The sequence below is a fragment of the Zoogloea sp. genome (assembly GCF_017302315.1).
Classification (GTDB): Bacteria; Pseudomonadota; Gammaproteobacteria; order Burkholderiales; family Rhodocyclaceae; genus Zoogloea.
Genome location: NZ_JAFLDT010000009.1, coordinates 1 through 93,204 on the forward strand (window position 1 = coordinate 1; position 93,204 = coordinate 93,204).

General features: G+C 62.9%; 89 protein-coding genes and 1 tRNA gene. 46 read left to right on the forward strand and 44 right to left on the reverse strand.

All coding sequences use genetic code 11. The features are described 5' to 3' along the window. On the forward strand, positions 1–2,196 hold a 2,196-nt coding region (locus J0L98_RS04845), incomplete at its 5' end, for a DNA methyltransferase (RefSeq protein ID WP_296410399.1). A gap of 317 nt (positions 2,197–2,513) precedes the next feature. On the opposite strand, the gene J0L98_RS04850 is transcribed toward J0L98_RS04845, so the two are convergent. From J0L98_RS04850 to J0L98_RS04865, 4 genes are all read right to left on the reverse strand, one after another. Beyond that, complete coding sequence (locus tag J0L98_RS04850; protein ID WP_296410402.1) at positions 2,514–3,986, reverse strand: anti-phage dCTP deaminase; 1,473 nt, start codon at positions 3,984–3,986, stop codon at positions 2,514–2,516. 290 nt (positions 3,987–4,276) lie between these two features. Continuing rightward, positions 4,277–5,263, reverse strand: coding sequence for a DUF4435 domain-containing protein (locus J0L98_RS04855; RefSeq protein WP_296410404.1), 987 nt, complete (start codon positions 5,261–5,263; stop codon positions 4,277–4,279). Beyond that, on the reverse strand, positions 5,256–6,782 hold the full coding sequence (locus J0L98_RS04860) for an AAA family ATPase (RefSeq protein ID WP_296410406.1): 1,527 nt from the start codon (positions 6,780–6,782) through the stop codon (positions 5,256–5,258). Before J0L98_RS04860 ends, J0L98_RS04855 begins: the two co-directional genes overlap by 8 nt. Positions 6,783–7,016: 234 nt before the next feature. Next, entirely contained in the window at positions 7,017–7,949 is a 933-nt protein-coding gene (locus J0L98_RS04865) for a nuclease-related domain-containing protein (RefSeq protein ID WP_296410407.1), read from the reverse strand. Positions 7,950–7,972: 23 nt separating this feature from the next. Between J0L98_RS04865 and J0L98_RS04870 the strand changes: the two genes are divergently transcribed. From J0L98_RS04870 to J0L98_RS04890, 5 genes are all read left to right on the forward strand, one after another. Next, a complete protein-coding gene (locus J0L98_RS04870) occupies positions 7,973–8,374 on the forward strand; it encodes a hypothetical protein (protein WP_296410409.1) in 402 nt (133 codons plus the stop codon). A 49-nt stretch (positions 8,375–8,423) separates the two neighbouring features. Continuing rightward, the gene (locus J0L98_RS04875; protein ID WP_296410410.1) at positions 8,424–9,482 is read left to right on the forward strand and encodes an XRE family transcriptional regulator; all 1,059 of its coding nucleotides are present in this window, start codon (positions 8,424–8,426) and stop codon (positions 9,480–9,482) included. Then, positions 9,479–9,967: a hypothetical protein gene (locus J0L98_RS04880; RefSeq protein WP_296410411.1), complete on the forward strand. Its 489-nt coding sequence runs from the start codon at positions 9,479–9,481 to the stop codon at positions 9,965–9,967. Before J0L98_RS04875 ends, J0L98_RS04880 begins: the two co-directional genes overlap by 4 nt. A gap of 385 nt (positions 9,968–10,352) precedes the next feature. Further along, a complete protein-coding gene (locus J0L98_RS04885; RefSeq protein WP_296410412.1) occupies positions 10,353–10,820 on the forward strand; it encodes a helix-turn-helix domain-containing protein in 468 nt (155 codons plus the stop codon). Between the two features lies 1 nt (position 10,821). Continuing rightward, a complete protein-coding gene (locus J0L98_RS04890; RefSeq protein ID WP_296410413.1) occupies positions 10,822–11,403 on the forward strand; it encodes a PIN domain-containing protein in 582 nt (193 codons plus the stop codon). 35 nt (positions 11,404–11,438) lie between these two features. Here the strand turns inward: J0L98_RS04890 and J0L98_RS04895 are convergent, their stop codons facing one another. From J0L98_RS04895 to J0L98_RS04915, 5 genes are all read right to left on the reverse strand, one after another. Further along, positions 11,439–12,194, reverse strand: a complete 756-nt coding sequence (locus J0L98_RS04895) for a HipA domain-containing protein (RefSeq protein WP_296410415.1) — start codon at positions 12,192–12,194, stop codon at positions 11,439–11,441. Continuing rightward, on the reverse strand, positions 12,088–12,402 hold the full coding sequence (locus J0L98_RS04900; protein ID WP_296410417.1) for a helix-turn-helix transcriptional regulator: 315 nt from the start codon (positions 12,400–12,402) through the stop codon (positions 12,088–12,090). The genes J0L98_RS04895 and J0L98_RS04900 overlap by 107 nt, the downstream gene beginning before the upstream one ends. Before the next feature lie 91 nt (positions 12,403–12,493). After that, complete coding sequence (locus J0L98_RS04905) at positions 12,494–13,822, reverse strand: HipA domain-containing protein (RefSeq protein WP_296410418.1); 1,329 nt, start codon at positions 13,820–13,822, stop codon at positions 12,494–12,496. Then, complete coding sequence (locus tag J0L98_RS04910; protein ID WP_296410420.1) at positions 13,770–14,054, reverse strand: helix-turn-helix domain-containing protein; 285 nt, start codon at positions 14,052–14,054, stop codon at positions 13,770–13,772. The genes J0L98_RS04905 and J0L98_RS04910 overlap by 53 nt, the downstream gene beginning before the upstream one ends. A gap of 216 nt (positions 14,055–14,270) precedes the next feature. Beyond that, on the reverse strand, positions 14,271–15,341 hold the full coding sequence (locus J0L98_RS04915; protein WP_296410422.1) for a DUF1176 domain-containing protein: 1,071 nt from the start codon (positions 15,339–15,341) through the stop codon (positions 14,271–14,273). A 147-nt stretch (positions 15,342–15,488) separates the two neighbouring features. Here J0L98_RS04915 and J0L98_RS04920 point away from each other — a divergent pair, with 147 nt between their 5' ends. Beyond that, on the forward strand, positions 15,489–16,031 hold the full coding sequence (locus J0L98_RS04920) for a DUF2058 domain-containing protein (RefSeq protein WP_296410423.1): 543 nt from the start codon (positions 15,489–15,491) through the stop codon (positions 16,029–16,031). 39 nt (positions 16,032–16,070) lie between these two features. Here J0L98_RS04920 and J0L98_RS04925 read toward each other — a convergent pair whose 3' ends face one another. Beyond that, on the reverse strand, positions 16,071–16,976 hold the full coding sequence (locus J0L98_RS04925; RefSeq protein ID WP_296410424.1) for a LysR family transcriptional regulator: 906 nt from the start codon (positions 16,974–16,976) through the stop codon (positions 16,071–16,073). Positions 16,977–17,085: 109 nt separating this feature from the next. Between J0L98_RS04925 and J0L98_RS04930 the strand changes: the two genes are divergently transcribed. Further along, on the forward strand, positions 17,086–17,703 hold the full coding sequence (locus J0L98_RS04930; protein WP_296410426.1) for an NAD(P)-dependent oxidoreductase: 618 nt from the start codon (positions 17,086–17,088) through the stop codon (positions 17,701–17,703). 55 nt (positions 17,704–17,758) lie between these two features. Here J0L98_RS04930 and J0L98_RS04935 read toward each other — a convergent pair whose 3' ends face one another. Beyond that, positions 17,759–19,825 carry a M13 family metallopeptidase gene (locus J0L98_RS04935; RefSeq protein ID WP_296410428.1) on the reverse strand — a complete coding sequence of 689 codons (2,067 nt, stop codon included), beginning with the start codon at positions 19,823–19,825 and terminating at the stop codon, positions 17,759–17,761. A gap of 15 nt (positions 19,826–19,840) precedes the next feature. Beyond that, complete coding sequence (locus J0L98_RS04940; RefSeq protein WP_296410430.1) at positions 19,841–20,293, reverse strand: hypothetical protein; 453 nt, start codon at positions 20,291–20,293, stop codon at positions 19,841–19,843. 210 nt (positions 20,294–20,503) lie between these two features. On the opposite strand from J0L98_RS04940, the gene J0L98_RS04945 reads away from it, so the two are divergent. Both J0L98_RS04945 and J0L98_RS04950 read left to right on the forward strand, forming a co-directional pair. Then, positions 20,504–21,880 carry a sigma-54 dependent transcriptional regulator gene (locus tag J0L98_RS04945; RefSeq protein ID WP_296410432.1) on the forward strand — a complete coding sequence of 459 codons (1,377 nt, stop codon included), beginning with the start codon at positions 20,504–20,506 and terminating at the stop codon, positions 21,878–21,880. Positions 21,881–21,911: 31 nt separating this feature from the next. After that, on the forward strand, positions 21,912–23,993 hold the full coding sequence (locus J0L98_RS04950; RefSeq protein WP_365954240.1) for a cache domain-containing protein: 2,082 nt from the start codon (positions 21,912–21,914) through the stop codon (positions 23,991–23,993). A 10-nt stretch (positions 23,994–24,003) separates the two neighbouring features. Here the strand turns inward: J0L98_RS04950 and phnE are convergent, their stop codons facing one another. The 4 genes from phnE to J0L98_RS04970 form a co-directional block, all read right to left on the reverse strand. Further along, positions 24,004–24,774 carry a phosphonate ABC transporter, permease protein PhnE gene (phnE, locus tag J0L98_RS04955; RefSeq protein ID WP_296410434.1) on the reverse strand — a complete coding sequence of 257 codons (771 nt, stop codon included), beginning with the start codon at positions 24,772–24,774 and terminating at the stop codon, positions 24,004–24,006. Further along, positions 24,771–25,592, reverse strand: coding sequence for an ABC transporter permease subunit (locus J0L98_RS04960; RefSeq protein WP_296410435.1), 822 nt, complete (start codon positions 25,590–25,592; stop codon positions 24,771–24,773). The genes phnE and J0L98_RS04960 overlap by 4 nt, the downstream gene beginning before the upstream one ends. A gap of 313 nt (positions 25,593–25,905) precedes the next feature. Beyond that, positions 25,906–26,715, reverse strand: coding sequence for an ATP-binding cassette domain-containing protein (locus J0L98_RS04965; protein ID WP_296410436.1), 810 nt, complete (start codon positions 26,713–26,715; stop codon positions 25,906–25,908). Positions 26,716–26,883: 168 nt separating this feature from the next. Then, positions 26,884–27,765: a putative selenate ABC transporter substrate-binding protein gene (locus J0L98_RS04970; protein WP_296410437.1), complete on the reverse strand. Its 882-nt coding sequence runs from the start codon at positions 27,763–27,765 to the stop codon at positions 26,884–26,886. Positions 27,766–28,107: 342 nt separating this feature from the next. Between J0L98_RS04970 and fdnG the strand changes: the two genes are divergently transcribed. From fdnG to J0L98_RS05025, 11 genes are all read left to right on the forward strand, one after another. After that, entirely contained in the window at positions 28,108–31,179 is a 3,072-nt protein-coding gene (gene fdnG, locus J0L98_RS04975) for a formate dehydrogenase-N subunit alpha (protein WP_296410438.1), read from the forward strand. Positions 31,180–31,189: 10 nt separating this feature from the next. Continuing rightward, positions 31,190–32,086 (forward strand): formate dehydrogenase subunit beta, encoded by an 897-nt coding sequence (gene fdxH, locus J0L98_RS04980; protein WP_296410439.1) that lies wholly within the window; start codon positions 31,190–31,192, stop codon positions 32,084–32,086. Further along, positions 32,083–32,709: a formate dehydrogenase subunit gamma gene (locus tag J0L98_RS04985; RefSeq protein ID WP_296410440.1), complete on the forward strand. Its 627-nt coding sequence runs from the start codon at positions 32,083–32,085 to the stop codon at positions 32,707–32,709. The genes fdxH and J0L98_RS04985 overlap by 4 nt, the downstream gene beginning before the upstream one ends. A gap of 107 nt (positions 32,710–32,816) precedes the next feature. Further along, positions 32,817–33,749: a formate dehydrogenase accessory protein FdhE gene (gene fdhE / locus J0L98_RS04990; RefSeq protein ID WP_296410441.1), complete on the forward strand. Its 933-nt coding sequence runs from the start codon at positions 32,817–32,819 to the stop codon at positions 33,747–33,749. A gap of 13 nt (positions 33,750–33,762) precedes the next feature. Next, positions 33,763–35,190 carry an L-seryl-tRNA(Sec) selenium transferase gene (selA, locus tag J0L98_RS04995; protein ID WP_296410442.1) on the forward strand — a complete coding sequence of 476 codons (1,428 nt, stop codon included), beginning with the start codon at positions 33,763–33,765 and terminating at the stop codon, positions 35,188–35,190. Beyond that, positions 35,184–37,112 carry a selenocysteine-specific translation elongation factor gene (selB, locus tag J0L98_RS05000; RefSeq protein ID WP_296410443.1) on the forward strand — a complete coding sequence of 643 codons (1,929 nt, stop codon included), beginning with the start codon at positions 35,184–35,186 and terminating at the stop codon, positions 37,110–37,112. The genes selA and selB overlap by 7 nt, the downstream gene beginning before the upstream one ends. A gap of 43 nt (positions 37,113–37,155) precedes the next feature. Further along, positions 37,156–37,252: transfer RNA gene (locus J0L98_RS05005), tRNA-Sec, on the forward strand. Between the two features lie 25 nt (positions 37,253–37,277). Then, a complete protein-coding gene (locus tag J0L98_RS05010; protein ID WP_296410444.1) occupies positions 37,278–37,754 on the forward strand; it encodes a glycine cleavage system protein H in 477 nt (158 codons plus the stop codon). Then, the gene (locus J0L98_RS05015; RefSeq protein WP_296410445.1) at positions 37,744–38,136 is read left to right on the forward strand and encodes a DsrE family protein; all 393 of its coding nucleotides are present in this window, start codon (positions 37,744–37,746) and stop codon (positions 38,134–38,136) included. Before J0L98_RS05010 ends, J0L98_RS05015 begins: the two co-directional genes overlap by 11 nt. Before the next feature lie 2 nt (positions 38,137–38,138). Beyond that, positions 38,139–38,735 (forward strand): molybdenum cofactor guanylyltransferase MobA, encoded by a 597-nt coding sequence (gene mobA / locus J0L98_RS05020; protein ID WP_296410446.1) that lies wholly within the window; start codon positions 38,139–38,141, stop codon positions 38,733–38,735. A 158-nt stretch (positions 38,736–38,893) separates the two neighbouring features. Beyond that, positions 38,894–39,511, forward strand: a complete 618-nt coding sequence (locus J0L98_RS05025; protein ID WP_296410447.1) for a glutathione S-transferase N-terminal domain-containing protein — start codon at positions 38,894–38,896, stop codon at positions 39,509–39,511. On the opposite strand, the gene J0L98_RS05030 is transcribed toward J0L98_RS05025, so the two are convergent. Continuing rightward, positions 39,499–40,410, reverse strand: coding sequence for an EamA family transporter (locus J0L98_RS05030; protein ID WP_296410448.1), 912 nt, complete (start codon positions 40,408–40,410; stop codon positions 39,499–39,501). The two genes, J0L98_RS05025 and J0L98_RS05030, sit on opposite strands and share 13 nt — an antisense overlap. Before the next feature lie 267 nt (positions 40,411–40,677). On the opposite strand from J0L98_RS05030, the gene J0L98_RS05035 reads away from it, so the two are divergent. Both J0L98_RS05035 and J0L98_RS05040 read left to right on the forward strand, forming a co-directional pair. Next, positions 40,678–43,689: a tubulin-like doman-containing protein gene (locus J0L98_RS05035; RefSeq protein WP_296410449.1), complete on the forward strand. Its 3,012-nt coding sequence runs from the start codon at positions 40,678–40,680 to the stop codon at positions 43,687–43,689. Next, positions 43,686–45,308: a phosphate ABC transporter substrate-binding/OmpA family protein gene (locus tag J0L98_RS05040; RefSeq protein ID WP_296410450.1), complete on the forward strand. Its 1,623-nt coding sequence runs from the start codon at positions 43,686–43,688 to the stop codon at positions 45,306–45,308. Before J0L98_RS05035 ends, J0L98_RS05040 begins: the two co-directional genes overlap by 4 nt. A 29-nt stretch (positions 45,309–45,337) precedes the next feature. Here the strand turns inward: J0L98_RS05040 and J0L98_RS05045 are convergent, their stop codons facing one another. The 3 genes from J0L98_RS05045 to J0L98_RS05055 all read right to left on the reverse strand — a co-directional run bounded on the left by J0L98_RS05045 (position 45,338) and on the right by J0L98_RS05055 (position 48,997). Next, the gene (locus tag J0L98_RS05045) at positions 45,338–46,825 is read right to left on the reverse strand and encodes an NYN domain-containing protein (protein WP_296410451.1); all 1,488 of its coding nucleotides are present in this window, start codon (positions 46,823–46,825) and stop codon (positions 45,338–45,340) included. Positions 46,826–46,905: 80 nt separating this feature from the next. Further along, entirely contained in the window at positions 46,906–48,714 is a 1,809-nt protein-coding gene (locus J0L98_RS05050; protein WP_296410452.1) for a GspE/PulE family protein, read from the reverse strand. 112 nt (positions 48,715–48,826) lie between these two features. Further along, a complete protein-coding gene (locus J0L98_RS05055; protein ID WP_296410453.1) occupies positions 48,827–48,997 on the reverse strand; it encodes a hypothetical protein in 171 nt (56 codons plus the stop codon). 156 nt (positions 48,998–49,153) lie between these two features. On the opposite strand from J0L98_RS05055, the gene J0L98_RS05060 reads away from it, so the two are divergent. Next, positions 49,154–49,423, forward strand: coding sequence for a helix-hairpin-helix domain-containing protein (locus tag J0L98_RS05060; protein ID WP_296410454.1), 270 nt, complete (start codon positions 49,154–49,156; stop codon positions 49,421–49,423). A gap of 41 nt (positions 49,424–49,464) precedes the next feature. Here the strand turns inward: J0L98_RS05060 and J0L98_RS05065 are convergent, their stop codons facing one another. From J0L98_RS05065 to J0L98_RS05090, 6 genes are all read right to left on the reverse strand, one after another. Beyond that, entirely contained in the window at positions 49,465–50,796 is a 1,332-nt protein-coding gene (locus J0L98_RS05065; protein WP_296410455.1) for an ATP-binding protein, read from the reverse strand. A gap of 270 nt (positions 50,797–51,066) precedes the next feature. Next, entirely contained in the window at positions 51,067–51,666 is a 600-nt protein-coding gene (locus J0L98_RS05070; protein WP_296410456.1) for a response regulator transcription factor, read from the reverse strand. Next, the gene (locus J0L98_RS05075) at positions 51,663–53,534 is read right to left on the reverse strand and encodes a PAS domain S-box protein (protein ID WP_365954250.1); all 1,872 of its coding nucleotides are present in this window, start codon (positions 53,532–53,534) and stop codon (positions 51,663–51,665) included. The genes J0L98_RS05070 and J0L98_RS05075 overlap by 4 nt, the downstream gene beginning before the upstream one ends. Then, positions 53,491–54,624, reverse strand: coding sequence for an alanine--glyoxylate aminotransferase family protein (locus J0L98_RS05080; protein WP_296410458.1), 1,134 nt, complete (start codon positions 54,622–54,624; stop codon positions 53,491–53,493). The genes J0L98_RS05075 and J0L98_RS05080 overlap by 44 nt, the downstream gene beginning before the upstream one ends. 43 nt (positions 54,625–54,667) lie before the next feature. Further along, positions 54,668–55,141 (reverse strand): SRPBCC family protein, encoded by a 474-nt coding sequence (locus J0L98_RS05085; RefSeq protein ID WP_296410459.1) that lies wholly within the window; start codon positions 55,139–55,141, stop codon positions 54,668–54,670. Positions 55,142–55,169: 28 nt separating this feature from the next. Further along, a complete protein-coding gene (locus J0L98_RS05090) occupies positions 55,170–56,075 on the reverse strand; it encodes a DMT family transporter (protein WP_296410460.1) in 906 nt (301 codons plus the stop codon). Between the two features lie 766 nt (positions 56,076–56,841). On the opposite strand from J0L98_RS05090, the gene earP reads away from it, so the two are divergent. The 5 genes from earP (at position 56,842) to J0L98_RS05115 (ending at position 60,598) form a co-directional block, all read left to right on the forward strand. Next, a complete protein-coding gene (gene earP, locus J0L98_RS05095; RefSeq protein ID WP_296410461.1) occupies positions 56,842–57,951 on the forward strand; it encodes an elongation factor P maturation arginine rhamnosyltransferase EarP in 1,110 nt (369 codons plus the stop codon). A 58-nt stretch (positions 57,952–58,009) separates the two neighbouring features. After that, complete coding sequence (gene efp, locus J0L98_RS05100) at positions 58,010–58,570, forward strand: elongation factor P (protein WP_296407689.1); 561 nt, start codon at positions 58,010–58,012, stop codon at positions 58,568–58,570. 168 nt (positions 58,571–58,738) lie between these two features. Then, positions 58,739–59,131, forward strand: a complete 393-nt coding sequence (locus J0L98_RS05105; protein WP_296410462.1) for a hypothetical protein — start codon at positions 58,739–58,741, stop codon at positions 59,129–59,131. Positions 59,132–59,226: 95 nt separating this feature from the next. Beyond that, on the forward strand, positions 59,227–59,772 hold the full coding sequence (locus J0L98_RS05110; RefSeq protein ID WP_296410463.1) for a YaeQ family protein: 546 nt from the start codon (positions 59,227–59,229) through the stop codon (positions 59,770–59,772). A gap of 109 nt (positions 59,773–59,881) precedes the next feature. Continuing rightward, positions 59,882–60,598: a superoxide dismutase gene (locus tag J0L98_RS05115; RefSeq protein ID WP_296410464.1), complete on the forward strand. Its 717-nt coding sequence runs from the start codon at positions 59,882–59,884 to the stop codon at positions 60,596–60,598. Positions 60,599–60,612: 14 nt separating this feature from the next. Here J0L98_RS05115 and J0L98_RS05120 read toward each other — a convergent pair whose 3' ends face one another. Genes J0L98_RS05120 through J0L98_RS05145 form a run of 6 tightly spaced genes read right to left on the reverse strand, consistent with a single transcriptional unit; the run spans position 60,613 to position 67,614 of the window. Next, positions 60,613–62,526 carry an MFS transporter gene (locus J0L98_RS05120; RefSeq protein ID WP_296410465.1) on the reverse strand — a complete coding sequence of 638 codons (1,914 nt, stop codon included), beginning with the start codon at positions 62,524–62,526 and terminating at the stop codon, positions 60,613–60,615. Then, positions 62,523–63,758, reverse strand: coding sequence for an amidohydrolase family protein (locus tag J0L98_RS05125; RefSeq protein WP_296410466.1), 1,236 nt, complete (start codon positions 63,756–63,758; stop codon positions 62,523–62,525). The genes J0L98_RS05120 and J0L98_RS05125 overlap by 4 nt, the downstream gene beginning before the upstream one ends. Then, on the reverse strand, positions 63,755–64,303 hold the full coding sequence (gene rrtA / locus J0L98_RS05130) for a rhombosortase (protein WP_296410467.1): 549 nt from the start codon (positions 64,301–64,303) through the stop codon (positions 63,755–63,757). Before rrtA ends, J0L98_RS05125 begins: the two co-directional genes overlap by 4 nt. Beyond that, entirely contained in the window at positions 64,293–65,123 is an 831-nt protein-coding gene (gene rhlP, locus J0L98_RS05135) for a rhombotarget lipoprotein (protein WP_296410468.1), read from the reverse strand. Before rhlP ends, rrtA begins: the two co-directional genes overlap by 11 nt. Before the next feature lie 21 nt (positions 65,124–65,144). Then, positions 65,145–67,283, reverse strand: coding sequence for a bifunctional acyl-ACP--phospholipid O-acyltransferase/long-chain-fatty-acid--ACP ligase (aas, locus tag J0L98_RS05140; RefSeq protein WP_296410469.1), 2,139 nt, complete (start codon positions 67,281–67,283; stop codon positions 65,145–65,147). Between the two features lie 19 nt (positions 67,284–67,302). Further along, positions 67,303–67,614, reverse strand: coding sequence for a metalloregulator ArsR/SmtB family transcription factor (locus tag J0L98_RS05145; RefSeq protein ID WP_296410470.1), 312 nt, complete (start codon positions 67,612–67,614; stop codon positions 67,303–67,305). A 187-nt stretch (positions 67,615–67,801) separates the two neighbouring features. On the opposite strand from J0L98_RS05145, the gene J0L98_RS05150 reads away from it, so the two are divergent. The 9 genes from J0L98_RS05150 (at position 67,802) to J0L98_RS05190 (ending at position 74,680) form a co-directional block, all read left to right on the forward strand. Beyond that, positions 67,802–68,143 (forward strand): ATP synthase subunit I, encoded by a 342-nt coding sequence (locus J0L98_RS05150; protein WP_296407679.1) that lies wholly within the window; start codon positions 67,802–67,804, stop codon positions 68,141–68,143. Positions 68,144–68,145: 2 nt separating this feature from the next. Further along, positions 68,146–68,988, forward strand: a complete 843-nt coding sequence (gene atpB, locus J0L98_RS05155) for a F0F1 ATP synthase subunit A (protein ID WP_296410471.1) — start codon at positions 68,146–68,148, stop codon at positions 68,986–68,988. A gap of 65 nt (positions 68,989–69,053) precedes the next feature. Beyond that, positions 69,054–69,299: a F0F1 ATP synthase subunit C gene (atpE, locus tag J0L98_RS05160; protein WP_079434620.1), complete on the forward strand. Its 246-nt coding sequence runs from the start codon at positions 69,054–69,056 to the stop codon at positions 69,297–69,299. A 35-nt stretch (positions 69,300–69,334) separates the two neighbouring features. Further along, on the forward strand, positions 69,335–69,808 hold the full coding sequence (locus J0L98_RS05165) for a F0F1 ATP synthase subunit B (RefSeq protein WP_296407674.1): 474 nt from the start codon (positions 69,335–69,337) through the stop codon (positions 69,806–69,808). Between the two features lie 3 nt (positions 69,809–69,811). After that, positions 69,812–70,348: a F0F1 ATP synthase subunit delta gene (locus J0L98_RS05170; protein ID WP_296410473.1), complete on the forward strand. Its 537-nt coding sequence runs from the start codon at positions 69,812–69,814 to the stop codon at positions 70,346–70,348. 11 nt (positions 70,349–70,359) lie between these two features. Beyond that, on the forward strand, positions 70,360–71,898 hold the full coding sequence (atpA, locus tag J0L98_RS05175) for a F0F1 ATP synthase subunit alpha (protein WP_296410474.1): 1,539 nt from the start codon (positions 70,360–70,362) through the stop codon (positions 71,896–71,898). 21 nt (positions 71,899–71,919) lie between these two features. Further along, on the forward strand, positions 71,920–72,789 hold the full coding sequence (atpG, locus tag J0L98_RS05180) for a F0F1 ATP synthase subunit gamma (protein ID WP_296407667.1): 870 nt from the start codon (positions 71,920–71,922) through the stop codon (positions 72,787–72,789). Between the two features lie 27 nt (positions 72,790–72,816). Beyond that, positions 72,817–74,193, forward strand: a complete 1,377-nt coding sequence (gene atpD / locus J0L98_RS05185; protein ID WP_296410475.1) for a F0F1 ATP synthase subunit beta — start codon at positions 72,817–72,819, stop codon at positions 74,191–74,193. 61 nt (positions 74,194–74,254) lie between these two features. Beyond that, positions 74,255–74,680 (forward strand): F0F1 ATP synthase subunit epsilon, encoded by a 426-nt coding sequence (locus tag J0L98_RS05190; RefSeq protein WP_296407663.1) that lies wholly within the window; start codon positions 74,255–74,257, stop codon positions 74,678–74,680. 71 nt (positions 74,681–74,751) lie between these two features. Here the strand turns inward: J0L98_RS05190 and J0L98_RS05195 are convergent, their stop codons facing one another. From J0L98_RS05195 to J0L98_RS05205, 3 genes are read right to left on the reverse strand one after another with little or no spacing between them, the layout of a single operon-like run. Continuing rightward, complete coding sequence (locus J0L98_RS05195) at positions 74,752–75,324, reverse strand: SCP2 sterol-binding domain-containing protein (protein ID WP_296410476.1); 573 nt, start codon at positions 75,322–75,324, stop codon at positions 74,752–74,754. Between the two features lie 14 nt (positions 75,325–75,338). Next, positions 75,339–76,076, reverse strand: coding sequence for a bifunctional demethylmenaquinone methyltransferase/2-methoxy-6-polyprenyl-1,4-benzoquinol methylase UbiE (gene ubiE, locus J0L98_RS05200; RefSeq protein WP_296407659.1), 738 nt, complete (start codon positions 76,074–76,076; stop codon positions 75,339–75,341). Positions 76,077–76,124: 48 nt separating this feature from the next. After that, entirely contained in the window at positions 76,125–76,553 is a 429-nt protein-coding gene (locus tag J0L98_RS05205; protein WP_296410477.1) for a DUF971 domain-containing protein, read from the reverse strand. A gap of 165 nt (positions 76,554–76,718) precedes the next feature. Here J0L98_RS05205 and phoB point away from each other — a divergent pair, with 165 nt between their 5' ends. Together phoB and phoR are read left to right on the forward strand one after the other, a co-directional pair. Continuing rightward, a complete protein-coding gene (phoB, locus tag J0L98_RS05210) occupies positions 76,719–77,429 on the forward strand; it encodes a phosphate regulon transcriptional regulator PhoB (RefSeq protein WP_296410478.1) in 711 nt (236 codons plus the stop codon). Positions 77,430–77,457: 28 nt separating this feature from the next. Further along, positions 77,458–78,780, forward strand: coding sequence for a phosphate regulon sensor histidine kinase PhoR (phoR, locus tag J0L98_RS05215; RefSeq protein ID WP_296410479.1), 1,323 nt, complete (start codon positions 77,458–77,460; stop codon positions 78,778–78,780). Positions 78,781–78,795: 15 nt separating this feature from the next. On the opposite strand, the gene J0L98_RS05220 is transcribed toward phoR, so the two are convergent. The 3 genes from J0L98_RS05220 to J0L98_RS05230 all read right to left on the reverse strand — a co-directional run bounded on the left by J0L98_RS05220 (position 78,796) and on the right by J0L98_RS05230 (position 81,803). Further along, the gene (locus tag J0L98_RS05220; RefSeq protein ID WP_296410480.1) at positions 78,796–80,406 is read right to left on the reverse strand and encodes a hypothetical protein; all 1,611 of its coding nucleotides are present in this window, start codon (positions 80,404–80,406) and stop codon (positions 78,796–78,798) included. Between the two features lie 17 nt (positions 80,407–80,423). Next, a complete protein-coding gene (locus tag J0L98_RS05225) occupies positions 80,424–80,867 on the reverse strand; it encodes an HIT family protein (RefSeq protein ID WP_296410481.1) in 444 nt (147 codons plus the stop codon). 126 nt (positions 80,868–80,993) lie between these two features. Next, a complete protein-coding gene (locus J0L98_RS05230) occupies positions 80,994–81,803 on the reverse strand; it encodes a class II glutamine amidotransferase (RefSeq protein WP_296410482.1) in 810 nt (269 codons plus the stop codon). A 119-nt stretch (positions 81,804–81,922) separates the two neighbouring features. Here J0L98_RS05230 and J0L98_RS05235 point away from each other — a divergent pair, with 119 nt between their 5' ends. Both J0L98_RS05235 and J0L98_RS05240 read left to right on the forward strand, forming a co-directional pair. Then, positions 81,923–82,729, forward strand: coding sequence for an NAD-dependent deacylase (locus J0L98_RS05235; protein WP_296407645.1), 807 nt, complete (start codon positions 81,923–81,925; stop codon positions 82,727–82,729). A gap of 211 nt (positions 82,730–82,940) precedes the next feature. Next, the gene (locus tag J0L98_RS05240) at positions 82,941–86,300 is read left to right on the forward strand and encodes a DEAD/DEAH box helicase (protein WP_296410483.1); all 3,360 of its coding nucleotides are present in this window, start codon (positions 82,941–82,943) and stop codon (positions 86,298–86,300) included. A gap of 9 nt (positions 86,301–86,309) precedes the next feature. Here the strand turns inward: J0L98_RS05240 and J0L98_RS05245 are convergent, their stop codons facing one another. Both J0L98_RS05245 and J0L98_RS05250 read right to left on the reverse strand, forming a co-directional pair. Further along, a complete protein-coding gene (locus J0L98_RS05245; protein ID WP_296410484.1) occupies positions 86,310–86,744 on the reverse strand; it encodes a group 1 truncated hemoglobin in 435 nt (144 codons plus the stop codon). A 16-nt stretch (positions 86,745–86,760) separates the two neighbouring features. Continuing rightward, a complete protein-coding gene (locus J0L98_RS05250; protein WP_296410485.1) occupies positions 86,761–87,621 on the reverse strand; it encodes a DUF3034 family protein in 861 nt (286 codons plus the stop codon). A gap of 270 nt (positions 87,622–87,891) precedes the next feature. On the opposite strand from J0L98_RS05250, the gene J0L98_RS05255 reads away from it, so the two are divergent. From J0L98_RS05255 to J0L98_RS05270, 4 genes are all read left to right on the forward strand, one after another. Then, positions 87,892–88,563, forward strand: coding sequence for a sigma-70 family RNA polymerase sigma factor (locus J0L98_RS05255; protein WP_296410486.1), 672 nt, complete (start codon positions 87,892–87,894; stop codon positions 88,561–88,563). Positions 88,564–88,565: 2 nt separating this feature from the next. Continuing rightward, a complete protein-coding gene (locus J0L98_RS05260) occupies positions 88,566–89,396 on the forward strand; it encodes a cupin domain-containing protein (RefSeq protein ID WP_296410487.1) in 831 nt (276 codons plus the stop codon). 150 nt (positions 89,397–89,546) lie between these two features. Further along, a complete protein-coding gene (locus J0L98_RS05265; RefSeq protein ID WP_296410488.1) occupies positions 89,547–90,125 on the forward strand; it encodes a ferritin-like domain-containing protein in 579 nt (192 codons plus the stop codon). Next, on the forward strand, positions 90,122–90,484 hold the full coding sequence (locus J0L98_RS05270; protein WP_296410489.1) for a c-type cytochrome: 363 nt from the start codon (positions 90,122–90,124) through the stop codon (positions 90,482–90,484). Before J0L98_RS05265 ends, J0L98_RS05270 begins: the two co-directional genes overlap by 4 nt. 4 nt (positions 90,485–90,488) lie before the next feature. On the opposite strand, the gene J0L98_RS05275 is transcribed toward J0L98_RS05270, so the two are convergent. From J0L98_RS05275 to J0L98_RS05290, 4 genes are all read right to left on the reverse strand, one after another. Continuing rightward, complete coding sequence (locus J0L98_RS05275; protein WP_296410491.1) at positions 90,489–91,442, reverse strand: D-2-hydroxyacid dehydrogenase; 954 nt, start codon at positions 91,440–91,442, stop codon at positions 90,489–90,491. Positions 91,443–91,520: 78 nt separating this feature from the next. After that, on the reverse strand, positions 91,521–92,153 hold the full coding sequence (gene cobO, locus J0L98_RS05280) for a cob(I)yrinic acid a,c-diamide adenosyltransferase (RefSeq protein ID WP_296410492.1): 633 nt from the start codon (positions 92,151–92,153) through the stop codon (positions 91,521–91,523). Positions 92,154–92,182: 29 nt separating this feature from the next. Then, the gene (locus J0L98_RS05285; RefSeq protein ID WP_296410493.1) at positions 92,183–92,965 is read right to left on the reverse strand and encodes an ABC transporter ATP-binding protein; all 783 of its coding nucleotides are present in this window, start codon (positions 92,963–92,965) and stop codon (positions 92,183–92,185) included. Continuing rightward, a partial coding sequence (locus tag J0L98_RS05290) for an iron chelate uptake ABC transporter family permease subunit (RefSeq protein WP_296410494.1) occupies positions 92,962–93,204 on the reverse strand: 243 nt, incomplete at its 5' end. The genes J0L98_RS05285 and J0L98_RS05290, both read right to left, overlap by 4 nt.

Here is a 93,204-nt window from a genome sequence, read left to right on the forward strand (position 1 = left end):
GACAGCGTGGATTGGGACACCACCCAGAACCTGATGATCGAGGGCGACAACCTCGAAGTCCTCAAGCTCCTGCAGAAGTCCTACGCCGGAAAGGTGAAGCTGATCTACATCGACCCGCCGTACAACACCGGCAAGGACTTCGTCTATCCGGACAACTTCCAAGACAACATCAAGAACTACCTCGAACTCACCGGTCAGACTGGCGAGGGCGGCAAGAAACTCTCCACCAACACCGAAGCCTCCGGCCGCTTCCACACCGACTGGCTTAACATGATGTATCCGCGCCTCAAGCTGGCGAAGAACTTGCTATGTGAGGATGGCGTTATTTTCATCAGTATTGATGAGAACGAATTATCTAATCTGAAGTGTCTTGCTAACGAAATATTTTCCGAGGAAAATTTGCTTTCCGTCCATCATTTTCAGGTTAGGTACGAGAACAAATCGCTAAATGAGCGGAAGGATTTTCAGGAGCTAATAGAATACGTCTTAATATATGCGAAGAACAAGGATGCGTGCGAGATCAATCGGCCCTCGGATGAATACACAATCGAAAAGTTTGTGTTCACAATCGAGCATGGAGAAATTCCCACAAAGTCATTCACGCATGATGGAAAAAGAGTTGACGTTTGGGATAAGGATTCATTCTCAATCACAGAAGATTTGCCTTCGGTTGACAGGTTCAAAGAGACTTGGATTTCCGGGAGTATTTTGACTGGCACAGGCCATGGCTCTCTTTACCTCAAGCAGATAGACAGCAGGAGAAGCGTTGATGGTGACGGTTGCCTTTACCGGATTCACGGAATAGGAGAGGACGGCTTGGGATATCGGTATTTCACGAATCCAAAGGATCCATCGTCTCTTAGGGGCAAAATGTTCACGAAAATTCCTACAGCAAAGCTAGAGGGACTAAAGGAAGGGACTGCACTTAAATATAGTCCCATAGTGAATTTCTACAATTACAGCGGGGACGTTGGAAATATTCGTCACGAAGGCGGGATTCAGTTTAATGCCGGGAAGAAGCCTCTGAAGATGCTCACCCAGTTCTTGGGCTATATAGAGGATAAGAACTCAATCGTAATGGATTTTTTCGCTGGCTCCGGAACGACGGGCCATGCCGTCATGGTGCAGAATGCAGCTGACTCTGGACATAGACGGTCCGTCCTTGTGCAACTCCCGGAACCCATAGATCCATTGGACAAAGACAACAGGTCACTGGTAGCAATCTGCGATGAAATTGCGAAACCCCGCACCATCGCTGAACTGACCAAAGAACGCCTGCGGCGGGCCGGGAAGAAGGTAAGGGACGAAAATCCGCTATTCGCCGGCGACGTAGGCTTTCGCGTCTTCAAGTTGGCCAGCAGCAATATCCGGGTCTGGGAGCCGGACCGCGACAGGCTCGCCTACTCGCTCTTGGATTCCATCGAGCATGTTAAGGGCGATCGCACCGAACAGGACATCCTCTTCGAGCTGCTGCTCAAGCTCGGCCTCGACGGCGCCAGCCTGATCCCCGGTGAAGGCGCCGACCCCATCCAGGGCGACGCCCTCGGCGGCCTGGCCCGCACCTACCTGCTCGCCGAAGCCGTCATCCGCCGCCTCACCGACTGGATCGACCCCACCGTCCTCCACGCCATGCTCGCCCACGACCTCCCCCTGTCGGTCGAAGACGAAGCCGCCGCCCGCGACTCCGCCCAGCGCCTGCAGGCCGCCGTCGGCAATGAAGTGAGCATCGAGGCCATCTACAACGAAAGCGCCGAAGCCTGGACCCTCGACATTGCCCGCATGCACCACGGCAACCGCAAGCTCACCCAGATCGACGCCGACTTCCTGCGCTCCGGCGACTACCGCATCATCCGCCAGGCCACCGAATCCATCTCCGGCCTCATCCAGCCCGGCGCCATCATGCGCCGCGGCGAAAAGCAACAAGCCGTCACCAGCTTCGCCGACGCCATCCGCTGGATGCTCGCCGACGTGGAACGCGGCATCTCCAAGCAGCGCTACAAAGGCCTGGGCGAAATGAACCCCGAACAGCTCTGGGAAACCACCATGGACCCCGCCGTGCGCCGCCTGCTGCGCGTACAGATCGACGACGCCATTGCGGCGGACGAGATCTTCAGCACCCTGATGGGCGACAACGTGGAACCGCGGCGGGCGTTCATTGAAGAGAACGCGTTGTATGCGAGGAATCTGGATGTGTGAGGGTGTTCGGGTGACAGGGTTAATGAAACTCTTGCCAAGATAGTGAAATATTGGTGACAGAGATAATGAAAAAAGCTCCCTAGGGAGCTTTTTTCATTATTGACTTTTAATTTCAGAAAAAAACAAGCAGATCACCAGATTAAGTTGCTTCAGAAGTAGCGACCTTTCTTTCCACGTCTCGGTCGCTGAGACTATTAATCACAGCAATATTTTCATTAGTGTGAGTGGAACTATGTACGGAGTTCTTAGTGAGTTCGTAGGAACGTTTCCATTCAGGCCACTTCTCCGAAAGAGTACGAGCTCGTTCAAAATTACTACTACTGAATTTCATCTCTTTTCTCCTGGGAACTGACAACCAAAGAAAGTTCATTTACTAGGCTGACCTCTGCCTCTAAATAAGAAAGGGGAGCCATCGGAACGCGAAGCTCGGCGGTCTCCCTAGACCACTCCATCAAGCGGCTGTTTTGCTTTCTTGTTATGTTTCGTCCACTGCTTAAGCTCATAGAAAATAGATCAACGAACCGACGCGGGCCAATCCCAACAAACGGCTCGAATCTAACTTTTTTAGTGCCACCTTCACCATTCGACTCGATCGAGTCACTATGCATCTTTGTAGCGTAGCTCTTCGGGTATGGCTCAACGAATTTGACCTTTTTGATTCCGGCCGCCACGATGTGTTTAGCACAGTTGTGACACGGATAGGTCGTTGTATAAAGAGTACCGCCTCGGATAGCTATCCCATTTCGGGCGGCCGAAAGCAAGGCTTCCATTTCGGCATGAACAGCCCTTCCATACTCAGTGATACCGAGAAGTCCAGTATCCTTGAGTACTTTTAGGCCTTCCGCCAGTAGCTCTTCGTCTGCAACGGTAGAGTCCGGCTTCAGCTTCTTCATAATCCGGAGTGTGATCTCTCGCTTTTCTTTTTCGTTGTAGTCCTCTTTCCGCACATAATCACGTTGATCATCTTTACCAGGCCAGTAAAGACCACCGCCGAACTTAGGAACATCATTTGCCCCAGTTGAGACGATGTCATTCTTATTGTTGGCAATCACAGCACCAACCTGCCTCGAAAGATCGGCAGACCGTAGTGAAGCCGCATAAGCAAGAAACATGGCGTACTCGTCGGCTGTAGGGGGAACTACGGGAGCCGAAAAAAGCAGATCCAGTATCCTGGACAATTGATCAGAGAGCCGTTCAACATCATCGGTCGTTATGAAAGCGTCCGACATCTGAAAGACATCCCTAGTTCTCTGACCAAAATCGCCGGCCTCACGGTCATCACGATCAATGAGACGTTCCAACTCTGCCTCAGGAATGCCTTTCACATTCTTGAGGTAATGTCTGCGTGTCTTGACACTTGAGGATACGCCGAGCAAGAAAAAACCATCCCCGTAAGCGCGCCGCAGCGTCTCAACTTCGTCGGGGTGCTTCAATGATCGGATGACATGTGCAGTCCTTGGTCGCGGTCCGATTGGTGTACCAGTACGTCCTTCATTAATCGCATTTATGGCAAGAAGGGCGAAGAAGTCTCCTCTTTGAAACCGCTCCCGGCAGCTCTTCCCACTATTCATGCCCCTATCAAGCCGTTCCAGTTCGGAGTGAGGAGCTTCAGATCGGCCAGCGACGACGTATGACTCGCAGAGATTACTTAGGTGAATCCAGTTCATCGTATAGCGAAACTGACCGAACAAGGACTCAAGACGATTCTTCACGTCGTCCAGATTGACCCCGATGGGGGCCACGAGACCAATGACAAGCTCACAATCTTTAGAATGCTGCGTAATGCTCATTTTTAGTTCGTCTCGGGTGGGCGAGATATCCTGAGTTATGTCCTCTGTAGATGAACAGGTATGGAGTCCTCTCTATGATCTCATGAACTACCGAAGCTTGGATCATCGCTCAACTTTCGCGTGCGAAAGTTCATCAGCCTGCTGTAGGCTGATGGCCCTCCTAACCGCTGTTCACCCTTCAATCACGCTGAAATGCAGCTTGTCGATCCGGTGAGCCCGGAGCTGTCGGTGGCCGCGTCAAGCAACCACCGGCCTAAGTCGTTCGCAAAATTAGTGCTGACTAGGGACTGTCATCGACAGGATGCAGACTCCTGCTTATCTACGGAAATCGCGCCAATAAATTCTTTAAATGAATATGGCGGCAAAGACCGTGAGGCGATTGAATCGAGCGAATACTGGATAGTGGCCGACGCAGATGGTTTCATGACGCCTCCAAATAAACTACTTTCCTCTGAGTTTCTATCTCTACCAAGCAATTCCAACCATCGTGCAAAAAATAGCAGAGCGAACTTTCCGCGATAATCACGCCTTGGTTCTAACGAACCAAAATCTGCCTCATGCTGATCAATCTCCGGCTGACTCGGCTCACGGTCAAGCACGATCGCCTCATTTACACTTTTTTCCGCAAACTCCACCTTCAAAAGACCAACAGTCGCCAGCTTATTAAGCTTATCCGGAAGCGGTCTTGAGTTTATACCAAGGCGGCGAGCGAGGTAGATTCTATGGTTGTGAGCGCGCGTGACGTCAAGAAAAGACGAGTAAATTTCGTCGAATTTCTCGATAACGCTATCCCTAATCTGCGGTTCGCTATGGCAGTGCATGTCGACGGCCAAAATTTCTCTCAAAACCTCAGATGTTACTAGCACATTCTCGAAAGAGTATGTTTCCGTTAAATAAACATCCGGGCCCGTCGCATACCCCTTTAATCCATCAAAATCTTTATCAACAAAAAAATATACATCTTTATTCAACCCAGCAACATCGCGCCTTAGTAGCTCACGAAATTTTAAAACTTTCTCTTTTCCGTTGCAGACAATGAATTCATATCCAAATTTAATATTCGAATTTTTTATCCATTGAAAATAAACTTTTTTGTCGTCCACGCCTTCGCACGCAAATGCCACAGTATCCGGATTATGGGCTCGCAATGCGGCAAGCGATGCTTTAAAAACCGCGGGTGCGTCTCGTGCATCCCTCATGGAGCGAAGCAACGACATTCCTTCCGCATCAGTGGCTGGTTGGACGTCGCCCTCCACCGACGACATTAGCTCACGCACTTTCCGACCCTCCATTATCTGAAATCTCAATACGAAGAGCTTTTGCGAACGCATCAAGCTCATTGTCGAAGATAAAGGGGGAGTGCGTTATAGCAATTACTTGTTTACAAAGGTTGGAATTTAGAATATCCGGAAGAATTTTTCTTTGCCAGTCGATGGAAAGAGAAAGCTCCGGTTCATCGATAAGAACCAACTTCTCTTTAGGGTACAAATAAAGCCGGGCGAATAGCGAGATCATCTGTTTTTCACCCGACGACAATGCGTCAAGCGGTATCTCCCGGTCGGGCCTACTGCGCCACACAGATACGTCAAGACTCGCCCTATCAAGCTTGAGCACCTTCCCGTCTAAGTTGGAAGCTCCATCACGATCAGTCGTTGGGTCGGCGGCGGAAAGATACCGATTGCAACTCTCGATGAATTTCTCTACAACCTGCTGAGTATTCCGTGTCTTTTGTATGACGCTGTTTAGCTTTCCGAGAAAATACGTAAGAAATTTTTCCGAGTTCGGCGGGATATTTCCGCTATAAATTTTGCCAAAATCTGGTATTTTATTTGGGCCATAAGGACCATAGAAGCCCCATTCACGGCTGCTACTCCTGAGGCGATCAAAGAATATATCCAACTCTTCTCGTGTCGGTCTGTCTGCAAGACTCGGGTGTTGCTTTTCGAATGAGCCACTTATCAGATCATCGATGATGTTTGCGCTAATTTCAGCATATTTCTGATTTGACTCAAACATAATCTCTTGATTAAGGCTGCGTAGTCGCGCAGAGATGTCGGACAAACCAAATTGAATGTTTCCAGCATGAAGTCCGCGCCCGGTCAAACCGAGGCGGGCTTGAATGCTTGGAAAGGGGCGACGCTTATATGAATATCGAGAATCGTCCGCATCCGGCAATGAAAGTTCGATTCTGCGATACGTTGGGAGATAAACTATCTCAATATCAGCCAATGCGCCAAAGATAGAGTTTTTTAGGGAAAGAATAGGCGATTCAAAATCATTTATCGACGCCCATAGATTCCTAAAAATCCTCTCAGCCGACTCTAGCGTATGCGAAGTGTGGTTATATACCTTTAAAAAAACTGGGTGCTGCATGAGCTCTTGACGGTCGTCGGCAAGAGCCGTAAATTCCCAAAGAACAAAAAAAAGAAGATCGCCAGGGTCTAGTTCGTGAGTTTTCGCAAGCTTCGGTATTGCCGAATTGTCGGAAACCTTGGCAAGATAATCATCGAGGTCCTTTTTCTCGAGTATCAAAACCTCATCGATATTTCTCAACTTGCACTCGATTCTCTGAAAGCTAAGCTCAGCAAGTCGGCCAAATTGACATCGCAAAAATGCATCCAGAGCGCCCAGCATTGTAGTTTTTCCGGCTCCATTGCGCGCGATGAGAATCGTAGCAGCGTATTCGGAATCTAAACTAAGGGTTCGATAACCAAACAAACCTGAGATTGAAAAATGCTGAACTAGCGACTTGCGAGCCGCAGTTTCACTCGACGAGAATTCTGCATATTCATTCATTTTCTATTCCTATATTAATTATTTAATATTGCCATATTATGTTATTCAGCTTCAGATCACTAGATATTTGGCTGAACCCGAATACAGAATGTGGCGAGCACGGCATGGGGTCTTTGATTGACGTTCGTAGGGCTGTATGCACGCTAAGCTGGTATATCGAGTGTCGGCTCTTGGCTTTTTTCTGCCGGAAACTGATCAAGCTATCAACGTCCACAAAGGCCGAACACCCGCCCCTCACCCATTAACAAAAAACACCTCCTCCCCCTGGCATTTCTCGCACGTCACATAAAACGTATTCTTCTGCTTCCTCAACCGCCCCGGTTCGCCGCATTTCGGGCAGCTTGGTTTGATCGTCGTATTCGTTTCACACGCCTTGCAGAAGAAGAAATAGGAATAGCCATAGCGAATCTCCAGATCCGCGCTGCGGCATTGACGACAGGCGTGGCCGTTTGAAGGTGTTTCACGACTGTCCTTGGCCGGCGTCACCGCGCTTTCCTGAGCCTTTTCAAGCTCAGCGACTTCCGTTTCCACCTTGGCCTCTCCCTTCAAATCCCCTTCGTGGGGGCGCAAGGGCTTATTGGCTTTGATCAGGAATTCGGCAATCTTCAGCCGGTCGGGCAACGCGAGGCCCTGGAGCTGCCCGCTGTTCACACGGGCCGTATTGGCGGCGAGGATGCGGTCGGGCACTTGGTCGGCCTTGCACACACCATCCACCTGCCCGGATTTGGGCCACAGGATGATGCCGCTGTCCGAGATGGCTACGTAAAGGTCGAAGGGTATTGTGGAGAAGAGGTCTGGCCGTTTCGAGGCCTTGCCCAGCACGTCACGGAAGAAGCGCTCCTGCAGGCGCGCCTGGGTGATGGGAGAGGCCATGCCCCGCGACTGGTTGGTGCCAAACCAGCGCAGCCATTGCCCGTCGTCCTTGATCTGGATCTTCCCCACCACGCTCTTGCTCTCCACGATGGAGAGGCCGTGGGAATGGATGAGCAGGTGGTCCACCTGGGCGGCGTCACCGTTGTGTTCCAGCCGGATGCCGTTGAGCACCACGATCTCCGGGTCATGGGCAAAGAAGCGCTTCAGGTAGTAGGCCATCTGCTCCTCGGCCGCACGGCCGGAGCGGGCAAACTTGTCTTCGGAGGAAAAGGGATCGAGTTCTTTGTAGATCACGGACGCGGCGGGATGAGGATCGGATGGGCATGCGTTACGGCGGTGAGCACCATCGTGGCATAACACGCCACTCTTCATCTATGCACTGCGTCACTCGACCCACAGGGCCTATTACCTCAGAAGCTCGAACCCGGCGCAAAGCACCGGCGAGCAGTACAAGGCACTGGTCAACGCCCAAGGGACTCCTTGAACTGGACGCCATCTATCACTTCGAGACCTCGCCCTTAGTCTCTGCCTACACGGAACAGGCCGAAACCGTCCGGTATCCGGATGGCAATCGCCTGCGCCGCTACACACCGGACTTCGCGCTGTTCCTGGCCGATGGTTCGTCAGCGCTTATCGAGATCAAGCATGAGCTCGACCGGATTGCCGAGCACTTCACCCGTATCCGTCGCATGAGCGACCGAGTTTCACTGTGGCTTTAGGTTGACGATTCGATATTTGTTTAATACTTTGTCAACCCAGGAGGGGACCATGATCCATGACCGCATCCGTCGTGCCCGTGTGCTTCGAGGCTTGAGTCTTGAAGAGGTGGCGCAGGGGCTGGGCGACATCAGCAAACAAGCCTTGAGTAAGTTCGAGAAGGGCGGTGCAGTGCCCAATTCAACTCGCTTGCTGCAACTGGCAAAGGTGCTGGACGTCAAGCCCGAGTATTTCTTTCGCGCCGATGCCGTAGCTCTGGCGCCACTGGAATTTCGCAAGCTCGCGAAGATGCCGAAGTATCGACAGGAACAGCTCGAGGAGCAGACGCGCGAGCATCTTGAACGTTACATCGCCTTGGAGCGGTGCTTTGATGCAGCAGATGTTGCGGTGGAAGCAACGCCCGCCCACTTCATGCCAGTCTCATCCGTCGAAGCCGCTGAGGGGGCCGCCCGGAAGCTCAGGGAAGATTGGGCTATTGGCGGTGATGCCATTGCCAATCTGACCGAGTTGCTCGAAGACCATGGAATCAAGGTGGCCTTGCTCGACGGGCCGGAAGACTTCGACGGAGCCTGTGCGGCGACTCACGATGAACACCATGTCTTGATCGCCTTGAACCGGACTCGCCCCGGTGAACGCATGCGTTTCACCGCTGCGCACGAGTTAGGGCACTGGATCATGTCCCTGCCTGAAGGGATGCCAGAAAAGGAGAAGGAGGCCTGCTGCCATCGCTTTGCTGGCGCCTTCCTCTACCCCAGGGATCAGGTTGTTCTGGATTTTGGTGGCCATAAGCGTTCCCGGGTGCATCCGGTGGAACTGCTGAACGCCAAACGGCGCTATGGCGTGTCGATGCAGGTGGCGCTACGTCGCCTTAAGGATCTTCAGCTATTGAGCGATGCGGGATATCACTCGATTTATATCCAGTTCAGCAAAAACGGCTGGAGATCAGCCGAACCGGAGCCGATGCCCGCCGAGGAGCCCCGCCGTTTCGAGTCCTTGGTGTTCTGGGGGCTGGCAGAAGATCTATTCAGCCCATCTCGCGCGTCTGAGTTTTTGCAGAGGCCGATTGATCAACTGGAGCCCTCCCTGCAGGTATCGACTGTTCCTGCATGAGCCGGATCTACATCAGCGATACCAATATCTGGATCGACTTCAACAACGCAGGCTTGCTCGATGAGTTGTTCCAGCTCCCGTTCACCTTTTGCTGTACGGAGTTCGTGTTGGATGAGCTGAACAACTTCGACCATTCAGCCCTGCTCGCACGCGGGCTGCTCGTCGAGCCGTTGGACGACACGGCGGTCAGCAAGTTGTACGGCTTGATGGCCGAACACAACAACAGCTCATTGGCAGATGTGTCCTGCTATTTCCTGGCCCACGAGACAACACGGCCGTTGCTGACCGGTGATGGTCGGCTCAGGAAGCAGGCACAAAAGGATGGACTTGAGGTGCACGGTGCCCTATGGCTACTGGATCGTCTGGTTGAGAATGCGGTGATTCCGACAAAGCATGCGGCGGATTGTCTCGATCGCATCTTGCTGAAAAATGCACGTTTGCCTCATGCAGAATGCCAGAGTCGTCTTCAGCAGTGGCGTGCATGAGCCCAGAAGAGCACGCGCGAGCCGCGACGCCACCCGGCCCATGACCCCAATCAGATCTGGGTGTAGGACATCATGTGGTTGCTGAGTGTGCTCCCCCGATTTGATCGGTCCGATGATCATGTAGAGCGATGGCCTGCAGTGGCCGGTCGCCGAATGGAAACGCCGCCCGTGATGCTGAGGGGCAGCGGACTTGACCGGGGCCATTCCGCGATCAAACTCGTCACGCCCGACGAAAACTCTTCGATCTGCACGTGGCCAACCAAAGCCAAGAGGATTGGAAAACTGCCGACAGACGTTTCGTTTATTTCGTTTGTTTCGTATATTACGGATATCGAGGTGCTACCGCTGGTCACACCCGCAGAGAAACAAACCGGAGGAAAGCATCATGGCAAACGCGCAAGCAGTCATCGACACCGTGCTTGATGAGCACGATGCAGCACTGGCGCAAGCCGCTCAACGTTGCTTGATGGCGGCGTTGGATCATTCACGGGCGGAAACCATACGCCTGATTGCACAGGGTGAAGACGAAACTCAGGCGGTCGTCGAGCTTCCCCCGAAGGTGCTGCGCTTCATGGCCGATCTGCTCGGGGTTATGGCACAACGTCAGCCTGTAGCCGTGCTGCCACAGAAACTTGAACTCTCCACTCAGGAAGTGGCAAACATGCTGAATGTGTCGCGTCCTTACGTGGTCAAGGAGATCGAGGCAGGACACCTGCCTTGCCGTAAGGTTGGTCGCCATCGGCGTGTCCTGTTCGAGGACATGATTGCTTATCAGCAGAAATCTCGCTCTGAATCGGATGCCGCACTGCAGGCCTTGGCCGATCAGGCTCAAGAGCTGGGTCTGGGGTACTGATATGGCAGGTTCAGCACGCTACACAGTGATTCTGGACGCTTGCGTGCTGTACCCCGCGCCTCTGCGCGACGTGCTCTTGAGCCTTGCCAGTGTGGGTCTGTTTCATGCTCGCTGGTCTGAGCGGATTCAGGATGAATGGGTTCGCAATCTCTTGCTGCAACGGACGGATCTGAAGCTGGAGGATCTGCAGCGCACTTGCGCATTGATGCGCAGTGCCATTCCGGATTGCCTCGTGACGGGGTGGGAACCCATTGAGCAGGTCATTACGGGACTTCCGGACCCGGATGATCGTCATGTCGTTGCAGCCGCACTTCGCGGCCATGCCGACGCAATCGTGACTTTCAATCTGAGGGACTTCCCGGCTGAAGTGATGGATGCGGTGCAGGTTGAGATTCAACACCCAGACGATTTCCTGCTTAATCAACTCGATCTGGCGCCATTTCCGGCACTCAAAGCGATCAAGGCCATGCGTGCCAGACTACGCAAACCACCCATTGAAGCAGCAGAACTGGTGACAATGCTTGAAAAACTTCAGCTACCGCTAAGCGCGGCCAGACTGCGTGAAGTCAGCGAGCTGATCTGAGGCCATGTCTGCAGATCAAGTTGTCGCTGACAGCGCTAAACGCTGAAATCGCTCGCCTGATACTGCCCCAAGCGTTGGCGCAGCAGGAACGGACGGTCAATGTGCTGGGCGAGCTCTTCGACGGAGGCGGCCGGCACGCCAGCGGCCAGGAAGTGCTCCCGCCATGTATTCACCACGTCCACAACCCGATTAACTTCGGCCTTCGCGGCTTGAGGCGTCAGCCAGTACTGCCCGGCGGCGGAGAGCGCGTTCTCGATGCTGGACTCGGCCCCTTGCGTCCCCACCGTCATTGCCTGATAGCCCAATGACTGCCCCATCGGCAGCACATCGAAGGCGGGTGCGAGCGCGTACTGCTGCGCCTGGCTGACCAGGAGAACGTGGTTCTTTTCGTGGTCGTCCGTGTTGTCGATGAGGATGTTGAACACCAGGCGCCGGAACAGCTCATGCATCTGGGCACGATGGCTATCGACATCTCCCCGGCGGCGCAGGAGTTGAGCCAGATTCGGGTACGACAGCTCGACACCCGCGGCCTTCAAGGCCACATTGGCCGACAGCGCGTGCCATCGTCGGCCTTCCGAGCGGTCGAAGCGCTTGATAGCCAGCGCAACGCCCCGCGCAAACGGAATGGGCCGCATTTCCGCCACAGCAATCCCTGCCTTTGCTGCAAGCGTCAGGGAGGCATGCTCATGCTTCGTCGCCTTCGTTGTTAGCGCTCGCCGCTGCAGCTGTACGCGTCCTGCGGGCGCGCAAACGACTGGCCTGACGCACGTCGGATTCAAGTGCCCGGACATCCTTGCCCGGTTCAGCCAAGTCCCCAAGCCCGTCCGCCAAACCGAGCAGCCACAAGGCCGAGGCATACACCCCCATGCTCACAGACGGATCCCCTTTCTCCAGGCGAATCAGGGTGGGAACAGAGACCCCAAGACGGCTGGCCCACTGCCGCTGGGACTCCTTACGCCGAAGCCGTGCCACGGCCAGCCTCTCTCCAAGGGTCTGCAAGGAGGCCAGGACCTCCGGTGGCAAGGAACTTAGGGCTAGAGAAGGTTTTGACATAACATAAAAATAGACAAAAACCTGATAAAAGTAAATTTTATGTTATGTCAAAACGCCCCAGCATCTCCCCAACAATCATGTGATCCACAACCTTGAACACACGCTGCTCAATCGGCGTAGAGGGCGCCAGCTCCGGGCTGGCGAGGGCCTTGCGAATCCCCTTTGCCACGTCGTTCACGATGCGCGCTGCCGCCTCCGCTGGAAGGCGCAACGCCTTGCCTGCTTCGATGAGACTGTCGAGCTTCACCTCGTTGAATCTCACGGCGCCTGGCAGTTCAATGGCCATGCGCACGGCGGGCCACGGTCCGTCCTGGGTGCCCAATGCTCTGGTGTGATAGGCGGATGTGCTCAGCAGATCGTAATGGCGCGCCAGCTCCGGCCCCAGGGCGGTCATGACAAATGACAGGTTCTTCAGGTGACAGTCGTCATTTGCCAGAAATACGTTGAAGACCAGCCATCGAAAGAGTCGAAACCGCGTTGCCGCAGGATTTGCCGAGAGGGTACTGATCTCGTACAGCGTCTCCAGGGACGCCCGGCTGTACTTCAGCGTCCGGGAGATGTTGAGCAGCTGGCAGGCGTCAATGATGTGTTTTCGCTGCGTATCGGGAAAACTGCCCAGCCTGTCGAAGCGTTCGATGATGTAGACCGGGACCGCCGCCTGGGCGTCGGGCAGGCGCCGCAGAGTAACGTCCGGGACGAGCAGCCCTGCCGCCCTGGCCAGCCGCATGGTCAGGAATTCGTTGTAGGCCGATGCCGGATAGCGCTCCACGTCGGGATGGTCGGGCTTCAGGATGTGCGTGGACGGCGTGGCGCCAGCCGGCTCAAACAGCTCGCCGTCTTTCACGACCAGCAGCAGTTTGTGCTGCGCGCCCGCGGCCGACATCTTCTTTGGTGCATCGTGGATCAGGGTCTGCTGCGGCAGATTGCGGATGCGGCGGACAAGCGCCTCATCGGGCAGCGGCGCAATCGCGCTGTCGGTCGGAAGTGCCTCTCCGGGCGGCAGCAAGCTCAGGGCGCCAGCCGATTCCCTCCCCAAATATCGCAAGACGTCGAAGGCATCGCGGACGTTGGCTTCCCGGCAGACCGCTTCGCGCAGATGCTCTTCTGGCAGGAGGTTGTCGAAGAACCACTGTACGGTTCTGACCGTGCTCCCGTCGCGATGCTCGAGCTGATGTCGTGGCAGAGCCGGTGACAGGTCAAAAGCCTGGGCAGACCTTGACCACAACGGGTCGTATCTCAGCGTCCAGATGTCCTGCTCTTCGAGCAGATGGCCAACGTGCTGGCGCTCGAAATAGATCTCCAGAACGCGCGCTTCACTCACCGCCGGCATCCCGCTTTTGCGCTGCACGCTGCGCCAGGCGCTCAAGCTCCGCTGCCGCGGAGTCGTGGAATTCTACGGACACGCGCACCCCGAGCTCCCGGAGCAAGCGAAACACCCGCCCCATCTGCACGGTGTCCTTGCCGTTCTCCACGTCGGACGCGAACTGCTTGCTGACACCCACCATGCCCGCCAGGTCGTCGATCCGGATGCCGGAGCTCTTGCGGACAGCACGGAGCACCGTGCCGATATCCGAGACGGAATCCACCGTTTTTTTCATGGAGATCTTTCCTCAGCGCTTAGTCGTCTCACGAAGGATTCGTCCGACTATTATTCCTGTGATCGCAGGAATAATAGTCGGAGGCCGCAGCGATTGCCATGGTTTCCTACGAGCGCAGGAAATCTCGATCCGCATCCACCGATAGCCGATGAATTCCTACGATCTCAGGAATATTTCCAACACCCCCCATCAGGCCAGCCCAGAGCAGGCCTTCCCTCACTCCCCCCCACCCAGCCCCACCCGCGTCGGCAGATCCCACGCGCCGCCCGGTGCGATCAGCCTACACATGCCCGTGGACGTGGCGTGGGCCAGCACGAAGCCCTTGCCGTCCCACTTCCATTCCTCCATCGACCAGCAATCCCCCAGGCCGCGGCCTTTCTGGGTGGCGGTGATGGTGCCGGCTTCATATTCCGAGCCCTGGGTGGTGACCAGCACGGGCTGGTAGGGCGGGGCTTGATTGACGATCCAGTAACCGTAGCCCACGTTGTAGGCGCCGCTCCAGCAGCGGGTGGCGACGAGGAGACGGGTGGCGGTGAGGCGGGTGGCGGTGGGGGCGGCTTCGAAGGACGGATCGGGTTCGGTGAGGTCGGGGCAGTAGTCGGTTTCGTCGCTCTTCAGGGTGGCGTGCAGGGCCTTGAGCAGGGCGGGGCCTTGCTGCTTCACCCAGGTCTTGTCGCCCGGCCTGGCGGGGGCGATGGCGCCGGGCTTGACGACGAGGCCCGGCAGCGGGGGAAGGGCCTTGCTTTCGGGCTGGGTGCCGGGCCGGATGAGGGCGCCGGGGGTGCCCAGGCGGCCCTGGAATTCGTCCATCTTGAGGAGCACGGCGGCGGCGCCGGTGTCGGAGAGCGCCCAGGTATTGCCCTTGCGCACAAACTCGATGCTGCTCTTGCGGGTCAGGGCCGCCAGCAGGGCCTGGGTCTGGGCCTTGTTGAGTTCGCCGAGGAGGCTGTCGCTGTCGAAGGCGACGGCGCCCTGGGGCGTTGCGTTGATGCGGAGGGTCAGCTGGAAGTTGCGGGGCAGTTTGTCGACGACGGGGTTGTCGTCGTAGCGGCCGATTCTCACCTGGGCCGTCACCGGCTGCCCCGGCCCGGCCGGGCGGGTGAGGAGCACGGAGATGCCCAGCTCGACGCCGTCCATGCTGTAGCCGGCGGCCCGGCAGGTACGGGTGTTGTCACAGGCCAGCTCCCAGTCGCCGTGGTTGAAGCGGGTGCCGGGCAGGTCGGCGGCATTCAGGGCAGGTGCCGCCAGCAGCAGGGGGGCACAGATCAGCGGAACAAAGCGACGCATGGGATGGCGGGGCCGGTGTGGGAGGGTGGCTGGCAGTCTATGTGCCCGTGGCCCCGCCATCAATGCGTGCGCAGTGATTTGCCCCTTGCTATCCTCCCCATCCCGACCACCGCCGCGGTGGCCAGCACACATCACGGAGAAACGCCCATGGCGTCGTTGCAGGATCAATTCATGAAGGCCGGCCTGGTCAGCAAGGGCAAGGCCAAGCAGCTCAACCAGGACAAGTCGCGCCAGCAGAAGCTCGACCGCAAGTCGGGGGTCCAGACGGTGGATGAAGCCAAGCAGGCGGCGCTGGAGATCCAGCGCCAGCAGGCCGAGCGGGCGCGGGAGCTCAACGCCCAGCGCGACGCGGCCGCGCGGCAGAAGGCCATTGAGGCGCAGATCGTGCAGATGATCCAGCAGCACAAGCAGGCCAAGCTCACCCGGGGCGCCGCCGAGGTGGCCTACAACTACACCCACGATGGCAAGATCAAGCGCATGTTCGTATCCGCCCAGGTGCGCGACCACATTGCCGCCGGCCATCTGGTGATCGTCTGCCAGGGCGACGCCGCCGAGCTGCTGCCCAAGACCATCGGTGACAAGATCGCCGAGCGCGACCCGGCCCGGGTGGTGTACGTGAAGCAGGCCGAAGCCCCCGCCGAGGACGACCCCTACGCCGACTTCAAGGTGCCCGACGACCTGATGTGGTGAGCGGGGCGTCCTGCCCCTCCAGGCCTTCCAGCCCCTGCCTCATTGCTGCCGGGCAAACCATTCCACCAGAAAATCCACCAGCGCCCGCAGCACGGGGCGCATCTGCCGGTTCGACTGGAACACCGCATGGATGCCCAGTGACTTGGGCTCGTAGCCCGGCAGCAGGGCAACCAGACGGCCCGACGCGATGAGATCGCGGGCCGCATAGCGGGGCTGCAGCGCAATCCCGGCGCCATGCTCGGCGGCACACAGCAGCGCCTGGGCCTCGTTGGCGCTGAGCCGCCCGCCCACCGGCACACCCAGGTGCTCACCCCGGGTGTCCACGAACTCCCACAGGCTGTGGCCGAAATAGGAGTAGGTCAGGCAGTTATGGGTGCTCAGATCACTGGGCGTGGCCGGCGTGCCGTGCTCCGCCAGATAGGCGGGGGAGGCGCAAATCACCGAGGCGCAATCTGCCAGCCGACGGGCGATCAGGTTGGGGTCCAGGTCATTGGTGATGCGGATGGCCAGATCAATCCGCTCTTCCACCAGATTCACCGCCCGGGAGTCCACACGCAGGTCCACCGCCGCCCGGGGATGGCGGCGCAGGAACTCGGGGAGGGCGCGGGCCAGCGCGGTCTGGGCCATGGACGGGGCACAGGCCACCCGCAGCATGCCGTGCACGGGATCGGCCTCGTCGGTGCCCGGCACCGCCATGGCCGCCGACACCTCCAGCATGGCCCGGCAGCGGGCCAGCACCTGCTCGCCGGGGGGCGTGAGGCTCAGGCGGCGGGTCGTGCGATGCAGCAGCCGGGCCCCGGCCCAGGTCTCCATCTCCCGCAGGTAGCGGGTCACCATGGCCGGCGACATCTCCAGCGCCTGGGCGGCGGCGGCCATGCTGCCCCGGTCGACGATCTCCACGAACACTTCGGCGGCGGTGATGCGGTCCATATTCAATCGGATCATGCAATAAAGACTTTCCGATTATGCGGTTTTTCTGCCGGATCAAGAAACATAGGATGACGGACATGGAAGGAGCAATCACGCGCCTCCGCAACGTTCCAGGAGAACTTTCATGTCCCACATCGCTATCCTCGGCATCACCGGCCGCGCCGGTTCCCGCATCGCCACCGAACTCCTCGGCCGCCGGCACACGGTCACCGGCATCGCCCGGAACATCGGCCAGGCCAGCGCCCAGCCCGGCCTCAGCCTGCAGGCCGCCGACGTCACCGACGGCAAGGCCCTGGCCCGCCTGCTTGAGGGCCACGATGTGGTGGTCAGCAGCACACGCTTTGTCGGCGGCATCGACGCCGCCACCCTGATCGCCGCAGCGAAGCAGGCCGGGGTGAAGCGGGTGGTGGTGGTCGGCGGGGCCGGCAGCCTGGAAGTGGCCCCGGGCATCGCCCTCATCGACACCCCGGAGTTTCCGGAGATCTACAAGGCCGAGGCCAGCGCCGGCGGTGTCTTCCTGCAGGCCCTGCGTGGCGAGACCGAGCTGGACTGGACCTTCATCTCCCCGCCGGCCCTGTTCGAGCCGGGCCAACGCACGGGCCACTTCCGCCTGGGCGGCGACGCGCTGCTGATTGACGGAGCGGGCAACAGCCACATCTCCATGGAGGACTACGCCATCGCCCTGGTGGATGAGATTGAACAGCCCCGACACCCCCGCCAGCGCTTCACCGTCGGCTATTGAGGCCGGCTTGGGGCGGCCCGCCCCCTTACGGGTGGGCCGCCCTGGGTTTCTCCGCTTACCAGATCTTCACGCGATCCTTCGGGTCCAGCCACATGGGGTCACCCTTGCGGATGCCGAAGGCCTTGTAGAAGCCCGGCTCATGCTGGGAGGCCGAGTAGGCGCGGTAACCGCCCGGGGGGTGGGCGTCGGTGGCGGTGACCTGACGCAGGTAGCCCTCCCGGGCCTTGTCCGACCACATCTGGGCCCAGGCCACAAAACAGCGCTGTTGCTGGCTCAGCCCGTCGATGGGGCGGTTCTCCCGGGGATGGGCCTTGAGGTATTTCTCGAGGGCGCCATAGGCAAAGGCCACGCCACCCACGTCGGCGAGATTCTCAGTGACGGCGAGGGCACCGTTGGCGTGCAGCCCGGGGAGCACCTGGTAGGCATTGGCCTGGCTCACCAGCTTGCCGGCCTGGGCGACGAAGCGGGTCTCGTCATCCTTGACCCACCAGTTGCGGACATTGCCCAGCTCGTCGTACTGGCGTCCGCCCGAGTCGAAACCATGGGTCAGCTCATGGCCGATCACGGCGCCGATGGCGCAGAAGTTGGTGGCCGGGTCACCCTTGGGATCGTAGATTGGCGGCTGCAGGAAAGCCGCGGGAATCTCGATGGCGTTGCGCATGGGGCTGTAGGCCGCGTTGATGACGGTGGGCAGGGTGGAGTGGGGATCGGCAAAGGCATCCTGCTGGATCGGCCCGCCAAATCGGGCCAGATCACGCCGGGCCATGAAGGTGGTGATGCGCTCCAGGTTGCCGAAATAATCGTCGGCACGCACATCCACCGACGAGGTATCGATCCACTGGTCCGGATAGCCCACGGTGATGGACACCTTGTCGAGCTTGGTCAGGGCCTGCTTGCGGGTGGCGGCGGTGAGCCAGGTGTTCTTTTCGAGGCGGGCACGGAACTCGGCCCGCACGCGTCCCACCATGTCCTCCACCGCGTGGCGTGATGCCGGGCTGAAGTGCTTGGCCACATACAAACGGCCCAGGGGATGGCCGATCTTCCCGGCGATCTTGTCGAACACCTGCTTGGAGCGGGGCGGCAGCTCGAAGCCCGAGCCGTAGAAAGCGCGGGTGAAGGTCAGGGCGGGGGCATTGAAGTCGGTGGACAGGCCCCCCAGGCTCATGCGCAGGTACTCCCACTTGAGGTAGGTTCTCAGCTCGTCCAGGGGCAGCTCGGCGAAGATGGCAGCCCGTTCGACCATGGACTTCACCTCGAGGGCCGTGACAGTGGACGGCGGGGCCAGGCCGATCGTCGCGAAGTAGGCGTCCCAGTCAAAACCCGGCGTCAGCGCCTTGATCCTGGCGTAAGGCATCTCCACGAAGCGCTTCTCAGGATCCTGATGCTCCACGAGGGGCTGGCGCACCCGGGCAATCCGCGTTTCCAGGGCCAGCAGCCGCGCTGCAAAAGCCTTGGCCTCCGCGTCAGCAAAACCGGCCAGCACCATGGTGTCCGTCACGTAGGTGAGATAGGCCTCCCGGAAGCGGGCCGACTCCGGCTTGAGGTAATCCTCGAAGTTCGGCATCACGAGCGCGCCGTCACCCACCACCACAATGTAGCGGGTCTTGTCACGGATACCCGGGGCAATGCCCGCGCCCAGCGCAACGGGTTCGTTGGTCGCCAGATACAGGCGGGCCAGCTCCGGGGCCAGCCCGCTCCTGTCCGTGATGGCAGCGATGCGCTCGAACACCGGTTTGAGGGGCGCATGGCCCAGGGCCTTCAGGCGGGCCTCGTCCATGCCTGCCGTGTAGAGATCACCCACCTGCTGGGTGGGGCTGCCCTTGGGTGCAGACGCGGCCTGGCGTGCCGCCTCTTCCACCACCTGGAGCAGGATCACGTCCGTGCGCCTGGACATCAGGTCGAGGCCCGAGATGCGCACGCTGTCCGCGGGGATCTGCATGGCGTCGTACCAGCGGCCGGCGGCGTAGCGGGTGAAATCCTTGCGGGGGTCGGCGCTGCGGTCCATCTTGTCCACCGAGAAGCCGGCCGGAAAGCCGAAGCTGGGAACCTCGCCGGCCTGGACAGCCTGGACGGAACAGGCAGCCATGGCCGCCACGACAAGACGCATCGGGAAGTGCTTCATGCTCATTTCCTTCTCTCACTCGCTGACAATCAGGCCTTTGGTACCGGCGTCGTGATCCATCCACCCATCCTCGCCCTTGAGGCGACGGTCACCCTGGATCGTGTAGGTCACGGTGCCCACCCGGAACACCAGGGCTCCGTCGCTTCGCTTTGCCTTCACCGGCTTGCCATTCACCCACACCTTTTCCTTGGCGTCGATACGGATCGTCGCCACCGTGGCACCCGCATCCGACCTGGCCACCCACTGCCCGGCGTAGGGTGTTGCCACGCCGGGCGCCTCCAACGGTGCGCTGCCGAAGCCCGCCTTGGCGTTCTCCGCCTTCGACTTGGTGATGTCACAGCCCTGGGCCTCCGACACCTGGGTACAGCCGGAACGCTCAAGCTGCTGGGCATACTTGGCATTGATCGCATGAGCCGGGGTGTGGAGCAACAGGCAGACAGGCGCGAGCAGGAGCAGGGCAGGTTTCATGGGGTTCTCCCTAGAGTGGGTCAGTCTTTGAAAGAGGCCGGATCGAGGTCTGACGGGGCAACGCAGCGGGAGGTGGTATGAAACCATCGCAGGCTCACCCATTCGGGATCTCTGGCGCAGCATGTTAGCTGGCCTGGAAGTTTCACGGACACGCATTACGGCCAATGCATCGCCCTGACAATCCCCCGCCCGCATGGTTAAATCGCAGCCATGAATCCATGCCCCCCCAACACCACAGACACCGCGGTCGCCGATCATCGGGAAGCCGCCTGGTCCGAGTATGCCGTGCTGGTGGTGGACGACGAAGCCGGGGTGCGCAACTTTCTGGAACGCGCCCTGCGGGCCCGGGGTTGTCGAGTGGAGGTGGCCGGATCGGCCGAAGAGGGTGCCGAGCGCCTGCGCGAACATCACTTCGACGCCATCGTGCTCGATATCGCCCTGCCGGGCCGCTCGGGCATGGAGTGGCTGCGCAGCCTGAAGAACGCCGGCTTTGCCGGCGACGTGATCCTGATCACCGCCTTTGCCGACATCGAAACCGCCATCGACGCCCTGCGCGCCGGGGCCTCCGACTTCGTGCTCAAGCCCTTCCGGGTCGATCAGATCATCAATTCCCTGCAACGCTGCTTCGAACGCGCCCGCCTGTACCGCGAGAACTTCGTGCTGCAGCGCCAGGTGGCCGGCCTGGGGGGTGAAGTAGCCGGACTGATCGGCCATTCGGCACCGATGCGCGCCCTGTGTGACATGATCCGGCGCGTCGCGCCCACCCCGGCCACCGTGCTCATCCTTGGCGAATCGGGCGTCGGCAAGGAGGTGACAGCGCGGGCCCTGCACCAGATGAGCCCGCGGGCCGAGCGTTCCTTCGTGCCCCTCAACTGCGCGGCGGTGTCCGCGGAACTGATCGAAAGCGAACTTTTCGGCCACGTGCGGGGCGCCTTCACCGGTGCCCGTGAAGCCCGGCGCGGCCTGTTCCACTACGCCAACGGCGGCACCCTGTTCCTCGACGAGGTGGGCGAGCTGCCCCTGGCCATGCAGACCAAGCTGCTGCGCGTGCTGGAAGAGCGGCGCATCCGCCCGGTGGGCAGCGAGGCCGAGGTGCCGGTGGACGTGCGCGTGGTGGCTGCCACCAACCGCGACCTGCACGCCGAAGTGGCGGCGGGGCGCTTCCGGCGCGATCTGTTCTACCGCCTCGAGGTGCTCACCCTGTCGATCCCGCCCCTGCGCCAGCGCCCCGAAGACGTAGCCGAACTGGTGCAGCACTTCAACGCCCAGCTGTCCTCGCGCCTGGGCCTGCCGCCCCTCACCGTCACGCCCGCCGACCTGGTCAGCCTGGCCACCTATCCCTGGCCTGGAAACGTGCGCGAGCTGCGCAACCTCATCGAACGTTCACTGATCCTGGGCAGCCTGCCGGTGCACAACCAGGTCCAGGGCATGGCCGACCCCCTGCCCCTGAGCCTGGCCGAGGTGGAGAAGCGCCACATCCTGGCCGTTCTCGACCAATGCGGCGGCAACAAGACCCACGCCGCCACCCTGCTGGGCGTGTCCCGCAAGACCCTCGACCGCAAGGCGGTGGAGTGGGGCCTGGCATGACCGGCCCGGCGTGTCGGTGGGGCGCCCGCCCTTGATCGACGTCCGGGAACGCCTCAGCCGCTCGGTCCGCAGCAAGCTGCTGGCCATGGTGCTGGCGCCCCTGTTCCTCGGCGTGCCCATCCTGCTCGGGCTGGTGTGGATGTGGGGCACCCAGGGCTACCAGCAGCTGGTCAGCTACAAGGTCAGCTCCGACCTGGTCACCGCCCACGAGTATTTTGCCCACATGCACCAGACCATGGCCGTGGACATCGCGGCCCTGGCTGGTTCCCAGCGCCTGGCCCGGGCCATGGCGGCGCCCGGCGGGGCAGGCATCGGGCGCTACCTTGACGAAGCCCGTCAGCAGACCGGGCTGGACTTCCTCTATCTGCTCGACACCCACGGTGCGCTGCAGGGGACGACCCGGTCACGCCAGCCGGGCGCAGAGCGCGGCGCCTGGCCGGTGGTGCGCAAGGCCCTGGCCGGTGAAGCCGCCACCGCCATCGACGTCTTCGATGCCGAACAGCTCGCCGCCATCGACCCCGCCCTGCGCCAGCGGGCCCGCCTGAGCCTGGTGCCCACCCCCAACGCCGCCCCCGACGAGCGCCTGGAGGAAACCCGCGGGCTGATGATCCATGCCGCCATCCCGGTGCGCGATGAAGGTGGGCAGCTCATCGCCGTGCTGGAAGGCGGCGTACTGCTCAATGGCAACAGCGACATGGTGGATCGCATCAACGCCATCATCTACCGGGAGGGCACCCTGCCCCTGGGCAGCCGCGGTACCGCCACCCTGTTCCTCGGCGACACCCGCATCGCCACCAACGTGCGCCTGTTCGAGGGTGAGCGCGCCCTCGGCACCCGTGCCTCCCGGGCCGTGCGCGACCACGTGCTGCAGGAGGGCAAGGTGTGGCTCGACACTGCCTTCGTGGTGAATGACTACTACGTGTCGGGCTACGAGCCGGTGATCGACAGCTTCGGCAAGCGCGTCGGCATGCTCTACGTGGGCTTCCTGGAAGCCCCCTTCAGCGCCGCCATGCAGGGCGCGATGTTCACCCTGTTCGCGGTCTTCGTGTCGGTCAGCGTGGCCGGCTGCGTGCTGTCCCTGCGCTGGGCGCAGAGCATCTTCAAGCCCCTGGAACAGGTGGGCGCCACCATCGACCGCGTCGGCGCGGGCGATGCCGAAGCACGGGTCGGCCCGGTGGCCAGCCAGGACGAGATCGGCCAGCTCGCAGCGGCCTTCGACGGCCTCCTCGACACCCTCGCCGCCCGCCGGGCCGAGCTGCAGCGCTGGGGGGACGAACTGGACCGCAAAGTGGCCGAACGCACCCTCGAACTGCAGGCGGCCAACGCCACCCTGGAACAGGCCCGCCACCACCTGGCCATGACCGAGAAACTCGCCGCCATCGGCGAACTCACCGCCGGCGTGGCCCACGAGATCAACAACCCGGTGGCGGTGATCCAGGGCAACCTGGATGTGATGAAGGAGATCCTCGGCCCGGCCGCCGAGCCGGTGCGCGAGGAGATCCGCCTGATCCACGAGCAGACCCACCGCATCTGGCTGATCGTCACCAAGCTGCTGCAGTTTGCCCGCCCCGGGGAGTTCGCCGGCTATACCGAGGGCGTAGACCCCAACGCCCTCATCGCCGACTGCCTGGTGCTGACCCGCCACAACCTGGAACGCCGCAACATCGACGTCCACGTGGACGCTGCGGCCACCTGCAAGGTCGAGGTGAACGCCAGCGAACTGCAGCAAGTCCTCATCAACCTCATCGTCAATGCCATCCAGGCCATGCCCGACGGCGGCAGTCTGCGCCTGCGCATCCGCGACTGGGAAGAAGATGGCCGAACGGTGGGTGCTGCGATGGAGGTCTGCGACACCGGCCAAGGCATCGCCGCCGAGGACCTGTCACGCATCTTCGACCCGTTTTTCACCACCAAGAAGGGCTCGGGCACCGGGCTCGGGCTATCCATCAGCTACACCATCGTGGAACGCTACGGTGGCCACATCTCGGTGGCCAGCAAGCCCGGGCAGGGCGCCTGTTTCACCGTGCACCTGCGCAGCGAGGCGCGCTACGCCGACGCCCCCACAGCCCCCGGCTTCACCGCCCGCTGGATCGAGACCCGGCCGCGACGCTAAACCGCTCCACTCAGGCCGATGCGCGCCGCAGCCAGGCGCTCACCCCGTCCACTACCACCGCCATCATCAGCATGGCCAGGATGACAGTGCTGGCCTCCGCCTCGTGGAACAGGGACAGGCTGTAATACAACTGGGCGCCCAAGCCGCCGGCCCCGACAAAGCCCAGAATCGCCGCCATGCGGATGTTCATCTCCCAGCGGTACAGGGCGTAGGCCAGCCACTGGGGCGCCACCAGGGGCAGGGTGCCGTAGAGGAAGGTGGCCAGCGCCGGGGCACCACTGCTGACAAGGGCCTCGGACGGTGCCGCTGGCGTGTTCTCCAGCGCCTCGGCAAACAGGCGTCCGAGCACCCCGGTGGTGTGCAGGGCCAGCGCCAGGGTACCGGCGAAGGGGCCAAGACCAGCCGCCAGCACCATCAGGGTGGCCCACACCAGCTCGGGCACCGAGCGCAGCAGGTTGAGGCTGAAGCGCGCCACCTGCCCGACCAGCCAGCCCTGGCGACCCGCCGCAGGCAAGGCCAGGCCGGCCGCCAGGATCGCCGCCAGCAGGGTGCTGAGAAGGGAGATGGCCAGGGTTTCCAGCGCCGCCCAAGCCACCTTGGCCAGGAAGTCAGCGGAGGTCTCCGGCGGAAAGAAGCGCTTCACAAAGTCCGCCGCCTCATTGGCAGCCGACCCCGTGAACAGGGCGCCCAGGGGCATGTCGAGAAAAGCAAAGCTGGCGCCCACGGCCGCCAGCAGCAGGGCCACGGCCAGCAGCGCGCCAAGGGAGATGCCTGCCCTCATGCCAGCCGCCTGCGCAGAAAGCCGGACAAGCCATCCGCCGCCAGCACCAGTACCAGGAAGGTGGCCAGGATGCTTGCCGCCTCACCGCCATTGAGCATCTTCATGGACTGATCCATCAGCTGGCCGAGGCCACCCGCGCCGACGAAGCCCATCACCACCGAGGCGCGCACCGCGCACTCCCAGCGATACACGGTGTAGGACACCAGCTCCTGGGCCGCATTGGGCAGCAGCCCGTAGCACAGGGCAGCAAGGCGCCCGCTGCCGGCTTCCAGCAGGATGCGCGCCGGGCGGGCATCGGTGGATTCGAGGATCTCACCGTACACCTTGCCCAGCATGCCCCCGTAGGTGATGCCCAGGGCCAACACACCAGCCGCCGCCCCCAGGCCGAAGACGCGCACGAACAGCAGCGCCCACACCAGCTCCGGCACCCCTCGCAGCACTGCCAGTACCCCGCGGGCCAGGCCGCGCAGGATCTGCCCGACCCAGCCACCACGCCCCGGCCCCAGGCGCGAGATCGACAGGCTGCGGGTCATCAGCAGGCCCAGGGGCACCGCCAGCAGCATGGACAGGGCAATGCCCGCCGTCGCCATGGCCAGGGTCTCGACCGTGGCCCGGGCCAGCATCGCCAGAAATTCAGGCGCGGTCTCGGGCGGCAGGAAGCCCCCCAGAAAATGCCCCATGGCCTGCAGGTTGCCCGCCTCGAACAGGGCCGCCGGACGAAAGTCCGTCAGACGCAGCAGGGGCCACAGCAGCACCAGCGCCACCAGGGTCCAGCCCAGCCGCGGCAAGGCCGCCGGATCGCGGGTAGCGGTGCTCATCGCGACAGGCCCGATGCAGGCAGGGGCTTGAGCACCACTTGCTGGATCACCCGATGGGTAAAGCTGTAGGCGTCTATGGAAGGCTCTGACGGCGAATAGTGGGACGGTGAGGGCGACTTCAGTCGCCCGCGGACGTGGGGCAACGGTTTGCTCGCGATCAACGCGTGGAGGGCGACTGAAGTCGCCCCTGCAGGAGTGGCCGCATCGACCGTCAGACGACCCGTCAAACTGAGGAAAACTGGATGAACTCGACCCCACGGCAGCAAACGCGCCAGCCGTCGGATGACATCCCCCCTGCAGTCATGGCCGGGCCTCATGCGCACCTCAAGGGCGGCAGGCCGGGGGCAGGAGCATCGGCCGGCTCGCCGGAAACAGGCAGCACCCCTTCCGCCGCGTAAAGATCCCGCAGCATGGCCTCGCTCACCTGGTCCGCCGGCAGATCGAAGACGATCGCCCCTTCCTTCACCCCGACCACCCGCGGAAAGTGACGCAGGGCCAGATCCACCGCATGCAGGCTGGCAACCAGGGTCACCCCGCGACGCACTGCCTCCTCGTTGAGCAGGGCCACGGTGAGTTCGGAGAGGGCCGGATCCATGGCCGACACCGGTTCGTCGGCAAGCAGCAGCTCGGGCTGCTGGTACAGCACCCGGGCCAGGGCCACCCGCTGTAGCTGGCCGCCGGACAGGCGGTCGCAGCGCGCATAAAGCCGCTCGGCCAGGTCCAGGCGCGCCAGCTCCCGGGCGGCACCCTCCGGGTCAACCGGCAACACCAGCGATGCCAGCGCCTTCCACAGGGGCCACTGGCCCAGGCGCCCGGCCAGCACCGCCGTCACCACCCGCTGGCGCGGCGGAATGGGTGGCGACTGGTGCACCAGGCCGATGCGCGCACGCAGGCGACGCAGGGCGCGGGGCGAATCCACCCAGGGTTCGCCCCCGAGCAGGCACACCCGCCCCCCGGTCGGACGCAGGGACGCGGCGAGCACCCGCAGCAGGGTGGTCTTGCCCGCACCGGACGCCCCGATCAAGGCCACCCGCTCGCCCGCCGCCACACGCAGGTCGACGCCGCGCAGGGCGTGAAAGCCGTTGGCGTGGGTCAGCCCGACGCCTTCGAGGGAGAAACCCATGGTGATCCTTGTTTTCTATCCAGGGGCCGATGTAGGGGCGACTTCAGTCGCCCGCGGACTCCGATCAAGGGTTTGTCGGTGATCGACGCACGGATGGGCGACTGAAGTCGCCCCTACAAGTCGCCCCCACAAATCGCCTCTACGGAGAGATTCGACCCGATCCCGGCCTTATTTCAACAACCCCGCCGCCTGGGCCGCCGTCTCGATGCCCTTGTAGTTCTCCGCCTTGGTGGGGATGAACTTGCTCGCGCGCTGCAGGGCCATGATTTCCTTGTGGGCGGGGTTGGCCGGATCGAGCTTGAGGAAGGCCTGGGTGAGCTTGGCCTGGATCTTCGGGTCCAGGTCACCGCGCACCGTCCAGTTGTAGTCGAAGTAGGGCGGGGTGGTGGCAAAGACGCGGACCTTGGTGGTGTCCACCTTCTTCTGCTCCACCAGCTTGTCCCACACCGAGGCGTTCAGCACGCCCGCATCCACCTTGCCGGCCTGCACGAAGGCCACGGTGGCGTCGTGGGCGCCCGAGAAGGCGGTGCTCTTGAAGTCCTTGTCCGGGTTGATGCCTTCCTGGCCCAGGAAGTAGCGCGGCATCAGGTGGCCCGACGTGGAGGAGGGGGAACCGAAGGCAAAGGTCTTGCCCTTGAGGTCGGCAAAGCCCTTGATGCTGTCGCTGGCGGTGATGAAACGCGAGGTGAACTTGGCGTCCTCGGCGCGCTGGACCAGGGGCACAGCCGTGCCGTTGGTGCGGATCTTGGCCTGCACGAAGGTGAAACCGCCCAGCCAGGCCATGTCGATCTTGCGGGTCGCCAGGGCCTCGACCACGGCAGCGTAGTCGGTCACCGGCACGAAGCTGACCTTCATGCCCGTTTCAGCCTCAAGGTAAGCCCCCAGGGGAGCGAACTTGCGCTGCAGTTCGGTGGGCGCCTCGTCGGGAATGGCCGACACCCGGAGGACATCCTCGGCATGGACCAGCGCAGGCAGACCGGCGAGACCGGCCAGGGCGGAAGCAACACAGGCGCGCAGCAGCGCACGCCGCGGGTAGGGCATGGAAGTCATGGACAGCTCCTCGATTGGCACCCCACAGGGCACCCGCCGCCGGGACGAGGGAGTACGGCCCCGGCTGAATTCCGGACACCGGCAACACCGGGCCCGCTGAAAACATCAAAGCGGTACACAGACCGCGGGGCCGACTATAGCGGCGGTGCACGGAAGAGTGAACAGGCTTGGGTGGCTGGCCGGCGAGGCGGGACATTTTGTCCGCGAAATGGACAAAATGTCCCGCCAGCCAGCCCGAAATCACCAGCAAGCACTTGATTCTTAAAGCCCCCACCCCTGGCGCGGGGATTGCAAGGCGACAAGACGCTGTTCATCAACAACAACGGAGGAGGAAGAGTCACCATGCAACTCTCACGGCGCCAGTTCTTCAAGGTGGCTGCCGGGGGCTTGACCGGATCGAGTCTGGTCGCGATGGGCTTTTCGCCCACTGCGGCCCTCGCCGAAGTTCGCACCTTCAAGCTCGCGCGCACCACGGAAACGCGCAACACCTGTCCGTACTGTTCGGTCGGTTGCGGCATCATCATGTACAGCCTCGGCGACAAGGCGAAAAACGCCCACGCCGAGATCATCCACATCGAAGGCGACCCGGACCATCCGGTCAATCGCGGCAGCCTGTGCCCCAAGGGCGCCGGCCTGCTCGACTTCGTGCACAGCAAGAACCGGCTCAAGTACCCGGAAGTGCGCGAGCCCGGCAGCAAGGAATGGAAGCGCATCGGCTGGGACGAGGCCTTCACCCGTATCGCCAAGCTGATGAAGGAAGACCGCGACGCCAATTTCGTCGCCAAGAACGCCGATGGCGTGACGGTTAACCGCTGGCTCACCACCGGTTTCCTCGCCGCCTCCGCCTCCAGCAACGAGGCCGGCTACATCACCCACAAGGTGGTGCGCAACCTGGGAATGCTCGCATTCGATAACCAAGCGCGTGTCTGACACGGCCCGACGGTGGCAAGTCTTGCCCCGACGTATGGCCGCGGTGCCATGACCAATCACTGGACCGACATCAAGAATGCGGACGTGATCCTGATCATGGGCGGAAACGCCGCCGAAGCCCACCCCTGCGGCTTCAAATGGGTGACCGAAGCGAAGGCCAAGAACAAGGCCCGCCTCGTGGTCGTGGATCCGCGTTTCACGCGCTCCGCCGCGATGGCCGACCTCTACGCGCCCATCCGCACCGGCACCGACATCGCCTTCCTGGGCGGGGTGATCCATTACCTGATCACCAACAACAAGGTGCACATGGACTACATCAAGTCCTACACCGACATGACTTACCTCGTGAAGGACGACTTCGCCTTCGCGGACGGCTTCTTCACCGGCTACGACGTGGAGAAGCGCAAGTACGACAAGTCCAGCTGGGATTACCAGATGGGTGAGGACGGCTTCGTCAAGACCGACCCCAGCCTGGAGAACCCGCGCTGCGTGTGGAACCTGATGAAGGCCCACTTCAGCCGCTACACCCCGGACGTGGTGGAGAACATCTGCGGCACGCCGAAGGACAAGTTCCTGCAGGTGGCCGAGCTGCTCGCCTCCAGCCACACGCCGGACCGGGTGATGACCATCCTCTACGCCCTCGGCTGGACCCAGCACTCCACCGGCTCGCAGATCATCCGCACCGCGGCCATGGTCCAGCTGCTGCTGGGCAACATCGGCCGGGCCGGGGGTGGCGTCAATGCCCTGCGCGGTCACTCCAACATCCAGGGCCTCACCGACCTGGGCCTGCTCTCCAACCTGCTGCCGGGCTACATGACCCTGCCGGGCGAGAAGGAAACCGACTACGACGCCTACATCGCCAAGCGCGCGCCCAAGCCCATGCGGCCGGGGCAGCTGTCGTACTGGCAGAACTACGGCAAGTTCCACGTCAGCCTGATGAAGGCCTGGTACGGCAACGCCGCCACCAAGGAAAACAACTGGGCCTTCGACTACCTGCCCAAGCTCGACAAGACTTACGACGTGCTGCAGGTCTTCGAGCTGATGCACCAGGGCAAGATGAACGGCTACATCGCCCAGGGCTTCAACCCCCTCAATTCCTTCCCCAACAAGGCGAAGGTGGGGGCCGCGCTGTCCAAGCTCAAGTACCTGGTGGTGATCGACCCGCTGGCCACCGAAACCTCCGAGTTCTGGCAGAACTACGGCGAGTTCAACAACGTGGACCCGGCGCAGATCCAGACCACGGTGTTCCGCCTGCCGTCCACCTGCTTTGCCGAAGAGGACGGCGCCATCGTCAACTCCGGCCGCTGGCTGCAGTGGCACTGGAAGGGCGCCGAGCCCCCCGGTGACGCCAAGACCGACCCGGAGATCATGGCCGGCCTGTTCCTGCGCCTGCGCGACATGTACAAGAAGGACGGCGGCGCCTTCCCGGACGCCATCCTCAACCTGTCGTGGCCCTACAAGGTGCCCTACGAGCCCTCACCCGAAGAGCTGGCCAAGGAGTACAACGGCAAGGCCCTGGCCGATCTGGCCGATCCGAAGGACCCGACCAAGCTCATCAAGAAGGGTGGCGAGCTGCTCGACGGCTTTGCCCAGCTGCGTGACGACGGCTCCACCGCCTGCGGCTGCTGGATCTTCTCCGGCGCGTGGACCGAGAAGGGCAACATGATGGCCCGGCGTGACAACGCCGATCCCTTCCACAACGGCCAAACCCTGGGCTGGTCCTTCGCCTGGCCGGCCAACCGGCGCATCCTCTACAACCGCGCGGCGGCCGATCCGGCCGGCAAGCCGTGGGATGCCAAGCGCAAGCAGGTGTGGTGGGACGCCGCCCAGAGCAAGTGGGTCGGCTCCGACGTGCCCGACTTCAAGGTGGATTCCGCCCCCGAGGACGGCATGGGCCCCTTCATCATGAACCCGGAGGGCATCGCCCGCTTCTTCGCCCGCGGCATGATGAACGAAGGCCCCTTCCCCGAGCACTACGAGCCCTTCGAGACGCCCATCGGCGTCAACCCGATGCACCGCAACAACCCCAAGGCCACGTCCAATCCGGCTGCACGGGTGTTCAAGGGAGACATGGAGGCCTTCGGCACCGCCAAGGACTTCCCCTATGCGGCGACCACCTACCGGCTCACCGAGCACTTCCACTACTGGACCAAGCACGTGGAGTCCAACGCCATCACCCAGCCCGAGCAGTTTGTCGAGATCGGCGAGGCGCTGGCGGCGGAGAAGGGCATCCGGGCCGGCGACAGGGTCAAGGTGAGCTCCAACCGGGGCTACATCAAGGCCGTGGCGGTGGTGACCAAGCGCATCAAACCCCTCAAGGTCGACGGAAAGACTGTCCACCACGTCGGGATTCCGCTCCACTGGGGCTTCAAGGGGGTAGCCAAGAACGGCTTCATCACCAACACCTTGACGCCTTTCGTGGGAGACGGGAACACCCAGACGCCGGAGTTCAAGTCCTTCCTGGTCAACGTCGAGAAAGCCTGAGGAGATCGCCATGGCACTGCAATCACTGGATATCGCCAAGCGCTCGGCCACGACGACCGAACCGCCCCAGGCGCGCAAGACCCTCGAGGTCGCCAAGCTCATCGACGTCTCCAAGTGCATCGGCTGCAAGGCCTGCCAGGTGGCGTGCATGCAGTGGAACGACCTGCGTGACGAAGTGGGAAGCTGCGGCGGCACCTACGACAACCCGACGGACATGACCGACCAGAGCTGGACGGTCATGCGCTACGCCGAAGTCGAGTCGGAGGAACGGGGCCTCGAGTGGCTGATCCGCAAGGACGGCTGCATGCACTGCGAGGACCCGGGCTGCCTGAAGGCCTGCCCGGCCCCCGGCGCCATCATCAAGTACGCCAACGGCATCGTGGATTTCCACCAGGAAAACTGCATCGGCTGCGGCTACTGCGTAACCGGCTGCCCCTTCAACGTCCCGCGCATCTCGAAGAAGGACAGCAAGGCCTACAAGTGCACCCTGTGCTCCGACCGCGTTGCGGTCGGCTTGGAGCCGGCCTGCGTCAAGGTCTGCCCGACAGGCTCCATCAGCTTCGGCTCGAAGGAGGACATGAAGGAGCTGGCCGACGAGCGCATCACCGAGCTGAAGGAGCGCGGCTTCAAGAACGCCGGTCTGTACGACCCGGCCGGGGTGGGCGGCACGCACGTCATGTACGTGCTCAACCACGCAGACAAGCCGAGCCTGTACAGCGGCCTGCCCGCCGACCCGACGATCGCGCCCACCGTCTCCCTGTGGAAGGGCTTCGCCAAACCCCTCGCCATGGCCGGCATTGCCGCCGCGGCGTTGGGTGGCCTCTTCCACTACGTGATGAAGGGCCCGAACGAGGTGTCCAAGGAGATCGAAGCCGAAGTCGAAAAGGAACTGGAGGGCGAAAAATGATCCGCGATCCGTCCGACCTGCAACGCTACAACGCGTCCGAGAGGGCCAACCATTGGGTCACGGGCATCTGCTTCATCCTGCTCGCGCTCTCCGGCCTGGCACTCTTCCATCCGGCCCTGTTCCCCCTCACCAGCCTGTTCGGTGGCGGGGTGTGGACGCGCATCCTGCACCCCTTCATCGGGGTGATCATGATGCTGTTCTTCGTGGTGATGTTCTTCCGCTTCAAGCGCCTCAACCACATGACCGACACCGACTGGGAGTGGGTCAAGCGGGCCAAGGAGATGGTGGATGGGGATGACCACAACATGCCGGAGATGGGCAAGTACAACGGGGGGCAGAAGCTGCTGTTCTGGTTCCTCGGCCTGGCCATGCTGGTGCTCTTCGTCTCGGGCATCATCATCTGGCGGGCGTACTTCTCCCATTACTTCCCCATCGGCGTGATCCGCACCGGTGCCGTGCTGCATGCGGTCTTCGCCACGGTGATGATCATCGCGATCATCGTCCATGTGTATGCCGCCATCTGGGTCCGGGGCACCATCCGGGCCATGCTCTACGGCACCGTGACCCGCGCCTGGGCCAAGCAGCACCACCGGGCCTGGTATCGCCAGATGACCGGCAAGTAGCACAACCCGGCGGGGGCAACAGCTTTCGTCCCCGCCGACTGAATCCCCGGGGCACGGGTCGATCAAACGACCCCGTGCCCCAAAGCCCCGGAACCTTTTGGAACGCCATGCAGACACTGCTCAGCCCCGAAGAAATCGCCACCCAGGCCGTCGCTGAAGACAGCCCCAACCGGCTTCCCTCTACCTGGGTCTTCGGCAATCGCGCCGAGCGCCTGCGGGCCCTGGCTGGCGACCATGCCATGGCCGACTTCCTGCTCTTCTGCGCCCGCATCGCCGATGCCCAGCAGCATGAGCTCGACCGCGTGCGCCCCCTCATCACGCGCCCTGACGCGGCCTTGCTGAAGCGCTGCCGCGAACACGGCATGCCGCCCCTCGACGCCCAGGGCGGCGAACTGCCGGAGGCCTGGTTCAGCGTGCTCCGGCACCTCGCCACCGCCCTCGACCCCTACGCGCCGCCGGTGCTGCAATCGGCCCTGCTGAGCCTGCCCGGCATGGCACGCAGCGCCATGGACGAACTCGCCCGCAGCATCCTGCGCTGCGAGGAAGCACCGGAAACCGTCATCGAACTGGCCCTCGCCCCCCTTGTCGGCGCCGCCCTGCAGGTTGCCTGGACAGCCCGCGCCCTGGCCCTCGCCGAAAGCGATATCCCCGCCGGCTTCGAGGACAGCCTGTGCCCGGCCTGCGGCGCCCACCCGGTGGCCTCCATCGTGCGCATCGGCGACGCCGGCCACGGCGTGCGCTACGCCACCTGCAGCCTGTGCGCCTGCGAATGGCACGTCACCCGCATCAAGTGCGTGCCCTGCCACAACACCAAGGGCATCAGCTACCAGAGCCTCGAAGGCCGGCAGGGCGCCCTCCACCCCGGCGTCAAGGCCGAAACCTGTCCCGAATGCCAGGCCAGCCTGAAGATCATGTCCATGGAGAAAGACCCGCTGGTGGACGCCTTCGCCGACGATCTGGCAACCCTGGCCCTCGACATGCTGGTGGACGAAGCCGGCTTCCACCGGGCCGGCCGCAACCTGTTCCTGTTCACCCCCTAGGAGACTCCCCACGATGGCGTCCATGGTCCATGGCACCACGTCCGATGACAGCACCGCCTACCGCGCCCTGCCCAGTCTCGACCGCCTTCTCGCTGCCGCCCCCGGCCTCATCGAAGCCCATGGCCGCAGCGAAACCACCCAGGTGCTGCGGGAGGTCCTCACGACCGCCCGCCAGCGCATTGGCGAAGGACTCGCCGCCCCGGAACCCGGCGGCCTGCTCCGGGACGCAAAAACCCGCCTCGACGCCCGCGCCGCGCCCAAGCTGAAGCGCGTCTTCAACCTCACCGGCACCGTGCTGCACACCAACCTCGGCCGCGCCGTGCTGCCCGAGGAGGCCATCGCCGCCATGGTGGACGCCGCCCGCTCCCCCTGCGCCCTGGAATACGAAGTGGACACAGGCGGCCGCGGCGACCGGGACGACGTGGTCAACGACCTGCTGCGCGAACTCACCGGCGCCGAAGCCGCCACCGTGGTCAACAACAACGCCGCCGCCGTCTTCCTGCTCCTCAACACCCTGGCCCAGCGCAAGGAAGTCATCGTCTCCCGGGGCGAGCTGGTGGAGATCGGCGGCGCCTTCCGCGTGCCGGACATCATGAAGCGCGCCGGCGCCCGGCTGGTCGAGGTGGGCTGCACCAACCGCACCCACCCCAAGGATTTCGAAGAGGCCATCGGCCCCCGCACCGGCCTGCTGATGAAGATCCACACCAGCAACTACGCCGTCGAAGGTTTCACCGCCAGCGTCGGCCAGGCCGACATGGCCCGCATCGCCCACGCCCGCGGCCTGCCCTTCGTCGAAGACCTGGGCAGCGGCACCCTCACCGACCTGGAACGCTGGGGCCTGCCCCACGAACCCACCCCCCGGGAAGCCATCGCCAATGGCGCCGATCTGGTCAGCTTCTCCGGTGACAAACTCCTCGGCGGCCCCCAGGCCGGCATCCTGGTCGGCCGCAAGGACCTGATCACAAAGATCAAGAAAAACCCCCTCAAGCGCGCCCTGCGGGTCGGCAAGATCACCCTCGCCGGGCTGGAAGCCGTGCTGCGCCTGTACCGCGACCCGGACACCCTGGCCGAACGCCTGAGCACCCTGCGCCTGCTCACCCGCCCCCGGGACGCCATGCTCACCCAGGCTGAACGCCTGCACGCCCCCGTGGCTGCCACCCTCGCCGGCTGGCCCCTGACGGTCAGTATCGAACCCATGCTGTCGCAGATCGGTTCCGGCAGCCTGCCGGTGGACCGGCTGCCCTCCGCCGGCCTGGTGTTCCGCCCCCAGGGCCGCAAGGGCGGCGTGCTCAACAAGCTCGAAGCGGCCCTGCGCGGCCTGCCCCTGCCGGTCATCGGGCGCATCGCCGACAACGCCCTGCACCTTGACCTGCGCTGCCTGCCGCCGGGCGACGAGGCCGCCTTCCTCACCCAGTTCCAGGCGGGCTTCACTCCATGCTGATCGGCACCGCCGGCCACATCGACCACGGCAAGACAACCCTGGTGCACGCCCTCACCGGCGTAGACACCGACCGCCTGCCCGAGGAGAAGCGCCGCGGCATCACCATCGAGTTGGGCTACGCCTATCTTCCCCTGGCTGCCGACGACGGCAACCCGGAGCAGGTGCTCGGTTTTGTGGACGTCCCCGGCCACGAGAAATTCGTCCCCACCATGCTGGCCGGCGCCAGCGGGGTGGACTTCGCCCTGCTGGTGGTGGCCGCCGACGACGGGGCCATGCCCCAGACCCGCGAACACCTGCAGATCCTCGAACTGCTTGGCCTCAGCTATGGCGCAGTGGCCCTCACCAAGGCCGACCGGGCCAGCCCCGAGCGCATCGCCGAAGTCACCGGCCAGATCCGTGCCCTGCTCGCCCCCACCGCCCTGGCCGACGCGCCAGTCTTCCCGGTATCGGCCATCACCGGCAGCGGCGTGGCCGCACTGCGCAGCCATCTCCTCGACGCAGCCCGGGCCATGCCCACCCGCAGCGTCGGGGGCGAATTCCGCCTCGCCGTGGACCGGGTCTTCACCCTCTCCGGCGCCGGAACCATCGTGGCTGGCACGGTGCACGCCGGGCAGATCAGCGTGGGCGACACCGTCACCCTGGCCCCCGCCGGCAAGACCGCCCGGGTGCGCAGCCTGCACGTACAGAACCGCAAGGCCAGCCAAGGCCACGCCGGCCAGCGCTGTGCCCTCAACCTCGCCGGCCTGACAGTGGACGACGTAAAGCGTGGCGACTGGCTGGTGGGCGCGGCCACGCTGCAGCCCGCCACCCGCCTCGACATCCACCTGCACCTCGCCAGCGATGCGCCCCGGACGCTGGCCCACGGCGCCGTCGTACAGATCCACCACGGCACCCGCCACCTTCTCGGCCGGGTCGCCCTGCTCGATGCCGCCCTCGAGAAGACCGGCCTGCCCCCCGGCGGGGACTGCCCCGCGCAAGTGCTTGCCGACGCCCCCCTGCACGCCTGCCGGGGCGATCTGGTGGTGCTGCGTGACGGCCACGGTCAGCACACCCTGGGCGGCGGACGCATCCTCGACCCCTTCGGCCCGGCACGTCACCGGCGCACACCGGAGCGCCTCGCCGTGCTGGCCAGCCAGCTCATCGCCGATCCGGCGGAACGCCTGCAGGCCGTACTCAACAGGGCGCCCCTGGGTCTCGATGCCGGTCAGCTGGCCACCGCCGAAAACTGCCGTCCCGACACCCTGGTCGCCCTGCTGCCCACCGCCCGCCATAGCGAAAGGGCCGGCTGGCTGATCGGCAGCCAGCCCCTGGAGGCCCTCGCCAGGCGGGTCGCAGCCCGCCTCGCCCAGCACCACGAACAGCACGGTGACGAACGGGGTGTCGAGCGCGACCGCCTGCGCCGCATGGTCGCCCCCGCCGTCCCCGCCATCGCCTTTGCCGAGTGGCTGGACGCCTGGCTCGCCGCCGGCCGTCTGGCTCGCAGCGGCAGCGCCTGGCACCTGCCCGAACACCGGGTCGAGCTGGATGAGCACGATCGCCTGCGTGCCGAAAAACTCCTGCCCTGGCTGCTGGAGAAGCCCTTCGATCCCCCCTGGGTCCGCGACATCGCCACCCGCCTCGGCGAACCGGAAGCCCTGACCCGCGAACTTCTCAAACGCCTCGCCGCCCGCGGCGAAATCTGCCAGGTGGTGCGCGACCTGTTTTACGCCCCGGCCGCCGTGCGCAGCCTGGGCCACATCGCCAGCGAACTGATGGACGGAGACGGCTGTATCCGGGCCGCCGCCTTTCGCGACCGCAGCGGCCTGGGGCGCAAGCGGGCCATCCAGATCCTCGAGTACTTCGACCGCGTGGGCTTCACCCGCAAGGTCGGCCGGGGGCACGACGAGCAGCACCGAATTCGTGGCGATCTTCCGGTAAATTGAGCTTAAATGCGATAAACTACGTTCAATTAACGTTTTACTGAACGGAAGGGATGCGTCCCCCGGTGGGGCGACTGGTCTTCAAAACCAGGAGGGGCCGTCAAGCGGTTCCTGGTGGGTTCGACTCCCATTCTCTTCCGCCATTCCTACCCTTCAGCGAGCCCCACCATGCCCCAGTTGCGCGGCTGCGATTTTCCGGATGCGCTGCTCTACCACCCGGACAGCCACCTGTGGTTCGCCCCCCTGGGCGACGATCGCTACCGGGTTGGCGTGACCCGCTTCGGCATCGCCCTCTCCGGCGAGATCCTGCTGTTCACCCCCAAGCCCACTGGCGCCACGGTGGACGCAGGGCGCGGCTTCGGCCTGCTCGAAGCCGGCAAGACAGTGTTCCCCGTCAAGACCCCCTTCAACGCCAGGCTGATCCGCGCCAACGAGGCGCTCGACCCCTCCGCCCGGGCCATGAACCGGGCCCCCTTCGATACCTGGATGGTCGAGCTGCAGGCGGAGGGCGCGCTGCCCGCCGGCGCCCTGCTGGCCTGGCCCGAGGCCGGGCCGGAAATCACCCGCATCATGGACCGCTACGCCTTCCGCGATCTGTCCGACTTCTCCACCCCCCTCTTCCACGAGGACGACCGTGACTTCTGAGGCCCCGCTGCAGAAGCTCGCCCTCCTCGTCTGGGCAGCCGACCCGAGCCGGCCGGAGCTCTGCGCCACCCCCTTCTACTTCGCCGCCGCCGCCGCCGCAATGGACGTGGAGGTGGAGATGTACTTCACCGCCCGCTCGGTGGAGCTGCTCTGCCAGGGCGTTGCCGAGAAACTCGAGGCTGCCGCCGGCAGTGGCAAGTCGGTAGCGGATTTCCGGCGTGAGGCCCTGGCCTTCGGGGTCCGGCTGTTTGCCTGCCCCACCGCCCTGGCCAGCCACGGCGTGCCGGACAGCGCGCTGATCCCCACCCTTGCCGGCCAGGCCGGTGCGGCCGCCTTCCTGGGTCGCAGCCTCGATCCGGCCTGGCGCACCCTGAGCTTCTGAAGATGTCCCCGAACACCCCCATCACCGGGCTCATCCTCGCCGGCGGCCTCGGCAGCCGCATGGGCGGGCAGGACAAGGGCCTCGTCGAACTGGCCGGCCAGCCCATGGTGAAGCACGTGCTGGAGCGTCTGGCACCCCAGGTGCACCAGCTGATGATCAACGCCAACCGCAACGCTGCGGCCTACGCGCAGTTCAGCCCGTGGGTGGTGGCCGACCGGCTGGCGGGCTTCGTCGGCCCCTTGGCCGGCCTGGATGCCGCCCTGCACGACCCCGCCCTGGAAGGGGACTGGGTGCTGACCTGCCCCTGCGACTCGCCCTTCCTGCCCCTCGATCTGGCCCCCCGCATGCTCGCCGCTGCCCGGGCAGCCGCTGCCGACCTGGCCATGGCCAGCGCCAACGGCCAGCCCGAGCCGGCCTTCCTGCTCGCCCACCGGCGCCTCGCCCCCGGCCTCGCGGCCTTCCTCGAAGGCGGCGGGCGGCAGATCCGGCGTTGGGTAGGTGAGACGCAGCATGTGGTGGTGGATTTTTCCGACTGTGCCGGGGCCTTCTGCAATATCAATACGCCTGAAGAGCTGGCCCGCCAGGCGCCCGGACGCTAGGGGCATTCCGACAAACCCGCGGCGCAAAGTGGACAATCGCGCCAGCGGAGACCCGCCAGAAACCCGTCCACTGCCTGCTGGCGCGCCTTTTCGTCGGCCCGTCGCAATGGCCTTCGTCTTGCTTCATGGAAAGTCTCCGCCATCCAGGACGACTCGCCATGAAGTTCTACATGACCCCCGGTTCGTGCTCCACCGGCATCCACCTCCTGCTCGAGGAGGTGGATGCCGTGTTCGAGGTCTACATCGTCAATCTGCCGGCCGGGGACCACCTGAAGCCCGACTACCTGGCCATCAACCCCAGGGCAACGATTCCCACCCTGGTCCTCGACGATGGCCGCCCGATCACCGACTTCCAGGCCATCGCCTGGTGGCTGGCGCGCCAGTATCCGCGGCGCAAGCTGCTCCCCGACGATGCGGCCGGCGAAGTCTGCGTGCTGGAATGGATGGATTACGCCGTCGGCACGATCCACGGCCAGGGCTTCACCCGCATCTTCACCACCGCCAGCTACACCCCCAATACCGCCGACCATGAGGCCGTGCAGGCCCGGGGCCGGGAGATCGTGACCCGGGGTTTTGAGGTGATGAATGCGCAACTGGAAGGCCGCGACTACCTCGCCGGGCGCTTCTCGATTGCCGACGCGGCCTTGTTCTACACCGAGTTCTGGGCCGAACACCTGAAGATGACCCTGCCCCCCAACTGCCGCGCCCATTACCTGCGCATGCTCGAACGCCCGGCCGTGCGCCAGGTGCTGGCGGAAGAAGGCTACCGGGTCTGAGCAGCCCGCCGGCTGGACATCCAGCCGAACAGGGAGAGCAGGGCGAGGCCGCTGCCGATCAGCAGGATGCCGGCAATCTCGCTGGCCTTGAAGGCCTCGCCAAGGGCCAGCCGGGACGACAGGATGGCCACCACCGGGGTACCCAGCACCGACAGGCTGGCCTCCCAGGCGGGCACCCGGTCGAGAATCCACACCCACAGCCACCAGCACAGGGCCACGCTGGCCACCGACAGGAAAACCATGATGGCAATGTAGTGGCTGCTCCAGTCGGTGCTGCGGCCCGGGGCCAGCTCGGCCAGCAGCACCAGGGGCACCGAGCCGATGATCATCTGCCAGGTGGTCAGCACCAGCAGGTCCACCGGCTCGCGGCGGCGCAGGCGCTTCAACAGCACGGTGCTGACCGCCCAGCACACCGCCGCACCAATCCCCAGCATCTTGCTGAACAGGCTGGAGTGCATGTTCCAGGGCTCGATGATCAGCAGCAGTCCGCCCAGCGTGGAGGCTGCCGCCAGCCACTGCTTGCCGCGCACCCGCTCGCCCAGCAGCGGCCAGGCCAGCAGCAGGGTCCAGATCGGCATGGTGAAGATCAGCACCGCCGTCTTGCCGGGCCCGCCTTCCACCAGCGCCCAGGTCTGCAGGGCCACGAAGCCGGTGATCTGCACCAGGCCCAGCACGGCGGTCTCCCGCGGGGCCACCAGGCGCATGGACTTGCCCATTAGCTTCACCGCCACCACCAGGGCCACGGCGCCGCCCACGCAGCGCTGGGCGGCCAGCGCGAAGGGCGAGGCGTACACGAGGCCCTGCTTGAGCAGCACCCAGGTGTAACCCCAGGTACACGACAGGACGATCAGCGCCAGCGCTGGCAGATAGCGGGCGAGGGAGGGGGGAAAGGCGGGCATGCGCGACGCCGGCTTGATGCCGGGCGGACGGATCGGATAAATGGGTCAGGCAGATGGCAGGCGGGAAAGTTCATTGCCCCACCGGATACGTTCATGCGGCCCGGGACGCGGCGATGACCGAACGCCCGAGCCCTTTGTCATGACGCGTTCATCTTACCGTTACACCATTGTGACCGGCTGCCAAGTTCGGCGTTTCATCGTCACTGACAGACGTCGCAGGGTGGCCCGACATTCAGACAATGCGCAGTTCCGGAAAAGGCGGGCACCATGAATCATCTGTTGATCGGTCTGGGGGGCACAGGCGGACGCATCCTCAAGGCTTTCAGGAAGCTGGTCTATCAGCAATTCCGGGAGGAGGAACCGGATGGCCTGATCCTCGACTACCTGTTCATCGATTCGGATCCCAAGTCATTCCGGGACGATGATCCGGGCTGGTCGGTGCTCGGCAAGTCGGTGCAGTTGCCCAAACGCAACCAGATGCTGATCGCGGAGGCCAACCTCACCTCGGTCATCCAGGATCTCAACAGCTACCCGAATCTCAAACCCTGGCTGGGTGACCGCGCGACCTGGGGAGAGATTCTCTCCAGCCTGAACATCGACGCCGCCGGAGGGCAGAAGCGCCGACTGGGGCGCTTCCTGTTTGCCATGAACGTGAAACGCTTCCGGGACAGCGTGTCCAGCCTCGTGCGGGACATGCAGGATCGCGGCAAGCGCAACGACGTGACCTTCCACGTCTTCTGCGGCCTGGCGGGCGGCACGGGTTCCGGCGCGATCATCGACGTGATCGCCCAGCTTCGTGCGCTGTTCCCCGACAAGGCGCAACGCATCCTGGTCTACGCCTACGTTCCCGACCTCAACCCGCCTGCCAACTGGAACACCGGAAACTATCACGCCAACGCCTATGCGTCCCTGCTCGAACTGAACGCCATGTCTGCCGGCACCTGGGCGCCCTGCGACGTCTCCAGCGGTGGCACCGTGAAGTCAGACTTCTGGTTCAACGGATGCTACGTCTATTCCGACGAGAATGAGCAGGGTTTCAGGGCCAGCATCGAGAGCGAGCTGCCCGACATCGTTGCCGACTTCGTATTCCACAAAACCGTCGTCGCCCGCAAGGTGGCCTGGGATGACCTGTCACGTTTCGAGAATGCGGAAAACGGCGATGGCAGCCCCGAGGCCATCGCGGGAACCGGGAAGGGGCTGCGCTCGGTGCGCTTCCTGAGCTTCGGCATCCGACGCCTGGCTTTCCCGGAAGAGTCGATTCGCGAATTGCTCACCTACGAGTTTGCCCTGCAGTCCTTTCGTCAGCTCCAGTTCAACAACTGGCAGGAAGGCCTCGGTTTCATCGAGCAGGCCCGGCCCCAGACCAACGCCGAGTTCGTTACGGACCAGAAGACCCGTGACGACTGGCGCCTCAGCGACGAACATCTGCGTCTCATCCGTCCGATCATCGACAGCGAAGGCTCACGCCGGTGGCGGGGATACGATCAGGAATGGGGCGAGTTCGAAGGTCACTACCTGCAACTGGTCAAGCAGACGGACAAACTGAAATGGCTGGGTGAGCTGAAGCGCCTGTTCAGCAGCGCCTGGGAAGAGGGCTTTCGCGGTGTGGGCGTCAAGCCGTTCTTCCAGACTGCGGAGCGGGATGTGCAGAGTCTGGCGGAAGCGGTCCGGGACAGGGTCGAGGCCAGCCTGTTCGAGGATTGGCGAACCGGTGCCCGGTCCTTGAACGAGTGCGCAAGGCTTGTCGCCGCACTGATGGAAGACCTGAACCTGCGGCTATCGAAGGTGGATGATTTCGCCGCCAAGCGGGTCGAGTCGGCGGATCACCTTGCCCGGCAGGTACTGGCCATCGAAGCGGAGTGGAATAACACGCGCATCCTGGATGCCCTGCTCAACAGCCGCGAGCGCGACATCGGCAAGGCCGCGCTTGCCCTGCGGGAGCAAAGCGTGGCGAGAACGCTGGCCGAAGCCGCCCGATTCTCCAAGAAGCTGATTCTCAACATCCTGGATCAAATGGCCGACCTGAAGGCCAGTATCGATTCCGGGGAGGCGGCGCTGGGCGCTGCGGCCGACCAGGCCACCAAGACCATCGCCAACCGACTCCCGCGGGAGCACAACAGCGCCGACCTGCACGCGGAGAATGGCTATGTGGTCAGCATCGAAAACGCCAAGGGTGTCGACGCGGTCAGACGTCGGCTGGTGGCAGACGAGGAAGAACAGCGCGTTCAAACCGCCGCGGTGAGGGCGGACATCGTCGCGAGGCTCGGGCAGACGCCGACTTTCAAGCTGTTCAATCGCCGCATGGCGGAAGGCGAGATTCGCAATGCCATCGTCGCGCGTAGCGAGGAAAACGTGCGAAGTGCCCACCAGAGATTGGTCACCGAGCAACGTGAGCGGGTGATTGGCGTCTCCGTGATTGAGAAGCTTCAGGATCGCTGGGGAGTGGACAAGGACAGGCTCACCCGGGAAGCCACGGCACTGGCGGGTGCGGCCGGACGTTTCCTGGCCTTCGACCCGACCGAACAGAACAAGCACTTTGAAGGGCGCAGTGCCGCACCGCGGGCGGTCGAGGCATTCGCCGTCATGCTGCCGCAACCGGCCGAACACAAGGAGTTCGTCGACCAGCTCAAGTCCGCATTCAAGGATGCCCGACCCGGGCGGGTGAGCTTCGTGGCGTCGAACGAGCGGATCAACGAGATCACCCTGGTGACGCTGGTGAATCTGTTCCCGCTGCGATTCGCGAAAACCCTGAAGGCCCTCAAGGAGCGCTATGAAGCGCGGCTGTCGCAGCTGGGGCGGGCGCGCGCCGCGCTTGAGGTTCATATCGAAGGTGATGGCAGCCTGTTGCCCGATCTCTTCATTGCCGACGATGCCCAGGTGGCGCGCCGGGCCCGCCCGGTGCTGCTACTGGCCGATGCTCTGGAATTGATCAAGGAAAGCCACGACCCGGCCTCGGGTCAGACCCGGATCATCCACGCCCGTCGTGACGAGGACGGATTCGAGCTCGAGCCCCTCCTTCTCGGGCGTTCCTTCCAGGAAGTGCTGGACGGGGCGACCGAGAAGACCGTCATGGAACTGATCACGGCCATCCGCAGCAACCTGGCGTCGCAGGTGACGGGTTCGCCCGAGTTCCAGTCGAAGATTCGTGATTCGATGCTCGCCAGGATCGAATCGATCAAATCGCTATTGCCGCCCAGGCTCGTCGAGGTGGAGATGGTGCAATGGAACGCAGCAGCCCGGGATGCCATGAAGACCCTCCGGGGGGAGGCCGAGCTATGAACAACGGGGTATGTACCAATCTGCCAAGCCTGTGCAGCAAGGCAGCCTCGAAGGAATCCATCGTCATGAGCACGCCGGATGCCCGCTGCCCGGAATGCAATGCGTCTCTGATGGTGGCGGGCGGCAATAGCCGAAACGCCACGAACACCAAACTGATCATCTCGGTATTGGTGGGACTGCTGGTTCTTGCCCTCGGTGCCTTCTTTCTTCTCAAAGGCAATTCAGGCGGGACGACGACTCCCGCGGGTACGGGTACCACGCCACCGCTCTCCACGTCCCAACCCGATCTGCTGCAACTCCGCTTGTCCGGCTCGAACACGCTTGGTGCATCCCTTGCGCCCGCGCTGGTGGAGGCCTTCCTGAAGCAGGAGGGTTATGGGGAACTTCAGCGTCGTCCGGGCAAGGACCATGAAGAGTCTGAAATCCTCGCCAGCAGGGATGGAAAGAAGGTTCAGGTCCTGATTTCCGCCCATGGCTCGGGGACGGCGTTTTCCGGGCTGCGTGACGGTATTGCGGACGTCGGCATGTCATCCCGGCCCATCCGGAAGGAGGAGCTGGCCGAACTGGCAAAGCTCGGCGACATGGGGGCAGGCAACTCGGAATTCGTGGTCGCTCTTGATGGCGTGGCCGTCCTGGTGAATCCGGCAAACCGGGTGGACAAGTTGTCCATCCAGCAACTGCGGGGGCTGTTCTCGGGGAAGATCACCGACTGGAGCATGGTCGGCGGCGCACCCGGCCCGGTGCGGATCCATGCCCGCGACGAAAAGTCGGGCACCTTCGATACCTTCAAGACACTTGTCCTGAACGGCGACAGGATTCTCGACACGGCGAAACGCTACGAGGACAGTCAGGCGCTTTCCGATGCCGTGGCAGAAGAAGCCGGTGCCATCGGCTTTGTCGGTCTGCCCTATATCCGCAAGGCCAAGGCCATCGCAGTCTCCGCCGATGCCCGTTCCATGGCAATGCGCCCCACAAAACTGACGGTGGCAACCGAGGACTATCCCCTTACGCGCCGCCTGTTCCTGTATGTGCCGGCAGACGCTAACACCTTCGCCCGCAAGTTTGCAGACTTCGCGATTTCGGACATGGCCCAGGGGATTGCCGATCAGATCGGCTTTGTGGGTCAGGTACCCGAAGAGGTCAAGGTCGTCGAGTCCGTCGTTTCCGATGGGGGCCAGCTCGCGCTTTCCCACCGGAAGCTGACTGCCCAGGCCCAGCGCCTGAGCGTCAACCTGCGTTTCCGGTTCGGATCCGCAGAGCTGGACAACAAAGCACTTCAAGACGTCAAGCGTCTGGTCAGGTACTTTGAAAAGCCCGATCGGCGGGATCTGAAGGTCATGCTTTTGGGGTTTGCCGACAACATCGGCTCGGAATGCATCAACCTTTCGGTTTCACAGAAGCGCGCCGACACGGTCTCAAGAGAGCTTGAAAGCTATGGCGTCAAAGCCGCCATAGCCCATGGATTCGGGGAGCTCTCGCCCGTCGCCGACAACTCGACCGACACCGGTCGGGAAAAGAACCGCCGGGTGGAAGTCTGGATCACCCGCGACGCCGTTGCAGCCCCGGGCAACCCGTCCTGCGAAAACGACCGGAAGCGCCAGGGGCGACGAGCGCCCTGACACTCCGCCACTGTTCCGGCCCGACCGGATCAGACCTCCTGCTTGCGCGGGCGGCGGTTGCGGGCGGGCGGTTTGCGGACAGGCGCTTCGGCTCCATCATCGGCCGGGGAAGGCGCCGGTGCTTCGGCAGGTGAAGACTCGCCGGGTGCATCCGTTGCACCATTGACGGCCTTGCGCGTTCCGCGACCTTTGCGACGGGTTTCGGGGCGGGGCTCCATTTCAGGCGCCGCCTCAGCCACCCCGGCGGGGGGAGCCTCGGCAGCCGGCTCGACGGCCTCGGCATTCTTGCGGCCACGGCGACGGCTCGTCTTGGCTACGGGTGCTGCCTCAGGGGTCTCCGGCGTGGCTGCGGGTTCCGGGGATGCCTGGGAGGCCTCGGCTTCAACGACTACCGGCACAGGTGCGGCGGTGGCATCGCCACCCGCTCCACGCCCCCGATGGCGAGATCGGCGGGCCTCGGTTGGTTCGGCCGGTTCGGCCTGGGGGGCAAACTCGGACTGGGCCACATGCTCGGCGTAGGCCGCTTCCAGCTCGTTACGGGCGGCCGTCAGGTCATCGACCCTGGGCTTGTTGCCGCCCCGTCCACCACGGCGGGACGAACGACGGGATTCCGCCGGCTCGGCCGCAACGTTTTCGGTCTGCCCTTCGGCAATCACCGCCGGTTCGGTGGCCGGCTGCTCGGCACGGACAACGGCGCCGCCGGAGCGATAGACATAGGTGCCGGATTTCTCGTCCCGGCCGAACTCCAGCAGCCCGCGGGACTGGGCTTCTTCCAGGAGATTACCAAAGGCACGGAAGCCGTAGCGGGTTTCGCTGAAGTCGGGCTTGCGGCGCTTGATGGCTTCCTTGAGCACCGAGGCCCAGATCTTGCCGGTATCGCCCCGCTCCGCCAGCAAGGCCTCGAAGGTTTCGACCGCGATTTCCACCGCCCGGGTGCGCCGTGCATCCACTTCGTCCTTACGGCGCTTCTCCTCTTCTGGGCTGCGCCGGCTGGGCTGCTGGGTTTCCCGGGGCTCGCGACGGGCCGCCACCTGGCGCGTCTCGCGGACCAGATCATCGTAGAAAATGAACTCATCGCAGTTGGCGATGAGCAGGTCGGAAGTGGATTGCTTGACCCCTACGCCGATCACCTGCTTGGCGTTTTCGCGCAGCTTGGACACCAGCGGTGAGAAGTCAGAATCGCCACTGATGATGACAAAGGTATTGACGTGGCTCTTGGTGTAGCACAGGTCAAGGGCGTCCACAACAAGGCGGATGTCAGCGGAATTCTTGCCGGACTGGCGCACATGGGGGATCTCGATCAGCTCGAAGTTGGCTTCGTGCATGGTCGCCTTGAAGCCCTTGTAGCGGTCCCAGTCGCAATAAGCCTTCTTGACGACAATGCTGCCCTTGAGAAGCAGGCGCTCGAGAACGAGCTTGATGTCGAACTTTTCGTAGTTCGCATCGCGCACGCCCAGGGCCACGTTCTCGAAGTCACAGAACAGGGCCATGCTGACATTTTCGGGGGATGAGGCCATGACGGGCTCCGGGTAGGGACGTGAATGCTGCGCAGGGTACGCCCAAATGCCGGCGAAGTCGCGCCTTTGGGCGCGAACGCTCAGCTGCCTTCGTTGTTCTCGGCGGGGGGTGCGATCTTCACCACCTCTTCCAGGGTCGTGATCCCGGCCGCCACCTTGAGGGCACCGGACAAGCGCAGGGGCTTCATGCCCTCCCGGATGGCAATCTCGCGCACCCGGGCGATATCCACCGCGGCGCCCACCGCCTTACGCACTTCCGGTGACATGAGCAGGATCTCATACAGGCCGATACGCCCCATGTAGCCCGTCATGCGGCATTCCATGCAGCCGACGGCCTTGTGGATGCGGCTTGGCCGGGGCGCTTTCCAGGGTGTCACCAGGTGATCCCAGATGGCTTCCTCCTCGGGGCTTGGCGGATGGGGCTGCTTGCAGTGGGGGCACAGGATGCGCACCAGGCGCTGGGCCATGATGCCGAGCAGGGTGGCGTTGAGCAGATAGGCCGGCACCCCCAGGTCGAGCATACGTGTGACCGCCAACGGGGCGTCGTTGGTATGCAGCGTGGACAGCACCAAGTGACCGGTAAGGGCCGCCTGGATGGCCATCTCGGCGGTCTCCAGGTCGCGGATCTCACCCACCATGATGATGTCCGGGTCTTGTCGCATCAGGGCGCGTACCCCATCGGCAAAGCCCAGTTCGATGGCCGGCGTCACCTGCATCTGGTTGAAGGCCGGCTCCACCATCTCGATGGGATCCTCGATGGTGCACACGTTCACCTCGGGAGTGGCAAGCTGCTTGAGGGTCGAATACAGGGTGGTGGTCTTGCCGGAGCCAGTCGGGCCGGTGACCAGGATGATGCCGTGGGGCTTGCTGGAAATGGCGTGCCAGCGCGCTTCGTCCTGTTCGGAAAAGCCCAGTTCGGCCATGTTGCGCACCAGCACTTCGGGGTCGAAGATGCGCATCACGAGTTTCTCGCCGAAGGCCGTGGGCAGGGTGGACAGGCGCAACTCGACTTCCTTGCCACTGCTCACCCGGGTCTTGATGCGGCCGTCCTGGGGCCGGCGTTTTTCCACCACATCCATGCGACCGAGGATCTTGATGCGGCTGGTCATGGCCGTGAGCACTGGCATGGGCATCTGATAGACCTGATGGAGGACGCCATCAATGCGAAAGCGCACCAGGCCCATGTCGCGGCGCGGCTCGATGTGGATGTCGCTGGCGCGCTGCTCGAAGGCGTATTGCCACAGCCAGTCCACGATGTTGACGATGTGGCGGTCGTTGGCATCGAACTGGCGGTTGCCCTGGCCAAGCTCCACCAGTTGCTCAAAGGACGAGAGGCCGGCTCCCGAATGCCCGCTGCTCTGGGCGGCGTTCTTGACCGAGCGGGCCAGGTTGTAGAACTCCACCAGGTAGCGCGCCACGTCGGCCGGATTGGCCACCACCCGGCGGATATCCTTCTTCAGGTAACCGGCCACTTCCTTTTCCCATTCCCGCAGGTAGGGCTGGGTGGTGGCAACGACCACTTCGCGCAGGCCCACCTGCACCGGCAGCACCCCGAAACGGGTGGCGTAGGCCGAGGACATCACCGCGGTCACGGCGGCGAAATCGATCTTCAGGGGGTCGATGCGGTAGTAGTCCAGCTCCACCTTGCCGGCAAGCCACTCGGTAAGTTCCTCGAGGCCGAGCACCCGGTGGGGTGGCAGCCTGGAGGCCCATTTCTGGTTGGCAATGGTGATCAGCGGGTGGGCATCGGACGGTTTGATACCGTTGGCAAGGCGCAGATTGTCAGCGTCGGCTGGGTCCACCATCCGGTCGGTGGTAAGCAGATCGAGCACTTCGGCGAGGCTCAGCCGGTGTTCATGGACAGTGGCGGTTCGCAGCGAGGACGGCATCGGACAGGGCCGGCGGGGAAGCGAGTCGCCCCACCAGGTGCGGGTTGAGTGCAGGCGTCGAGCATAAGCGCAATCCACCCGTCCCGGCCGATTTTTTTTTCGGCTTTTTACCCTACCAGCCGCGATACCCACGCCGGTAGCCCGGACCCGGCGCGGGTGGCACCACCACCACCGGCGGTGCGGAATAGTGACGATGCCCATAGCCATGGCCGTGGCCGACCGGAAGAACGACGCAGGCGCTCAGGGAGGAGGCGGCCAGAACAATGCAGATCAGGCGTTTCATGATTTCACTCCAGAAAAGGGTTGCCCCTCATCAACGCCGCAGTGCTTCCGCAGTTGCAAGGCAATCGTCTCCGGATGTTGCAGACCATTGAATTCAACTTGCAAATGACATATGGATTGACATTAAAATGTCATGGTCATTCAACCGGAGACCACCATGAAGCGCTTCCTTTCCTTCCTCACCCTGGGCTTTGCCGGCATCAACCTGGCTTTTGCCGCGGTCAACATCAACACCGCCACGCCGGCGGAACTCGATGGCGTAAAGGGCATCGGCCCGGCCAAGGCACAGGCGATCGTGGACTACCGCAGTAAGAACGGCCCCTTCAAGAGTGTGGACGACCTCAAGAACATCAAGGGCTTCGGCGACAAGAACCTTGCCAAACTGAAGGGAGAGCTGACGGTGACGGGGGGAGAAGCGAAGAAGTAATGCTGGCGTGAATGGCTGGGCTGGAGACACAGTCCGGCCATTCAGGGGCAATCCGGCAGTTCTACCGCCTGTCGGCCCGACAGGCAACGTAACAAGGTGGCGAACAGTTCCTCCGGGTCCACCGGCTTGGTCATGAAACCGTCCATTCCCGCCGCTCCGCAACGAATCCGGTCTTCGGCAAGGGCATTGCCTGTCATGGCGACGATCTGCGCATTGCATCCCCCCGCCCGAAGCGCGCGGCTGGCCTCGATGCCATCCATGATCGGCAGTTGCATATCCATCAGGATCACTGCATAGACACCAGTCAGTCCCATCTCAACGGCCTGCATGCCATTGATGGCAAGGTCAGGTTCGAGCCCCACATCACGAAGTAACTCCAATCCCACTTCCTGATTCACCGGCTCGTCCTCGACCAACAAGACCCGGGTGCCGTGAAAATGCCTCACGAGCATCTCCTCTGCCACCGAATGGACTGCTGACGTAGCCTGGGTCGCAGCCCCCTGCTGCAAGCTCACCGTCAGCCAGAACCGGCTCCCCCTTCCCGGCACGCTCTCGGCGCCCACCTCCCCTCCCATGGCCTCCACGATTTTCCGGGTTACCGACAATCCCAGGCCGGTGCCGCCGAAGCGGCGGGTCGTGGAGCCCTCTGCCTGTTCGAAGGGTTGGAAAAGATGTGGCAAGTGTGCGGAACTGATGCCTACTCCGGTGTCCACGACCTGGAAGTGCAAGACGAATCCGGAGGCATTCCGGGCTTCAACCCGGCCGCTCAGGCTCACACTACCTGCATCGGTGAACTTGGCTGCGTTGCTGAGGTAGTTGAGCAGTGCCTGATTCAGGCGGGTATCGTCCCCACGCAGGAACTCCGGCATGTCTTCCATCACTACCTGGAACACCACACCCTTGGTTCCCAGGCTGTCACCGATAACGCTGACCAAGCTGTCGATCATGTCGGAAAGGCGGAAATCCCTGGACTCCAGCACCAGTTTTCCGGCCTCTATCTTCGACAGATCCAGGACATCTCCCAGTACCGCCAGGAGATACCGCGCGGCCCGGTCGATCCGATCAAGCTGTCCACTCTGGCGCTGCGTCGTTCCGGCACGCCGCATCAAGTGCGCCATGCCGAGGATGGCATTGAGCGGCGACCGGATCTCATGGCTGACGCTCGCCAGGAACGCACTCTTGGCCTTCGTCGCAGCTTCTGCCTGCTCGGCGCGCTCGACCAATACGGCATTTTGAATCTGAAGTTCGCCTATGCGATGCGTGACATCACGCTTGAACTTATCCTTCAGTCGGGCAAGCTCACGACGAAGAACATGCAACCACCAGGCCATGCCAACAAGCAGGCCAATCAAGAAAATGACGAGGAGATTCACTCCCGACACGGACAAGGCCCGTCAGGAGCACCTGAATCACCTGTCCGCGATGCATCCACAAGGGTGGCCGAAATCACGGGTTTTAGGGTGATAGCGGCAGCCAGGAAACGATACAGCACGGACCGAAAGAACAAAGAGGACGGCAAGGTCAAGGACGTACCCAAGTTCGAACCGGCAGGACATCATGTCCCGCCTTGTGGACGCCGCAAGCGTCTCAAACACCGGCCGTCTTGTCTGTCAGGCAAACCTGACAGACAGGATCGAATCCTGTCAGGGTTTGCCGTGATGGATCGCCAGCGCAATAAGTTCGGCGTTGCTCTCCACCCCAAGCTTGTCGAGGATGCGGCGGCGGTAAGTGCTGACGCTCTTGGCACTGATGCCTAGCCGCTGGGCAATCTCGCTGGCAGGAGTCCCCATCAACAGGCCGGCAAGCACCTCGGCCTCGCGAGAGGACAGACCGGTAAATGGATCATCACCAGGGCGGGATGGAGGGAAAGCGCTGCGCCCGGATGCCACACGGCGCAGCGCATCAATGAGGGTCTGGCTGTCGGCATCCTTGCTGACGAACCCCTGACCGCCGGCGCGACGTACATAGTCGGCGTACTGAGTAGCCGGGTACATGGAGAAAAACATCACCGGTGTCCGGACTCCCCTCGCTCGCAGGGACTCAAGGACTTCGATGCCCCGTCGGCCGGGCAAGGCAACATCGAGAATCAGCAAATCCGGACCCAGACTCTCGGCCAGCCGTTCCGCGACAAGGCCATCCGCTGCTTCTCCTATGACCAGGAAATCGCCGCAGGAAGACAGCATATCCCTCAGCCCTTGGCGCACGACCTCATGATCGTCAGCAATCACCACGCGGATCTTCACCCCGCCTCCTGACCTTTTGCAGGGATACGGGCCCGTATCCGCGCTCCAGGTGGCCCCGGATCAATGCTGATGTCTCCGCCGTGACGGCGGGCTCTTTCATGAATGCCGGCAAGCCCAAGTCCGCCATGGTGCGACTTCGAAAAGCCCTGCCCATCGTCACTCACCGTGAGAGTGACGAACCCCCGGCTTGCGCCCAGTACGATATTCACCCGATTGGCCCTGGCATGACGGGCCACGTTGGTGAGCAACTCCTGAAGGATGCGAAACAGATCAACCCGCAGCACCTCTTCCAACTCGCTATCCAGACGAGCAAACCGGGTGACCACACGAATGCCGGTGGTACGAGACCATTCTCCGGAGTACCAGCGACAAGTCTCGATGAGGCCCAGGTCATCGAGCATCGGCGGACGCAAGCGCGTACAGATTTCCCGGGCAGTGTGGCTGGCCTCCAAGATGATCCGTCGCAAGTCGGTCAAGGCAGATGCACCGACGGCATCCACATGGGCGGACAGACCGTTGAGGCCGAATACTGCGGCGGTCAGTGCTGCACCCAGCTGATCATGGATATCGGCAGCGATGGCCTTGCGTTCTTGCTCACGGACCGACTCCGTGCCGGCGAGCAGCGCCTGCAGTTGCAGACGGGACTGGTCCAGCGCCTCATTGGCCTCCTTCAGGCTCGAAATATCCATGTTGACGCCAAAGATGCGCCGAGGCCGCCCCTGGGCGTCAAGCTCAGCCTTGCCATGGGCAAGCGCCCAACGCAGCGTTCCGTCAGGGCGTACAACCCGAAACTCGACGCAACAGCCTTGGCCCGCGCCCAAGACGCTTTCGATTGCCCGCATGACCCGAAACCTGTCTCCAGGGTGGATCGCCTCGCGGAATGTTTCAAGATCCAGCTTGCCCTGCCCCGGCTCCAGCCCGAACATGCGCCACAGGTTGTCTGACCAATGCACTTCATCGGTCACCAGATCCCATTCCCATGTTCCCAGGGGAGCAGCGCTCATGGCCAGGCGCATGTGTGCCTCGCTACGCAGCAATTCATCCGCCACCCGGCGCTGCTCGGTGATGTCGCGACCAACCGACTGGACCTCCACCAGGCGCCCGGCACAGTCAAAGGTCGCTCGATTGACGAACTGCATCCAGCGCATCTCGCCTTTGGCCGAGCGGACACGATTCTCGATGGTCACCACCGGGTTATCAGGTGTCAGGCGAGCCAACTGAGCATTGATGACCGGCAGATCATCCGGATGAGCCACGGGATGCCACTGGCGACCAAGAAGTTCGTCCTCCGACTTACCGAAGAACCGGCAATACACTTCATTTACGAATAGGAAACTGCCATCACCGGTAAAACGGCTGATCACCTCGGTCTGATCTTCGACCACAGCCCGAAAACGCTCCTCGCTGGCCCGCAGGGCAAGCTCGAGCAGATGCTGGCGCGTCACATCATGGTAGGCCACCAGAAGGCCTCCGGCCGACGTCGGGGTGGCTTCCAGGGCGAAGTGAATGTTCGGACTGACCAACTCGCAGTCAAAGACATGGCGGAAGATCGTCTCCCTGCCCCGGAGCACATCTGCCAGACCATCCGCCACCGCTGGAGAAAAACCCGGACTACCGTCGATGGAACGCGTCAGTGCCAGATAGTCACACCCAATGACACAGGCCTGCCGAAAAGGACTCCCCTCCGCCAAGAGGGAGGCGATACGACGAAAAGCCGCATTGACCACCACCACCCGGCCGGCACTGTCGAGAACGACGATGCCGGCCGGCAGCGCATCAAGAACGGTCAGCGAAGCATCCAAGGTGGAATCGGGCCAGCCATGATCAGCTACGCAGCACCGACTCCAGCGCCGCCAGGAACAGGACAATGTTGGCAGGACGACTGGAATGGCCCATCAGGCCGATACGCCATACGCGCCCGGCCAAGGCTCCCAGGCCGGCACCGATCTCGATGCCAAACTCGTTGAGCAGACGGCCGCGCACCGCTGCCTCGTCCACGCCCTCCGGCACCCATACCGTGTTGAGCTGGGGCAAACGGGCATCCTCCCGAACCACGAACTTGAGGCCCATCCCTTCAAGTCCGGCGCGCAGACGCAGGTGGTTGTTGTGATGGCGGATCCAGGCGTTTTCAAGGCCTTCCTCTGCCAGCATGACCAGGGATTCATGCAGACCGAAAAGCGGATTGACAGGTGCAGTGTGATGGTAGGTGCGCTTGGCACCGCTCCAGTAGCCGAGCACCAGACCCAGATCCTGGAACCAACTGGGGCAGGGGGTCTTGCGGGCACGAATGCGTTCCACAGCCGCAGCGGAAAAACTCACTGGCGACAGCCCGGGTGTGCAGGACAGGCACTTCTGACTGCCCGAATAGGCCGCGTCGATCCCCCATTCGTCGAGCAGGACAGGCACACCACCGAGGGAGGTCACGCAGTCCATGATGGTCAAGGCGCCGTAACGGCGCGCGATGGCGGCCAGGGTTGCCGCATCGGAGAGGGCGCCGGTGGATGTCTCCGCATGCACGAAGGCAAACAGGGCTGCGTCGGGATTGGCGGCAAAAGCCTCTTCCACCTTGGCGGGATCCACCGGGGCACCCCATGGATCTTCCACGATAACAGGCACCCCACCGCAACGACGCACATTCTCGGCCATGCGCTGACCAAACACCCCGTTGATGCACACCACCACCTTGTCACCGGGGCTGACCAGGTTCACAAAACAGGTTTCCATCCCTACCGAACCCGGTGCCGAGACCGGGAAGGTCAGCTCGTTCTCCGTCTGGAAGGCATAGCGCAGCAGGCTCTTGAGCTCATCCATCATGCCGACGAAGGTCGGATCCAGGTGGCCTATGGTGGGACGAGCCATGGCGGCCAGCACCCGCGACGAAACATCGGACGGCCCGGGCCCCATCAGGGTGCGGGCGGGAGGCTGGAAGGACGTGATACGGGGCGAATCGATCTTCATGGTGTCTCCTGAGGTCATTCTCGTGTGCCAGCCTGGTAGCCCCTCACTGGGGCCGGCCGTTGGCAGCAATCAAACGGATGATGCGGACGGTGTCGAGATCGGACTCCCGATACGCCGCCTTCACATACTCGGATACCTGCACACCTTCACCCGCCTCCATACCGTCGGGCAGCGTGGTTTCGTAGGTGAAGCGCAGGTAGAGGTGTTCGGCGGCCGGCTGATCGAATCGGATCGTCAGGCGCCCGCCGGCATGTTCGGATGTTGCCAGGGATTCAAAACACACCCATTCCAGATAGCGGAAGGTGACCGTGTCACGCACGCTGGCCGGGCCGAAATGCAGCTCGCGCTCCACACGGTCGCCCTGACGCGACAGGATCGTGCAGCGTTCGAGCCCCGGCAGGAACACCGTGGGCTCCTCCACCCGGTACATCAGCCCCTGCCACACCTGTTCGACGCTCAAGGGCGCGATCAGCGGATTGAGGGGGTTGTTGATCTCGATGAGATGTTCGAAATACAAGGGCGGCTCCCAAAGTGAGCCCCGCAGTCTAGCCTTTCTTGAAACGGGTCGTCAGCCAGATGCCGGTCAGAATTAACGCAATTCCGAAAAAATGGTAGGCGCGGGGCGCTTCGCCCAGGAAGAGCATGGCCAGTATCGTGCTGAAGGCAGGCATCAGGTGAATGAACAGGCCTGCCCGGGAAGCACCGACCTCTCCCACTGCCCGGTTGTAGAACACGTAGCCGAGGAAGGCCGGGAAGATCCCGGTATAGGCGACGCCAAACAGGGCCGGGGTCGTGAGGTGGAGCTTTGCGCCGGAGGAAAGCTCCACCCAGACAAGTGGTGCCAGCACCACCAGGCCAATCATCGTCAGGGTCGCCAGCAGGGCCATGGGATGCAGACCGGCCGGCCGCCACTTGAGCCCAAGTGTGTAAAGGGCCCAGGACAGGACTGCCGCCAGCATCCACAGATCCCCTGCATTGAGACTCAGTCCTGCCAGCACGACGGGATCTCCGCGACTGACGATGACCATCACACCAACGAAGGAAACCCCCACGCCAAAGGACTCCAACAGCCTGGCCTGATGCCCCAGGAACCAGGAAATCGCGATGATCGCGATCGGGATGAAGGAGTTGAGCAGTGCTGCGTTGGTTGCCGTGGTGTGCACCAACGCCACATAAGCCAGGGTGTTGTACGCCCCGACACCCAGCACCCCAAGCACCACCAGGACACCCCATTGCTTCCGGGTCATGCCACGAAGCGTCTTCAGGTGAGGCCAGGCAAAGGGGAGAGTCAGCAGCAGGGCCAGCGTCCAGCGGGCAAAGGCCAGGCTCATGGGAGGCACGGCTTCGCGCAAGCCACGACCAACGACCATGTTGCCCGACCAGAACAGGACGGTCAGCGTCAATAGCAGATAGGGGTGGGTGAGCGCACGAGGCAGGCGAGGTACTGACATGGAGGACTGCCTTGGGCAGGACGGCCCCGGATTATGGGCGAACCCCTGCACGTCTGCGCTTGGGATCAACCCCTATGTTCTGTCCTTACGGTTGTCCCCGGATGTCGAACACGCTGTCAGGCTTTGTTCTTATGTTTTTCTTTATATATATAAGTTCATGTTAACTATGCACGGCTGTTTTCTGTGGATAATCTAAATATACATATATAAATCAATTGTTTATTTAATGTAAAAAGCTCTGGAGAAATGGGGGGACTGGTCGGGGATGGTTTGGGGACGGTTCTGACCCGGGTAGGGAAACCCGGACTTGTCCACATTTCTTCCGGGGTCTTCTCCCTTGAGTTGTTCACAAGACATGTCGCCCGGGTCTCTGTGGGGGAGTCCACAAGACCATCAGCAACGAGGTGATCCAGTCACCGGGTTGTCAGGATTTCGTGAGCCGTTTTTGTCCGATACGGGTGTTTCTGCGGTCTTGGTGTTTTGTTTATTGTTTTTGTATACATATAAATACTGTTAACCATATAGCTAAGCGTCTTTCTGTGGATAAGCTAATTTAAGCCTTGTTTTTCAAATGGATGGGTTGTTGGTAAGGCTGTAGGTCCAGGGGTGGCATCAATGTGGGGCGATTGTTGAGCAAATTTGTCCTCGCTCCGATGAGGTGTCTTGTGCACAATTTGTGCGACCTTTCCAACCGGGTTTATCCCCAACCGTGCCCAGTACGCCACCGTCAGCTCTCTCTCCCCTTTCTCCTGCCTGTTGCTGGGATGTGTTCTGCCCTGTTGTGGACAACTTCGGCGATATCGGCGTGTGTTGGCGTCTTGCGCGTCAGTTGGCTGTGGAACATGGGCTTGCTGTGCGTCTCTGGGTGGATGACCTGAAGAGTGCCAGCCATCTGATTCCTTCCCTGGACCCGCAGCAGAGGTCCCAGGTGTTGATGGGGGTCGAGGTTCGCCATTGGGTCGAGCCCCTCGGTGATGTGGTGCCGGGAAAGGTGGTGATCGGGGCATTTGCTGCGACGCTGCCGGAGTCCTTTCTGACTGCGATGGCCCGTTGTGTGCCTCGCCCCTGCTGGATCAATCTGGAGTACCTGAGCGCGGAGGACTGGGTGGCGGGCTGCCATGGCCTGCCGTCGCCCCATCCACGTCTGCCATTGACCCAGCACTTCTTCTTTCCTGGCCTGGATAGGACCACCGGTGGTCTGTTGCGCGAGGCTGACTACTCGGCACGCCGCCGCGGATTTTCCGAGAGCACCTTCCGCAAGTCTTTCGACCTTCCCATGCGTGCGCCTGGGGAGTGTGTGGTTTCCCTGTTCACCTATGAAAACCCGGCCATTGGCGAACTCATGACGGCCTGGAGTCAAGGAAAGCGGCAGGTGCTGTGCCTGGTGCCTGAAGGGCGGGTACTTCCCGGGGTGGCAGCCTGGTTTGGTGTGATCGGTCTGCAGCCGGGAGATCGTCTCAGGAAAGGTCATCTGGTTGTGAAGGTCCTGCCCTTTGTCGATCAGTCCCGCTACGACGAACTGCTATGGGCCTGCGACTTGAACTTCGTGCGCGGAGAAGACTCCTTCGTGCGCGCCCAGTGGGCGGAAGCACCGTTTGTGTGGCACATCTATCCTCAGCAGGACGATGCGCACCTGGAAAAACTGAATGCCTTCATGACGCGCTATCTGGCAGGGGTAGCGCCATCGGTCGCCCACGCCGTCGAGGATTTCTGGCGAGCCTGGAACGATGGTCAGGAAGTGGGTACTCGCTGGAGCGCCCTTGAGGCTGTCTTGCCGGAACTGGGAAGCCATGCTCGGGCATGGTCGATGAAAATGCAGGCCTGTGGTGACCTTGCCGGTAATCTGGTGCGATTCTGTAAAGTTGAGATAGAATAATAAGTTACCTATTCACCGTGGCCCATGCCGCGTAATCAACAGCTCAGCAGGAATAAGCATGAAAACCGCAATGGAACTCCGCTCCGGCAACGTGATCATGGTGGGCTCCGACCCCCTGGTGGTTCAGAAAGCCGAGTACAACAAGTCCGGTCGCAACGCCGCTGTCGTCAAGATGAAGCTCAAGAACCTGCTGACCGGCGCGCCGTCGGAGTCGGTTTACAAGGCGGATGACAAGTTCGAGATCGTGGTGCTTGATCGCAAGGAAGTGACCTACTCGTACTTCGCCGACCCGATGTATGTGTTCATGGATGCCGACTACGAACAGTACGAAGTCGAAGCCGAGAACATGACCGACGCGCTCAAGTACCTGATCGACGGCATGCCCTGTGAAGTGGTTTTCTACAACGGCAAGGCCATTTCCGTGGATCTGCCCACCACCGTTGTGCGCGAAGTTGAATACACCGAGCCCGCCGTCAAGGGGGATACTTCCGGGAAGGTACTGAAGCCTGCCCGCATCGCGCCGAGCGGTTTTGAACTGTCCGTTCCGGCCTTTGTTGAAATCGGTGACAAGATCGAGATCGACACTCGTACCGACGAGTACCGCAACCGGGTGAAGTAATTCTTGGGTTGGTCTGGAAGCAGGGTTCTCCTCAACCCTGCTTCCTTCCCGGCACGGGTCATCCTTTTGTTTTACTGCTGCGTTAGTCTCTCGCGTATCTGTACAAGCTGACGGAATTTGGTCCCAAGTTTTCCCTTTCTTGAAAACCACCCATCTGGAGAATCATCCATGAATACCCGTTCCCTCGCCCTTGCCGCCCTCATCGCCCTTGGCCTCGCTGCCTGTTCCAAGAAGGAAGAAGCACCTGCTCCTGCGCCCGCTCCGGTCGTTGATGCAGCCAAGGAAGCGGCCATGAAGGCCGAAGAAGCTGCGAAGCAAGCTGCTGAAGCCACCAAGGAAGCTGCCGGCGCAGCGAAGGAAGCGGGCAAGGGTGCTGTTGAAGCGACCAAGGAAGCCGGTAAGGAAGCTGTAGAAGCGACCAAGGATGCCGCCAAGGATGCTGTTTCCGCCGCGAAGGAAGCTGCTGGTGCTGCCAAGGAAGCGGGTAAGGAAGCAGTTGCCGCGACTGCGGATGCTGCCAAGGAAGCTGCTGACAAGGCCAAGGCTGCAGTCGGCAAGTAAGCGCCAGTCAGCCAGCACGCTTAACCGGGCCTTGTGCCCGGTTTTTTCGTTTTGCTGCGCGAGGGCCTCTTTTTTCATTCCGTTCCATTTCTGTCATGGCCCTCAAATCCACTATCTTCCGCGCTTCCCTCGCCGTCTCAGACCTGGATAGAGCTTACTTTGCCGAGCACAACCTGACCCTGGCGCGCCATCCGTCCGAGACCGATGAGCGCATGATGATCCGGGTGCTTGCCTTTGCCTTGAATGCGGATGAGCGGCTTGATTTCGGGCGTGGCATCTCCACCGAGGACGAACCGGCCTTGTGGCGCAAGGACGATACGGGTCGTATCCTGCAGTGGATCGAGGTTGGTCTGCCCGATGAACGCTTGTTGCGCCGGGCTGCCGGTCGGGCCGACGAGGTGATCGTGCTGACCTACGGTGGCCGCGTGGTGGATATCTGGTGGCAGAAGGATGCCGCCACTCTCGGCAAGCTGACGAACCTTCGGGTGCTTGCCATTGCCCAGGAAGATTCGAAGGCGCTTGCAGCACTGGCAGCGCGTTTCATGGACCTGACCTGCACCATTCAGGATGGGCAGATCTGGTTTTCCGCTGGTGAAACGACCCTCAGCCTGAGCTTGCGGGCCATCCATCCAGCCCCGTGATCGCACGTTACAGTAAAGAATGACAAAAGCCTTGTGGAGTGGCGAATAATGCGTGGTCCGGCCCTGGATCCCAAGGTCGGAAAATCGAATCCGACAGAGGAGATTCCCCATGCAACTGCCCCCGCATTTCGTTTCCCCGGAGGGCGTCAGCCGACGCCACTTTCTCGGTGCATCACTGGGTATCCTGACCGCCACCGCCCTGGGTGGTCTGGCCCGGCCAGTCCAGGCGGCCAGCCCGATCCTGCTTCCTGCCCTGCCCTGGGCCGACACGGCGCTGGCGCCGGTGATCTCGGCCAATACCATCGGCTTCCATTACGGCAAGCACCACAAGGGCTATGTGGATAACCTGAACCGGCTGCTCGCCGGTTCGGATCTGGCCGATCTGCCCCTCGAGAAGATTGTTGCGGCCACGGCTGGCAAGGCCGACAAGACCGCCATCTTCAACAATGCTGCGCAGATCTGGAACCATACCTTCTACTGGAACAGCCTGCGGCCGAATGGGGGTGGTGAACCGCCGGCGGCGCTGAAGAAACGGATCGAAGCCTCCTTCGGGAGTGTGGATGCCCTGAAGAAGGAGCTGGCAACTGCCGCGACGTCCCAGTTCGGTAGCGGCTGGGCCTGGCTTGTTGCCGACGGCGACAAGCTCAAGGTGATCAAAACCGCCAATGCCGATCTGCCCCAGACGGCCGGCCTCAAGCCGTTGCTGACCATTGATGTGTGGGAGCACGCCTACTATCTGGACTACCAGAACCGGCGTGCCGACTACGTCAATGCACTGATCGACAAGCTCATCAACTGGGAGTTTGCCCTGCAAAACCTGGGCTGAGTTTGCTGGGCCTGCTACTTCCAGTCACCCCGCAAGCTTGCCACCTGCACCTGCAGGCCCGGCAGGCTGACGGTCTCCGGCGGAAGGGCGGGCCCCACCACCAGCTCGATGCGATTGAACAGGCCGCGCCGCAGGGGCCGGCTCAGGGCCGGGCCATCCTTGCGGGAGAACATGCTGCCCCACAGGCCACGCAGGGCCATCGGGATGACCGCTACCGGGTTGGCCTCCAGGATGCGGGCGATTCCGGGGCGGAAGGGGCACAGCTCCCCATCAGCGGTGATCTTTCCTTCCGGAAAGAGGCCGATCAGCTCTCCGGCAGCTAGGGCTGCCGAGACTTCCGCAAATGCAGCCTCCATCATTGCCGGGTCTTCCTTGGCGGGGGCGATGGGAATGGCTCGGCTGTGACGGAAGACGAAGGACAGCACTGGCCAGCGGAAAATGCGGTGGTCCATCACGAAGCGGATCGGCCGGCGTGAAGCCGCCGCGATCACCAGCGCATCGACGAAGCTCACATGGTTGCAGACGATCACGGCCGGCCCTTCGGCGGGGATGTGCGCCAGCCCTTCGGTGCGCAGCCGATACACCGTGTGGACCAGCAGCCAGACGATGAAACGCAGCAGGAATTCCGGCACCAGCCGGTAGATGTAGAAGGCTACCGCTGCGTTCATGATGGCGGCCACGCCGAACAGCATGGGCATGGACAGCCCGGCGCCGAGCAGCACACCGGCACCCAGCGCCCCAACCACCATGAACAGCGCATTGAGGATGTTGTTGGCAGCGATCACCCGTGCCCGGTGCCCCGGCGCCGAGCGGCTCTGCATCATGGCGTAGAGGGGAACGATGAAGAAGCCTCCGAACACCCCGAGCATGGTCAGGGCCAGCAATACCTGCAGCATGCCGGGTTGCGTCAGGACCTCACCGATGGCCAGCGGTGCGCCGGCCGGCAGGGTACCCGGAGAAGCCAGGGCGATGTCGAGCCCGAACAGGGTGAGCCCGATGGAGCCGAAGGGCACCAGGCCGATCTCGACGTGGCCGCCGGAGAGCTTTTCGCACAGCAGCGAACCCAGGCCGATACCCACCGTGAAGGTTGCCAGCAGCAGGGTGACCGTGCCTTCTCCGCCACCCAGCACGCCCTTGGCGTAGGCCGGAAACTGGGCCAGGAACAGGGCACCGTAGAGCCAGAACCAGGAGATGCCGAGGATGGCCAGGAAGACCGGCCGGTTCTCCCGGGCGAAGCCGATGTTGCGCCAGGTTTCCGTGAAGGGATTGGGGTTGATGCGCAGCTCGGGCGCTGGTGCCGGGGCCGGCGGAACGCCCCGGCTGGTCAGGTAGCCGGCTAATGCCACCAAGATGCCACCGCCGGCAATCCACAGGTCACCGTTGGGGGCACCGGCAAGCAGGCCGCCACACAGGGTTCCAAGCAGGATCGCTACAAAAGTGCCGGCCTCCACCAGTGCATTGCCCCCCACCAGCTCGTCTTCGTGCAGATGCTGGGGCAGCAGGGCGTACTTGACGGGACCGAACAGGGTTGAATGGCAGCCGAGCAAAAACAGGGCACTGAAGAGCACGGCGAGGCTGTGGATGAGGAAGCCGATCAGGCCCACGACCATGATGCCGATCTCGAGCACCTTGACCAGGCGGGTCAGGCGGGCCTTGTCGTATTTGTCGGCAAGCTGGCCGGCCGAGGCCGAGAACAGGAAAAAGGGCAGGATGAAGATCCCGGCGGCCAGATTGGCCAGCAGCGCCGGGGCAATCGTTGTCCAGCTGGCAGCCTGGAAGGTGAGCAGTACCACCAGGGCGTTCTTGAAAAGGTTGTCGTTGAACGCGCCCAGAAACTGGGTCAGGAAGAAGGGGCGGAAGCGCCTCTCCCGGAGCAGGTGAAACTGGGAGGGAGGGGCGTCCTTGGCGTGATCCGGAGGGGCACTCATGCAGGTTTCCGATCAAAGAAGTTGCGCGTTTCAAAAACGCCTCGGGCAAAGTGCCGCTGTCCCGAGCGCAGGTGGCGCTTTAGAACGAAGTCGAAAAGCAGGGGATTGTGCTCGCGGAGGGTTTCCAGCACCGACACCGCGGCCGGATCAAGGAGCTTCTCGCGGGCCAGCCGGCGTGCCGACACCAGGGGCAGGATACCCGGCAGCGGGTAATCGGTGCCGAAGAGCAGGCGCGGATGCCAGTCTTCCTGCTCAAGCAGGCGGCGGATGATGGCCACATCCCGATTGCGCAGGTTGATGGCCGAGATGTCGCCATACAGCAGTCCGGCATAGCGCTGCTCACCCATCAGTCGCGAGAACAGGTCGAAGCTCGATACCCTGGGGCCGTCGCGGCCCCGGTCTTCGTCCTGGTCCTCGCCGAGGCTGGCGCAGTGGGCGATGACCACGCGCACCCCATGATCGAGGACTCTGCGCAGGCGCAGGGGGTTGCCCCAGGCCGGTTGGCCGGCGCCATGGATGGCCTTCTCCTCGCCAGCGTGGGTAATCAGCGGCATATCGAGCCGGGCCAGGGCGGTGTAGAAGCGGTCGCAGGCGGGCGAGGCCGGATCGATACCCATGGCAGGTGGCAGCCACTTGACGGCACGCGCGCCATCGCGGGCTGCACCTTCCAGGGCTTCGACGCAATCCGGCCGGTAGGGATGGATGGAGCAGACCCACTCAAAGTAGGCCGGATTGGCCCGGGCCACATCCCGGGCATACGCATTGGGGACATGGAAGGCGGTGAGTTCGGGATGTGGCCGCCCGTGTGTGTCGTGGGTGCGCTCAAAGGCCAGGAGCATCAGCTTGAAGCCGGTGTGCATGCCGTCAGCCAGGTTGTGGAGACGCTCCACATAGCTCTGGTCCACCCGCCCCGGGGCCTCGTGGGCACAGCCGGCGTTGAGGTAGAAGAGCCGCTGGAAATACTCTGTGGGGTGCAGAGGACTGAGCATGCGTGGGGTGATGGTGACCCCGCTTCCCCCGTCACCGATACCGGCCAAGTGGGCGTGACAGTCCCATACCCGGGCAGGATCAAGCCCCTCCCAGGCGGCGCGGACGACCTCGTGACCGGCGATATCCGGGGGCAGGCTGGCTCGGCAGGGGTTCCACAGGCTGCGTCGGGCTAGGGCGGTGCCACCCGCACCAAGCATTGCTGCCGCTGCAGTGGCGCCAATGATGAAGTGGCGGCGGTTCATGATGGGGATGCAATGTTCCGGTCGAGGTGGAGAAAGACTGCTCCAGCGGCCAAACCGAGAAGAAGCCCTGCCAGGTGGGCCTGCCAGGTGGTGGTGATGCCCTCAGGCAGAAAGGGCGACGGCGTTCCGGCAATGGCGTCGAATGCCAGTTTTGCTCCCCAGGCCAGGGCCACGACTCGGCCGATCAGGCCGCCATCCATCGCTACACCGACCACCAGCATGGCGACCAGTCCGGAAAATCCGCGGTAGATTTGCAGCGCGGGCACCAGGCTGAGCAGGACCAGAGACAGCAGCGGGGCAGCGAGGGGCAGCAGCGCAAGCCAGCGCAGTAAAGGCGATCCGGCAATCACCGCGAATGCGGCGACGGCAGCGAGGTTGCCTAGCAGATGCAGAAGTGACCAGTGGCACAACTGCCCGGTCCACAGCCGCCAGATTTCGCCGGCTGCGATGGCGTCCCGGTCGAACTGCATGCTTTCACCCGGCATGAGGTTGGCGAAGGCAAAAAGACCGACCAGCAGGGCCAGGGACAGTCGCCTAGCCGGCACGCTGCCTCCTGGCCACGGCAACGGTCGCGGCCAGTCCGAACAGACCGAGCGCGGCCAGGTCCATGCTGCCACCACTGCCGCTGTACCCGGGCTTGTGGAGGATTTTTGCCACCTTCTCTTCCTTGACCCTTGTCCTGAAGGCTTCGAGCTGGGCATCAAGGCGCGGAATCATGTCGTCGATGGCTTGCCGGTAGCCTTCCGTACGCGCTTCCCTGGAGGCTTCGGACAATTTGACCAGTGCCGAACTACCCTTGATCTGGCTGGTTCCCGGGGCGCGGAAGAGCATGTTGCGGCTCTTCACATCGAAGACGGTGGCATCCACCAGGGTGCTCACGTCGTACTGGCTGCCGTTGATCACATAGGCGCCGACGATGGTCCAGTACAGCAGGGACAGGCGGTTGCTGTCGCTGAACTGGACCTGATCGTAGGAAATCAGGGTCACCACGTCCACGTTGAACATCCGGGCGGCCTGTTCGAGGTTCTCGAAGCCGCCCCTTGGACGCAGGTAGGCCGTGGGGATGACCTCAATGGCGGAAATATAGGGGCGGTTGGCGAAGGCATCCTTGACCCGGCGCAGCAGGCGGTCACGTTCCACTTCCGGCAGGTCCGCATGACGATCACCCGGGGCAAAGGCGATTCCCACCCGCAGGGGAAGCCTCAGCTCAGGCAGGGTCGGCGTGAGTTCGGGTTGCTGGTTTTTCGGGTAGAGGTAGTCAACCACCATGCCGCGCTGGGCGTGGTTACCACGTTCCCACCACATGGCGCAGCCGGCCAGCAGGGACGATGCGAGAAGAATGGCGCTGAGGGCTTTGTTGCGCATGGCTGTCCTTTCCCGGATGGCTCAGGCCTTTTCGGCCCACTGTTTGAGGGTGACGTAGTCGATCTTGCCGGTACCCAGCAGGGGCAGGGCATCGACCGTGACGATCCGGCGGGGTACGGAAATTTCCGGCCAGCCGCCGCTGCGGGCCGCACTCTGGAGGTGTTCGCGACTCAGCTCGGGGTCGGTGGAAAACAACAGGATGGTCTCGCCCCGGGCAGGATCGGGCTGGGTGGAAGCGGCGTGGGCTGCAGTTGGCGATGCGGACGCCGCGAGTTTCTCGACGGCCTCCAGCGACACCATCTCACCAGCCACCTTGGCGAAGCGCTTGACCCGTCCGACGATCTTCACGAAGCCCTCGTCGCTCACTTCAACCACATCACCGGTCTCATACCAGCCATCGCCGGCCGGAGAGGCAGGCGCTTGCAGAACGCCCGGATTCTCAAACCGCAGGTAGCCCGACATGAGGTTGGGACCCTTCACATGCAACATGCCGCCCGCTGTAATCCCTGGAACTGGCACCAGCTGGTACTGGATGCCCGGGAGAAACTGACCGACCGTACCGCTACGGAAGGCCATGGGGGTGTTGACCGCCAGCACCGGCGCGGTTTCGGTGGCGCCGTAGCCCTCGAAGATGCGGATGCCGAACTTCTCGAACCACAGGTCACGCACGGGCGTGGCGAGCTTCTCGGCACCGGCAATCACGTAGCGCAGGCGATAGAAATCGTAGGGATGGGCAAATTTGGCATAGTTGCCCAGGAAGGTGCTGGTACCGAGCAGCACCGTGCAGTTGCGGTCGTAGGCCAGCTCGGGAATCACCCGGTAGTGGAGGGGAGAGGGGTAAAGAAAGACCCGCGCGCCGGACAGCACCGGCAGCAGGCCACCGGCCGTCAGGCCGAAGGAGTGGAACAGGGGAAGGGCGTTGAGGATCTTGTCATCAACGGAAAAATCGACCACTGCCCGAATCTGCGCCACATTGGCCAGCAAGGCCCTATGAGAGAGCACGACCCCCTTCGGTTTGCCTTCGGAGCCGGAGGTGAACAGCACCACCGCCGCGTCCTCCGGCGATCCGGCCGGTAGGGCAAGCCTGGGGAAGGGCAGTGCCCACAGCAGCAGCCAGAGGGTATCGGTGAAACGCATGGTGGCGCGCAGATCTTCAAGATAGATCAGGCGCACGCCCTGCAGGGCCGGGAGCTTGTCACCCAGCTTGGCCTGCTCGACAAAGGCCCGCGAGGTGACGATGCAACGGACTTGGGCCGCCGTGATTGCAGCCTGCATGCCCTCCACGCCGGCCGTGTAATTGAGCATGGCGGCCGTGCGCCCCTGCGCCGAGAGGCCGAAGATGAGTCCCAGCGTGGGTGCCAGATTGGGCAGCAGAAGACCGACCTTCTCGCCGGGCTGGCTTTCCCGGGCAACCAGACGTCCCAGGGCCAGGGCCATCTTGATCAGGTCGCGGTAGCTGTACTCGATCTGCTTGAGATCCTCCACCAGGGAATGACCATGGCCCTGGATGTCAGCTGCATCGAGCAGGGTGGTGAACAGGGTCTGATCCGGCCGGGTGGCGAAGATCATTTCCTGCATGAGGCGCCGCATGGCTTCGCCGGCCCGCCGCCGCCGATCGCGGGCGGTGGGTGCATCGGGCATGGGAATGTGCGTGGTGGGCAGGATCGACAGGCTGATCCGCGGAAAGAGCCGGCGTGGGACGTGCGCCGCAAGACGGGAGAAATAGGTGCGGGCGGCGCCGTCCATGCGCACCGGGAGAATGGTCGCACCTGTCTTGGCCGCCACGAAGGCCGGTCCGTCGTAGGTCTTCATCAGGCTGCCGGTGGTGGTGATGCGCCCTTCGGGGAAGATGACCACTGGCCGACCTCCTTCCAGCAGCCGGATCACCTTCTTCATGGCCATCGGGCTGGTCGGATCGACAGCCAGGTAATCCACCAGTGAGAGCAGGAGCCGGAAGGCCGGATTGCGCACGACTCCGGTATGCACCACGAAAACCGGGTCGAGGGGCAGAAAGAGGCCGAGCAGCAGGCCATCCAGGAAGGATTCATGGTTGGCGACGATGAGCAGTCGTCCGGTGCTGGCGGGGGGGTGCCCGCTTACCCTGACACGGAACATCAGGACGCTGAGCGCGCGCAGGACTGCCTTGATGAAGGATCGCATGAGAGTGCTTCGAAGAAAGTCAGAGATAAGTGTCGAGGTAGGCCGAAACCTTGCCGAAAGCGTCCTGCAGGAAAGACTTGTTCACGCGGAAATAAATCTCCTTACCCTCCCGCTCGGAAATCAGCACCCCGGCCTCCCGTAAGACCTTGAGATGGTGTGAGACAGTGGACCTGGCGAGGGTGGACACCTCGGCGATCTCGCCGACATTGAGTCGTTCGCCTGCCTCGAATGTCAGCAGGATGCGTTGCCGATGCTCATCGCCAAGTGCTGTAAAAACGGCGGAGATATCGCGCCATATTTCGGGAATGGCCCGGGAGTAATCGTTATTCATATCGATGATTGTCGATATGTTTATTGAGTCTGTCAAGCCGAAGTAACGCCGAACGTGACCTTGATGAGGACCTGTCCATTTTTGCTGCAGTGCCGCGGCGATTGACTTTGCTGCGGTTAACCCCTACTATCCACACGTTTTTCGTACGGCGGACGGCGCATTACCCGACGTGCCACGCAGAGAGCCAATGTTAAAAGCGGTATTCCTGCAGATAGGCGCGACAATTCTTGTGGCATTGGCCGCGGGATTGATTTCAGGGACGCGCGGTGCGTTGTCGGCGGCGTTGGGAGGCGCAGCCTGTGTTCTTCCCAATTTGTTGTTCGCCCTGCGCCTCAGCTTGGTATCCAAGCGGCCGGCTGCGTCGTACCCGCTTGAGTTTTTTGTTGGCGAGTTCTTTAAGATCGCGTCAACCGTAGGATTGTTGGCGACCGTTCGACTCGTGTATCCAGACGTCCATTGGTTGGCGTTGTTTATCGGGTTGGTCGTGGCGCTGAAGGCGAATTTATTTGCATTTTTGGTGAAGACCTGACCATGAGCACTGGCACCGAAGCACACGGCCCGACAGCGGGCGAATACATTGTCCACCACCTTACCCACCTGAACTCCACCGGTCATGCGCAAACCGCCATCATCGACTGGAGCGTGTGGAACCTGGACACCCTGTTCTTCTCCATCGGCCTGGGTATCGTCACCCTGCTGATCCTGACCAAAGCAGCCAGCAAAGCCACTTCCGGCGTTCCGGGTCGCTTCCAGGCTGCCATCGAAATCCTCGTCGAAATGGTTGCGGATCAGGCCAAGGGCATCGTGCATAGCGCCGAATCCCGCAAGTTTGTCGCTCCGGTGGCCCTTACCGTGTTCTTCTGGATCTTCCTGATGAACTCCATGGACTTCCTGCCCGTTGATCTGCTGCCCAAGATCTGGGCACTGATTTCCGGAAACGAACATGCCTACCTGCGCGTCGTGCCCACCGCCGACCTGAACGGCACCCTCGGCATGTCCATCGGCGTTCTGCTGATCTGCCTGTACTACAACATCAAGATCAAGGGCCTCGGTGGCTGGATTCACGAACTCTTCACCGCTCCCTTCGGATCCCATCCGCTGCTTTACCCGATCAACTTCCTGATGCAGATGATCGAGTTCCTTGCCAAGACCGTGTCCCACGGCATGCGACTGTTCGGCAACATGTACGCTGGCGAACTGGTGTTCATGCTGATTGCGCTGATGGGCGGGACTGCCACCGTGTTCGGTTTCCTCGGCCACATCGTCGCGGGCTCCATCTGGGCGGTCTTCCACATCCTGATCGTCGCCCTGCAGGCCTTCATCTTCATGATGCTGACCCTGGTGTACATCGGACAGGCCCACGAAAGCCACTAAGAAGTTTCAAGGTTTAAGCAGTCGTTTCGGTTTCAATTTAAATCATCTCAACTAAAGGAGTAGTCATGGAACACGTTCTCGGTTTTGTTGCTCTGGCCGCCGGTCTGATCATCGGTCTGGGTGCTATCGGCGCCTGTATCGGTATCGGCATCATGGGTAGCAAGTACCTGGAAGCATCCGCCCGTCAGCCCGAACTCATGAACGCCCTGCAGACCAAGATGTTCCTGCTGGCTGGTCTGATCGACGCTGCGTTCCTGATCGGCGTCGGTATCGCCATGATGTTTGCGTTCGCCAACCCGTTCAAGATCTGAGTTTCGCGGTCCAACCTGACTAAAGGAAGACTACCGTGAATCTGAACGCAACCCTGGTAGCCCAGCTCGTTGTGTTCTTCATTCTGGCGTGGGTCACGATGAAGTTCGTGTGGCCCCCCATTGTGAAGGCACTCGATGAGCGCGCGAAGAAGATCGCCGACGGGCTCGCGGCTGCGGACAAGGCGAAGAGCGATCTCGCTCATGCCGAGAAGAAAGTCGTTGAAGAGCTGCGCAAGGCCCGCGAGTCCGCTACGGACGTCCGTGCCTCTGCTGAAAAGCAGGCTGCAGTGTTCCTCGATGAAGCTCGCGCCGAAGCCGCCCGCATCATTGCCCAGGCCCGTGAAGCCGCTGAAGCCGAAGCTGGCGTCGCCGCCCAACGTGCCAAGGAAGCCCTGCGCGATCAGGTCGCCCATCTGGCTGTCGCCGGTGCCGAGAAGATCCTCCGCAAGGAGATCAACGCTCAGGCCCACGCCGACCTGCTGGCCAACCTGAAACAGGAACTTCAATAAGCCATGGCCGAGAACGTCACCATCGCACGCCCCTATGCTGAAGCGGCATTTCAGCTCGCTTCCGCGGGCAATGCGCTGGGGCCTTGGTCGGAAGCACTAGATCGGCTGGCGTGCATCGCCGCCGATCCGCAAATGGGGGATTGCATCAGCGATCCCAAGCTCCAGCCTGCACAATTGGCCGGGCTTTTCCTCGATGTCGCGGGAGCCGGACTGTCTGCCGAACAGCAGAACTATGTCCGCGTTCTTGTCGAAAACGAGCGTCTGCAAGTGCTTCCCGAGATCCGTGACCTGTTCGTTGCTCTCAAGAACGAACACGAAGGTGTCAAGGAGGCGAATATCGTCTCCGCCTTTCCGATGGACGATGCCACGCTGAAAGCACTCGTTGCCGACCTGGAAGCTCGCTTCAAGGCCAAGCTCAACGTGACTGTCAGCGTAGACCCCGAATTGATCGGTGGGGTCAAGATCGCCGTTGGGGATGAAGTCATCGACGCCTCGGTCCGCGGCAAGCTCGCGAACATGGCCGCCGCGCTAAAGAACTAGGAGCATAAGCTATGCAACTCAACCCCTCTGAAATCAGTGACCTGATCAAGAGTCGGATTCAGAACCTGCAGCTGTCCGCGAATGCCCGCACCGAGGGTACCGTGGTTTCAGTGACCGACGGTATCTGCCGTGTTCACGGCCTTTCCGATGCCATGCAGGGCGAAATGCTGGAATTCCCCGGCAACGTTTTTGGCCTCGCCATGAACCTCGAGCGCGACTCCGTCGGTGCCGTGGTTCTGGGTGAATACGAAGGCATCTCCGAAGGCGACACCGTGAAGTGCACGGGTCGCATTCTGGAAGTTCCGGTTGGTCCGGAACTGCTTGGTCGTGTGGTCAACTCCCTTGGCCAGCCGATCGACGGCAAGGGTCCGATCAACGCCAAGCTGTCCGAGCCGATCGAAAAGGTTGCTCCGGGCGTGATCTGGCGTAAGTCGGTGTCCCAGCCGGTGCAAACCGGTCTCAAGTCGGTCGACTCCATGGTCCCGGTCGGCCGTGGTCAGCGTGAGCTGATCATTGGTGACCGTCAGACCGGCAAGACCGCCGTCGCTGTTGATGCGATCATCAACCAAAAGGGCGAAGGCGTTCTGTGCATCTACGTGGCAGTCGGTCAGAAGGCCTCGACCGTTGCCAACGTGGTTCGCAAGCTCGAAGAGCACGGCGCGCTGGAATACACCATCGTCGTCGCTGCCACCGCTTCCGAGTCCGCCGCGATGCAATACATCGCTCCGTACTCCGGTTGCACCATGGGCGAGTACTTCCGCGATCGCGGTCAAGACGCCCTGATCGTTTATGACGATCTGACCAAGCAAGCCTGGGCCTACCGTCAGGTTTCCCTGCTGCTGCGTCGTCCCCCGGGCCGTGAAGCCTACCCCGGTGACGTGTTCTACCTGCACTCCCGTCTGCTTGAGCGCGCTGCTCGCGTGTCCGAGGATTACGTCGAGCAATTCACGAAGGGTGAAGTCAAGGGCAAGACCGGTTCGCTGACCGCTCTGCCGGTGATTGAAACCCAGGCCGGCGACGTGTCCGCGTTCGTGCCGACCAACGTTATCTCGATTACCGACGGTCAGATCTTCCTGGAAACCGACCTCTTCAACGCTGGTATCCGTCCCGCCATCAACGCGGGTATCTCGGTGTCCCGCGTGGGTGGTGCTGCCCAGACCAAGGTCATCAAGAACCTCGGCGGTGGCGTGCGTCTGGCGCTTGCCCAGTACCGTGAGCTGGCTGCGTTCGCGCAGTTCGCTTCCGACCTGGACGAAGCGACCCGCAAGCAGCTCGAGCGCGGCCGTCTCGTGACCGAACTGATGAAGCAGCCGCAGTATGCTCCGCTCAAGGTTTCGGAAATGGCGATCACGCTGTTCGCAGTCAATAAGGGTGCTTTCGACGACGTCGATGTCAAGCGTGCCCTGGCCTGCGAAACTGCGATGCACCAGTTCGTGAAGACCAAGGCTGCTGATCTTGTTGCCAAGATCGAGTCGAGCAAGGTTCTCGATGGAGAAGGCGAAAAGCAACTCGCTGCCGTCATCGAAGAATTCAAGAAGAGCTGGGCTTAACGCAGGCACACGGAGAGCGAAATGGCTAGCGGTAAAGAGATCCGTAACAAGATCAAGAGTGTGCAGAACACTAAAAAGATCACCAAGGCCATGGAGATGGTTGCTGCGTCCAAAATGCGGAAGGCTCAAGACCGCATGCGGGCAGCCCGTCCCTACGCCGAGAAGATCCGCCGTCTCGCCGCGAATCTGTCTGCAGCCAACATCACCGACTACAAGCATCCGTTCCTCGTCTCGAAGGACGATGTCAAGCGTGTTGGGCTGATCGTCGTAACGACCGATAAGGGTCTGTGCGGCGGCCTCAACACCAACACCTTGCGCACCGGGTTGAATGCGCTCAAGGATTGGGAAAGCAAGGGTGTCACCGACATTCGTGTGACCTGTATCGGCAACAAGGGGCTGGGTTTCATGCAGCGCCTGGGTGCCAAGGTCGTCTCGCATGTCACCCAGCTCGGGGATACCCCCCATCTGGAAAAGCTGATCGGGCCCGTCAAGGTCATGATCGACGCTTTCCAGAATGGTGAGCTGGACGAAGTGCACCTTGTCTACTCCCGCTTCGTCAATACGATGAAGCAGGAGTCCCAGCTTGAGCAGCTTCTCCCGCTGACCGGCGAGCGTCTCGGAACCCCCGAAGGGAACTGGGACTACCTCTACGAGCCGGATGCGCAGGTTGTGATCGACGAACTCCTGGTGCGCTATGTCGAAGCGCTGGTGTACCAGGCTGTCGCCGAGAACATGGCGTCCGAACAGAGTGCCCGGATGGTGGCGATGAAGGCAGCCTCCGACAACGCAGGAAGCGTGATCGGCGAACTCCAACTGGTCTACAACAAGACCCGTCAGGCCGCGATCACCAAGGAACTGTCAGAAATTGTCGGCGGCGCAGCCGCGGTGTAACGCTTTAACAAGTTTGGGGAAACGACGATGAGTCAAGGAACGATCGTTCAATGCATCGGCGCCGTGGTGGATGTGCAGTTCCCGCGCGACGCGATGCCCAAGATTTACGACGCCCTTACCCTGGAAGGTGCTGAACTGGTTCTTGAAGTTCAGCAGCAACTGGGCGACGGCGTTGTGCGTACCATTGCGCTGGGGTCTTCGGACGGCCTGCGTCGTGGCATGGTAGTTGCAAATACCGGCAAGGGTATTGCTGTGCCGGTTGGCCACGGCACCCTGGGCCGCATCATGGATGTGCTGGGTCGTCCGATCGACGAAGCCGGCCCGATCCAGTGTGACGAGCGTCGGGTTATTCACCAGAAGGCCCCGAAGTTCGACGAGCTGTCCCCGTCCGTGGATCTGCTCGAAACCGGCATCAAGGTTATCGATCTGATCTGCCCGTTCGCCAAGGGCGGCAAGGTCGGTCTGTTCGGTGGCGCCGGTGTGGGCAAGACCGTGAACATGATGGAGCTCATCAACAACATCGCCAAGCAGCACAGCGGTCTGTCGGTGTTTGCCGGCGTGGGCGAGCGTACCCGTGAAGGGAACGACTTCTACCACGAAATGAAGGACTCCAACGTTCTCGACAAGGTTGCGATGGTGTTCGGTCAGATGAACGAGCCCCCCGGCAACCGTCTGCGTGTGGCGCTGACCGGCCTGACCATGGCCGAGCGCTTCCGTGACGAAGGTCGTGACATCCTGTTCTTCGTGGATAACATCTACCGCTACACCCTGGCCGGTACCGAAGTGTCCGCGCTGCTGGGTCGTATGCCTTCCGCGGTGGGTTACCAGCCGACGCTGGCCGAAGAAATGGGCCGTCTGCAGGAGCGGATCACCTCCACCAAGGTGGGTTCGATCACCTCCATCCAGGCCGTGTATGTGCCTGCGGATGACTTGACCGACCCGTCTCCGGCGACCACCTTCCTCCACTTGGATTCGACCGTCGTGCTGTCGCGTGACATCGCCTCCCTGGGTATCTACCCGGCCGTGGATCCGCTCGACTCCACTTCCCGTCAGCTTGATCCGCTGGTGGTGGGTGAAGAGCACTACAACACCGCTCGCGGCGTTCAGCAGACCCTTCAGCGTTACAAGGAACTGCGCGACATCATCGCGATTCTGGGTATGGACGAACTTGCTCCGGAAGACAAGCTGCTTGTTTCCCGCGCTCGTAAGATCCAGCGTTTCCTTTCCCAGCCGTTCTTCGTGGCGGAAGTGTTTACCGGTTCTCCCGGCAAGTACGTCCCCCTGAAGGAAACGATCAAGGGCTTCAAGATGATCGTGGCTGGTGAGTGTGACCATCTGCCCGAGCAGGCCTTCTACATGGTCGGCCCGATTGAAGAGGCCTTCGAGAAAGCGAAGACCCTCTAATCATCGCGACCATCGTTCGGCGGTGCTCCTGTGAGCCCGCCGGATTGAGGAGGAAATAGCTATGGCAATGACCATTCATGTCGATATCGTCAGCGCGGAAGAGCAGATCTTCTCCGGTCTGGCCGAGTTCGTGGCTCTGCCCGGTGAATCCGGCGAGCTGGGTATTCTGCCGGGCCACATGCCGCTGATGACCCGGATCAAGCCGGGTGCCGTACGCGTCAAGGTCCAGAACCAGTCTGAAGAAGAAATGGTTTTTGTGGCCGGCGGCTTGCTCGAAGTTCAGCCCAACCTTGTGACGGTCCTGGCGGATACCGCCATCCGTGGCAAGGATCTGGACGAGGCCAAGGCACTGGATGCCAAGCGTCTCGCGGAAGAAGCCTTGCAGAACCAGGGTTCCGCCCTGGAGTACGCCAAGGCCCAATCCGAACTGGCTTCGGCGCTTGCGCAGATCGCAGCCATCAACAAGCTGAAGAAGCGCGGCCACTAAGCACGAACGGTTCGCTGTATTGCAAAAGGGGCACTCCGATTGGACTGCCCCTTTTGTATGCGGGTGCTGCTTCAGCGTGTTAACTTGAGCTTTTGTAGTCGCTTTTCGAGACGAGCCAAATCATCGCGCAGCTCGGAATTGGCACTCGCCAGATCTTCGAGGGCCTGTCGTTTGACCAGCACCGGCTGTTCCTCGCTTAGATACTCGGAAAGGTTCTCAACGACATTCTGCGCGATCTGTCGGTGCCAAGCAGCCACCTGGCGGACAATACCGGTGCTTCGATGGGCGGCGATATCACCAATCAGCCGCGACAAGGCTTCTTCCCCATCCCAGCGCAGTTTGCGCAGTACAAAACCCAGCGTATCTGCCAGATCGGCGTTGCCGCTGATGCGGATATCGGCCATCAGGGCGTCCGGTCCCCCAATCAGCTTGGGCAGACTGGCGAGGGGAAGCTCGAGGACGACGTCGGGTGTTGTCGTGGCTGACTCGGTAAAGTAGCCGTTGCCATCGATGCCCAACCCAAGCTCAAGGGGTTTAAGCACGAAAGTCGCGCTGCGATCAGCGAACGGGGCCAGTTTTTCCCGGGCCCACGGGGCATCGCCGAGAAGGTGGTTGAGGCCGGTGATGGCTGAGGAGGTGAGCATCCTGACTCCCTGACTCAGAGTTTGTAACCCCGATGCAGCGCGACCACGCCGGCGGTCATGTTGAAGTACTCGACCCGATCCAGACCCGCGCCTTCCATCAGTTCCTTTAGGGACTCCTGATCGGGATGCATGCGGATGCTCTCGGCCAGATAGCGATAACTGTCGGCGTCCTTGGCGACCTTCTCGCCCATCATTGGAAGCAACTTGAACGAATAGAAGTCGTAGGCCGGGGCCAGGGGCTTCCAGACCTTCGAAAACTCCAGTACCAGCAGGCGGCCACCGGGTTTGAGCACACGGCGCATCTCGGCGATCGCAATGTCCTTGTGGGTCATGTTGCGGAGACCAAACGCGACCGTCACCACGTCGAAATGGTTGTCGGGAAAAGGCAGCTTCTCGGCATCGCATTGGGCGACGGGCAGCAGGAAACCCTTGTCGACCACGCGATCACGGCCGCGGGAAAGCATTGCATGGTTGATGTCGGTGAGCCAGACCTGACCGGTCGGGCCCACTTTTTTCGCGAAGGCCAGGGACAGGTCGGCAGTACCGCCTGCGACATCAAGCACCCGGTCTCCGGCCCGAACGCCCGCAATCTGCACGGTGAAGGCTTTCCAAAGGCGATGCAGGCCGAAGGACATCAAGTCATTCATCACGTCGTAACTGGAGGCGACGGAGGAAAAGACACTTCTTACCTTGCCGGCCTTTTCGGATTCGGCAACCTTCTGGAAGCCGAAATGGGTGGTCTTGTCATTCATGTTCGTAAGGCGATCAGAGTCGATGGGGCGTCCCGTGGCGTGCGACGATCAATGAGGGTGACCGCAGCCACCGGGTGCGGGGGATGTGACAGCTGCTTGTTCGGCGGGATCACGGCTGCCGCCTGCTTCGGCAAGGCGCAGCAGGTAGGTCTGCCACAGATCGTCTTGGTTCTGACCGAGATCGTAGAGGTAATCCCACGAATACAGGCCGCTGTCGTGGCCATCCGAAAAGACCGGCTTGATGGCATAGTTGCCCACTGGCTCGACCCGGGTGATCTCCACGTCGCGCTTGCCGAGTTGCAGGACTTCCTGGCCGATTCCGTGACCGCGGACTTCCGCGGACGGGGAAAAGACCCGCAGGAACTCGAAACTGAATTCGAATCGCTGGCCGTCGTCGAAGGAAACTTCCATCAGACGCGAACGCTGATGCACCTTGATTTCGATGGGGACGGGATCGTCCTTGCGCAGGCCTGCCATGTTGGTGTCCGCCGTTGGAGAGAGTGATGGACGAATGATACTAGAAGGCGGCCGCACTGCTGGCCCGCAGCATGAGTCGGGTGCTGTTTCAAGGCCGTGACCTGTCATTAAACCTTCAAGTAGCTGCAATACACTGCAACGGTCATTTGCCAAACCGAGGTTTCCATGCCCGCCACCATCCTGCTTGTCGAAGACGAGCCCGCAATTCAGGAACTCATCGCCGCCAACCTGATGCGTGCGGGTCACCATGTCGTGCGTGCGACCGACGCAGAGACCGCCCAGCGAATCGTACGCGATGCCTTGCCGGATCTCATTCTTCTCGACTGGATGCTCCCCGGCATGTCCGGTGTCGAGTTTGCCCGTCGTCTTCGGAGCGAGGAGCGGACGCGCGGCATTCCGCTCATCATGCTCACCGCGCGGGGCGAGGAGCAGGACAAGGTTCTCGGACTGGAGTCCGGGGCCGACGATTACATCACCAAGCCTTTCTCTCCGCGTGAGCTTGTGGCGCGGATCAAGGCCGTGCTGCGCCGTCGGGCACCGGAGACGACCGAAGATCCTGTGGAACTGGGCGGTCTGCGCCTTGATCCGGCAACCCACAGGCTGGCGGCTGCCGGCAGTCCGGTCACCCTTGGCCCGACGGAGTTCCGCCTGCTTCATTTCCTGATGACCCACCCGGAACGCGTCCATTCGCGAGCCCAGTTGCTTGACCAAGTGTGGGGAGATCACGTCTTCGTGGAAGAGCGGACGGTGGACGTACACATCCGTCGTTTGCGCTGTGCCCTTGAGCCGAGCGGTCACGACAGTCTGGTGCAGACCGTGCGCGGCAGTGGCTATCGGTTCTCGACGCAGCAGGAATCAGTGACCCCCGTGCGATAATCAAAGGCTGGTTCAGTTTGCCTGAGGGGTGACGGTCATCCGGCCGATAAAATATATCTTTGTTGCAGCGTTTGCGTATCTGGCGCTCATCGTCGTTTTGGGACTGTTTGTCTGGGTCCTGCTCGGGCTCGTACCTGGGCTCCTGGTATTCTGTTCCGGGCTTCTGGTGGCTGGTGTCTACCATGTACGCAATCTGTACAAGCTGGTCTATTGGCTCAGGCTGCCCGTTGACGACGCTCCCCCGATGCCTCGGGCGATCGGCATGTGGGATTACATCTTTGCCGATCTGAACAGCCATGCCCGCAACGCCAGTCGTCGGCAGCAGCGCCTGACATTGGCGCTAGAACGTTTCCGGGAAGCCAGTCAGGCCATGCCCCATGGCCTGCTTTTCCTGTCCAACACGCATACCATCGAATGGGTGAATCGGCAGGGCGAGCAGCATTTTGGTCTGGAACAGGCGCGCGACCAGGGAACCCCGATCACCAATCTGGTCAGGCAGCCGGATTTTGTGCGATACCTTCAGGAAGGCCGCTATGAAGCACCGTTGACTCTGAGCATCGGGCGCCCGATCACCCGGACGCTGATGGTGCACGTGGTGCCGTTCAGCGAAGACATGCGCCTCCTCATGTCCGAAGACATCACTCAGGGAGAACGCCTGCAGGCGATGCGCCGTGATTTTGTGGCCAACGTGTCCCATGAGATGCGGACGCCCCTCACCGTCGTCAGCGGTTTTCTTGAAACCGTCATCGATGGGCTGGATGAACTGGATAAGGACGACATCCGTCATTATCTTGGCCTCGCTTCCGAGCAGGCCGGACGCATGCAGCGCCTGATCCAGGATCTTCTCACCCTGTCGGCGCTGGAAGTCGACGAGCCGATCCGGCACGAGGAGGCCGTCGATGTGGCGGCGCTTCTCGAGGAGGTAAAGCAGGAGGCACAGGTTGTATCTGGCGGCCGGCATGTCATCGAACTTGAATGTGGCACCCGCGCATGCCTGCTTGGAAACGCCAAGGAGCTCTACAGTGCCTTTACGAATCTGGCCATCAATGCCGTTCGCTATACGCCGGCGGGTGGGTCCATCCGCATCAGCTGGCGGCTGCGCGGCTCGGTGGTGGAATATTCAGTGAAGGACGATGGCATCGGGATCGCCCCGGAGCACATTCCCCGTCTGACCGAGCGCTTCTACCGGGTTGATCGGGGACGTTCCCGGGAAACCGGTGGTACCGGCCTTGGCCTGGCCATCGTAAAGCACGTGCTGAGTCGTCACCAAGGCGATCTGCTGATTGAAAGTGAGCCCGCCAAGGGCAGCACCTTCACTGCCTGCTTTCCGGCACGTCGCCTCGTGACCTGAGCGCAGTCAAGGTGTTCAGGTGGCAACCAACTCGTAAGTGGCCTGATCGAAGTTGGTTCCCCTCGCCACCAGCGTGGTAAGCCGAATCTGGCGCGGTTCGCCCGTGTGCAGTTCGAGCGTGCGATCGGCGTGGAACCAGCCGCCCGGCAGCACAATGGTTGCCGGAGCCCGCATCGCGGCGATCTCCGGTAACAGGAAGCCCTGGGCATAGGGTTCCTGCTTGCTGACGTTAACACCGGTTCCCCGCACGGCGACGGTGGTCGGAAGGCCTGCCAGCAGGTGGATTCCGGCCATCAGGGTGCCGTCGGGTTCATACATGAGCCAGCTCACCTGGCCGAGCAGATACTGGTTTCCGTCACCGGGCTTGATGCCCACCAACTGGTGATGCTCGATGCGCTGACCGGGGTGCTTGCGTTGCAGCCGGAAACCCGACACCGAATGATCAACGGTCGCCCATTCGTCAAGATGGAAGCCCCGCTGTCTTACTTCGGCCTCAGCGTCGATGATGGGCGGATCTTCGTCGTCGACCCGGGCACCGAAGGTGATGACGTTGAGGTCATGGCGGCTGTCCATGGTCTGGTGCCGGTTGGGCGAAACGAAATCACGCCCCGAGACAAGGAGACCGATGGCTTCCCAGTCGGTGCTGATCATGTTTCCGCCCTTCTTGCTGCGCCGGGGGAAACGCCGCCCGGCGGCAGACATGCCCCATGGCCGGTAAAGCGAAACCAGCAGTCGGGCACAGGCGGGCTGGGAACAGTCGTCACCGAGGCCGAGGGATGCAGGCGTGGTGCCCTGCTTGAACTCCGCCAGCATGGCCTTGATCTGGGCAGCCAGGCGATGGCCATCGAAGCGCCGCATGCCGGGCCGGCTGCCGATCAGGGCAATTGGCCGCAAGCCATGGTCCTCGGTCAGGTCAAGGCCGTAGGCGCGGGCGTCGTCCTTTTCCCATTCTCGCTGCATGATGCAGTAGGGGGCAAAGCGTTGGGCCCAGCGGCAGATCCAGTTGAGTTCGCGCTGGTTCCGGCCGTAGGGGTTGGTCAGGTCGATGAGCAGCAAGGCAATATAGGCCTCGTCCGGGCTCTGGGCTTTCCAGGTGTTGTTGAGGGGATCAATCACCCGGCTGTGAGCCACTCCCGTCCGCTCCGCTTCCAGGTAGGCCGCATGGACGGACTTCCAGGACCCTTGAGGTTCTGCCCGGTGGGCCCGGAAATACTCGATGATGACCTGCCCCAGATACTGGATGCGGCGCTGGGCCAGCAAGGGCCATTGGGCGCGGAACTCGTCGCTGCCGGCACCACTTTCACCCAGGCGGGCATAGGCAGTACTGAGGGCCGTCCATAGGCGTACCACCTGGCGCAGGGTGGCATCTTCCGCGCTGTCGGGGGGAAGGGGATGGGCCGCGTAGCGGGACGACATTTCGTGCTGCACGAAAGTGATGGTCTGGCGCGCCGACTCAAGGACCTCAAGCTGCTCTTCCGGCCCCAGGGGGCTGGCCAGCAGGCCTTCGAGCATGCGCACGAGGGTGGCATGACTCTCGGTGGCGTTGAGCGTGTGGAGATTCCTCAGCAGCTTGCGATACTGCTCCACGCTGCGCAGGTCGGTGTAATTCTGGGGGCTGTCCGTCATGGGGCTATCCTCGGGTTTCAGCCTGAAAGGTGCTCGGCAACGGCGTTGCGTATGGCCAGGGCGAGACGGGCATCGTCCACCTCGGGTGCGGGGGATGTGCCGCCCTTGCGCTGGGGTTGCCCCCACACGGGCTGGGGAAAGTGGCGGTCGTCAAGGTAGCGCGGGATAACATGCCAGTGCAGATGGGGAACCATGTTGCCAAAGCTTGCCAGATTGACTTTCTCCGGCCGGAAGCACTCCCGTACAGCCACTTCGACAGCCATCAGTATGTTGAAGCAGTGCCGCTGTTCTGCCGGGGAGAGATCGCTCATCTCTGCAACGTGCTCGGTCCAGATGAGCCGGCAATAGCCCGGGTAGTCCGGATCATTGACCCGAATCACGCGGCAGCTTGCATCGTGCCAGAGCACGTTCTCCCATTCGGGAAAACACAGGGGGCAGTCTTTCGGGGCGCTTGTCGGCATGAATGTTTCGACCCGGTTTGGCAACGTCCGGTGATTTTAGCCCGGATACATCGCAATTTCTCACTGGTGTCAGGATGTGACGTAATTCATAGAAATTGTAATTCGGGACAAATTTGGCATTCCTGTTCACACCGCTTCCCGAATGAATGGACGGGTGTGGGCAGGCCCTGCATCCACCGGCTCGCCGTCTTCCAGGAGCAGCAGCGTGCCCGGAGGGATGGTGGTCCATTCTTCGTTGTCCGTAAGTGGTGTGGTTGCCACGATGGCGACCCGGTCAGCGGGGGACGTCAGCTGGCGGAAGTCCACCGTGATGTCCTGGTCCTTGAGATGTGCCTCGTCAAAGGGGGCTTTGCGCACGATGTAGGTGAGCCGGGATGCGCAGTGGGCAAACAGGCAGGTGCCATTGGAAAGCAGGAAATTGAACTCTCCATGACGGCCGATATCAGCGGCGATGCGTCGAATCGCCGCGAAAAGTTCGACCCGAGGCGGTTCTCCGGCGGGAAACTCCCGGTTGAGGGTTTCCATCAGATGGCAGAATGCCAGCTCCGAATCGGTCTGCCCGACCGGTTGGAAATCGCCGCGCAGCACGGGTGCGAAATCCAGGAGGTTGCCGTTGTGGGCGAATACCCAATAGCGACCCCACAATTCCCTCTGGAAGGGGTGCGTGTTTTCAAGGCTGACGAAACCCTGGGTGGCCTTGCGGATATGGGCGATCACATTGAGGGAATGGATCGGGTAACTGCGCACCAGCTCGGCCACGGGCGAATGGGCACTGGCCTTCGGATCCAGGAAGACCCGCACGCCACGCCCCTCAAAGAACGCGATACCCCAGCCGTCGCCATGCACATCCGTCAGGCCCCCCCGGGCCTGGAAGCCGGCGAAGGAAAAACAGATGTCCGTCGGTGTATTGCAGTTCATCCCAAGTAGCTGGCACATGTTTCTATGGCATCCCTATGGCCGCTGACCGTTCCAGCGGTCAGAATTAAACCCTTTCCGCGTGCAGCCGTTAGGCATGCACCCGCGTCACTCCGGAATTTTCCCGTAAGGGACTCAGCATGACAAACGCCACCATAGCCGAATACGCTGACCGGATCGCTGCCGCAGGTCGCCTCCTGTCTGCCGCCAAGCGCATCCTTTTCATTACCGGGGCCGGCCTTTCCGCCGATTCGGGCCTTCCCACCTATCGGGGCGTCGGTGGCCTTTACGAGGGCGCCCTCACCGATGCGGGTCTGCCCATCGAGCAGGCCCTCTCGGGAGAGGTTTTCCGATCGCGACCCGACATCACCTGGCGCTACCTGTCCCAGATCGAATCCAGCTGCCGCGGTGCCCGGCCCAATGCCGGGCATTACGCGATTGCCCGACTTGAAGCGCTCCATGGCAAGGTCACCACCCTCACCCAGAATGTGGATGGTTTTCACCTGGAGGCGGGCTCCAGGGATGTCATCGAAATGCATGGCACCCTGCGTCGGCTGCGCTGCCTGGACTGTGGCCGGGTCCGTCAGGTGGACAACTACGCGGGCCTGTCGATTCCGCCGGAATGTCCCCATTGCGGGGGTGTGCTGCGGCCCGATGTGGTGCTGTTCGGCGAGAGCCTTCCCGACCAGGCCGTGCATCGTTTTCAGACTGTACTGGCGGCCGGCCCGGATCTGATCTTCACGGTCGGTACCGGCAGTGCCTTTCCCTATATTGCGGGGCCGGTCTTGTGGGCCTTGGAAAACGGTGTCCCGACCATCGAGATCAACCCGGGAAGCACGCCGGTCAGCGAGCGGGTGGATGTTCGCCTGCGCCTGCGTGCAGCCGAAGCCCTTCCGGCCATTCTGGATGCGGCCGGCTATTCCCTGGACAGTGGTCGCGACGCCTGAGAGGGTGTGAATAACTCGACTGCGCAGTCCGATTTCGCCCCTGCGATGCTTACCGTACCCTTGTACGGCTGCGTTTCTCGGCGCGAACTCGAACCGCTCGCGACGGTTTCTTCACATCCTCTGAGAGCCCACTGCTGCAACAGCCCGATGGTTGTTTCGCTGCAGCGCCGCAAAGCCTAGAATCGTGAGTTTTCTTTGCCCGGCTCCCGGCATGGATCTACCTCGCCTACTTGCCCAGCTCGACGACACCCTCCTGGGCGAGCTGTTCTCTGCCAGCGCCCTCAATCGCGCCAGGACTTACGTGGGCAGGGTGCGTCACATCGAGATGGCCGGCAACCAGCTTCAGGCCCAGGTGCAGGGGACCGAAGCGGTCCCCTACCGGGTCACGGTGCGGATCGAACGGCGGGAGTTCTTCGGTCAGAGCAGCATTGAGCTGGCCACCCGCTGCACCTGCCCTGTCGGCAACCGCTGCAAGCATGCCGCCGCCCTCATTCTCGCTGCCCGCCGGCCGGGTGCCCTGGTGGACAAGCCCCGTGCCGAAGTTCTCGCCTGGGCGCGGGGCCTGCGTGAGCGGATCGACAAGGCGGGCAAGGCCAGGAAGGCCGCGGCACCCAAGGAAGCCATCTTCTACCTGTGTTCGGTGATCAGCCTGCCCACGGGTGACGAGATGGAGTTCAGCCTGCTCAAGGCCAAGGTGGGTGCCGATGGGGGGCTCAGCAGTGTGGCCGCGGAGTGGTCCAACTACGAGCAGGCGCTGCTGCGTCCGCCCGCCTTCGTGCGCGACGAAGACCTCAATGTGTTCCGTCTGTTGCGCGAGGCCAACCGGCGCACCGGCGGGTATGGCTGGCCCCACCTCAGCGGCACGTCCGGCCTGACGCTGCTGGAAGCGGCGTTGGCCACCGGCCGAGCCTACCTGGAGGCGGATGGCAGTGGCCGGGTTTCGCCCCTGCGCGGCGGGTCGTCCCGCGCGGGTGCCCTGGAATGGGTGCCGGGCGCCAACGGTATCAAGGCGCGGGTGGTCACCGAACCGGCCGCCGCCCTGGTAATCCGCACCGATCCCCTGGCCTACGTGGACACGGTACAAGGGGAGGTTGGCCGGGTCATGCTTGAGGATGGAGCCGTGATCGGCGAACTGCTGACCCTGCCACCCCTTGCCCCGGCCGAACTGCCGGTGATCGCCAACGCCCTGGCCGAGGTGGCGCCGGCCCTGCCCTCGCCCCAGGGGCAACGCGCCGCCGAACTCCCCCTGGTGTCACTCCCCTGTCGCCCCGTCCTCAGTTTGGCCTCCCTTTTCTGTTGGAGCTGGCGCAAGCACCGGGGCTACGAGGCTGATTTCGGTGGCCATGAGTACGACGTGGCCACCCCCGTGTTCACCTATGGCGACGCCCGTTTCGAACCCGGTGCCACCAGTGAGCTGGCCAGTCTGCCCGATGGTCGTGCCGTCCGCGTGCAGCGTGACCTCGCCACCGAGGAGGCCGCCTGGAAGGCCTTTCTGCGCGTTGGTTTCCAGCCCCTCAAGCGCGGCTGGCTGATCAGTCCCGGTACCGTTGCGGAAGGTTTCTACGGTCTCGAGAGCGAAGCCCACTGGATTCACTTCTTCTCCCTGGTCGCCCCCGAGCTGCGTGCTGCCGGCTGGCACATCGATTGCCCCAAGGACTTCCGCCACCGGGTGCTGCTGGCCAGTGGCTGGGAGGTCAAGGTCGAGGAAAGCGACGAAGGCTGGTTCGAAGTGTCCCTCGGGGTCGAGGTGGAGGGGCGTCGGGTGGATCTGGCGCCCATGCTCCACGCCGTCTTCCGCCAGGATCCGCGCTGGCTCGACCCCAAGCAGATCGACGGGATTCCCGACAGCGCCCAGGTGGTGGTGCAGCTTGAGGATGGTGATCGCGTGGCCCTGGCGGCCGAGCGCGTAAAGCCCATTGCTCGCAATCTGGTGGACCTCTTCGACACCCCTTCCAGCACCCTCAAGGTGTCCCGATTCGACGCCCCGCGCCTGGCGGACGTGCTTGGAGACGGCTGGCGCGCCGAAGGCCTGGCAAGCCTCGAAAACTGGATCCAGCGTATCCGTGGTGTCGGGCAGATCAAGGCCGTGGCCGCACCCAAGGGCTTTGCCCTTGATCTGCGCCCCTACCAGCTCGACGGTCTGGCCTGGCTCCAGCACCTGCGCAAGCACGAGCTGGGTGGCATCCTGGCCGACGACATGGGCCTCGGCAAGACCGCCCAGACCCTCGCCCACCTGCTTACCGAAAAGCGTGGTCGGCGCCTGGGCAAGCCGGCCCTGGTGGTGCTGCCCACCTCCCTGGTGTTCAACTGGCAGCGGGAGGCCGAACGCTTCGCCCCCGACCTGAAAGTGCTCAGCCTGCGCGGTGCGGGCCGGGCCGAGGCCTTCGCCAAGATCCCCGAGCACGACGTCTGCCTCACCACCTACCCGCTGCTGTGGCGTGACCGGGAGCAACTGGCCGCCCACGAATACCACTCCCTGATCCTCGACGAAGCCCAGACCGTCAAGAACGCCGCCAGCCAGGCTGCCCAGGTGGTGCGCACCCTCAAGGCAAAGCACCGCCTGTGCCTCACCGGTACGCCCCTCGAGAACCACCTGGGTGAGCTGTGGAGCCAGTTCGACTTCCTGCTGCCGGGTTTTCTGGGGGACCAGAAGGACTTCACCGCCCGCTGGCGCACCCCGGTCGAGAAGCATGGCGACACCGTGCGCCGGGATCTGCTGGCCCGCCGCATCGCCCCCTTCATCCTGCGCCGGCGCAAGGAAGAGGTGGCCACCGAGCTGCCGCCCAAGACCATCGTCGTGCGCAGTGTCGAGCTCGAAGGCCGTCAGCGCGACCTCTACGAGACCGTGCGCGCCTCCATGGACCAGCGGGTCCGCGACGAGATCGCCGCCCGGGGCTTCGCGCGCAGCCAGATCGTCATCCTCGACGCCCTGCTCAAGCTGCGCCAGGTGTGCTGCGACCCGCGCCTCATCAAGACCGACGCCGCTGCCAAGGTGAAGGAGCGGGCCAAGCTCGACCTGCTCATGGACATGCTGCCGGAGCTGGTGGAGGAGGGCCGCAAGGTGCTGCTGTTCTCCCAGTTCACCGGCATGCTCGGCCTCATCGCCGCCGAACTCACCACCCGGCGCATCGACTACGTGACCCTCACCGGCGACACCCAGGACCGGGAGGCTCCGATCCGCCAGTTCCAGGACGGGGAGGTGCCGGTCTTCCTGATCAGCCTGAAGGCCGGCGGCGTCGGGCTAAACCTCACCGCCGCCGACACGGTGATCCACTACGACCCCTGGTGGAACCCGGCCGTCGAGAACCAGGCCACCGACCGGGCCCACCGCCTGGGGCAGAAGAAGGCGGTGTTCGTCTACAAGCTGGTGGTGGCCGGGTCGATTGAAGAGAAGATCCTCGGCCTGCAGGAAAAAAAGGCCGAACTCGCCGCCGGCATCCTCGAAGAGGATCACCAGGGCACGGTCAAGTTCGGCGAAGACGACATCCGCGCCCTGCTTGCGCCGCTGCCCCCGGTAGCGGGCGAGGCCGACGGGGCGCCGAAGAAGCGCGGACGCCCCGCCAAGGCCTGAAACCCGCGCTCAGCGGGTGATGATCTCGCGATGCATCGGGGCCAGTTTGGCCAGCAGCTTGTTCTGGGCCCGGAAGGGAACGCCCTGCGCATCCATGGCCTTCTGCAGATCTTCCACAAGTGCATTGAAATCCGCCTCGCGAATGCCCAGCCCGGCGTGCAGCGGCCCCATCGGGGCACCGCCGTAGGTGCAGGGGCCTTCAAGGACGGCGCAGATCTGATCCACCAACTGGGCCTTGACCCGGGCCTGGTCGGCCTTCTCGAAAAAGGGGCGGGTGCGCGGATCGGCCAGCAGCCTGAGCATGAAGTCATCCATGATCTTCACCAGCCCCGGTTTTTCACCGAAGGCCTGGAAGGTGGACAGATCCGGTTCTGCGTGACCGGCCGCGGGAAGGGCCATGGCGGCACAGGTGGCAACAACGGTAATGAAATGGCGGGTTTTCATCGGGGTGCTCCTCGGGTCAAAAGCCGACCTGCAAAGACAGGTAGGGTGCGCGCTGGTTGTCCTTGATGACGATGTTGCCCAGATGGGCGTAGGCCAGCGTCACCGAAACGTTCTTGATCGGTTGGTAGGCAACGAAGAAGTCGTACCAGTCATCCTCCCGGGCGATCTTCAGGTTGTCCGGCTTGCTGCGGTACTCGACACCCACCGCCAGATCCTTGCGGACCAGGTAGGCCAGAGAGGTTTCGAACTGGGTCGAATAACCGTCGCGCTTGTCACCCCCGAAACCCAGAATCCCCAGCTGGTTGGCCTTGGTCTGGCGGAGGGTCGCATTGGCCAGCACGCTCTGGGCCAGGAAGAGCTTGGTGGCGCTGACGTAAAAGTCCGTACCGTGATCGTCCTTTGCGCCAATGGCCCGCAGCACCGCCCCCTGGTCATTGCGTTTGTGCTGCACGCCGATGGCAATCTGGGGCAGCCAGCTATCCTGCTCCAGCACCGCATTGCCGAGCACCCGCAGCTTGACCCCGAAGACGTCCTGATTGAAGGCGAATCCGTTCCCCAGCCCGAGTGCGCCGCCCACGTCACGTGTGTTGAAGCGCTGGCGGGCGTAGGACAATTCGAGGCGATCCCACAGGCCCACGGCGACGCCGCCCGTCGCCAGACCGTAGTCTTGGGACCACACGCCGGTGTAGAAGGCGTTGGCGCCGATCTGGTCGCGGGTGCCGTAGCCGGCAATCACCGCCCAGGGCGTCAGCCCGCCGCCGGCAGCGCCTTCCAGCTGGGTGACGCCGCCCGTGAGCAGCAGCTTGTCGCTCCCGGCGAGGGCCGGCAATGCGGCGCCCCAGGCGAGCAAGAGGGTCAGTTTCTTGATAACGTGCATGGCAATGTGCCTCCCAAGGTGATGAAGTGGGCGGCGCCTCCCCGACGGGGTCCGCCGCACCCCCTCACTACGCGGGGTGTGGCAATCCGGATGCAGACGGGTCTGCCGACCCTGCATTGCTGCGGCTGCATCCACCGCGCTGCCGGCTGCGTAATGCAGGAACACGCTGCCGCTCGTGTTGCCCTGCGACCCTTGCGCTCAGCGTCCCGATCCACTCCCGGAGACATCCAAAATGGCCCCCGATGCCTGTCACAGCAAGGAGCGATGCCCATGACCGAGGACCTGCAGCCGGTGATCCTGCCCGGCACCGCGCCGCCGCCAAGCCTTGCTGGCGCCGCGGACGCGTGCCAGCGCGGCGGATGGGCTGCGCCCGAAGACCTCGAACTGGCCGGATGCCTTAAGCGCATCGGAGGTGGCGACGAGGATGCCCTGGCCGAGCTCTATGACACTACCGGTGGCCGGGTGCATGGCATCGTCCTGCGTATCGTCCGGGATACGGTGGCTGCCGAGGAGGTGGTGGAGGACGTCTTCTTCCAAGTATGGCGCCAGGCGCTGCGCTACGATCCGGCCCGCGGCCGGCCGCTGGCGTGGATCCTGACCATTGCCCGCAGCCGTGCCCTCGACCATCTGCGCCGGGCCGACCCGGCCCTGTGCCACCCCGAACCGCATACCCTGCTGGAGGTCGAACCCCAGGATGGCGGTGGCGACCCGCCCGACCTCCTGGCGGCCTGCCAGGACAGCACGCGGGTGCACGCGGCGCTGGCGGCCCTTGACCCGGTGCCGCGCCAGCTGGTCGCATTGGTCTTCCTCCGCGGTCTGACCCACGAGGAAGTCGCTCAGCATGCAGGCTTGCCCCTCGGAACCGTCAAATCCCATGTCCGGCGTGCGCTGCTGAGTCTACGTGCAACGCTGACCGCACACATCGACAGGAGCACTGCGTGATCATGAACGACAAACACATGCTTGATCCCGACGATCCGACCGGCGCCCGCGATGTGCGCGACGGCCTGCTCGAAGCCGTCTCCCCCGTTGCCCTGTCTCCGGAGCGCGCCGATGCGCTCAAGCAGCGCCTGCTCGCCCGTGTCCGGGCCAGCCGTGCAGCCGGTGCGGATTTCATCCATGTGCGCCTTGACGAAGGCGAGTGGGGCCGTCTGGTGCCAGGGGTTCGCGTCAAGCGCCTGTGCGGTGATGCCCGGTCCGTGTTGCTTGAACTGCAGCCCGGTGCGGCGATCCCCTTCCATCGTCACCATGAAGACGAGGAATGTGTTGTCCTGCGCGGCGAGGCCCAACTGGGCGACATCACCGTCCGCGTCGGCGACTATCACCTGGCCCGTTCCGGCAGTCGCCATGGCGTGGTGCGTTCGAGCGGTGGAGCACTGCTCTATTTGCGCGGCACGCCCATCGGCCATGGCATGGAAGTCGCCCGGGACGTGATCAGCGCATTGCTTCCCGGCCGCGGGCAGGCTCCCCTCACCGTGCATCGTGACGAAGGGGAATGGACCGAACGCCAGCCCGGCGTCCGTCTCAAGCTGCTGCATGACGACGGGCGGCAACGCGCCCTGCTCCTCAATCTCGCACCGGGTGCCCGCGCCGATTTCCGCGATCCGCCGCTGGACAGCGAATGCCTGGTGATCGAAGGCGAAGCCTTTGCCGGCGACAGATTGCTGCGCACCGGCGACTACCAGTTCGCCCCCGACGGTGTGTCGCAGCCCCCCTTCAGCAGTGATGTGGGCAGTCTGCTCTTCGTGCGTTCGGCGAGCCGGCCAGCCGCCTGAAGCGGGTATCCGCTCCCTGCGGGCCGGGTGACTGCACTTTCCGGTGCGGCACCCGGCCCGCAGCGCTTTGGCGCTTGCATCCAGGTCGTTGCGGGCTGCGTAGAGGAGGTGAAGCACCCGTTCACCCCTCACCGTCAAAGGAGTCCGACCATGTCCGCCAATGCCCTTCCCGCCCGCCGCAACTTCCTGTCCATCTCCGGCAAGGCCACCCTGTCTGCCGCCGCCATCGCCCTGCTTGCCGGGCGCCCCGATCTTGCCACTGCCGCCCCTGGCGACATGGGCAAGGACGTGGACATCCTCAACGTGGCCCTGGGCCTCGAACACGAGGCCATCAACGCCTACCAGCTCGGCGCCGGCAGCGGCCTGCTGCAGAAGCCGGTGCTCGATGTGGCCGTGCTGTTCCAGTCCCATCACAAGGGCCACCGGGACGCGCTCATCGCCACCATTGAGAAGATGGGCGGCAAACCGGTGATGGAACGATCCCTCGACGACTATGCCAAGGCCCTCAATGCCGGAACGCTGAAAAGTCAGGCTGATGTGCTGGCCCTGGCCACACGCTTGGAACTGGGCGCCGCCAACGCCTACCTGGGGGTGATCCCGTCCTTCAAGGAGGCAGCGCTGGCCCAGGTGGCTGGGCGCCTCGCCGCCGACGAAACCATGCACTGGACGGCCTTGTCGTCCGCGCTGGGGCGCATGCTGCCGGCCAAGCCGCTGAGCTTCGGCGCATGAAGCCCGCACTGTGCCTCGCCCTGGCCGGCCTGGCGGTGCTTGCGGCACCTGCCCGAGCGGCCGATGACGCCGACCCGGGCCGCGCCCTCTATGAGGCGCGCTGCGGTGGCTGCCACGCCCTCGCCGCGGACCGGGTCGGGCCGCGCCATGCCGGGGTGCTCGGCCGCAAGGCGGGCAGCATCGCCGGCTTTGCCTACTCCCCGGCGCTCGCCCGCTCACAGATCGTGTGGACCGAGGAGAGTCTGGAGCGCTGGCTGCGCGATCCGGAAGCCCTGGTGCCGGGGCAGCGGATGAACTTCCGGGTTGGCGACGCGGAGGAGCGGCGGCGGATCGTCGAGTATCTGAGCCGTAATCGCTAGCGTCTCACGCCACCCGGTTGCGCGCCTCCCCGGCGGCGAAGGCTTCGATGTTGCCGATCAACTGGTCCGCCAGGGCCTGCATGGCCTCCCGGCTGGACCAGGCCACGTGGGGGGTGAGGATGAAGTTGCCCGCGTCCAGCAAATCGGGGGCGAGAAGGGGATTGTCCCGGGGTGGCTCCTCGCTCAGCACGTCGAAGCCGGCGCCGCCGATCTGCCTGTGGCGCAGGGCCTCGGCGAGGGCTGCTTCATCCACCAGGCCACCGCGGGCGGTGTTGATGAGCAGGGCGCCGGGCTTCATGGCGGCCAGCTCTGCTGCACCGATCATGTGCCGGGTGGCGTCGTTGAGGGGGCAGTGCAGGCTGATCACGTCGGCCTCGCGAAGCAACTGCGGGAAGGCAACGTAGCCCGCGCGCACGCTGTCGGCGCCATTGCGCTCGCCGCGGATCACCCGCATGCCGAAGGCCTCGGCAAGGCGGGCGACGCCGTCGCCCAGGGTGCCGCTGCCGAGAATGCCCAGGGTCTGGCCGGCCAGGTCGCGGATGGGGTAATCGAAATAGCAGAACTGTTCGCTGCGCTGCCAGCGTCCGGCTGCCACCGAGCGGTGGAAGGGGCCGATCTGCCGGGACAGGGCCAGCACCAGGGCAAAGACGTGCTCCGGTACGGTCTGGCGGGCGTAGCCGCGCACGTTGGAGACGACAATGCCGCGGGCCCGGCAGGCCTCCAGATCGATGTTGTTATAGCCGGTGGCGGCGATGGCGATCATCTGCAGTTGCGGCAGGCCGGCCAGGATGTCGGCGGTCAGCAGGCGCTTGTTGACAATCGCGATGGTGGCTCCGGCCAGGCGCTCGGCGACCTCATCCTGGCGGGTGGCGTCGAACTCCACCCACTCGTGGGCAAAGCTTGGTCGGCGGATCTGTGCGGTCAGGGCGCCGGCTTCGAGGGTGACGATGCGGTGCATGGGGCTTCCTGGAGCGGGAAGAGCCCAAGCTTAGCGCGCCCGGGGGGCCTGGCAGAACCCGGGTTTACCGCAGGCGGCTCAGAACTCCACCCCGGCCTGGGCGGCGATGCCGGCCTTGAAGGCGTGCTTGACCACGCCCATCTCGGTGACGGTGTCGGCGGCTTCGATCAGAGCCTCGGGGGCGCCGCGGCCGGTAACGATGACGTGCTGCAGCTCGGGCCGGCTGTTGATGTCGCGGAGGACTTCGGCCAGGTCCAGGTAGGCGTACTTGAGGGCGATGTTGAGTTCGTCGAGGACGACCAGGCCGATCTCCGGATCGTCCAGGAAGCGCCGCGCCTGTTCCCACCCGGCCTTGGCGCTGGCGATATCGGCGCTGCGGTCCTGGGTGTCCCAGGTGAAGCCGTCGCCCATGACGTGCCAGCTCACCTCGGGTTGGCGGCGGAAGAAGGCTTCCTCGCCGGTGTCGGAGCGGCCTTTGACGAACTGCACCACGCCCACCTTCATGCCGTGGCCGATGGCCCGGGCGAGCACGCCAAAGGCGGCGCTGGACTTGCCCTTGCCGTTGCCGGTGTTCACCAGCAGCAGGCCGCGGGTGTCGGTGGCGGCGGCGATGGCGGCGTCAACCACGGCCTTCTTGCGTTCCATGCGGGCCTTGTGGCGGGCGTTGCGCTCTTCCTCGGTGGACGTCGCGTTCAGATCGGGTGCGCTCATGGCTTCTCTCGGGTGTGGTTGTGGCCGGTTCAGACCGGCACGAACAGGGTGTGTTCGCCATCGGCGATGGCCCGCAGGGGGTGGCCGAAGGCGGCGGACAGGCGCGCAGTGGTGAGCACCTTGGCCGCCGGGCCGATCACGTGGCCGCCTTCGCCATCGAGCAGCAGCACATGGCTGGCGTAGCGGGCGGTGAGGTTGATGTCATGGAGGACCATGGCTACGCCGGCGCCGCTGGCGGCCAGGCTGCGGAAATGATCGAGCACGGCGACCTGGTGGTGCAGATCCAGGTGGGCCAGGGGTTCGTCGAGCAGATAGAGGCGCGGCTGCTGGACCAGCAGGGCGGCAATGGCCAGGCGCTGGCGCTCGCCGCCGGAAAGGGTAGGCACCTGGCGCGCGGCAAAGCTCTCCAGGCCCATCTGTGCCAGGGCCGCCAGGGCGATGGCTTCGTCGTCCGGCCCTTCCCAGTCCCAGCGGCCCAGGTAGGGGTGACGGCCGACCAGGGCGGTCTCGAGCACGGTGGCGCTGAAGAAGTCGGGTTGACTCTGGGCGAGCAGGCCGCGCAGGCAGGCCTCATGGCCGCGGGGCCAGGCGGCATAGGGCTGGCCGGACAGCAGCACGGCGCCGCGGGCGGCATCGCGCAGGCCGGCCAGGGTGTGGAGCAGGGTGGTCTTGCCGGCGCCGTTGCGGCCGAGGATCACCAGGGTGTCGCCGGCCTGGAGGCTGAAATCCAGCTCGCGACACACGTCCCGGCGCCCCACCTGAACGGTGAGCCGTTCGGTGGTCAGCACGGGGGGGCGGGCATCCATCTTCATCGGGGGTGACGGGCCAGCAGGAACAGGAACACCGGCACGCCGATCAGGGCGGTGAGCACCCCCACCGGTAGCTGGATGGGGGCGACCACGGTGCGTGCCGCGGTGTCGGCGGCGCACAGCAGCACGCCGCCGGCCAGGGTGGCGGCGGGGAGCAGCAGACGCTGGTCGTTGCCGATGGCCAGGCGCACCAGATGGGGCACGATCAGGCCGATGAAGCCCACCGAGCCGACGGTGGTGAC

Coding starts and splice junctions, on each gene's coding strand:
- J0L98_RS04850 (WP_296410402.1), bottom strand. CDS start 3,986: ATGAGCATTACGCAGCATTCTAAAGATTGTGAGCTTGTCATTGGTCTC.
- J0L98_RS04860 (WP_296410406.1), bottom strand. CDS start 6,782: ATGAATGAATATGCAGAATTCTCGTCGAGTGAAACTGCGGCTCGCAAG.
- J0L98_RS04870 (WP_296410409.1), top strand. CDS start 7,973: ATGGGCATGCGTTACGGCGGTGAGCACCATCGTGGCATAACACGCCAC.
- J0L98_RS04875 (WP_296410410.1), top strand. CDS start 8,424: ATGATCCATGACCGCATCCGTCGTGCCCGTGTGCTTCGAGGCTTGAGT.
- J0L98_RS04880 (WP_296410411.1), top strand. CDS start 9,479: ATGAGCCGGATCTACATCAGCGATACCAATATCTGGATCGACTTCAAC.
- J0L98_RS04885 (WP_296410412.1), top strand. CDS start 10,353: ATGGCAAACGCGCAAGCAGTCATCGACACCGTGCTTGATGAGCACGAT.
- J0L98_RS04890 (WP_296410413.1), top strand. CDS start 10,822: ATGGCAGGTTCAGCACGCTACACAGTGATTCTGGACGCTTGCGTGCTG.
- J0L98_RS04895 (WP_296410415.1), bottom strand. CDS start 12,194: ATGTCCGGGCACTTGAATCCGACGTGCGTCAGGCCAGTCGTTTGCGCG.
- J0L98_RS04910 (WP_296410420.1), bottom strand. CDS start 14,054: ATGAAAAAAACGGTGGATTCCGTCTCGGATATCGGCACGGTGCTCCGT.
- J0L98_RS04915 (WP_296410422.1), bottom strand. CDS start 15,341: ATGCGTCGCTTTGTTCCGCTGATCTGTGCCCCCCTGCTGCTGGCGGCA.
- J0L98_RS04920 (WP_296410423.1), top strand. CDS start 15,489: ATGGCGTCGTTGCAGGATCAATTCATGAAGGCCGGCCTGGTCAGCAAG.
- J0L98_RS04925 (WP_296410424.1), bottom strand. CDS start 16,976: ATGATCCGATTGAATATGGACCGCATCACCGCCGCCGAAGTGTTCGTG.
- J0L98_RS04930 (WP_296410426.1), top strand. CDS start 17,086: ATGTCCCACATCGCTATCCTCGGCATCACCGGCCGCGCCGGTTCCCGC.
- J0L98_RS04935 (WP_296410428.1), bottom strand. CDS start 19,825: ATGAAGCACTTCCCGATGCGTCTTGTCGTGGCGGCCATGGCTGCCTGT.
- J0L98_RS04940 (WP_296410430.1), bottom strand. CDS start 20,293: ATGAAACCTGCCCTGCTCCTGCTCGCGCCTGTCTGCCTGTTGCTCCAC.
- J0L98_RS04945 (WP_296410432.1), top strand. CDS start 20,504: ATGAATCCATGCCCCCCCAACACCACAGACACCGCGGTCGCCGATCAT.
- phnE (WP_296410434.1), bottom strand. CDS start 24,774: ATGAGGGCAGGCATCTCCCTTGGCGCGCTGCTGGCCGTGGCCCTGCTG.
- J0L98_RS04960 (WP_296410435.1), bottom strand. CDS start 25,592: ATGAGCACCGCTACCCGCGATCCGGCGGCCTTGCCGCGGCTGGGCTGG.
- J0L98_RS04965 (WP_296410436.1), bottom strand. CDS start 26,715: ATGGGTTTCTCCCTCGAAGGCGTCGGGCTGACCCACGCCAACGGCTTT.
- J0L98_RS04970 (WP_296410437.1), bottom strand. CDS start 27,765: ATGACTTCCATGCCCTACCCGCGGCGTGCGCTGCTGCGCGCCTGTGTT.
- fdxH (WP_296410439.1), top strand. CDS start 31,190: ATGGCACTGCAATCACTGGATATCGCCAAGCGCTCGGCCACGACGACC.
- J0L98_RS04985 (WP_296410440.1), top strand. CDS start 32,083: ATGATCCGCGATCCGTCCGACCTGCAACGCTACAACGCGTCCGAGAGG.
- fdhE (WP_296410441.1), top strand. CDS start 32,817: ATGCAGACACTGCTCAGCCCCGAAGAAATCGCCACCCAGGCCGTCGCT.
- selA (WP_296410442.1), top strand. CDS start 33,763: ATGGCGTCCATGGTCCATGGCACCACGTCCGATGACAGCACCGCCTAC.
- selB (WP_296410443.1), top strand. CDS start 35,184: ATGCTGATCGGCACCGCCGGCCACATCGACCACGGCAAGACAACCCTG.
- J0L98_RS05010 (WP_296410444.1), top strand. CDS start 37,278: ATGCCCCAGTTGCGCGGCTGCGATTTTCCGGATGCGCTGCTCTACCAC.
- mobA (WP_296410446.1), top strand. CDS start 38,139: ATGTCCCCGAACACCCCCATCACCGGGCTCATCCTCGCCGGCGGCCTC.
- J0L98_RS05025 (WP_296410447.1), top strand. CDS start 38,894: ATGAAGTTCTACATGACCCCCGGTTCGTGCTCCACCGGCATCCACCTC.
- J0L98_RS05030 (WP_296410448.1), bottom strand. CDS start 40,410: ATGCCCGCCTTTCCCCCCTCCCTCGCCCGCTATCTGCCAGCGCTGGCG.
- J0L98_RS05035 (WP_296410449.1), top strand. CDS start 40,678: ATGAATCATCTGTTGATCGGTCTGGGGGGCACAGGCGGACGCATCCTC.
- J0L98_RS05040 (WP_296410450.1), top strand. CDS start 43,686: ATGAACAACGGGGTATGTACCAATCTGCCAAGCCTGTGCAGCAAGGCA.
- J0L98_RS05045 (WP_296410451.1), bottom strand. CDS start 46,825: ATGGCCTCATCCCCCGAAAATGTCAGCATGGCCCTGTTCTGTGACTTC.
- J0L98_RS05050 (WP_296410452.1), bottom strand. CDS start 48,714: ATGCCGTCCTCGCTGCGAACCGCCACTGTCCATGAACACCGGCTGAGC.
- J0L98_RS05055 (WP_296410453.1), bottom strand. CDS start 48,997: ATGAAACGCCTGATCTGCATTGTTCTGGCCGCCTCCTCCCTGAGCGCC.
- J0L98_RS05060 (WP_296410454.1), top strand. CDS start 49,154: ATGAAGCGCTTCCTTTCCTTCCTCACCCTGGGCTTTGCCGGCATCAAC.
- J0L98_RS05080 (WP_296410458.1), bottom strand. CDS start 54,624: ATGAAGATCGATTCGCCCCGTATCACGTCCTTCCAGCCTCCCGCCCGC.
- J0L98_RS05090 (WP_296410460.1), bottom strand. CDS start 56,075: ATGTCAGTACCTCGCCTGCCTCGTGCGCTCACCCACCCCTATCTGCTA.
- efp (WP_296407689.1), top strand. CDS start 58,010: ATGAAAACCGCAATGGAACTCCGCTCCGGCAACGTGATCATGGTGGGC.
- J0L98_RS05105 (WP_296410462.1), top strand. CDS start 58,739: ATGAATACCCGTTCCCTCGCCCTTGCCGCCCTCATCGCCCTTGGCCTC.
- J0L98_RS05110 (WP_296410463.1), top strand. CDS start 59,227: ATGGCCCTCAAATCCACTATCTTCCGCGCTTCCCTCGCCGTCTCAGAC.
- J0L98_RS05115 (WP_296410464.1), top strand. CDS start 59,882: ATGCAACTGCCCCCGCATTTCGTTTCCCCGGAGGGCGTCAGCCGACGC.
- J0L98_RS05120 (WP_296410465.1), bottom strand. CDS start 62,526: ATGAGTGCCCCTCCGGATCACGCCAAGGACGCCCCTCCCTCCCAGTTT.
- J0L98_RS05125 (WP_296410466.1), bottom strand. CDS start 63,758: ATGAACCGCCGCCACTTCATCATTGGCGCCACTGCAGCGGCAGCAATG.
- rhlP (WP_296410468.1), bottom strand. CDS start 65,123: ATGCGCAACAAAGCCCTCAGCGCCATTCTTCTCGCATCGTCCCTGCTG.
- aas (WP_296410469.1), bottom strand. CDS start 67,283: ATGCGATCCTTCATCAAGGCAGTCCTGCGCGCGCTCAGCGTCCTGATG.
- J0L98_RS05145 (WP_296410470.1), bottom strand. CDS start 67,614: ATGAATAACGATTACTCCCGGGCCATTCCCGAAATATGGCGCGATATC.
- J0L98_RS05150 (WP_296407679.1), top strand. CDS start 67,802: ATGTTAAAAGCGGTATTCCTGCAGATAGGCGCGACAATTCTTGTGGCA.
- atpB (WP_296410471.1), top strand. CDS start 68,146: ATGAGCACTGGCACCGAAGCACACGGCCCGACAGCGGGCGAATACATT.
- atpE (WP_079434620.1), top strand. CDS start 69,054: ATGGAACACGTTCTCGGTTTTGTTGCTCTGGCCGCCGGTCTGATCATC.
- J0L98_RS05170 (WP_296410473.1), top strand. CDS start 69,812: ATGGCCGAGAACGTCACCATCGCACGCCCCTATGCTGAAGCGGCATTT.
- atpA (WP_296410474.1), top strand. CDS start 70,360: ATGCAACTCAACCCCTCTGAAATCAGTGACCTGATCAAGAGTCGGATT.
- atpG (WP_296407667.1), top strand. CDS start 71,920: ATGGCTAGCGGTAAAGAGATCCGTAACAAGATCAAGAGTGTGCAGAAC.
- atpD (WP_296410475.1), top strand. CDS start 72,817: ATGAGTCAAGGAACGATCGTTCAATGCATCGGCGCCGTGGTGGATGTG.
- J0L98_RS05190 (WP_296407663.1), top strand. CDS start 74,255: ATGGCAATGACCATTCATGTCGATATCGTCAGCGCGGAAGAGCAGATC.
- J0L98_RS05195 (WP_296410476.1), bottom strand. CDS start 75,324: ATGCTCACCTCCTCAGCCATCACCGGCCTCAACCACCTTCTCGGCGAT.
- ubiE (WP_296407659.1), bottom strand. CDS start 76,076: ATGAATGACAAGACCACCCATTTCGGCTTCCAGAAGGTTGCCGAATCC.
- J0L98_RS05205 (WP_296410477.1), bottom strand. CDS start 76,553: ATGGCAGGCCTGCGCAAGGACGATCCCGTCCCCATCGAAATCAAGGTG.
- phoB (WP_296410478.1), top strand. CDS start 76,719: ATGCCCGCCACCATCCTGCTTGTCGAAGACGAGCCCGCAATTCAGGAA.
- J0L98_RS05220 (WP_296410480.1), bottom strand. CDS start 80,406: ATGACGGACAGCCCCCAGAATTACACCGACCTGCGCAGCGTGGAGCAG.
- J0L98_RS05225 (WP_296410481.1), bottom strand. CDS start 80,867: ATGCCGACAAGCGCCCCGAAAGACTGCCCCCTGTGTTTTCCCGAATGG.
- J0L98_RS05230 (WP_296410482.1), bottom strand. CDS start 81,803: ATGTGCCAGCTACTTGGGATGAACTGCAATACACCGACGGACATCTGT.
- J0L98_RS05235 (WP_296407645.1), top strand. CDS start 81,923: ATGACAAACGCCACCATAGCCGAATACGCTGACCGGATCGCTGCCGCA.
- J0L98_RS05240 (WP_296410483.1), top strand. CDS start 82,941: ATGGATCTACCTCGCCTACTTGCCCAGCTCGACGACACCCTCCTGGGC.
- J0L98_RS05245 (WP_296410484.1), bottom strand. CDS start 86,744: ATGAAAACCCGCCATTTCATTACCGTTGTTGCCACCTGTGCCGCCATG.
- J0L98_RS05250 (WP_296410485.1), bottom strand. CDS start 87,621: ATGCACGTTATCAAGAAACTGACCCTCTTGCTCGCCTGGGGCGCCGCA.
- J0L98_RS05255 (WP_296410486.1), top strand. CDS start 87,892: ATGACCGAGGACCTGCAGCCGGTGATCCTGCCCGGCACCGCGCCGCCG.
- J0L98_RS05260 (WP_296410487.1), top strand. CDS start 88,566: ATGAACGACAAACACATGCTTGATCCCGACGATCCGACCGGCGCCCGC.
- J0L98_RS05265 (WP_296410488.1), top strand. CDS start 89,547: ATGTCCGCCAATGCCCTTCCCGCCCGCCGCAACTTCCTGTCCATCTCC.
- J0L98_RS05270 (WP_296410489.1), top strand. CDS start 90,122: ATGAAGCCCGCACTGTGCCTCGCCCTGGCCGGCCTGGCGGTGCTTGCG.
- J0L98_RS05275 (WP_296410491.1), bottom strand. CDS start 91,442: ATGCACCGCATCGTCACCCTCGAAGCCGGCGCCCTGACCGCACAGATC.
- cobO (WP_296410492.1), bottom strand. CDS start 92,153: ATGAGCGCACCCGATCTGAACGCGACGTCCACCGAGGAAGAGCGCAAC.
- J0L98_RS05285 (WP_296410493.1), bottom strand. CDS start 92,965: ATGAAGATGGATGCCCGCCCCCCCGTGCTGACCACCGAACGGCTCACC.